Below are 115343 nucleotides of genomic sequence, written 5' to 3'. Positions count from 1 at the left end.
AGTTTCAGGATGCCGATATGGTAGAGGTCAAAAAGAGATATGTTCAGGTGCTTTTGAATTACCTTGATGAGGAAATTGCTGAAAAGGCGTTGCAGGTGGTGGACCAGCTGGAGGTTTTCTTTAAGCAGAGCCTGGTAGAGCCCATTCAGGTAAGAATTTTTTATTCAAATCTGATCAGCAGCATCTTAGAATATTACAACAGCTATTTTGCCGAGGGAGATCCGAAGGACTATTCAGATTATTATAATTCAGCCATGAGCGTAGTCAGGCTGAAGGATATGACGGCTCTTATCAAGGAATTTATGGTGAATATTGCAAAGCATATTGAGCAATACAGAATCAATAACTCCAACAGGATAATTCATAGGGCAATTGACTATATAGACAAGCACTATGCCCAGGAGGTATCTTTGCAGTCCCTGGCCCTGCACTTAAATCTTTCCAAGCATTATGTATGTTACCTGTTTAAAAAGGAAACGGGTGACAATATTTCTCACTATATTAACAAGGTAAGAATTGAGAAAGCCAAGCACCTTATTTTAGAGTCAAATTACAAGATAAAAGAGATTTATGACAGGCTTGGTTTTTCCGATCAGCAGTATTTTTGCAAGATATTTAAAAAAATCACCGGTATGACAGTTGTACAGTACAGGGACAGTATTCTTAAGAAGCAAAAGATCGGCTGAAGGGCATATTAGAACGTAAATTTAGTTAAACAGAAAATGCGACCGCGAATATTCACGGTCGCATTTTCTGTTTATATTCCGAATTGGTAGCTATATCAACCGCGATATTAATTTTGTACAAAGAAATAATAACATCCTCCCCAAAAATTTTTGCTTGCTGCAAAACAAAATCCTTCCTGAATAAAGTAAGCAATTTCTTGCACAATGTAATAAATCCACTCCATTATAATCCGCTCCAAAATATTTTATTATAATCATGTACTTGTTCTTAAGGACGAAATGAATAAACAATAGATATTGATAAAGGAGATTGATGACTGTGAAGAATGCCCCAAAGCTGGAATTGAGAGGCGTTGAGAAATCATTTCCTGGAGTTAAGGCCCTGAGTAATGTGAATTTTTCTGTTAAAAAGGGTACGGTTCATGTCCTTTGCGGAGAAAATGGCGCGGGTAAATCCACATTAATGAAAATCATCAATGGCATCCATCAGCCGGATGCCGGCCACATTCTGATCGACGGAGAGGAAGTGAAAATCCATAATCCCATCGAGGCAAGGAAATGCGGCATATCGATGATATTTCAGGAACTGAACTATATCCCGGAAATTACCATCGAGCAGAATATGTTCCTCGGCAGTGAGCCGCTGACCAGACTGGGCTCTGTTGATTGGAGAGAAATCCGCAGGCGTACGCTTGAGCTGATGAAGAGTGAAAGCCTGCAATACTCACCTGACACCAGACTCAAGGATTTGACAGTGTCGGATATTCAAATGCTTGAGATTCTCAAGGCCATTTCTTATGATTCGGATATCATTATCATGGATGAACCAACCTCAGCAATTACCAACAGGGAGGTTGAGGTTCTGTTTAAAAAGATTGGCGAGCTAAAATCAAAAGGCGTCAGCATAATTTATATATCCCATAAGATGGAAGAGATTTTCAGGATTGCCGACGACATAACAGTAATGAGGGACGGAAGTGTTGTGGATACCCTACCGGCGGATGAGCTTGATATAGATACCGTTATTTCTATGATGGTAGGGCGTAAAATAACCAATGTATATCCAAAGGAAAAACTGGAAATAGGAAATCATGTGCTTGAGGTCCAGGACCTGACTTGTGGAAATACCTTCAGAAATGTCAGCTTCAATCTTCGTGCCGGTGAAATCATAGGCTTTGCAGGGCTGATGGGCGCCGGCCGGACAGAGGTGGCGCGTGCCATATTCGGACTTGACCCTTATACATCCGGAAAAATAAAGATAAAAGGCAAAGAAGTAAAGGTAAGGGCGGTAAATGACAGCATTAAAAATGGCCTTGTAATGCTGTCGGAGGATAGAAAGAGGTATGGAATTGTCCCCATCAGAAGCATCAGGGAGAATGTATCACTTCCAAATCTTAAGCAATTTATAAAAAAGGGGCGGCTGCATACAAAGAAGGAAAAAAACATTGTTAAAAGCATATGTGAAAGAATGCGTGTAAAAGCCCCTACGCTTGATACTACGGTGGACGCCCTCAGCGGGGGCAATCAGCAGAAGGTTGTGCTTGCAAAATGGATGCTCCGCGACCCCGACATTTTAATACTGGACGAGCCTACTCGCGGGATTGATGTGGGTGCAAAATATGAAATTTATAAGCTGATGACAGAGCTGGCCCATGAAAAAAAGGCAGTTATTATGATTTCGTCTGAGCTTCCAGAGCTTCTGGGAATGTGCGACAGGATTTATGTAATGTCCAAAGGTGCTATAACAGGTGAGATAAAGAGAGAATGCTTTTCCCAGGAGCTTGTTATGAAATATGCTACTGGAACTTTAACATCAAACGAGGTGAAATAGAATGGAAATACGTAATAATGTGTGGAGTACCTTAAAAAAGAGATACAGCATATACATGATCCTTATGGCGTTGTTTATTATCTGCTCACTGGCAAATCCCAACTTTCTTTCAATAGGCAACATGACAAACATTTCAAGGCAGCTGGCTGTGACAACTATTCTTGCATTCGGTGAAACTATCCTTATCATATGCGGAATGCTTGACCTGTCGGCGGGATCTGTGCTGGCGCTTTCAGGTGTATTTGCGGTGTTTACCTATAAGGCAACCGGGTCTTTGTTAACCGCTGTTATAGTTGGTATTTTGACGGGAGTAATATGCAACTTGATTAATGCACTTATGATCAGTACCTTTAAGGCACCGCCGTTCATAGCTACTCTGGCAATGATGACAGTAGCCCGCGGTATCGCGCTTCTATTCACAAAAGGTCAGAATATTCTGGGACTGGGGGATTTTGTAGTGCTGGGGCAGGGATCGGTCGGACCGATACCCATTCCGATTATTTTCCTCGTAGTAATAGCAGCTCTTACATGGTACGTCCTAAGGCACACCAGATTCGGGCGGTCTATATACGCTGTGGGAGGCAACGAGGAAGCATCGGTTGCATCCGGTATAAATGTCCGTAAGGTCAAATATACGGCATTTATCATAAATGGTATTTTTGTAGGGCTTGCAGGCGTTCTGTTCATGTCGCGTGTAAATGCGGGCCTTCCAAATGGAGCCGTTGGTTATGAATTTACCGCTCTTACTGCAGCCATTATAGGTGGTACAAGCTTTTCAGGCGGTATAGGTACAGCCGGAGGCACGCTTGCCGGCGCATTCATTGTCGGCTTCCTTGATAATATTATGAACCTGACAAATGTAGATTCGTACATCCAGCAAATTATTCGCGGAGCAATTATCGCACTTGCCGTAATCTACGATATCCGTTCAAAGACACGCAGAACAAAAAGCCTGGTTGCCAGGGCAGATGGAAACGATTCAGGCAAAAAAGAAGAGGCAGTGAAAGCCCGGGCATAACGGGAAACAATCGAATTAAACAGCATGGCTGTTTAAAATAATAAAAAAAGGAAGGATTTCAAAATGAAAAGATCATTTTTAGCTGTAATTTCAATGTTAATGGTACTGCTTTTACTGGCAGGGTGTGGTGCCGGCAAGACAAACGACTCTGCATCTTCAACAAATACAACTACAGCGGACAGCTCCGGGAGCCAGAAAACATTCAGGGTTGCTTACATTGCCCGCGCGCAGTCGGATTCGTTTGCCGCATGGCTTGCAAACGCGGTAAAAGAGGAAGCAAAGAAATATCCCAACATTAAGCTTGATGTTTTCGATGGACAGGCTAATGATGATACTGAAAATTCCTTAATCGAAAACGCAATTACCAGCAAATATAATCTTGTAATTGTACAGCCGAATAACGGTGAAGCACAAAGGCCATATGTGGAGAAGGTTGTAAAGGCCGGCATTTTTGCGATAACAACAAATGCGCGTATTTCGGGTATTGAAGGAGCCTCTTCGGTAGATGCCAATCCTTATGAGCAGGCGGCTGTAAATGCGCGTGCGGCACTCACTCAAATTCCCGAGAATGCAAAGGTAGTTGTTCTGGACGGACCTTCGGGTAACTTCCACGCGGATGAAAGGCGTAAAAGCTGGAAGGCAGAATTCTTTGATAAGCGTCCTGATGTAAAAATTGTTGGAGAACAAATCGCAAACTGGAACAAGGACGAAGGTATGAAGTACATGGAAGACTGGGTACAGGCAAATGACAAAATAGATGCTATTATTTCAATGAATGACAACATGGCTGCAGGAGCTCTTGAGGTTGTAAAGGATAATCCGAAGTACAAGGATATACTTGCATATGGTGTTGATGGAACCGCTGAGGCTATGATGCTTATAAAAGATGGGAAAATGACGTCAACCTGCCTGCAAAACGCTTATGAGCTTGCGGAGAGGCTGCTGGATACAAGCAATAAGCTTTTGACAGGAGAATCAAAGCAAATAGACACTGATATAGGCAACCCGCTGGTTAACAAGGAGAATATCGAGCAATATATTGACGTACTCAAAAAGGCCGGGGCAATTAAGTAAGACATTTTTTAAAATCATAAAAAGAGAATAGCTTTTACAATGGAGTAACAGGATGTGTGAAATGAGGGGTATTGAATGCAAAACAGAGCGGTATATATGACAGGGCTTAACAAAATGGAAATAAGAGAAATTGAATTTCCTGCCCCCAAGGAAAAGGAAGTAATTGTAAAGGTCGAGTATGTGGGAATCTGCGGTTCCGATGTACATTACCTTGAGCATGGAAGAATAGGCGATTTTGTGGTAAACGGGGATTTTATCCTCGGACACGAATGCGCGGGAACAGTGGTTGAAATCGGGGCAGGTGTGAAGAGGCTGAAGGTTGGAGACAGGGTTGCGTTAGAGCCGGGATGTACATGCGGACAGTGTGAATTCTGCAAGAGCGGCAGGTACAATCTTTGCCCGGATGTGGAGTTTCTGGCCACACCGCCTTATCATGGCTGTTTGATGAATTATATAGCATTTCCGGAAAATATGGCATTTAAGCTTCCGCACAATGTCTCCTCAAAAGAGGGCGCATTGGTGGAGCCGCTTGCAGTTGGCTTACATGCCGCCTCTCAGGGAGGAGTCAGGCTGGGAGATAAGGTTGTCATACTTGGAGCGGGATGCATAGGGCTGGTAACATTATTGGCCTGCAAGGCATTCGGTGCCACTGAGGTCATAGTCGTAGACGTTATTGAGAAAAGATTGGAATGTGCAAAGAGGCTTGGCGCCTCCTGTGTTATTAACGCAAAAAATGAGAATACACTTGATAAAATAGCAGAGCTGACGGCTGGAAAAGGCGTTGACAAGGTTATAGAAACTGCGGGAAGTGAGTTCACAATAAAGCAAACGCCATATCTGGTTAAGAGGGGCGGTACCATTGTGCTTGTTGGTCTTGCGCCGAAGGATATAATCGAGTTTGACTTTATGCAGATTATGACTAAGGAGGCTGAGATAAAATCCGTTTTCCGCTACCGCAACCTTTACCCTGCCGCAATCGGGGCTATTGCAGACGGTAAAATCGATGTCAAGGGTATTGTCACCCATGAATTTGCTTTTGAGGACACAAAAAAGGCTTTTGATTTCGTAATTGAGAATAAAAACGATGTAGTGAAGGCGGTAATTAAAATATAAAAAAATCGGGGACATCAGACTGTGCTTTGAAGAACGCAAAAAAACGCTTGATATGGCTTGCTTTATCCATTTCAAGCGTTTTTTTCCCTATAAAGAAAAATAAAGAAGAGCTATACACAGCAGTGTATCCCTAAATCGTCCCTATGACACAGCGGACTTATTCTGCCTTTATTTTTAATACTACTTTTTTATAACTTGTCTCTGTTTTGATATGTGTGCAAGGCTTGTGCGCATCCTGTGGAAATACAAGGTAGAACATACCCTCTTTTATTGGGATCTGCACACCGCTTCCTTCAAAAAATACAATGTCTTTCTCCGGATCATACGGTATCTCCGTCTGAAGGTTAGAGACATTTTCCCACTCCATGACTTCTTCTCCAGAAACCACATACTGTACATCTATGTGCTTCTTATGGGCTTCCAGTTTCACTTCTTGTGCTGATCGGGTGGTTCCCGTCTGCACCATGGCAAGCATATCTCCTTTTACGTAACGGCCTGCGGGTTTATCTTGAACCTCCTTAATAAAGGAAAATGCTTCTTTTAAAAGCTTCAGGTTATTTTCATATAATTGATGATTCTTAAAATAATCTATGATCATGGCTCCATCCTTAGGCTGCTTTTTTTTTGAATACTTTCTTAAATAACGGACTATACAGGGGTGACAATAAAGAAAGTACCGAAATTATAATGAAAATACTGCAGATTGGTCTTGTAAAGAAAATAGAAAAGCTTCCCTTGCTCATAATCAATGCTCCGCTGAAGTTCTGTTCCGCTGTCCCTCCTAAAATGATTCCCAAAATAATTGCCGACATAGAAAACTGGGTTTTGTTCATGAAGTATCCCAGGAATCCAAAAAACACCATTACGTATACATCTGTCATGGAATGATTGTATGAATAGGTTCCAACAAAGGTCATAACAAATATAATTGGGATTAAAATTTCTTTTGGCACATTAATTACTTTGGAGAATACTCTTATCAAGGAAAAGCCAAATGCCCCCATAGCAATATTCGCCAGTAACAAGCCTATAAAAATGGTATAGACCTGAATCGGCTGATTCGCAAACAGCAATGGCCCCGGTGCAATTCCCTGCACCATCAGCGCTCCGAGTAATATTGCTGTTGCACCGTCTCCAGGAATTCCTAAAGTCAGCATGGGAATCATAGCCCCTCCGGAAACAGAATTGTTTCCCGCTTCACACGCCACAATACCCTTGGGTTCTCCATTCCCAAAATTTTCTTTATCCTTAGACCATTTTTTTGCCTGATCATAACAGATAAAAGATGAGATATCTCCCCCGGTTCCCGGAATACATCCAATAAATGTACCAATAGCGGAAGAACGCAGCATGGTAATAAATACCCTTTTGATATCACTAAAGGCCGGCAGTACTTTTTTTATCTTTATGCTCTTTTTCTCAAAGGTTTCATTGTAAGAGCCTTCTACCGAAGCCAGTACCTGCGAGAAGGCAAACAGTCCAATCAAAATCGGAATAAAGGATATACCTCCCAACAGATAAGTAGACCCAAAGTCAAAACGCATTTTACCGGTCATACCGTCAACTCCAATAGTAGAGATAAAAAGGCCCAGAGCACCGCCCATCAATCCCTTCAAAATAGAGCCGGATGAAACACTGGTAATAATGCTTATGCCAAAAAGCGCCAATGCAAAATACTCCGCTTTAGAAAAAGTCAGTGCAACCTTCGCAAGCTGTGGTGCAAGAATCATAAGGCAAATTGCGCTAAATACACCGCCAAAGGTACTCGCCATGGTAGAAAGACCCAATGCACGTCCCGGCTGTCCCATTTTGTTTGCCATTGGATATCCATCCAGGGTAGTAGCAGCCGATGCCGGTGTTCCCGGAGTCTTTAAAAGAATCGCGGAAATACTTCCGCCATAAATCGCTCCACAGTATACCCCGATCAGCATAATAATTCCGGCTACCCCGTCAAAAGCAAATGTCAATGGGTATAAGAGTGCAATTCCCATATTCACCGATAAGCCCGGCATTGCTCCAATTAAAATACCAGCCCCGGTACCTACCAAAAGCAACAAAACTGTTGTTGGAGAAATAGCACTGCTAAAAGCTTCCAGAATATTACTGAACATATGCCTATCCTCCTTTTACATCCAAATCGGCTGCGGTAATTTAGTCCCCAGGATTAATCCAAAGATAAGAAAGATGCCAAGAACCGTTCCTATTGTCACAACCGTTATTTTCTTCTTATTCCGCTCTCCTAAAACCAGCATAATGACAGGAATAAGTATTGCTACGGATAAATAAAGTCCCAGAACCCGAAGCACTATACAATAAATCGCAAAGATTCCCATCATTACGTATACCCTCATATTTGCCGGAAGTGCAAGAGTCACTTCCATTCCTTCATACTTTTTCTTATTCAATAATGTCATGCTTAATAAAATAACTGATGCAGCCAGCAAAATGCATCCCATGATTGCCGGCCACGTTCCTGCTTCAATTCCGCCCTTTTGCTTCATACCAATGCCTAGTCCCGAAGAAGCATACACAATGGCTGCCCCAACAACTGCCGCAATGATTGAAATAACAAAATTGCATTTTTTCATATTTGTCATAGCTACCACCCCATTCAAAAGCTATGACATATGATTGTTTCCAATCATATGTCATACCCATTCTTGCTTAATTTCTGCCCTTATTGGCCAAAGTCATAGGTTTCAAATACTTCTTTATACATATCGTAATCATCCTTCATGATCTTATATGCGTCATCACCGATATAGGCAACCGGATCGATACCCTGTGATTTAAAGTATTGTTTACATTCATCTGATTCCAAAGCTGCTTTTGCTGCATCACGGAGCATCTTCAGTTTTTCTGCTTCCACTCCTTTTGGCGCTACCAAAGCTGCCCATGCACGAACCACTAAATCATGTCCCTGTTCTTTAAAAGTAGGTACGTTCGGAAGCAGGCTGGTACGTTCTGCTGCCATAACTCCAAGACACTTTATGCTTCCTGCTTCAATCTGAGTCATAAAACTGGAAGGATCCGCAAAGGTAGCATCAATATGTCCACCCGTTAATGCTGCCGCAATATCAGCTGTTCCGTTGGGGTATGGAACATGTGTTACAGATATTCCGTATTCTTTTTCAGCCAGATAGGTAGCAATATCCCAAATAGCTCCGCTGCCCGAATTTCCCACCTGCACAGTTCCCGGACTTTTCTTGCAATATGCTACAAATTCATCAATAGAATTATATGGCGCGTTTGCCTGTACAATTAATGCTGCCGGTGCTGCAATCGGCATGGCAATCGCATCGTATTTTTCAAAAGTCAAATCTGTTTTTCCCTGGAAGCAGAACATATCCAACTCTACAGTAACTGCACCTAATGTATAGCCATCCGGCTTAGCTCCAGCTGTAGCTATCATGCCGGTAATGCCTCCCCCATCGGAGTTATTGGTTACGTTGAACTTTGCGCCCTCCAGATTTTTTTCCATATATGTGAGCAACCCGCGTGTGGAAGTGTCTGTTCCACCTCCTGCCCCCTTTGGAACAATTACTTCAATATTATTCGCAGGATATTTTCCGCCTTTTCCTGCCGCACATCCTGTTACCATAGTTGCTACCATTGCAATACATAAAACAATCAACATTAATTTCCTATACATAAAATCCCTCCTGATACTTATAAATATTCTTTTTCCAACTTTTCAGTAATCCGTTTTAATACCGCCATTTCTTTCCGGAACGTTTCTGTCAGCAGCGTGTGGCTCTTTGTTCTGCACACCGTTTGCATTTTAAGACCTTCCTGCTGCAAATAGTACTTTGCATTTACCGGGTAACACTGGTATTCAATTAACGCACTTAATATTAGCATATCCGATAATCCCGATAAATCCTCTTTTGTATAATCTGATGTTAATTTATGGTATAATCTGCACTGCATATTTGCCATAACACCACTATAGCCCGCTGATCCTAATTGTAAGGACTCTAACAAAGTAGCTGTATTTGCATTGTACAGCTTCAGATTAGTTCCTTCACAAGCCGCCAGTTTATCCGAAATATTTTTAATATCACAGCTGGTATCCTTTAAAAAGTAAAAGCGGCCGGTATCCGCGCACCATTTGGTTGCTTTTTTGCTGAGAATCCGTTTGTAAGGATACGGGCACTCATAAAATCCCAGCTTCAGTTCCGGCGGAAGCTGCTGCAGCACTTTTTCCAGATTTGCGATCCATACATCTTCGCTTTCTTCCTGTTTAGCAAGCCGGTTGGTAATCAGAATGACTGCATCCGCTCCTGTTTCTGCAATCCTTGTCAATTCATGCACTTGCCCTTCCAGTGTGTCTGATATATGGCCTGAAACAATAACCGGAACCCTTCCGGCAGCTTTCTCTTTTACAAATTCCGCAACGGCAATACGTTCTTCTAAATCAAGAAAAAACATCTCACTTGACTGGCATACGGCAAACAAGCCGGAAACTCCATTTGCAATATACCATTCTATGAGCCCTTCAAGCGCAGGATAATCCACTTTGCTGTCCGTTGTAAAAGGTGTGAGCATTACCGGCCAAACACCACCCGGAAAGTCATTGTTCATCATTATTACACCTCCTTTCGATAAAAATTCCAATAAGCAATCGATTGCCGATCATAGGTATACGTAACATGTACCTGATCGCCTGTCGATATAATGGATGGGTAAGAATATTCACCGGCCTGATCTTCCAAAACAGCTTCCTGCTGCCATGTGTATCCATTGTCTTCCGATGTCAATAATACAATTGGAGTTCTTGGGCCCCAGTTTTTCGGTACCGGATTCATACACAGGATTAAAAGACCATCCTCACACTTTACCACATCAATCCCACTATTATTATTGGGAAGCTGTGTGGCGTATGCCTTGCTCCATGTGCAGCCAAAGTCCGATGAATCCGAACGGTATATAAAGCCTTCCGTACTTCGGAGAAGCATATGCACATGTCCCTCCTCCGATTCCCAAAGGGTGGGTTGAATAACACCTCTTCCGTAAAAAGATTGTGCCGATACCTCGATATCACTATTCTCAGCTGTATTTTCCCCATGATATTCCACATCAATAGTAATAGCATTGCTAAGAGTCCACGTTTTTCCACCATCAACAGAGCGGTCTGCATATGCAGTCCAGATACCTGTTTCTATAGAATTTCCTGCCAGCATACTTCCATCGGAAAGTGTAACCACTTTACAACGAACCGGGCCTCTTCCTCCACGGTCTCCCGGTACTAATTCCTCTGATTCTGAAAATGTATTTCCAAAATCATGGGATACCTTTACTTTAGTATGCCATTCACTGATTTTTCTGCTTATTTTATAAAACAAAAGTACATCCCCGTTGTCCTTCTGGTAAAGCACGGGATTCCAATGCGGCTCTTCCAGATCATAAGCTATCTTTACAGGCTTGCTCCACCTTGCTTTTTCCAGACGGGAGCCCCAGATCGCAATATCATCGCTTCCCTCTTTCTCACCCGCAAACCATGCGGCAATTAGGCTCCCATTCTTCAGGCTGCATATGTTGGAAGCATGGCATATATGAAATTCCATGGAGCCTGCTGGAAAAACCAGCTTCTTTTTTCCTTCGGATAGGTACTTACCCACTTATTCATCCTCATCTTTCTAAATTCTTTCCACGATCATTGCTATATTCGTCTTCAGCAATTCATATAGTTCCTCTATTCTTTCATTTGTAAACCTTAGGGAAGGACCACTGATACTGATTGCTGCGCATACCGCTCCCGATTTGTCAAAAACAGGAACTGCAATGCATTTAATTCCAAATTCATGTTCCATACAATCAATGGCATATCCACTTTTTCTGATACGCGCTAATTCTCTTTTTAATTCTTCCGAATCCGTTATTGTGTTTTCCGTAAATGCCGGCAAGGGCCGGTTACAATATTCTTCTATCTTTTCTTCAGGCAGATAGGCAAGCATTGCCTTCCCTATCCCGGTACAATACATTTTTGCCCTTTCTCCTAACAGGGAGCGCATCAGATTCATTTCGCCTGCCGGGTATAATGCTTCCAGATAAACCACCTCGTCTTCATGAGGTATTCCCAAATATATCCTTTCCCTTGTCTGATTTGCCATCTCCTGCATATACGGCAGCGCCACTTTTGTGATACAAAAGCTGTCCCCCAAAGCCCTGCTTAAGGTAAAAATTCCTAATCCCAATTTATATTTCCCTGTCTCATTGTCTCTTTCCAGATATCCCATAGCTTCATAAGTGGATAGAATATTGTAAACATTGCTCTTATATAATCCCGTCATGTTACTGATTTGTGTCACGCCAAGCTTGGGCTTTTGGGTAAAGCAGTTCAGAACATCAACTGCTTTTTTTAAGCTGGTAACCTTGATTTCTTTTTTCATATACTTTTTGTTTTCTATATTATAGAACGACGTTCTCCTTTTTTAGATAAGTCTAGTATAATAGAATTTTCCCTATCATGCTTTCAAAATCATTCTCAGTACGATTTTATACTTTTTCTTGATTTTAGTTAAAAAGTATGGAATAATACGAATAGGTTTAAGAAATGGCAGATATGAATAGGAGATAAATTATGTACGAGCTTTTTGACCAGTTTTCCTGGACCAAGCAAAATAAAACTATAACAAGGGACAGGCATCAGGTTCCGGCACTAGGCAATTTTACTTATTGGAGCTATACGGTTTCTCCTGCGCCTTGTCCCATGCATTACCACTCTAATATTCTGGAAATCCATTGCATGATCAAAGGAAAACGGTATTCCCAGATTGAAAAAGAAGGTGTTATTAACAATTATATTTATACAGGCAATGAAGCTTTTCTGACTTTTCCTTTTGAAATACACGGAAATGGAAACCAGCCGCAATCTCCCTGTGAGTTTTATGCGTTTCAGATTATGACGCATAATCCGGATGAAATGCTTGGATTGAATAAAAAATACAGCAATACACTGTGCCGCGAATTATTGACGCTGAAACACCGCCATTTACGGTTAGGGCACAGTCATCTGCAATATCTCAGAACTGCTTTTACCTTCTTTTCCGATATGACAGCTTCCTCCATTCAGGTAGGCATACAGTTTTTGACCTGTTTTTTATTCAGTCTTCAGTATCTGACTCCCATCATGGACTCCCAGATAAAAGCAATTAATGAAGGGATTCATCAGTCAATCACCTATTTGAATCAGAATATCAGAGAGCCGCTTAGCCTTCGCGATTTAGCAGACGCATCCGGGTATTCCCTCTCCCGGTTTAAAGTAAAATTTAAGGATGAAGTAGGGATTACTCCAGCAGAATATATTACTCTTCAAAAGCTGGAATACGCAAAAAAGGAATTAACCCAAACCAATATAAGTATTACGGATCTGGCGTATTCATTGGGCTTTTCCTCCAGTAATTACTTCAGCTCCGTATTTAAGAAAATGATGGATTATACACCAAAGGATTATCGAAATCATTTTAGTTCCCTTGCTTCTAAAAATAAAAAATCATTCTGAATGTGTTGTATGCATCAATTATTAAAAAATCGGGGACATTTCTCTGTCCCCCATGTAAGGACGCTAAGCTAACTGTCTTTTAGCAAGGTCGGCAAAAATCCCTTTGTTCAACATAAGCTCTTGGTAAGTCCCGCTCTCCACAATCCTTCCCTGATCCATAACAATAATCTTATTGCAGTTAATAATTGTACTCAGACGATGCGCAATAACCACCCTGGTAGCCTGAATGTGATCAAGGCTTTTACTGACAATGGCTTGGGTGCGATTGTCTAAAGCACTGGTAGCTTCATCGAAAAAAATAATTTTGGGTTTATTGATTATTGCGCGGGCTATCATTATACGTTGCTTTTGCCCTCCTGAGATTGTACCGGCACCCTCACTGATGAAGGTATGCATACCCATAGGCATTTCCTTTATGTCCTCCTCAATTCCAACCATTCTGGCCGCTTCCCATGCATCATTTATAGTGAGGGCCGGATTAGCCCCCACTATATTGTCGAATATGCTTCCGGACATGAGCTGCCCATTTTGCAGTACAACACCTAACTGCTTGCGTACAGCACGGATATCTATTTTAGACAGGTCTTGCCCATTGTAATAGATTACCCCTGTCTCCGGCTTTTCAAAACCCAATAAAATCCTGAATAATGTTGATTTGCCACAGCCAGAGGTGCCTACCAACGCCACATAATCACCCTCATCAATTTGAAAGGAGATATCCTTCAATACAAAGGGTCCATCTTCCGTATAGCGAAAAGATATATGGCTGACTTCAATAGAACCCGTAAGTGGCTTGGGGTTTATTTTGGCATTATCATATTCCGGCAAGGTTTCCAATATGGGCTTTGCTCTTTGATATAATGGAATAACTATATTTGCATTGACTAATGATTCCGATAAGGATACCATGGAAAACATAAAAGCAGTAAAAGCTGAATTAAAAGCAATAAATTGTCCGGGTGACAAAGAAGCATTGGATGAAGTCAAAGTATAATAAATAATCATGCTTGACAGGATAGGCAGAAAGGCATTGAAAACTATAAGCCAATTGCGCAGGGTTTTGCTTTTAAAGCTTAACTTCCGTTGTTCTCCAAACACTTTTGCCCATTGGTGAAAGGCTCTGTTTTCTGCTCCGGCTATACGGAATTTAGTTATTCCGCCAATCAGCTGAAGCAAAATACCTGATATGTTATTTGATACATCCAATACCTTACGCTCAAAGAATACCTGCCGATAACCTAATAAAACCATGACAGCCATGGCCAGTGCCACCAGTATTGCAGCTATTCCGGCCAGCTTGGAATCATAGTAAAAAAGCAAAGCAAATGTAAAAACAGAAAAAATGCATGATAAAATAGTATTTAAAGTAACGCCCGACAGAACCATACGTATATGACTTATACCCATAGCCCTCATAGCCAATTCTCCTGCAGAAAATTGTTTAAAAAAAGGCACAGGCAGGCTTATTAAGCGATCCCAAACAGAAGCCTGAATAGAGCCGTCCATTTTACCTTCCATGCGCAATGTGGCAAGAGAACGTACAAATTGAAAGATCATCATTGCCATAACACTTGCTCCCAGAAAAAAAGCAATTTGCAACAACTGATTACTTTCACCTTCAGGGATGGTTCTGCTAAAAATTATCCCCGTTGCCAGAGGAATTGCTGTTCCTAATATGCCTCCTAAGATACCCATAAGCATTATCACTATTAAATCCCGTTTCCAGAAGCTTTGGTAGCCAAAATATGCAAGATCCCGAAGCGTAATTTTCTTTTGTTCAAAGGTGCGGTAAAAAATGAAGCCAAAATTTTTGATTTCTGTGGCAGTATCCTCATCCACCACCTTTTTTATTCCTAAAGCAACGTCATGCAATATATATCTGGAAGGCGATGCCGGTATTAAAGCAATCGGTCTGCCGTCCTTTTTCATGTAACCCAAAATTGGGCCGCTGTCTTGTTTATACCATTCTCCGTTTAAAGCTACTTCTCTTGTTCTGATGTGGGAGGCTCTGGCAATATCCTCTAATTGTGTTCCACTTTGACTCTCGGTACTGCTTTTAGGAAGTGGGACAATCTTAATATTAATGCTTTGGCCAACCAAACGGCAAGCATCCAGCAAACTATCTCCACTTTCTTCCTCCAAAACTATTGTTTTCTCTTTTGTGTTAATTGATGCGAGTTTAGAGACAGAGTTGTCTATTAGCCGTCTGTCACATCTTTCCTTCTTCTGCAAACGGATTTTTTCCATTTGCTTTTGTTTTTCCCAAATGTCTGAGGCCAGCTCAAGAACCAGTCTATGATATTTCTCCCTGACTAAAGGGTTATTTAAATATTCATACCCTTTAGATATCACTTCTTCGGTAGAAGCACTTTCCTCCAGTGATAAATCTTCTCTTTTACCTACTTTAGCCAAGACCTTTAGCCATTGCTCCACCATTTTTACAACCTGTTCAGATTTATCTTCCTCTGACAGCTTTATAAGCCGGCTTACCTCGAGACGTATCAAGCTGCAGCCGGCAGGCCCGGAGGCCAGAAAACCTTTTTTATCGGGGAAGCCTTCAGAAGCAATGCCAAAAAGCAGCTCTCCTTCGTTAGCTTCAAATAAGAAATTTTTTGCTCCTGCTGTGTTATCCTTTGTCAGCGCCGTTAGAAAAATTGAAATTCTCCCTTGTTCAACTATCCATACATATCCGGGATCATCCAGAAGCTTAGGCTTGCTGCCATCAATAGCAAAACGGATACCTTCTTTGTTAAAAATTTTTATAACACTCATAAAATATTCACCCACTCTGTTTGAAATCAACCGTTTTTAATTAGCTTAGCGTAAATTCCATCAACATCCTTCAATTGCTGATGGGTTCCTCTTTCCACAATCTTTCCCCTTTCCATTACGATAATTTCATCGCAATCCCGGATGGTACTTAGGCGATGAGCTACAATGATACAGGTACAGCCTCGGCGGCGAATATTTTCATCCACAATTTTTTCTGTTAAAGGGTCTAAGGCACTGGTGGCTTCATCCATGATGATAATTGTCGGGTTTTGAACCAAAGCCCTTGCTATCTCCAGCCTTTGCCTTTGGCCTCCGCTAAAGTTTTTGCCGCCCTCCTCCACCGGATGGTCATACCCTCCCGGCCGAGCAGTAAAATCATTATGAACACATGCCTCTTTGGCGGCCTGAATCATCTCACATTCGGAGACAGTCTCATCCCACAAAGTAATGTTGTCTCGCACCGTCCCCTGAAATATACTTATTTCCTGATTTACCATGGCTAAGGAATTATTTATAACAGCTCTGGGAAACGCTGATCGTGGTTGGCCGTCAAATAGTATCTCCCCCGACCATGGCGGGTAAATTCCAGCTACTATTTTAGCTACTGTTGATTTTCCGCTGCCGGAGCCCCCAACGAGAGCCACCCTGCGGCCCGGCCTGAGTGCCAGACTAAAATCTTCAATCAATGGAGGCTCCAAGGGGCTGTATCCAAAGCTTATATTCTTAAGCTCCACAAAGCCCTCAAGCTTTTGCCCGAGATTGGGAGCTATATTCTCCCGTTCCCCGTCAGGTTGTGAATCAATAGGATATTTTAATACATCATCCAATCGATTCATCTCTCCCTCCACTTCCTGAAGCTCGGCTCCCAGACCTACCATTTCTGTTACCGGATCCATAAAGCTAGTCATTAGGCTTTGAAATGCAACCAGCATACCAATTGTCATTTGTCCATGCAAAATTAAAAAGCCGCCCAGAGTAAGAATAATTGTGTTATTTATTCCGGTTAAGAAAGTCGGAAATACTGTTAAAAATTGAGAAGAAACCCCTATTTCCTGTTCAGAGTTTAACGCCTTTGCCTGATAGCCCGACCATTTGGCAAAGAAATCAGATTCTGAACCTGTGGCTTTTAAAGTCTCTATAATTTGCAGGCCTGCCATTCCTGCACCGACCAGCTTGCCTTGATCTTGTAACAGCCTTCGATTCTGGTCAATTCTTTTGGCAGAAACCATTCTTAAATATAAAACATTGATGAGTGCAATAGCCAGCCCTACAACGGCTAAAATCACGTTATATTGTAACATTAATACAAAATAGAAAACAATCATCACTAAATTCAAGGCGGTTGTAGCCAGCTGGCCTGACAACAGCTTTGCTACCTTGTCATTGCTCTGCATCCTAGAAGCTATATCCCCGGCAAAGCGCTGCGAAAAAAACTCCGCCGGCAACCTTAAAATATGCCATAAAAACTGGCTTGATGTAGCAATGGCAATTTTAGTTTCTAATCTTAAAAGGTAAAATTGCTTCAGCCAGGTTAAAATCCCCCTCAAGACTGCCGTCAAGCCCATACCAAACAGAAGGGGAATGACCCAGGAATCTTTCCCTCCAAGCAGTATATCATCCACAAAAATTCTGGAAAACACCGGAACAACCAGTCCCGGAATTACTAAGGCCAGCCCTACAAGAATGATATATATTAAAGCAGTTTCGGAGCCCTTAATACGGTTTTTTAATGCTGAAATAAGGCTGGGTTTTTTTCTGTCCTTTTGAAATTGCGGTGTAGGATAAAAAGATAAGGTTATTCCTGTAAAGGATTGACTGAATTCCTTTTCTGTTACAATGCGTCTGCCCGAAGCCGGATCGTTTAAAAATACCTTCCCATTACCGAAGCCCTCCAGCACTAAAAAGTGGCAAAAATTCCAATGAATAACCAATGGCATTGGCATTTCTTTTAAATTCTCCAGTTCCTTACGGTAGCCCTTAGCCTCTAAGTCATATTTTCTAGCTGCTTTCAGTATATTACTTGCTTTACTGCCATCCCGTGATACTCCACAAGCTATCCTTAGTTCCTCAAGCGGTATAAATTTACCAAAGAACGCTAAGATCATTGCCAAAGATGCTGCCCCGCACTCAACGCCTTCCATCTGAAGGACAGTTGGAACTCTGGTTCTTCTGTTCTTTTTCACCTTATTACCTCCCCCGCCTTTAATGAACTACACTTTTAAAAAATGGTATGACCTTGCCTATCGGCTTTTCTCTATTGATAATTACGGCACTTTGAATAAGAGTACTGCTGGGAATGGGCATTGGAGAGCCCTTAGGAGTTGACCATTTATAACCGCTTTCAGTGCTGCTGTCAGGAATCAAATCAATCTGAACCATTAGAGCGGCACCTTGTCCCGCCAACAGGGAAACCAGATTTTCATTGTTCAGAGTTTTCATCATACTTTGATTTGTAGCTGGATATTCAGAGACGAACATAACTCTTCCTAACATAAAGCCATGCTCTTCCTTATTTACAATTACAGGCGATATATGAGCTTCCATCCCGGGCTGAATTCTTTTCCCTTGTTCAGCAGAAACATAAATCACAGCTTCTAGCTTGACCGTTCCGCCATATTGCTCAAGTGCAAGAAGGGGCTCCCCTTGTTGAATAATACTTCCTTTATTAATATTCAATTCTAAAATACGTCCATCAATTGGAGATACGATTTGAGACTTATAATCTAATTCTCCACGAAGTTCAAGCACGTGAGTTTCTATTGATTTATATTTAGACGAATCATCTTCTCCATTATTTTCCATTTCTTGGAGGGTATTTCTCAGACTATTTATCTCCTCGATAAGTTGAGGTACTTCAATCCTTGCAATGACATCCCCCTTTTTAACCATCTCTCCAAGCTTAAACCTGATATCAACCACCTGCCCGGAGGTATTATGCCGTATAGAAAATACGCCTCCATTGTTAAGCAGAATACCATGACCCTCTATTTGGGTAGCAATACTGCCTGAAAATCCCCATGTAATGGCACTCAGCAGAATACATCCAATTGCTATCAGAGCAAGCCAAGCTCTTGGGGAGGTCACTTTTATTAGTTCATCCAGTTGCTCAGGAGATGAAAATTTCTCCAAAGATTTTTCACGAAATAAATTTTGACTCATATTTATAACCTCCATTTTGCAAAAGTAAAATAATAAAGCTACTTTTCCAGATATTTAAACTTTCCCGCTTGCAGCTTTTTAAGCGCTACCAGATCACCTGTCTCATCTCCATTGGCATTAAATTCATGCGTTCCGGTTGCGCCTGCCCATTTTCCCAATTCCATCAGTCCTTTGGCGACTGTTGAACGGTTATTTAAGTCAGAGCTTTCTATGGCAGCAGACAGCATTTTTACCGAGTCATAGCCTAGTGCGGCATAAGTACTGGGCATTTGTTTGTATTCTTTTGAAAAATCAGAAACAAATTTCTTGACTTCAGGCCGATCCATATAAGGATTAAATACTGAACCGACAATTGTACCCTCTGCTGCCTTACCCCCTATTTTAGAGAGTGAAGGAGAGTCCAGCGCATTACCGGCAATAAAAGGTACATTAATACCCGCCTGTCCGGCGTCAAAAATAAACTGTCCTCCTTCATGCAAAGTGTCAGCTATAAAAATCCCATCAAATCCATAGGCTTGCCATTTGGCATGTAAGCGTCTTAAATTATCTAAGCCGGTATAGTAATTAAAGCGATCAACAATGGTTATTTCCTGAGCTCTGGCATGGTCTTCAAAGGAATTTGCCAATCCGGTGCCGTAGGAATTTTCAGAATAATAAATAACCATCCGCCGGAAGCCTTGTTTGGCAGCATAAATTGCCAGTTGTCTTGCTATTTCATCATCTGAAGGAATACTGCGAAAAATATGCGGATAGCCATTTTGGGTGAGCTCCGGTGCCGTTGAAGCGGGAGACAGCATGACCAGCCCCGCATTATTATAAGTAGCAGAGGCAGGAATAGATATGAAAGAATTATCATGGCCAATAACCGCTTGAATTTTTTTATTGTCAGCAAAAGATTGCGCTATAGACATACCCCTTTCAAGCTCGGAGTTATCATCTGCTTTAAGGAGTTTAAGCTCTCTGCCTTTAATTCCTCCGCTTAAATTAATCTCCTTGGCAGCAAGATCAATCCCTTCATTAAATAAGTTGTTATTTGCAGCAAACGGCCATACTACTCCTATGACTATATCCTCTGGCTTTTCAGCTTGAGTGCAGCCCGTACACAAAAGTAAAACCATAATACTAAAAATACTGATTTGCCGGATTTTTTTAAACATAGCCCCACTACCTTTTCTTTTATGAATTAATAATATGCTTTTTAATTATAGATTTATATTTAGTACGACTAACATAAAAAAGTATTACATTTTTCTGTAATAACCTTTCCTCTTCAACGTATTATATAGGACGCGATAAAGATTTTACAAACATAGAGGATATAATTGCTTACAGAAATTTTTAATAGCAACGAAAAGATGAATTTGGGGGAAATGTCTCTAGGGCGCGAGCATAAATTCACTTTTCTTAGATGTATTCCTTACGGGTCAAAAAAATTTCTTCCATCAAGTTATATCCTCCATGTGAAATCTTTATCGCTACATATGTAGATATATATCTAAAGAAGAGAGGAGTATCATATGGATAAAAATAATGTTATGCCATTTCACCTGTTTACCCACCACGGCATCCCTTATGTTATTAATATTGAAAATATGCAGGCAAGCTCAGTTGATGAAATATCCCGCCAGGTACTTGAAAATATTCAAGCTGCACCGGAAGCTTTATTAACATCTGGTACAGAAGAAGTTCTAAAAAAGCTTGGACTAATTTCCTCAGTTGATTACAAGCTTAAAAAAGCAGAAAAAAAAGAGTGCTTTCCCATTACCGATATGACACTTCTTTTAACACAATCCTGTAATCTTAAGTGTGTTTACTGCTATGGAGATAGCGGCAAATACGGAACCGGCGGCAATATGGAAGAAAAAACGGCATATCGTGCTGTGGACTGGTTAATAGAACAATCGGAGAGAATGAAAAATATATACATAGAATTTTTAGGTGGGGAGCCTTTTTTAATTTTTCCTTTAATGAAAGCAGTTGCGGAATATGCAAAAAAAAGAGCTCTGGAGGCTGAGAAGAAAGTAAGCTTCCGTTGTACCACCAATGCAACCCTTCTGGAGGAGGAACAAATCGCTTTTATAAAAGAACACAATATATCAGTGACAATCAGTTTTGACGGCCCTAAGGAGGTACAGGATGCACAACGGCCTTTTGCAAACGGCAAAGGATCATATGATTACACATTGCCTAAAATAAAAAAAGTTCTGGAAGCTTTGCCAATGACTCCCGCTCATGCCGTAATCGTCGGCAATACCGACCCTAAGCAGATAAAAGACACACTTCAGGAAATCGGGTTCAAAAAGCTATCAATTGTGCCTGCTTCTAATTCCCTGTTAACCGTCGAAGCGGGAAGAATAAAAGCAGCGACAGACAATGAGAATCTTATCCATGAGCTGGAACAAGAAGCGGAGGATTGGATCACTCTTATCCAAAGCAGAGATAGTGAGGCATTAATGAATCTGAAGGCCACAAGTGGATTATATGGTGCGTTAATATCGTTGCTCAACAACATTAAAAGGCGTTACGCCTGCGGTGCCGGCAGGGGCCTTGTCAGCGTCTGTGTTTCTGGGGATGTCTATTTGTGTCACCGTTTCGTAGGAATAGACGAGTATAAATTGGGAAATATCTTTGGTAAACAACTAAACCGTGAAAAATATCTGAGCAGTCCTGCGACAAGCAATGAGATATGTTCAGCCTGCTTTGCTAGATATTACTGCGCCGGCGGGTGCAAGCATGATAATGTTGGTTGGAGCGGATCTGTATCCGTGCCCTCTAAGGGTATGTGCCGCATGAGATGCCGTGAGCTTGAACTGGCGGCAAGTATTATTGTCAGATTAAAACGTGATGACATAGATTTCCTTCTTGAACGACAGATCTTTACTCCCAAGCCGTGTCTTTTTGATTTTTAGTAGCGTGCAATTCAAAAGCAGCACCTATGAAAGCATTAAATCCAGCCGTTATTTTAAACGGCTGGATTTAATGTTTGTCATCAAAACACGATAATTTTTGTGGGCTTACCAATTGTGCTGCGCTCAATAATTATGTAAAATAATTATCCGATAACTCCGCACTTATTACCGGCTCCAGCAACGGCATCCAGATCGTCCTCGCTTAACTCTCCTTGGACTTCCTTAAGCTCCGCGTCGGTAAAATCAAAACCTGCTTCCTTAACAAACGCCATGCGATCCTTTGCATCACCGAATGCTTTTACCTTTTCTGCAAACTCGACATCAGTCTTGATTCTTTCGATAAATAACTTTGCTGATTTCGCACTCATTTTATCACCTCCTACTCTATTTCTTATTTTAAGAAACCTTATTTGCAAATTACATGGATTAATACGCTTTTGTCTTTAATGTATTACACCTATGAAAAAAAATTTTTAAAATAATAGGACGCGATAAAGATTTTACATGGAGGATATAACTTGATAAAAGAAATTTTTTTGACCCGTAAGGAATACATCTAAGAAAAGCGCCTGATGACATACCCGTGAGACATTTCCCCGCAAGGCGTCTTTTCGTTGCTATTAAAAATTTCTGTAAGCAATTATATCCTCCATGTTTGTAAAATCTTTATCGCTACATATATAAAATCTAATCCCTTAGCCTATATTGATAAACATTCTGTGTTTTCATGCTTTCTGAAAGTGAGCCTATGAAGCTCTGTACCAGCCTCTGCATTTTTTCATTCTTACCCAATATGACAGCAGCTACTTTATTGTAAGCGCCACCTCCTAAAAACCTTTCCATAAAAGCGGCAAACGGAAGGAGAAAAGCACCGTTTCCCTGATGTCTCAAGGCTATAGATATCTGCTGAAACACCAGTGTTTTGTCATCTGCCGTTGTAACAGTTACAAACGCTGCAAGCTCATCGTCTTTCTGAGTAATAAAGCTATAGTCAGGTACAAGACGGTCGTTTTTATCGGAAATATAGGTAAATGGGTCAAGATTTGAAACAAATTGACTGCCTATAGAATTCTTTAGTTTTTCAAAGGTTTCTAAAGAGGCTTCACTAAATGTAAATGTCTTATACCCACGTCGCATCAAAGTGTCACAAATGCGTTTCCCTTTTTCCTTCATAAATGCAGCCCATGTTCTGCGGCACTTCTCATCATTTGCATAGCGGATTATATTTGCCGTATTTATTATTTCAAAACCTGTTTTCATAAAAATATGGTCAATGACATCACCATATTTATTTTGTAGTATTACACATGCCTCAACCTCTGCTGTTCTTCTGTTTTCAATAAAAGCTAAGGCATCCCTTATAAGCTGCGTTGCTATCCCTTTTCCCCGAAACGCTTCCTCTACAAAGACATAAGTCAATTTTGGCTTGGGTACAATTTCTATGACAACAATTCCCACAGTCCTTTCCTCAATATGTGCTTCTAAGATAATGCCGTCCCTTTCAATACACTGACGGACAAAGTAAGTGCCAAGTGGAGGAAGAGACAACATTGAATCAAGTAAATAATCATATGAGGACATTTGCTTAATATAGGCACTCATGTGATATTTCACGCTCCTTCTAAAGCTCGGTTTTTTTATTTCCAGGCAGCATGATACCATTTATTATGTCCTTTTGCTCTTTTTCCTTACCCGCAAACCCGGCCGCTACATGTTCCAATGCTTCTTCGTCCAGTTCATCCTCACTTTCCAAAAGCATTTCTAAGCTTGATTTATCCTTTTCATACATTTCAGTAAGAATCCGCTTCATCAGTTTTTCCCTTATTTTAATGTCTGAACTAAAATCAGCAGCCAGCATAGTCCTTGCAAGTGAAAGAATCTCTTTAGTCTCTATATCTTCGACGGGTTCAACGTCTTTTTTCCCTGCTATAATGCGTTCAAGATGTGCCAGATAGATATCTGCCTTTGTCTTTTTAACCATAAATACTGAATCCCTGCCTTTCTAAGATTACGCGCAACCGTCTCATAGACCGAAAGAGAATAACACCAATATTGCTTTCACTAATACCAATAAGTTTGGCAATATCTCTGTTTGAGATGCCGCTCCAGAACTTCAAAGCGATAATATCACGTTCACGTTTATTTAACGAAGCTAAAGCCTTTCGCAGGTGTTGTTGAGTTTCATTGAGGGCAGCTATATCAGCAGGGTTAGGCTCAGCGTCAATAAGCTCCGATGATGTCTCAATGGAAGCAAACCGAGTTCGCATTCTGGCTTGGCTGCGATAATAATCTGTTATGGTATTGCGCGCAATGCTAAAAAGCCAAGCAGAAAATATTGATTTTTCAGGAGCATAGCTTTTTAATCTGGAAAACAGCTTTTCAAATATCTGACTGGTTAAATCATTAGCAGTATGATAATCATCTATTCGATAATGCACATAGTTATAGACCCTGGGATAGTAATCATTATAGAGCTTAGCAAAAGAACTTCCATCATTAATTGCTCTGGCTATCAATGATGTTTCCTCTGCTTGAGTCTGCATAAACATTAATGTTCTTACCTCCTGAAAATTTCAGCTTTCTCTAAACCTTTAACAAAGCACATATAATGTACGGAAATTAGATTTTCTTCGTCATCGAATACGAAATATTGACATTATTTGACCAACATCCTTATTATATTTTCACTTCACATTTTTTCACAATGTCCTTAGGAACAGTGCCAAAAACAAAAAAAGTACAGCCTCCACCAAGAGAGACTGTACTTTTAGTCAGTTAAATTTCTATGTATTTATTTTCTTATCCTCTACAAGCCCTATTCTGGCTGCATAGGCAATCACTTGATTCCTGTTCTCAAGATGCAATAGTTCGAGAATTCTCCCCATATGGTATTTTACAGTTCGTTCTGTAATTCTAAGGGCTTCTCCTGCCTCCTTATAGGTTATTCCTTTCGCTACCATTTCCAGAACCTCCAATTGTCGTTCTGTAAGGCTTTTTTTCTCTGCATTCTCCGATTCATGCTGTGAGAATCTATCATAATTTGCACTATTGCGTCTGAACTCTCTCAATATCTTAGCAGCAATACCCGGTGAAAGTGGAACCTCATCATTTTCAAGGTCAGACAACATACCTACCAAATTCTTTGCATCTGTGTTTTTTAACAAATATCCTGAAGCTCCATACTTAACCGCTTCAAAAAGATCCTCATCCTCCTCAGATGCGGTCAGCATTACAATCCTAATATCGGGCATTTCTGCTTTGATCAGCCTAAGTGCATCTAACCCGCCACATTGGGGCATCATGATATCCATTAAAATAATATCAGGCTTTAATATCCGAGCTTTCACAAGTGCCTCTCTTCCATCCTTTGCCGTACCTTTAACGATAATTCCGTGAGTTTCAAGAAGGTATTTAAGACCTTCCATAAATAACGGATGGTCATCTACCAGCATCACGTTCATTTGCATTTTTCTTTCCCTCCTCAATCGGTACACACAATGAAATCCGGCTTCCCTTTCCCTCAACTGTCCTTATATTAATTTGTCCGCCTATTTCTGATGCACGCTCCCGCATAATGTCTAATCCAAATTTGCTTTTAACAGCATTATGATTCTGCCGGATATCAAATCCTTTTCCATCATCTTCAACAGCAGCACATAGCTGGTTTTGCGAAAGCGAACAGGATATTCTCACATTTTCAGCTTCTGCATGTTTTCTCACATTGTTCAGAGCTTCTTTTATAATATTCAACATATTTATTCTTATGTTTGGTTTGAGTGCTTCACCTGTGAAGCCATCAGGCATTTCCAGTTTTACATTTATGCCTGTCTGTTCTTTAAAATTTAATATATGCTTTTCCAATGCAGTAATAAAATCTTTTTCCATATACGCCAAGCTCCTTACATTTCGGATGTATTCCCTTATTTCGGCATGGGTAACTTGGGTAACCTCTATAAGTTTATCAAGCTTAAACGATACAGCTTCTATACCTGCATTTATAAGCTCCTGCCTTATGCCCTGGGCCTGAAGGTTTATAAAGCCCAGCACCTGGCCTATATTATCATGCATATCTCTGGCTATACGTTCTCTCTCTTCAATAACAGCAAGCTTCCACTGCTGTTTTGAGTATTCCTGCTGTTTCAGCTTTTTATCGGTAATATCGTAGATCATTACAAGCCTGCCTATCAATGAACCCTTTCTGTCAGAAACAGGAGAAATCTGTACGTCATAAACCCTTGAAAATTTCTGGTTATTTATAGAAAGCTCAGTTTGTGATATGCTTCTATCAATACAGGCCTTTGCAAGTTCAGGTATTCCGCAACAGACTTCTTCTACTCTTCTTGCTGAAATCTGTGAAGAGGATAATGCTACAATTTTTTCAAAGGCTGGATTGGAATCCAGCACCCTATCCTGCAAATCGAGCACCAAAACACCTGCTCCTATAGTCTCAAATATAGTGGTACGTGCTAATGGCACCAAATCGAACATTTTGTAACGAAATATGCTTTGGAACAAAATTAATCCCGCAGGGCCAAAAAACATCGGTGTAATATCGAATCTTTTAACTGGTGTTAAACCTGAGATATACAATATGTTTGGAATTACTATCAAGCTTACTCCGATTAGCAGTGAAATTACCTGCTTTCGGTAAACCGATTTTCTAAAAAATACTGCTTTTATAAGAAGTACGACTGCAAATATATTTAAAAAATGTGAATACGCCGCATGGATGAAAAATATTGGACCATATTTTTTAGCAATGACGGGAAAGGCTCCGCTGAAATCCATATGCATATCATACCTTATCAAGCCATGGAGACTATCAGTCCATACAAGAAGTATATTAATGGTTGGAATTACTGCAAAAAAAAGAATTTTTTTACTTTGAATCCATCTGTCATATCCGGTGAATTGCATACACAACGCAAGTAGAATTACTGGAGAGTAACAGTATGCGAAATACTGCATGTTTGCCCAAAAAAGCTTAGTGAAAAAATCAGCGGCTGATAATTCGAGGGCATTACCTCCCGACCAGATTGTTACAACAAACATGCTAATTATAAAGCTTGCAGCACCTTTTGAATTCCGCCGTCTGAGCAGTGCAAAAATCCCAAGGGAAAGTGATGCAAGTGCTGAGGCTAAAAGAGGCCATATGTATGGAACATACTGATATTGCATATCCCCGCTCATCTCCTAAAGTCTTTTTGTAGCTTTTTGTCTAATCTTGTATTAATAAACCTATAATATCACAAAATTATTATTTTTAAAATTAAAAAATCGGGGACATTTCTCAATATTTTTGAGGAATGTCCCCGGCTGGGGGATGACTTTTATGGTATCCATTACAAGTTATCTGCTGATATAGTCTTTTAAAAAGCTCTCAAAGGCTTCATTCACTTCATGCCTTGAAATAAAACCGATATTGGGGTAATATATCGATTCATAATATAAACCCTTCTGATTATATATACGAATGGTTACCTGATTGTTTAACGCATCACCCGCCGACCCTGTCATTCCTGAAAAGCCTGAACTGACGGAGGTTGAACCCTCTTCTCCTTTCACCGGGATGTTATCCGAACCCGAATTCGAGGCTGGTGTGTCAGGTAAATCCTCTGCTTTATAAATTGCCGCACTGTTTTCCTCATCTTTAGGTGCATCGGAGGCTGCTGCGCTTATCTCCCCCTCGGGCAAGTCGGTTAACGGCAGTATGCCTGCGTAATCGGGTGGTATTTCATCCTGCTTTGGAGCCTGGTACTGCTCTCCGTGATAGGAGCTTTTATAATTTAACAACCTGTCAAAATACTTTTTGCTTGAATTTTCGATAACCGAATAGTATCCATAAAATTCGTCTATCTTTCCGCTGTCAGTTATTTCACTGATGATATCGACCCTGTCCTCCATTTTTGCCTTGTCACTGTATCCGATAAACTGAATTTTTGCAATGTCTTCGGAGCTGTATATTCCATATAGCTTCAGATATTCGCCAGTATCTTCGTCCTGATTGTTCAGATAGCTGTCAAAAGCATAAAATTTGAACAGGATGAACCGATTTTCCTTTTTTACGGCAACAACAGCTTTTCCTCCCGCAGGAAGGTAATCAAAAACATCCAGACCTATCAGTGTTTTATCCACACTTGTTGAAATCGTTGCAATCCTGTCTCCAATATCTGATTCATCAATTTTTCCCGGTAACCCAAATTCCAATTGTAACGCTTCGGATAGAATGATGTAATGCTTGTTTCCGATTTGAAACTGGTCTTTCATCTCCAGGATCATACCGGGCTCCCTTAAGGAAAGATCCGATTCGGTGAATCGGCCATCTCTTGCGGGACTTTCCGCACCGTTATTGAAAACCAAATGATAGAGGAGCGAGCCTCCGGCTACAACAAGCACCATTGTTAAAACCAGCACTGCTTTGTTTATTTTCATGAATTTCGTCCATCTTACCTCTCTGCTTTTTTCAGAGTGATTTAATATCTGATTTAGCATTCTTTGCACTGTATGATCATTTGGCTCTATATTGTCAAATGACTTTTTTATGTCTTCTTTTTTCACGTTAAATCACCCTCCATTTCCATTTTTAATAGCTTCCTGCCGATATGCATATGACTTCTGATGGTTGATTCCTTTTTACCCAGAAGCTTTGCAATTTCCACAGTTGAATACCCTTCATAATAATACAAATACACCACTGTCTTATATTTGGAGGGAAGCTCCATCACCTTTTTAAATGTATCATCAACATCAAATGCCTGATCTACCGCCGTTTCCTCCACATCCCTCATGCTTACCGTCTTTCTCCACCAGCTTTTGAAATAATCCTTGCATAAATTGGTGGCGGTTCGGATCAGCCATGCTTTTTCATGTTCCTTGCTTTGAAAACATGTTTTGTCTCCCATGAGACGGATAAAGGTATTTTGAACCATATCCTCGGTATCATGCCCGTTTTTCATAAACATCGCACAAACACGATAAACAGTTTTTACATGACGATGATAAATCTGTGATAATTCTTCATCCGTACGCAATAAAGAACTCTGCACGTTGGTATCCCTCCCTTCACCTATAATACGATTGAGATATTGAAAACGTTGAAATTTTTCGCGGGACATTCTCAACAAATTAAAGATGCATTCTAAAAATCTTATTTAAAAGCTCTTTAAAATGCATCGTAGCTATTCCTTTCTGTTTTATAATTCCCCAAATGAAAACAAAAACAGCAGGGCAGGAGAATGAAATTTTCGTTTCGCCGCTGGATGTTACAGAAATCTTAGCCGTCTTCGCTTCGTTTTTCAAAAATAAACCATTTATTGTTGATGTAAACTTCTATCTGACCATCCGTTACGAATTGATATCCATAGCCTGTGCCAAAATTGGACTGATCATTCTTTGTTGGAATTTGAGTGCCCTCGACTGTCGAAGTAATTTCCCCATCCATCACACCACAGCGAGCTGTAATAGTACTTTCTTTGCCTGTATCACAATACAGTTGTCCTCCTGCCATGACCATAGGTATCTTATCATAGGCTGCTTCCTCTCTGGCTACCAGCTTAATTTCATAAGCACTGTTGATTTGTGCAGGATAACTTTCCGCAATACCTCCATGATAACCAATTTCGACAGTATCTCCAGCTTGTGCTTCGGAAAGGTAATTCAAGGATTTCTCTTCGCCTATATCACCTGTGCTAACCTTAATTCGGTCTGCTGATTTTCTTTCTAATGTACCCTCTAATGGCTCTACTAAGAGGTAAGTGTCTGAAACCTCCAAAACAGTTGCTTCAAAATATGTCTTGGTTGCAGTAACCTCGTTAGTTTTTTCTCCTTTGTTTTCACACCCTGTCAGTACAAATATACACACCAATAAAAGGGACAATGCAATGTATCTGTTCATGAGAATCCCTCCTGCAATTTTGCTGTATATAATAAGACGAGTTTAACCTGATAAAGGTTTCTCTCTATCCCAAATACATTGAAAAATCCTCTTAAAAAAGTAGGACCGTCCCCATTTTTTCTTATTTATTCCATACCATGAGATATTCTGCTTCTCCTGTATTTTCATCAATTTGTTCCTGCTTAATTACAAATTGTTGTCGCTTATAAAAATTGACCGCCTTTACATTCTTTTTATAAACCGTTAAGCTAAGTTCGGAATAAAGATCCTTTATTTTTTTAAGTAATTGTTTACCAATACCTTTTGATTGCATCTCATTTGATACGAATATTCCGGCTATATACCCATTATCTGTTCCTACAAAAGCTTTGATTTCATTATCCAGCTCATAAACATATATTTCTGCATTTGGAAGCATACCTTTGACTATATCAAAATTACCCTCCCAGTAGTCTTTGGATATAAAATTATGAGCCTGCACATTAGTAGTAAGCCATAATTTCATAATTTCCTCTAAATCTTTATCTTCAAATTTTCTAACCATATCAACCTCGTTATTATATAGGACCGTCCCCATTTTTTAGTAGTATTTAATGACAACTTCAGATTCATTTTCATTAAAATAAACGCAGTCTCCTTCTACATAATGCCAGATTGACTTCAAAACTCTTGGCTGTCTGATTCCGTTGTTGTTCATATAATCGCTGTAAATAGCCGACCATTCAGCTTCCCGAACAGAACCGCTCATATCAATAGATGTTCTGTCTGATGTTTGAAAGGATATTGCCTCGCCATTTTCATTAAAGGTAAAAACCCCACTTGCAGAAATGCCATAATAAGAAATAGTCGCTTTTGCATGGGTGTCGTCAATACCTTCCCATGATATATAATTCTGCAAGGCAACGTTGGGGACGATGAAGCATTCGGCAAGAATAGTGATCAGCGATGATTTGTTCATGCTCTCGCCTTGCTGATTAAATAGAGGGATAACTTTACCCAATGTTCCTTTCATGCTTCCAAATCCGTTTCCGTATGAATCAAGTCCTTCAAAGGGAATACAATATAAAGAAGACCTAATGTATGCAAAGCGCTCTGGTTTTTCCACAAAATTATACTGCGTATAGTCAATCTTTATTGTTTGTTTCTCGGACAATATGAAATCCACATTGCGAAAGGCAGCCTTCATATATGACATTTTTGGTGTTCCAAGATAACCGCAGGATCGAAAAAAACGTTGAACCGGCGCAGGCAATCCTACCAAATCTGCCTCTGCAAAAACATCAGTTTGCTTTTGTGTATTTGCGATTCTATTGTCGACGCTTTCACGAAAGTCAGACATGGTTTTTGAACCGGGATACTGAAACAAGATAAAAATACCTGCCACAAACACCATTATAACTATTAATATCCACATAACCCTGTTACTCCTTTTCTTCATCATGCTTCAACCTCGCAATACTGATTATATTTTTTTCGAGCTTTGATATTCCGTGAATCAATTCTTGAATTTCTGACGGCTCAAATCCTTCAAACAATTGCTCCAGAAATTTCAGCTCTCTCTTTTCTCGCTGCTTCAAATAATCTAAGCATTTTTCTGTTATTTTGACTTTTTGGACTCGTGCATCATTTGAATCATTTCCCATTTTTACAAATCCCAGCTTTTCAAGTATTAACAGCATCTTTTTCACATTCTGCCTCGAGTTTCCGATAATTCCCGCCACTTCACTGATGGTAGGATGTTCATTCCGGCTGTTGTGAATGCCGGCCAGTAAAAGCCATTGCTTTACTGTCAGGTTACTGTCTAATCTGTCGCCTATGATTTGCAGCTTGTTGGACAGTGTGAAAATAGAACCAAATATAAATGCCTTTGCGTTTTCCATACGCTTACCTCCTGAACAACAAATAGGTAACCAGTTACACACATATATTATGTAACTGGTTACCTATTGTCAATAGTTTTTAAAAATAATTTTAGATGCAATACAAAAATTTGGGGACATTCTCCGGAATTTATCTCTTAGCTCTTACAGGAATCCACATCTCGGAATAATAGTTGTCATCCTGTATTCCGCCGGGATATTTGCTTGCGTCTTCATACATCTCAATGCAGTAGCCGGCAGCAATTTCATATTCCTTGCAGGCCGGAAGCCATTCGCTAAAAATTTTGTTGTTTACATCCTGCAAGGCTTTCGGCATGGCTCCTTTGCAGGGGAACACCGCCCAAGTGTGTGACGGTATCACCTTTGTGATAAAGCCGTCAGGAATATCCACCGCAGGATTGTAATTGTCGGCAATAAGATATTCAAACACATCTCCTGCCATGCTTTCGTCATAGTTGATCCCGTACATGCCGCAGATATACTTGCCGTTGTCCGCAGCATAGTGTTCCTTCCAGAACTTCGGAATTTCCGCTTTTGCATTGTCGTACGTAAACATTCTCGAAGCACCAATTACTGTAAAGCTGTCTTTTTGCATGATTTTGTAATCCATAAGATAACCACCCTCCAATGAAATTTTGATTTTCAACGGTGCAAAGGATTTCAGTGTTACACAGTCCTTTCGTACCATGGCAGGTGTTATTCCATGAAAACGGGTGAAAGCCTTAGTAAAGCTGTCTGGCGAATCGTAACTGTACTTTAATGCAATGTCAATCACCTTGGCATCCGTAGAAACAAGCTCACTGCCGGCTAGAGCGAGTCTGCGCTTGCGAATGTATTCCGTGACGGTAAAGCCGCAAAGTAAGCTGAAGCCTTTCTGGAAATAAAAGGGCGAAATATTGACCTGCCTTGCGATACTGTCAATGGATATTTCTTGGGTGATATGGTCTTCGATGTATCCGATTGCCCGACTGATTGACTCCATCCATTCCATTGTTATAACCTCCTGTTGTGAGAATAGTATATCAAACTGTAAAGAACAGCTCCCGATATTGCGTGTCATCTTTTGTCCGATTGTTGAGGAAGTCTGGGGTTACGGTGATGTGAAGAATTACGTCAGTTCTTTTTCCTTAATTCAGAATAATTTTTTCCGGTATTTTTTTTAAAGCATTTGCTGAAATAATTGGGATCGGGTATTCCCACCTCTTCTGCCGCCTCGCACATCAGCTTTCCCTTCCTTGCCAGTTGTACGGCCTTTTCCATCCTGCATTCCGTTAAATAGTTAACAAAGCTTTTGCCGGTCTCATTTTTAAAGGCCCTGCTCAAATAGCTTGCATTAAATCCAAATTTTAAAGCGACCTTTGTTAGGTTCAAATTGGAATCGGAATAATTATAATGCAAATAGTCCTTTATTTTATCAATGCTCGACAGTCCCGATACCGGAATTTCCTCGTCACATTCTTGCCTCTCCTCTGCGTCCAGCTGTTCTTTGATCTTTTGTAAAACTTTTTTTATTTCTTTTCGGACAATGGGCTTGAGCAAATATTCACAAATACCGATGCCTATACACTGCCTTGCATATTCAAATTCGTTAAAAGCTGTCAGTACAATGATCTTAAGCTGTGGATATCTTTTAATTGCCAGCTTTGAAAATTCGATTCCGTCCATGAAAGGCATACGGATATCTACAAAAACAATGTCGGGGTTAAGCTCTTCAATGGTATTAATTGCCTCAATTCCGCTTGACGCTTCTCCTACCACCTTCATACCAAGCTCTTCCCAATCTATTGTAATTCTCAGCAGGCTGCGGATTGCTTTCTCATCATCAATAATCATTACCCTGTACATCCTTTTTCTCTCCCCTTGCAAAAGGAATCTTAATATCCACTTCGGTGTATTCCTTCTCTATACTCCGTATTTCGTAAACATCCTCACAGTTGTAATAATATCTGATCCGTTCGATAGTCCCCTTAAAGCCAAAGCTTTTGTTATTATCGGAAGTCATAATATCTTCAATTTGTTTTTTGCTCATTCCCACTCCGTTATCATAAACAACAATATGTATTATATCATCTTTTAAATAAACAGAAATTTTTATTATTCCCTTTTCTCCTTTAAGCCTGACACCGTGGTATAAGCTGTTCTCCACCAGAGGCTGCAATATCAGTTTTGGGATTTTAACCTCCAATAAATCCTCCTGCACCTCGTAGGCGTCTTCAAAAACATCTTCATATCTTAACTTTTGCAGCTTTAAATAATCCTTGACGATTTCAATTTCCTTTTCTATGGAAATCTCTCTGTCCCCCCTGCTTAAAAATTTTCTGTAAAAATCTCCCAGTGTCTCCAGGGCATCATAAACGTTTTCGGCGGAATTCTCCAGCGCCAGGTAGCCAATGGTATCGAGGGTATTATATAAGAAGTGGGGCTTGATTTGTTCCTGTAAAACCTCCAGCTCCGCCTTCTGAATTGATTTTTCCTTGTCGATTAATTCATTGATCAAATGATTGATTTCCAAGAGCATATCATTGTAGCTATCCTTTAAGTGCCCTATTTCATCATCCGGCAGCGACAGGCTCACTCTCTTGAACATCCCCGATTTGACGGAGCCCATGGATTGTACCAGCCTTTGTATCGGCGTTGTAATATAGACGGATATAAACGCGCTTATCAGAACCAGCGCAAAACCCGTAATAACTAAAATGAAAATGAGCATCCACGCCGTTTCTTTTGATATGATTTGTTCATACCCTATCCTCTCATAGCCGGCTATAACCATGGATATGTCGGGTATGTGATAATATGACAATATCTCTTCGCTGAAAAGATTTTTTATTACCTTCTGGTCGAAGGGACTGTCGGATACATTCATATTTTTCAATTTATCCGGCACTTCCCCTTGGGACAATATATTATTGTTTATGTCATAATAACAAAATTTTCGTTCTGTCTTATCGGCATCTTTATAGGTCCCCTCCAGTATGCTGACAGGAATGTTAATCACCAGCATTCCCAAAGTCTCCTGAGTGTTTAAATCGTTGATCTGCCTGATAAAAGAGAGAATAGGCTCACCCGGCTCCATAGAAAAAGGCCCTCTTTTCATGGTAAATGCCCCTCCGCCATTCAGCCGGATGACATACCCTCCCGCTTTCTCATAAATCTCCTTCCTCCATTCCGGGCCGTCCATAATCTCCTTGTCCACCAAGGTTATACCCCTGCCGGTATGGACATAGGTGCCGTCGGACTTAAATACAAAGATTGAATATATGTTGTCATAAGCGCTCATAATATCAAAAATTGCCGTTACGGTGTTTTGCGAATATCTAAGCCCTAAGCTGCTGCTGCTCTTCAGATAATGGGTTACTTCATTGTTAGCCATGATAAGCTTGCTCATATCGCTGATGTTGTCCAGCTCCGCGGTAAGATTGCTGCCTATTGCCATCAGAGAATTTCGGTTATTTTTCAAAGCATAATCCGTCATATAGCCACTAAATAGAAAGCAATACATTACTAAATAAAACACCAAATAGATTGAAAGAATGAATAAAAACAGGTATCTGATTTTTTGTTTCAGTTTAAGTGAGGAAAACCACTGTTTGAAGCTCAAGCTAATTTTGGGCACCATAAAATTCCTCATCCTTCTTACTGCCATCAATAATATTGATGCTATCAATAATAATTATAGCAGATTTTGAATCCCGTTTCTTCATAAATATTTATGCCGCCCCAGCTTATATTCTCCCTATCCCTTGATAGCTCCGCGTATTAAGCTTTCCTGTATTTTTCCGCTCATAAAGCAATAAAGTATGAGAACGGGAAATGTGGCAAGGACCAAGGCGGCTCCTATTGGGCCCCAGTCTGTGGTATAAGAGCCCGACAAGGTTTGTATGCCCACCGGCAGCGTGCGGTGCGCCGAATCGCTTATGAAAATGACTGCAAACATCAGCTCATTCCACGCGTTTAAAAAGGTAAAGATTACAATGGTGGAAAGCGCGGGACGCATCAGAGGCAGAACAATCCTCCCAAAAATTCCGTAAACGCTGCATCCGTCGATACAGGCCGCTTCCTCCAGCTCCTTTGGCAGTCCTTCAATAAAGCTGTTGCCAATCAGTATTGCCATGGAAAGGGCAAAAGCCGTATAGGGTACGATCAGTGCCTGATATGAATTTGTCATCTTGAGATTTGTTAAGACGATAAATACCGGCAATATAGCCGCATGAACGGGAATGGTGAGCCCCAGCATAATTAAATTATTCGCCGCCTTCCGGCCCCTCCACACCATTCTCGTCAAGCCATAGGTAGCCATTATTCCGATAATAGCCGTAAGAATAACAGTGCAACCGGTTACGATAAAGCTGTTTAAAAAGTATTTAGCCATATTTCCCACCGTCATCGCGGCTTCATAATTGGACCATAGCCACTCCCTCGGAATACCTATAATATTATCTCCGAATATTTCGGAATTGCTCTTTAAGGAAAAGGTCAGCATCCAGTATAACGGGAAAATCTGAACCGCCGCCCAAATACATAGAAAGCCAAATATAATTTTATCGCCAAGCGTTTCTCTTCCCATTGTCAATCCACCTCCGTTTTAAAGATCTTTTTAATCAATATTGCAAAAAAGAAGCATATGAAAATTATAAAGATTGCAATGGAGCTTCCAAAGCCATACCTGTTTCTCAAAAAGATCATGGAGACCATCAAGGTGCTCGGCACCTCACTGGCATGGGCGGGTCCTCCTTTTGTCAAGACATAAATCAAATCAAACGCTTTTAAAGAACCTGTTACCGCAAAGATAACACATACTCTGATTACAGGCTTTAATAAAGGAATTGTAATGTATCTTGTAATTTGCAATTCCGTCGCGCCGTCAATATATGATGCTTCTTTCATTTCAACCGGAATGGATTTGACACCCGCGTACATAAGAAGCATATGATAGCCTATGTACTGCCACAGCATGGGGATGAATACAGCCATCAGTGCCGTGTTTTGATCCCCCAGCCAGACACGGGTAAGGCTTTCAAGCCCCAAAAACCTTAACGCACTGTTTATGATACCGTAATCCGGATTGTATATTTTCATCCATAATTGACCAATGACGACCGTTGACATCAATACCGGGAAAAAGAATACTGCCACAAAAAATTTCTCGCCCCTTATTTTTCTTGACAATATCAGAGCCAACGCCAGTGCTATAGGCAATTGTATAAATACCGACATCGCCGTAAAAAGCATCACATTCCCTATTGTCCTTGGAAAACCTGCCGATTTGCTTGTAAAAAGCTCAATATAATTGCCAAGTCCTATAAAATCCACATCTGTAAACCCATTCCATTTTAACAGGCTGTAATAGCCCGACATAACAATCGGAATTATGATGATTGTTGTAAACAATAACGCAGCAGGAAACATAAACAGGAATATTGCTGTTTTGTTTTTCATAACCTTGTCCATAATCTTTTCCCCCTGTAGACTCCATATAACGTCAAAACCTTCCTTGAGAAATACATAAGAGCATATAGCTCACAGGAAGGTTTTGACACAACTATTTTTCCCTCATATAATTATTTTTTTATTTCCCCAATTGATCCGCCATGTGCTTGGCAAATTCCTCCGGAGTTACATTGCCTGTATACAATTCTTGAAGCAAGGCAAGGTATTCTCCCGCATCCTCAGCCGCCATCAGAGTATCAAACCATAATGTGAAGGAGGTCGCACCCTTTGCATATTCTGCGGACTTCTTTGTCAGAGGATTTACCGCGCTGTCGTCATAGTCTACTTTCCATGCCGCAATCCCTGCGCCGTCTAAGTATGCATATTTTGAAATGCTTCTGGTTAATTCAAAAGCGGCGTTCCCCGCAACGTCAGGATTCTTTGTGGATGCGGCCACCATAAGCGTATCGGACGCGCCGCCCATGAAGTCGGTGATTTTGGCATTATTACTGTTGATGACGGGAATGGGAGCCACATCGAAATCTTCAGGAGTTTCAGTATCTGTTTGGATAGAGCCCGCCATCCATGTGCCTGTAATGTACATGGGCACTGTTCCGTTATAGAACTGAGCGCTGGCTTCGTCGTTGGTCAAGCCTGTAGCTCCTTTGAGATACGCCCCCATGCTTTCCAGTTCCTTAATTTTCTTGGCCGATTCTATGAAATCAGGATCATTATAGCTTCCGCCCTGTTTTGTAAGAACGCTCTTTACCTTTTCAGGTCCTGCGGACTTCAATGTCAGAGCGTCATGAGACATAGCCAGTACCCAAGTGTCTTTTACGCTGATGCCAAACGGCTGTATTTTATTACTGATAAATGTCTGGCATACATTGGTCAATTCGTCAAACGTGACAGGAACCTTCAGGTTGTATTTATCAAACATTTTTTTGTTATAGAACATTACCGACACGGGGGTTGAATACACCGAGCCGTATATTTTTCCGTTGTATGTAGCATTTCCTAATGCTGCAGTCGATAGCTGAGCTTTAAATTCGTCGGTATAATACTTATCAATTGCAAGTACCTTTCCCGAGTCAACAAAGGCTTGTGAAAAACCGCCTCCCCACGTAAAGAAAATATCCGGGAGCTCATTTGCCGAAACCGCCGATTTGATTTTAGTCTTATAAGATTCGTTTTCAAAGGTTTCATGCTTAATTTTTATGCCCTCATGAGCCGCCTCGAAATCTGCTATTGCTTTAGTGTAAGCCGGGTGAAACGCATCACTTTCCGTCGCAATACTCCACAGTACCAATGTAGTGCCTTTTGAAGAATCCCCGCCGCACGCCGCCAGAGAAAATGCTACAGCTAATACCGTCAGAACCGCTAAAGCTCTCTTTACTGCACTTTTCATAAACTTCCCCCTTTTATTTTGTGTTTTGTGTAAGTCGAAAGCCTCACCACCGATGACACTTTAGTTTACAATTTTATTATAAAAATTTTGCAGGTATTGTGGAATGTATTTTTTTTACCTGTATCTGTAATTTCTTTACCTAGGCCTGCAATTTCTTTATTCATAGCTTGTGCGAGTATAAAATCTATAGTGATACCACAAAGCAGGACAGACAAAGCAGCAAAAATAAAGGTCAGGAAAAGAGATAAGCCAATTGAAAGCATATATGCTTTCAATTGGCTGTATTTCTATTTGTCACAATATGGTTGGCTTAATGGCATTAGCATCTGCGTCCTTTTTTAGTATGAGGCATTGCTAAGCTTTATTCAATATATGCTTTTTTGACTGCTTATTTTGCGAAACAGGAATGACACAGCGGTATATTTGTGTTTCCACATCAACGTCGCGAATACACACCCGCACCGAAAATGTCCTGTGCAGATTTTTTTCGGTAATTACATCTGCACAGCTTCCATACTCACAGCTTCCATCGCGGTTTAAAAGCAGTGCTTCATCGGCAATTTGCAGCGCATGGTCAGGATAATGGGTATTAATGACTACAGAAATGCCGCGCTGGCATGAAAGCTCCTTAATGCAGCTCAGAACCGTCATCTGGTTATTGAAGTCCAGATTGGATTCCGGCTCATCCAGCACAAGCATGGATGGCTCGGCAGTCAGCGCACGGGCAATTAAAACCATCTGAAGCTCTCCGCCGCTCATCTCATTGCATTTCTTGTCCCTTAGGTGAACAATTCCCACCGCTTCCATGCATGACAGCGCCAGCTCGTGCTCCCTTGCTCCCGGCTGCTCAAACATCTTTAAATGAGCAGAGCGTCCGAGCGTTACCATCTCTTTGGCTGTATATGAAAATACCGAATTCTTGGCCTGAGGAACATATGCAATTTTTTGCCACAGCTCCCGTCCGGGGATGTGGTGCAGCGGTATTCCGTCCACAAGGCTTTCGCCTCTGTCCCACTTTAGCAGACCCATCATGCAGCGCAGAAGAGTAGTTTTTCCCACGCCGTTCGCTCCAAGAATACTGAGTATCCTGCCGCTGCCGACACAAAGAGAAATATCCTGAAGCACCTGCTGCTCGGTGCGCGGGTAGTGAAAATAGCCGTTTTTAACTTCAAATATCATAGTCTGGCACCACCTGTCTTTCTGAGTAAAGCGATAAAAAAAGGAGCCCCTATTACCGCCGTAAGAATGGATATTGGAATTTCCGCCGCCGTAGCGCTGCGCGCCGCCGTGTCCATCATCACCATAAACATAGCGCCTAAGCTGATGCTGACAGGTATGACATCTTTATTATTGCTACCATACAGCATCCTTGAAATATGAGGCACTAAAAGGCCTACCCAGCCTACCTGCCCGCACATTGAAACACAGGAGGCCGTAACAAAAGTGGCGGCAAGCATTATAAGTATACGGACCAGCTTTACGTTTATACCCAGCGATTTTGCCTCATCGCTGCTAAGTGCCATAATGTTCAGCCGCCATCTTAAGAAAAATATTATAAGCGTCCCTGACAAGATAAACGGTATACCCAGCATAAGCCTTGAATAGCTTATACCTGTCATACTGCCCATAAGCCAATAGGTAATGCCGGGCAGCACATCCTGAGGATCGGCAACATATTTTACCAGAGACACCAGTGCCTGAAACAGAGAGGACACCACCATTCCGCTCAGCACAAGCATAACTATATTTGTTTTATCCCTTTGCTGGCTGATAAAGTGGGTCAGCATAATGGCACACAGACCAAAAGCCAGCGCGGATATCTGGACTACCAGCAGATTTGCCGAAAAGAGCAGCGCCAGAGCCGCCCCAAACGATGCCCCGCTTGCAACACCCAGGGTATCGGGTGTTGCAAGTGGGTTTGTGAACAGCCCCTGAAACGCCGCACCCGAAACTGAAAGCCCTGCGCCGATAAACATGGCAAGAAGGATGCGCGGAAGCCGTACACTGAAGATAACCGAAACCTGCGTGGAATCCATATCGTTTAAGTTTCCTATAACTGGTGAGAGCAGTACCTGGACGGTATCGGCAATGCCGATGTGATACCGTCCGATGCCTATGCATACAACCGCCGCTACAAGAGGCAGCAGCAGCAGGCCAATTTTAGAGTATACGCCAAATGTTATTTTACTCATTTTTTCAGTCCTGAAGCCTCGCTGCTGGGGTGGAATATCTGCTCCACTTGCTCATCGCTTAAATCGTAGCTATAAAATTTCTTATAATATTCTCTTATCTCCTTGTCCATATCAAGATCTTTGAACAGCTCCGGCTGGTTTTTAGTGGCAAGCCACTTAATGGAAAGAGGCGTGTCGGATGCCGGTGGAAACCATCTGTACATGCCGAGAGGAAATTTATAAACCTTTTTATCCTGAACCGCTTTTACTCTGCTCCAGTCAAAGCCATTAATAGAATTCTCATAGAGATCCTCCGGCTGATAAGGAGTAAAATTTGTAATAAAGATTATTTCGGGATCCCATTGGTAAATCTGCTCCATATTGATTTCCGCCATGCCCTTAAGATCCTTTGCCACATTTTCCGCACCGGTGGTATCGAGCCAGTATTGACCGAAAAAGTTGCTTCCGGAGGTCTTGATTGAGCCGTTATCATATCGGAAAAGGATCAGTGCCCTTGGCCTTTTCAATGAATCCCCCGCCTTCTCAATGGTCTTTGTAATTTCATCCTTTACCTCATAGCCGTAGCTGGCAATTTGCTTTGCCGTCTCCTGCTGCCCAAAAATCTCGCCCATGAGCGAAACCCAATTGTCAAAGGTTTTTACGGTGTCAAATTTGAATTTGCTGGTGCTGAACGCAACGGCCGGTATTCCTGCCTTGGAAAGCACCTCATAGTCAGCTGTGTTGTCGGCGGAATAAAGCACAACGTCGGGCTTAAGCTTCATAAGTTCCTCAATATTCAAGCTTCCGTCCTTTATAAAATCCGTGCTCACGTTTAAAACCTCAGGATAGATTTTAGGCAGAATGGAGTTCTTTGCCGCCGCCATAGACGATGGGTCCATTCCCACCAGCTTGTCAGAAGCCCCCTCAAACAAGCAGAATACCGAAGGCAACGGCATGATGGAGGATATTACAACGCGGTTGATGTCGGCGGGAATAACCACAGTATTCCCCGCGTGATCGACCACTGTGCGCTCTGCCGCTTTCTGTGCGGAGGCGCCGCCATCCTGCGAATTAGCCTCCTGACTTCCAGAAGCCTGCGGGGCGGAAGATTGGGCCGGGCCTGAGGCACAGCCTGTAAGAGCAGTAAGCAGAATTACGACGCTCACCGCCAGAGTAATAATTTTTTTGTTAAGCTTTATCATTTTCAACCCTCTTTCTTTATATAAATTAGGATGCAAACTATCTAAAAAGAATGTAAAATAATTTCTGGAGGATATTATTTTACATCCTCCGTTATCCGATATGCAAAAGCCTAAATTATATAGTTTGATTTAAATTAATTTTCCCAAGCTGTCCGCCCTTTCCGCTTTAGTGAAATGCGGATAATATGAGTTCAGCCCTTCTCCTATGCAGTTCTCCTGCTTTTGATTGCTCATTTTACTGGAAACGCAGTATATCGGGTAATCCAGAAAATCCAGCTCGGTATCAGGCCTTATCAGAGCGCGGAACATCGGATCTCCTATAACAGCTGTGTATTTGCCGCTGTTTATTGCCTCACTGATTTTATACTCGCTGTCCAGATCAAGCATGTCTTCCCCAAAAAGGCCCGGCACAGCACCGAAGATGCAGCCACAGTCGGAGGCAACTCCAAATTCACTTTGCAGTCCCATCTGCCATGCTTTGCATAAAACCCCGTCGCCCAGAATAAGAATTTCGGCATTGCCCGGGCAATTGCCGGGGTATTGCGTGGCCTGCTCCTCTATACAGCTAAAAATACTTTTTACCCAATCAGCCTGAGCCTTCTTCCCTATCGGAGCCCCCACCAAGTATGGAATTCCGAACTTTTTCTCAAGGTACCTGGCGGGCTGTATTCCTGCCTGTGAAACCACTAAATTCAGCGACGCCTGTGCAGCGTTCTGGATAGCCTGCATGGTAAGTCCCTCACAAAAGCTGGCTACCAGCTCTAAATCATTTTGCAGCAACACGTTCTTTAAAGAAGAAATTGTTTCACTGCCAAAAAGCAAGGGCGTTACCCCAAGCAGGTTTACTCCGCTCAGCTTCTTCTCGTCTGTCTTGAGGGTAAACCTCTCCAACAGAGCAATGCAGGCTTCGGCAATACCATCAGGAAAGTAGCCTGTCCCCGTCGTATCAAACCCTATGCAGGGAATTTTTGTGCGCAGCTCAATATCCGCTGCAATACCCCTTAAATCAGCTCCGATCACCATAGGAACGGGGCTTCCTATAATAGCAATAAAGTCGGGCTTGAGGCTCTCCGCAGCCTGTAATACCTTCTGTATCAATTTTTCGTCGTCTCCCAGCACCGCATCAATTTCCCTGAGTCCCGAGCAAAAAACCGCCGAACGCGATCCATACCAGCGCGGTTCGTCATAACCGGTGTAGTTTCCTGTACAGCCCGAAGCATCATGAATGACAGCGATACAGTTCAAATCAAAAATAGCCGAGCATACACCCGAATAATCCGGAGAAAAGGGAGGAAGCTTTACACATAGCTTATTCAATCTTTTTACACCACCATTCCATAATCCTCAATTAAAGCACACAGGTCCGCCGCGGTATCCATAGCGGCTTCCATCATGTGCATCAGTTCTTTTACACCGTAATAGCCAAACATTCCTTCATCAGCAACAGCATTGACTATATGCCGCGAGCCGGAGATATACGCTGCGTTAAAGCCAATTGCAAGGCTCTTTTCAAAGCGCCTGTCAAAATTCACGGTATCATAGTGCTGGGGCTGAATCACCTCGGTATCGGGCATATTTGCCCTGACCCATTCAAAAGCCTCACGGTCGGCGGGAATAACCTCCTGCACGAAAACACGCCTGACACAAAAGCCATATTTATTCAGTGCTTTAGCCAATCCAAACGGGCAGATCACCGCCGAGTCGTCAATAAATATTGGGAAATCCCCAATTCTTTTTAACGCGCTCTCTATAGCCGCCTGTGCTCCAGCTATATCTGAGGAAAAATCATAAGCCGCACACACCCTGGAATTGATAAATTCATGAATACTGAGGTATTGTCCGGCAATAACCTCCAAGTCATAGCTCACAGGTAAAAATATGTACGGAATACCGCAGCGCTCCTGCATATCCCGTGCCGCACGCACTCCTGAGGGCATCAGCACAATATTCCCCGAGCTGCGCGCCATATCCTGCCACTCATCAAAGCCCGAATACTCGCTGATATGCCTTAGTACCTGTCCTCCCTCCAGCTTGAGCATTTTATGCAGCTCGCACCCGTCAGCCACCGCCACCAGATTCCCTATGGTGTTTATGCCATTGTCCTGCCTCGGCTGTTTTGCAAGAAGGCTGTAGATCCTTTTTTGAATGCCCACCTGCGGCGGCTCGTCAGATCCCATAGTAATAGGATTCATATGTGCCAGCCTAAACTGTATGTCGGGGTTTCGCCTGCCCAATTCCTGCTCCACCGCATCACAATCCGTACCTATCAGGTCATCAAGGCAGCTTACAAAAACAAAAAGCACTCTCGGTCTTTTATCCAGCTGCCCCAGCAATTCATCCACACCTTCAAGAATCAAATCGTCGTAGCCGCTGATGATATCGCTCTGGTCTATATAGAAATACGAAATACGGTCTTTCAAACCATGCTTAATAGCGCCCAATGCACCGTGCCGCCCACATGCAAAGGGACATACAAAAAGCTGGTAGCTTTCAGGTGCAAGCATACCTACGCGTACAACACCCCACCCTCCATGCGCCGGAGTAACATACTGAAGGGAGGAGGAAAAAATTCCGCAATCACACATGACAGCACACCCCCATCACTCTGTCGGCAAGCTCATCATATTCCCTTGCCATACTGCATTCCGGAAATGCCTCAATTACCGTTTTGCCTTCGTTCTCGGCGCTCTGGACATAGTGGCTGCGGGGAAGCACCTTTACAATATCTGTATTCATCTCCCGAGCTGCCCTTTGCACCAACTCCAGTTCATTGTCAATATTTCTGGAATTCAAAATAATTCCCGAAAATCTGGCATACCCGCGGTTTCCAAAGTTTTGGATTGCATGAGAGATATTGGCCGCAGCATAAAGCGACATCATTTCACCTGAGGTAACAATGAAGACATAGTCTGCATAGCCCCCGCGGATTGGCATGGCAAAGCCCCCACACACAACATCCCCCAAAACATCATAGAATACAATATCCGGCTTAAACACTTCGTATGCATTTAATTGCTCCAGCTTATTAAAGGCGGTGATAATTCCGCGCCCTGCACAGCCGATGCCGGGAGTGGGCCCGCCCGATTCAACGCATACGGTGCTTGCAAAGCCTCTGAACGCGATATCCTCAAGCTTAAGCCTATCCCCCTTTTCCTTAATCTGATCAAGTACAGTGGGAATTCTGTGGCCGTCCATCAAATTTTTAGTAGAGTCGGCCTTTGGATCACACCCAATCTGCATTACATTATAGCCCTTTGCAGCCAAAGATGCGGAAAGATTTGCGGTAGTAGTGGATTTTCCGATGCCACCCTTACCATAAATTGCAACTTTTATCAAATGATTCACTTCCAGTCATTAAAATTTTATATAGATAACAAACAGTAAAACTAAACACTTCTTCTGCATTTGGTGAAATCATCACTGGTACAACGCCTTTGCCAGCCCGCCCTTGTCCTTGATTCTTATGCGGGAGCCGTTAACGGCTATAAGCCCTTCCCTCTGGAAATATGAAAACTCGCGGAACAGAGCAGAACGGCTAATGCCAAGTATTTTTGAAAACTGCTCCTTTGAGCATGGCAGCTTTACCACCTCACCTGATTTTTCACAAGAAAAGAGATAGTGTATCAGCTTGCAGCGGCAAGACTGCATACTTAAAATTTCAATTCTCCTCATTAAGGCTTGTATTTTTTCACTGCACATAACTCCATAGCGCTCCAAGAGAACGGGCGATTGGTACAGCATATTCAAAAATGCTTCTCTGGGCAGGTACACCACCGCCGTATCCTTACTGCATTTTAAGAAAGCTTCAATTTGATTGGGCAAAAAAATGCTGCAAATCCCAAACACAGTACCCGGCTTAATAATATTAATATTTATTTCACTGCCGTCGCAGGCAATGCTATACACATTCACGCAGCCTGATGCAACCACCCCTATGCATTGACGGCTGTTTATAATTCTTGCAACCTGCTGGCCATTTTTATACCGCCTGTAAAACATGTTGCGCGGCTCTATATCGGGCAAGTCTTTAAACAAATCCGTTTGCATAAGAATTTTTTTCATCTCTTCAAACTGCATCATCTGCCACCTCTCACCAGTTAGCATAGTCTAACTTATTGTTTATGGTAACATAACCACCTTAAAAAATCAATTATTTTATTTTTCATATCCGTCTCATTTGGTACTCTAAAAGGACAATATATTGTGCTAATACGCGGGGCATTTCCTGCATTTTAAATTACACTCTCATCGTACAATAAATTATTATTGACAATATTGTGTGTCACACAGTATAATAATATTAATAATAACGAGGTGATATAATGCCTGAAAACGATCAAGTCCAAAACCTTATTACAGAGCTCCGCCGCGGCAGCTTAACCCTGGCGGTTTTGGGCTGCTTAAAGCAGCCGCATTACGGCTATGCATTGCTTCAGACAATACAGCAGAAGCAAATAGACATTGAGGCAAACACACTATATCCTCTTTTACGCCGGCTTGAAAATCAGGGGTTGCTCGCCAGCGAATGGGACACCAGTGAGAGTAGGCCGAGAAAGTACTATACCCTAAGTGAAAAAGGAAGTATGGTATATAATGAATTATTGGCAGAATGGGAAAAAATGCAAAAAAGCATAGAAGCCATTTGCGGAAAGGATGAACACAATGGATAATTTAATTGAACGGTATATTTATGATGTGATACGTCGCCTTCCTGAGAAAGACCGGGATGAAGTCAGCAAGGAGCTGAAATCCAACATTTATGACATGCTGCCGGATAGTGCCGGAGAAAATGAGATAAGATCCGTTTTGTATGAATTAGGTTCACCCGCCTTATTAGCGGAGAAATACCGTCAAAAACCACGATACCTTATATCTCCGTCAATTTATGACGACTATGTGCGTGCGCTGAAATGGATCCTTCCCATGGTGGGTGGAATAGCTCTGGTTATAGGCATGATTTTGGGGATTATTGATGTCATTCAATATTACTCCCGTGATTTGTCTTATTTCTCTTATATGATAAGCAAAGTCCTTTCCAAAGGTATTTCTCTAGGGTTATCCGCTATTTTTCAAGCCCTTTTCTGGACGACAGCAGGTTTTGTTATTGCCGAGCGAACCAGCGTCAAAGCCGGGAAAAACAGAGAGCGGGAATGGAAAATAGAGGACTTGCCGGAAATGCCCCATATCAATAAAAACAGAATCCCTTTATCCGACAGCATTACTGAGCTGGCAGTTACAGTTGTGTTTTCTGCCGCAGCTATTTTGCTGTGCCTTGGGATATTTCCTGTTGCCTTTATGATTCAAAGCGGCGATATTCAGGTTCAAAGCCTTTTCAGCCCGGAATTCCTTGCAGGCTGCATTCCCGCAATTGTCATAATGGCTATATTTGGTATATTAGAATGTATTGCCAAAATTAAGCATAGGCAGTGGGCTCCTCTTGTTTGCGGTGCAGTAATAGTAAGCAATATAGTAAGCATGGTTATTTTGGTGTATTTAATAAACAGGCCAGATTTGTTCAGCACAGAGTTTGCGGCCTTTGTACGAGGTTTTGAGTGGGGTAGCTTTGACTTACTGCGTTTTGTAGGGACGGGAGAAATAAATCCGGTAATTGTTTTTATTTCTCTGATTATTGTAGTGTGCTCACTGACAGAATGCATTAAGGCGATTTACAAAACGTTTAGGGGAGAGGAACGCCACGGGGGACGTTCCCTACGATGATCGCTCGTACGGAACGCCCCCTGTGGCGTTCCGCTCCCTCTAATTTGCAAACAAATCCCGTGCTTTAAAAAATCTTACCGAAAGCTTCATCGAAACAAAATATATAAGCATACTTGCACAAAAAAGCAGTAAAAGCAATAAAGGGGCTGAGAGCTGAGACAGCCGGTTTACGGCATCAGTCACCGCCAAGGGTAGCTTCCCTGTTTCATAAATATTGCCTATCAATACCCCAAAGGCAGACACCGCTCCGAAAAAAGCAATCATAACAAACCTGTTTATTCCCGCCGCCTTTATATAGCCAAGCTTAAACGCCAATGGGAGGTATATTGATATCATTATCATAAATACCGAGGACATCAGAATTACAAAAATACCTCCGTTCAGGCTTGCTCCTCCACCTGCCGGTATCTCTCCCATAGCCACCATTCCATAAATAAAGAAAATGGCTGTTACTATAGCGGTCATAATAAATACACTTATATATCTTGCATATACTATCTGCTCTTTTCTGACAGGCAGGCAGACAAGAGTCCTTAAGGTATTATTTTTTTCATCGGCATACAGCGCTCCGTTAAGGAATCCGTAAATCACAGGAAACATTGCCATTCCAAGCGCAAACTCCTTCATTCCTAGAATCCAGAAAAGTACTGCCAGAATAACAGAGCTCGCAAGGTATCTTTTTAAAATATTCCTTTGTACGGCAAAATCCTTTAAAACCAACTTAAGCACCATATTCACCCTCCTTCACCAGTCTAACCAGCAGCTCATCAAGGTTTACTTTTTCAGTCTTAAACTTCCCCTTGGGATTTATCCTCCTAAATTGCTCGGAAAAATGCTCAACCTTATCGGTGATACCGCTAAAGCCCAGCTCACCCTTTTTAATTCCTATGAGGCCCTTGCATACCTCCTCACTGTATAATCCGTTCTCAGCCTTAATGACCTTCCAGTTATTCAGTATATCATCCTTTTGTTCGCTTAGTATTATTTTCCCCTTGTTTATAATAGTTACATAATCCGCTATCTTCTCTATATCCGAGGTTATATGAGATGAAAATAAAATAGAGCAGTCGCCGTTTTGCAGCATATCTGACAGTATTTCAAGCAACTCGCTCCTTGCAACCGGATCAAGCCCCGATGTGGGCTCATCCAGTATCAGCAACTGTGGCCTGTGCGCAAAGGCAAGGGCAAGAGACAGCTTTGTTTTCATTCCCTTTGACAGCTCTCTTATTTTTTTCTTTCTGTCTATGTTAAAATCACAGAGCAGCTTATCAAAATAAGCCTTATCCCAGTTTGAATAAAAGCCTCCTATAAATCCGCCCGTCCACTCTGCAGTCATTTCCTCGTAAAAATACTGCTCCTCGCTCACATACCCTATATGCTGCTTTACTTCAACAGAATTCCTTTTGCTGTCTAAGCCCGCAACCTGAATGTTTCCGCTTTCATAGGGTATGAGATCGATTATGCACTTTATAGTGGTGCTTTTTCCCGCTCCATTCTGACCTACAAATCCCATTATATAGCCCTTGGGTATGCCAAAGGAGATCTTCTCCAAGGAAAATTTACTATATTTTTTACAAAGTCCTTCAACCTTTAAAAGCATATCTTCCACAAGTAACACCCTCTCATAAAAAGCTCTTATAATTTTTCATTTAAAATGATTCCGAAATTCCTTATGATCTCTTCATCCTCCATGCCCATAGCCCTGCACCCGTCAATACCGGCGCGAAAGCTTTCCTCTATGTCCTTAAGCTTAATTTCTCTTACAAATTCCGCACCCGCCTCTGCCACACAAGAGCCTTTTCCCGGCCTTGTGACAATATAGCCTCCGGCCTCCATGTCCTCATAGGCCTTCTTTACGGTGATTACGCTTATCTCAAGCTCCCTTGCAAGGGCTCTTATGGAGGGCAGAGAATATCCCGGAGGAAGCTTGCCGTTCATAATCTGTTCAACTACCTGCTTCTTTATCTGCTGATACAGCGGAGCCGGATCGCTGTTTGACAAAGCAATAAACAATATATCACCTCATAATCTGAATAAAACAACTGTGCACAATGTTATATATACAGAATACCACTGTATATATACAGTGTCAATCCTCATTTCATTGTTCATATAAAATTCATAGAATTTTCATACTCTCAACACCCAATCCACATACTAAAAGTGTAGAATGGTTTCATTAAATAAAGAAAGGAGGTGTATATAGTGAAAATAAAAACGCTGGTTGTTTTAACGGCAATTGTCGCCGCTGTTGTAATACCCTTTTCTGCTTTTGCAGCCGCTTCCGATTCATCCTCCGGCAAAAAAGAGAGGGCTGCTGCCGTAGAGCTTACAGAGCAGCAAAAATCGGACATGGAGGAATTTTCCGCTAAGCTGGCCAGCCTGCGGAAGGAGTACATAGCAAAGATGGTTTCCAACGGTTCAATGACTCAGGAGCAGGCAGATAAGGCAATCGAAAAAATTGATAAAATGCTTGAATCCGGTAAATGCTTCATGCCTCCGGGAATTATGGGAATGGGAGGAAAAGGATTTGGCAGGGTAGCAAATCGCGGCGATGCCAGTTTTCTGAGTGGAATTAATCTTTCCGCGCTCACCGATGAACAAAAATCCGCAGTAACCAAGGCTTCTGAAAAAATAGCCTCTCTTCAAAAGGAGTTTATTGACAAGATGATTTCTCAAGGCTTGATAACTGAGGAGCAGGGCAGCACCGTTCTTAAAAGAGCAGAAGCTGCATCCCAAGACACTGATTCCTCCGATAAAAAGGGCTTTGGAATAAGGGGTCCCGGCGGGCTTAACCTTTCAGGAATAGAACACATTGATGCCTCAAAGCTTACCGATGCCCAGAAGGAGCTGCTGACATCCTTTTATACAAGGCTGTCCGATATTCAAAAGGAATTGGTAAACACTATGGTTTCCAACGGTGCAATAACTGCTGAACAGGGAAAGACCTGCATCCAAAATATTGACGAGAGGCTTAAGTCTATAGAAGAAAACGGCTTCAAAGCCTTGAAGGATATAAGGAAACCCCATATTGAAGGCCGCAGGAATAACGCACCCGGCAAGCCAAATGCCGGCAACAGTGCCAATTAAGGCTTACAATAATGTCCGATATAAAAAGGAGGTGGAAAATTCCCCTCCTTTTTATATCGTCTATATCCTAATTCATATGGCTATGCGTTTAATCCCCTATTATTTTTACCAGCACACGCTTGCTTCTCTTGCCGTCAAATTCCCCGTAAAACACCTGCTCCCACGGCCCGAAATCAAGCCGCCCTGCGGTAATGGCCACAACCACTTCGCGCCCCATTATAGTGCGCTTTATATGGGCGTCGGCGTTATCCTCAAACCCGTTATGGTAATACTGATCATAAGGCTTTTCAGGGGCAACCTTCTCTAAGAATATCTCAAAATCCTTATGAAGCCCGCTTTCATCATCATTTATAAACACGCTGGAGGTAATGTGCATTGCGTTGCATAAAAGCAGTCCTTCCTTAATTCCACTCTCATTGATGCACCTCTCAAGCTCAGGCGTTATGTTTATAAACTCTCTTCTTTTTCTTGTTTCAAACCATAATTCTTTTCTATAGCTTTTCATTTTTATATCACCTGCAATATTTTCATATTGTGCCCTATTTAATATTGTTTTTTATTTCACTTTCAGCAATCCACGCATTCATCATTTCATCAATATACTGCTGCTTTTTTGTCATGTCGAGCTGCATCCTTATTGATTCCTTTACGTCCTCATAAGCAACTACCTTCTCCGGCACCCTTTCCTCAAGCCTTATTATATGGTATCCATAATGTGTCTCTACAAGCCCGCTCATCTCTCCAACTTTAAGAGCAAAGGCGGCATCCTCAAACTCTTTAATCATTTCTCCTCTGCCGAAAGGATACCCGTCGGGGTAGCTTGCCAGCCCGGGGTCTTGGGAATTCTCCTTCATAAGCTCGTCAAAGTCTCCCCCGCTGTTTATTTTTTTAAGTATATCCTCGGCTTTTGCCTTCGCCAGCGCCTTCTTTTCTGCGTCGAAAGGATTTCTCTGTTCGTCAAGCGTTGATATCAAAATATGCTTTGCCCTTAACGTTTCAGGCTGTGTATAGTTTATTGTATTCTTATCGTAGTAAGCCTTTATTTCGTCCTCCGCAGACTGCACCGAGGCAGAAAGCTCAGCGGAAACCTTATTCGCTATGTAGCTATATTTTGTCTGCAGCACCACCTGATGAAAATATAAGCCCTCTTCCGCAAGTGCTTCACGTAAATTGTCTATCCCCTGATAATTTCTTACAACAGGGTCTATCTCCTCCGAGTTTATTTTTCGCAAGTCCTCTTCCCCGACAGCTATTTCATTTTCCTTTGCCTTTTGCTCCCAAAGCCTCAAGCTGACCAGATAGTCAAACACTTCCTGCTTGAGCTGCGCCTTATACTCCTCTGTTATCTCACCCTGACTGCCTCCAGCCTGCCGCAATATACCGTTATAATAATAGTCAAACTGGCTTTTGGAGATTTTCTCACCGTTTACAGACCCTATTATGTCTGTTTTGGGGTTCAGCAATATATTGCCGTCGGCTTTAGGCTCCACACTCCAGTCAAATATCTCAGCAAAATACCTTACGGGAACATATATAACACCATTATAGGTTATTGATCTCATATACTGATCCAGCCCGTCAGCCCTTATCTTATAGCTGTCAATGCCTGCGTCTATGACAGCCCCCATCCTTGGCGAAGGCCTTCCGGCAGAGGGAATCGCTGATTTTCCTGTGTCAGCTGTACTGATATTAATAATTACGCCAGCCTTGTCAATTTCAAAGCTGCTGTTAAAATACGCCGATATGTCCTTTAAAGGAACATAAACCCTTTGCTTATACGTAATTGTAGCTAGATTGGAAACGGTATTGTTAATCACTATGGACGCTGTATTGATATTGCATTTAATGCTGCTTTGCCCTTGCTGCGCCGGTTCGGCGTATGTTTGCCCCACCAGTGCAAGCAGCATGATGAAGCTGATGATTGTACACAATACTTTTTTCATTTAACACACTCCAGACATAAAATTAGTTATAAGCACATGGTACATGCTTATAACTAATTATACCAGAATATACTACAAAAGAATACGCGCTTTTGTAATAAAAAAGCTTATTTAAAATTTCTTCTTAAGTTCCCTTAAATGGCTTCTGAACTTGCTCAGCATTAACAGAAGAATGCCGGACAACATTAATACCAGACTTACAATTCTGAGTGCCTTAAAGTCTCCATTTTCCATACCATTCCATATAACATAGCTCCAATAGCCTAAAAACGCAAGTACCACCGTATTCAAGAAACGTTTGTTCACGTATTTCGCCCCCTCAGGTACAAAAGCCGGAGTTTATCTGTCGCTGCCGGTACTATAAATCCTCGGGAATTATATCATTCCTTATGATATCCTCAAAATCCTCTCTTTTTACAATCAGTCTGTATCTGCCATCCTTTACCAGCACAACGGGAGGCCTCGGTATTCTGTTGTAATTGCTGGACATGGAATAATTATATGCCCCTGTGGCGAGCACCGCAAGGAGGTCGCCCTCCTTTATCTCCGGCATATGGATGTCCTTTATCAGTATATCCCCCGACTCACAGCATTTTCCCGCAACTGTCAGCTTCTGAGCTTTGGGAGCATCAGCCCTGTTGGCCAGCACACTGTCATACTCCGACTGGTACAGAGCGTATCTGGGGTTGTCACACATACCCCCGTCTACAGAAACATATTTTCTTACATCCTTTATGTCCTTTACGGCACCTACGGTATAAAGGGTTATGCCTGCCGGTCCTACGATAGACCTCCCCGGTTCCATTACCATAAACGGCTGCTTTATTTTCATATCCTCACAAAGATCTCTTACTGTTTTTGAAACAGACTCTATATAGCTTTCATATTCAATTGGGTCATGCTGCGGAATATATTTTATTCCAAAGCCTCCGCCAAGGTTCAGCTCTTCTATCTCAAGCCCCAGCCTTTCCTTGACCAGAGCTATAAATTGCAGCATCACTTGGGCCGCAAGCTCGAACGGCTTAAGGTCAAATATCTGGGAGCCTATATGGCAATGCACGCCTGCAACCCTTATATTGCTTAGTCCACATGCCATGCTCACTATCTCAAGAGCCTCGCCGTTTTCCAGTGCAACCCCAAATTTGGAATCAATTTGCCCTGTCCTTACAAAATCATGAGTATGAGCATCTATTCCGGGCTTTATCCGAAAGGATACATCCGCCGTTTTTCCCTTTTGGGCAGCAACGGCATTAATCTTAAGAAGCTCCTCCTTATTGTCTACTACTATTCTCTTTATATCGCTGTCAATGGCAAGCTCTATTTCCTCTATAGTCTTATTGTTTCCATGAAAGTAAACCCTGTCCATAGGAAAGCCTGCCTTTAAAGCGGTGTACAGCTCTCCCCCCGAAACAACATCAAGCCCTAGGCCCTCCTGCTGTGCTATTCTGCACATTGCCATGGTACAGAAGGCCTTGCTTGCAAAAAGCACCATTCCGTTTCCGCCGTAGTATTTATCCATAGCTCCCTTATATGCCCTGCAATTGCCGCGTATTAAGCCTTCGTCCATGACATATAACGGGGTTCCGTATTCCCTTGCAAGCTCGGTGCAGTCACATCCCCCTATTTCAAGATGCCCCAGCTCATTAGTTTTCAAACAATCCGATACAAACATCTTTTCACCACCCAATTACGTTACTAATCAATTTACGTAATTATGGTAACATTATTTTTTGCAAGCGTCAAGAACAATTCCTGCAAAACAACATGCTTCAAAAAGGGCGGCCCATGCTACCTTCTTCCAAGGCTGAACCACGACACCATCATCATGGAAAACAGCTTTGCAAAGGATGCCCTCTCGACATCATTTTCAGCCGCTATCTCAGCCTTTCCTATTTCCTTTCCCGACATGAAATATATTATTTCTCCTATTTTTTGCCCTGCCTTAACAGGGGCCTCCACATTGGGATCAACTTCTGTCTTCTTCTCAAGCTCACCCTTTTCTCCCTTCTTAATAAGCAGCTTTACATCCTCCTTCAGCACGCCCCGGACATTTGACTCTATCCCTTTTTTAACATCAACCGTCGCTATTTCCTCACCCTTTTGGCTTACCTGCATTATCTCATAGTTTGAAAAGCCATAGTCAAGCAGCTTCTTTGATTCTGCGAAGCGTGTGTTTGAGTCTCTCTCTCCAAGCACAACCGATATAAGCGTCAAATCGTTTCTTACCGCCGCAGCACACAGGCAATGCCCGGCCTTTGAGGTAAAGCCCGTTTTAAGTCCTATGGTGCCGTTATAATGTCTTATAAGCTTATTGGTGTTATCCAGAGAAACCTTATGCTCAGCATCCTTCTCTCTGAACATTGCATGCCATGTCTTTGTAAAATCTATTATGGACGGGTGCTTTGACAAAAGCTCACGGGACATTACAGCGATATCCCGCGCACTGCTGTAGTGCCCTTCGTCCGTTAGTCCTGTGCAGTCAAGGAATTTTGTATCCCTCATTCCAAGGTCAGCCGCTTTCTTATTCATCTCCGCCACAAAAACCTCCTCGCTCCCCGAAATGAACTCGGCAAGAGCTACAGCGGCATCATTGGCAGAGTGAATTGCAACGGCGTTCATCATTTCCTTAACTGTAAACTCCTCTCCCGGCTTAAGCCATACCTGAGAACCGCCCATATTATAAGAGTGATCGGAAACGCGTACATTGTTGTCAAACTGTATCTTGTCCCCGTCAATTGCCTCCATTATAAGAAGCATAGTCATTATTTTTGTTACGCTTGCTATGGGCAGCTTTTCATTACTGTTTTTTTCAAACAGCGTATTGCCGGACATTCCGTCAATAAGCACAGCGGCCTTGGCGTCAAGCTGCGGTACAGCCGCCGCGTTTGCCGCGCCTGCACTGCTTGCCTCCACATCGGCATCCGCAAGGGCAGGCGTAAGAGGCGGGACAAAAATTAAAGAAGTTATTATCATAAAACATAATGCCGGCTTTTTTAACCTGAAATTCATCATGAGAGATCCCTCCGGTATTTTACACTAATTAATGTTATGCACCGGGTATTCTCGGTATGCCGCCCATGATAAAATTTGCCTCCTGTTCACTGTATAACCTCATGTATATGCTTAATGGGCGCAGGGGCAGAGCTGCTTAAGCAGAAGGAATTTCTTGCCTTCTCCTCCGCCTGTTTGGTGTCCTCCATATTGGTATGCAATATGCACAGCCTTTCTCCCTTATCCACCTTATCTCCTATTTTCTTCAGCATCGTTATCCCCGCGGAATAGTCTATGCCGTCCTCCTTGCTCCTCCTGCCCGCTCCTAAAAGCATAGACGAAACCCCTATGCTCTCAGCGTCAATTGAGCTTACATAGCCCTGCCGCACAGATTCGATTGCGATGTGAAATTCGGCCTGGGAAAGCATACCGGGGTTGTCTATAGTCTCGGCCCTGCCGCCCTGTATTGTGACAAATTCCTTCAGCTTGTCAACAGCCCTGCCGGACTTTAAGATATCGGCAGCAGCCCGGTAGGCAGTGTCAAAGTCCGTAAAGGCACCCCCCAGTACCGCCATGTACGAAGCTATGGTCAGAGTGGTTACAGTAAGGTCCTCCGCACCCTCTCCCTTTAAAAGGCTTATTACCTCCCTGACCTCGTTTGCGTTTCCCACCTCATAGCCCAGTGGCTGGCTCATATCTGTAATGATTGCAACGGTTTTCCGCCCTAGTGACTTTCCTATATCAACCATTGTGGACGCCAGCTCGCGGGCGTGTGGAAGGGATTTCATAAACGCTCCCGAGCCCACCTTTACATCCAGTACTATTGCATCGGCTCCCGCAGCAATTTTTTTGCTCATTATCGAGCTTGCTATTAGGGGAATGCTGTCTACTGTGGCTGTAACATCTCTCAATGCATAAATCTTTTTATCGGCCGGGGTAAGGCTTGGAGATTGCCCCACAATGGCCATTTTATACCTGTTAACATTGCTTATAAATTCATCCCGGCTTAGCGAGGTTTTAAAGCCCGGTATGGCCTCAAGCTTGTCAATAGTACCTCCCGTATGCCCTAGGCCCCTTCCGGACATTTTTGCCACCGGAATCCCTATGCAGGCACATATGGGTATTAACGCTATTGAAACCTTATCTCCCACTCCCCCTGACGAATGCTTATCCACCTTCACTCCTTCTATTTGGGACAAATCCACCCTCTCTCCCGAATCGACAAACGCAGACGTGAGGCTTGAAATCTCTTCCCTGTTCATGCCCTTAAGGCATACCGCCATTAGAAAGGCCGACATCTGATAATCGGGGATTTGACCTTCGGTATACCCCCGGACAATATAATTTATCTCTTCCCCGCTTAAAAATTCCCCGTTCTTTTTCTTGTTAATAAGATCAACCATTCTCATATTGACACATCCTTATAAAAGCTCTTCCCCGGCAAGGGCGCGTTAATTTTGAAATACTCCGACACAGTTGCGGCTATATCGGAGAAGGAGTCCCTTGTACCTAGGTTTATGCCCCGTTTCAGCTTTTTGCCGTACACGATAAGGGGCACATACTCCCTTGAGTGATCAGTGCTGGGAGTGGTGGGATCGCAGCCGTGATCAGCGGTTATAAAAAGAATATCCTCGTCGCCGAGGCCCTCCAGTATTTGGGGAATTCTGCCGTCAAAACGCATTAAAGCATCGGCATAGCCTCGCACATCATTTCTGTGCCCGAACAGCATATCAAAATCCACAAGGTTGGTAAAAATGATCCCCTCAAACATATCCCTCATATAGTCAAGCGTCTTGTCAACCCCATCCATGTTGTCGCTTATATGTACGGAATGAGTAATTCCCTGCTTGCTGAATATATCCTCTATTTTTCCTACCGCCTTTACCTTGAGGCCATTTTCACATGCATAATCCAGTATGGTTTTGCCTGACGGCTTAAGTGAGAAATCATGCCTGCCCCCGGTTCTTGCATAGTTTCCAGGCACACCTGCAAACGGCCTTGCGATGACCCTTCCTACGGCATATTGGCCCTTTAGCATTGTTCTTGCCGCCCTGCACATATCATAAAGCTTTTCACGGGGTATTACATCCTCATGGGCGGCTATCTGAAACACACTGTCGGCAGAGGTATATACTATAGGATATCCCGTGGACACATGGCGATCTCCAAGCATTTTTATTATCTCGGTGCCCGATGCGACAACATTTCCCAATATTGGGGTTCCTATTGCCTTTTCAAATTCTCTTATCAGTTCCTCTGGAAACCCTTGAGGAAATACAGGAAAAGGTCTGTCCAGTATTATTCCCGATATTTCCCAGTGCCCCGTAGTGGTGTCCTTTCCCGCCGACATTTCCGCCATTCTTCCATAGCAGCCCAACGGATCGGCATAATCCCCAAAGCCCTCTATTCCATCAATTGATCCAAGACCCATTTTTTCAAGATTGGGCAGCCGGAGCCCTCCTACCTGTCGGGAAATATTTCCCAAAGTATTGCTTCCCTGGTCCCCATATTTTACAGCATCAGGTAATTCGCCCATTCCCACACTGTCCATAACAATAATAATTGCTCTCTTCACATTGCCACTCCCTTCAGATGCGCTTTAACGCAAGCCTGTTATTCTATAATTCCCATTATACCATAAAAGGGCATATCCCTATAAGGAATGCCCTTTTATGCCGCTGCCTTGCGGCTGCACAGCTCTGCCTCTTCCGTAAATTAAGCTGTGATATTATGCTCTCGGATGAGTCTTCTTATATATTTCCTTTATTTTGTTCTTAGCCATTTGTGCATAAATTTGTGTAGAGGATATGTCGGAATGCCCGAGCATTTCCTGGATGGATCTCAAATCTGCTCCATTTTCCAGCAAATGTGCCGCAAACGAATGCCTTAGTGTGTGAGGAGTTATGTCCTTGCTTATCTTAGCCTGATTCTTGTACTGCTTTATTATTTTCCAGAAGCCCTGTCTCGTAAGCCTCTTACCGTTTATGTTTACAAAAAGAGCCCTTTCGTCATTCCTCTGAATAAGCAGTCCCCTCGACTTGTTAAGATACTCATGTATGGCGCTTATTGCTATGGAGCCTATCGGTATCATTCTTTCTCTTGAGCCCTTATTGCACTTAATAAAGCCCACATCCAGATTCATGTCGCTCATATTCAGAGAAATGAGCTCCGACACCCTTATTCCCGTTGCATAAAGCAGTTCCAGCATGGCCTTGTCCCTGTAGCCTTTCAGGTCGGTACATTTTGGCTGATCCAGAAGCAGCTCTACCTCCTGAGTGGAAAGTATCTGAGGAAGTTTCTTTTCCACCTTTGGCGATTCCAGCTCAGCGGTAGGATCCTGATCCAAAACCTTGTTCTTGGAGAGGTATTGGTAAAAGGACCTTATAGACGCGAGATTTCTGGATATTGTAGATGTCGCACGCCCTTTCTTTTGAAGGTGTAATAAATAAGTTATAACCGTGGTTTTATTTGTGCTAGTAATATTGTGAAGGTTAATTCCATACAAATAGGTTATGTACTGCTCTATGTCCCTTTTGTACGATTGCAGCGTGTTTAACGACAGTCTCTTATCCCTTTCCAAGAAATTGATAAATTTCTCAACTAAAGCTTCCATTAAATAATTACCCCTTTTTTACTTTATATATTAAGACATTATTTACCTGAAAATCTTTTGTATAAGCTTACAAGCATACCAGTATTATGTATTAAAGCCTTTTGTAAACTGCTTTCAATATATTCTAATACATTCTTTGTATTATTTAAAGAAAAATTTTCTAATATATAATAAATTCTTCAATTTCTTGCAATATCCTGCTTTTAATTTTACAATTTATTATAATATTTGTAAACTTATATTGAATAAATCAGTCCATAAATTAGACTTAATATGATTATTGACCCGATTTACCATACTTATACATATTGTCCTTATATAATTATGGGGGTAAACATCCTTATGAAAACCGGTGTTACATAAGCCTCTATTATAACCCCAACTAATATAAAGCAGGTGTAAAACAATGTTACGGCACAGTAGCTTAAAAATCTCGATCTTAAAGTCTCTTTGGTTTTATTTTTTATGGATTTGTTTTTGATAATGTTTAGAGAGAAATTTATTCCGTTGACTCCAAGAGCAATAATGCATGGAATAATAACAAATTCCTTGGGTATCATGGCAAACAGAGTAAAAATTGCCCCCTTAAATCCCATTGCCTCTATAACAAAGCCTGAACTGAAGCCTGTTATAAAGCCTCTTATACCCACAAGCATAAAAATTAAGGGTATTCCTATTATAGTTACACCAAGAACCCATATAACGGCAATTATTCTTATGTTTTCATATAGCGCTATTTTAAGGAGCTCATTGCTGTCTATCTTTTGATTGCTCAAAAGCTGCATGAACCCCTGAAAGTAATTTAAAAGCTCATCCCTCTGTACAGCACTTAATCCGTTTACTGTAAAGGCTCCTGTGGATACCCCTATGACAAACGCCATAACCAAAAACATATATGAATTAACATTGTTCTTGATATGACCGACAAGCATATTGCGTACTTTTAAAAGCAAATTCCACTCCCCCATTGTGACAAAACGGACACACCTTTTTTTATGGACAGCCTTTAAAATATTTTCAAAGCTGAAATATTTTCAAAGTTCCCTCTGGCCCGTATCATCAGCACTTTTCATCTATTATGATTTTATGCAGTCATAATGGGGAAAATTACTATAAATAATTATGTATTGTAAACTCTTCACATCTCCCCTTTTAATATTTTATCTGCCATGAGAATTCCTATTATAGTTTTTGAATCGGTTATCTCACCGGCCAGAACCATTTCTACAAGCTTTTTTACAGGAATCTTCTCGCATGACAGGAATTCATCCTCATCGGTACATGCCTCACCCTCTGTAAGCTGTGTTGCGGCATACATATGCAGCAGCTCGTTGCAAAAGCCCGGAGTGCTGTAAATGCCGGCCATATACCTGATGCTTCCCGCCTCAAGTCCCGTTTCCTCTTTAAGCTCTCTTATCGCACAAACCTTAGGGTCCTCCCCATAATCCAGCTTTCCTGCCGGAAGCTCCAGCAGCTCCATATCCACAGCCTTTCTGTACTGTCTTACCATGTATAGGCATCCGTCACTGCTTATGGGTATGACAACCGCACCGCCGGGGTGTGATATGATGTCCCTTTTTGCTTCCTTGCCGTTTGGCAGCATTACTGTAAGCGAATCCACCTTTATTATGCTTCCGTCATATATATGCTCTTTGGAAACCGTCTTTTCCTCATAGTTCATAAAAAATCCTCCCGATGTCATATTTTTTATTGTTTTTGAATACTCTATACCTATAAAATTTTTATGGACAGGTGATGACAATGAAGCAACTGGTATATCCTGACAAGCTGTTTATTGCAGGAAAGGCATGGGAAGTAAAGCGGCAGCTTAACCATCTGTCGGCCAGCTTCCGCACTATAAAAGAGGTTCTCGACTTCTATACCCGCACTCCGGGCAGCTAGTCACTGCCTGCTTTTCTTTATTTCTCCCGTTGCCAGCGCATCACACCTGTTATTATATTCGTTGTCGCTGTGGCCCTTAACCTTGATCCATTTTATTGTGTGAATGCCATTGAGCCGGTCAAGCTCCTTCCACAGATCTATATTTTTAACCTCCTCCTTGCCGGAATTTTTCCAGCCGTTCCTTTTCCAGCCGCTTATCCAATTGCATACAAATCCGTTTACAAGGTATGCGCTGTCGCTGTACAGCTCAACCTCACAGGGTCCTTTAAGGCAGCACAGTGCCTGTATTGCGGCTATGAGCTCCATTCTGTTGTTTGTAGTCATTTCCTCAAACCCTGAAATTTCCTTTTCATGCTCCCCGTACATAAGAATTGCCCCCCAGCCTCCCTTTCCGGGATTCCCCGAGCACGCCCCGTCGGTATAAATAATCACTTTTTTCATTCGCTCTCCAGTTAATTTTAAGAAATTTACCCGTATATTTTACCTATTTCCCTTGCCCTTTTCGTGCATTCTCCCATAGCGTCCATGACCGCATGCCTAAAACCATTCTTCTCCAACGCGCTTACGGCCTCAATTGTTGTACCTGCAGGCGAGCAAACCTGATCCTTAAGCTCCCCGGGGTGCCGTCCCGTCTCCAGCACCATTTTTGCTGATCCCAGCACCGCCTGAGCGGCAAGCCTGTAGGCAAGAGCCCTTGGTATTCCCGATTGAACGGCGGCATCCGCCATAGCTTCAATAAACATATAAACATAAGCGGGGCTGCTGCCGGTAAGTGCAGTCACCTCACTCATCAGCTTCTCATCCAATACTTCAACCCTTCCGGTGCATTCAAAAAGCTTTTTTATGATCTCTATTTCACTCTCTTGTGTGCTGCCGTCATAAGATATAAGCGTCATGCCTTCATTGACCTGCATGGGTGTGTTAGGCATTGTGCGCACAACCTTTTTATCCTTCCCCACTATATTCTTATAAAAGCTTATGGGAATTCCAACAGCAAAGGACACAATGATTTTTTTATCGTCCACAACGTCTTTAATCGAATTCAAAACACCCTCAAGAATGTTGGGCTTGACGGCAAGCACTATTATGTCCGATTCCCGGACCAGCTCTACCGCGCTGCCGCAAATGCCCACCCCTGTCTCCTTGCTTATGGCGCTAGTTTTACTGCTGTCGGTATCATATATTTTAATGCTATCGGCAGCCATAATTTCCGAACACGAAACGCTTTTAATCATTGCGGAGCCCATTGCTCCCGTACCTATAAATCCCAATGTTATATCCATGCTGCTTCTCCTTTTGCAATTTGTCTGAATTTCAAGTATAATATTAATAGTATCATAACAAGTAAATTTTTTCTATAATGCATAAATTTTATTTGAAAACTGCATATTAAACCATTGACATATAAGTGTCTCTTATTGTATACTATTAACGTTCGTAGGGGAGTAGCGCAATTGGTAGAGTAGCGGTCTCCAAAACCGTCGGCTGCAGGTTCGAGTCCTGTCTCCCCTGCCAAATTTGTAGGTTAGAAATGCTAAAAACCTACACTTCCAAAAAAGCCTAGCTTTGCTGGGCTTTTTTGGTGTCTGCCTTAAAAACGGACAAACTGCGGAGTTCGTGCTTTTCAAGATGAATGGGTGAACTCTTACCGTCCGTGCAGGCGGTTATCGCAGCTATTTTATCGCCTCGACTGCAACATAGAATTTGCTAAGTTCAAAAATATGCGCGAGGGAATGAGCAAGTCGCTCCTTTATTTCCTTAAAATTTTCTCCATCGCCTTGCCCTTAGCCAGCTCGTCCACCAGCTTATCCAGCCAGCGGACTTTTTGATAGATCGGGTCGGTGATTTCTTCCACGCGGCAGCCACAGATAACGCCGGTGATTTTTCTTGCATTTGTGTTTATCTGCGGGGCTTCGGTGTAGAAGGTTTGCGTATCCACCCGCATTTCAAGCTGTGCATGGAGTCCGGCAGCGTCGTAGCCGGTGAGCCAGTAGATGAGGGTATCCACCTCATCTTTGGTTCGCCCTTTGCGCTCCGCTTTTGCCACAAGCAGGGGATAGACATCGGCGAAGATCATTTTGTAAACGCGTTCGAGAGTCATACAGTTTCCTCCAGTTTCTCGCTGATCAAATTCAGCGCGATTTTTAAAGCGGCGATTCGCCGTTTAAGTAGTGTCTGCTGTGCTTGAGGCAATTTATCAACATCTATCTTTTCACACTTCTTTAGGGTGGAGAGCAAGGCACGGTGGGCTTCGGTGAGTTCTTCGGGGGTGTATTTCATCTCACTCATTTACTAACCTCCCGAAACGCGCAACTCGTAATATGGTCATTAACCACGCCTATGGCTTGCAGATAGGAATATATAATGGTACTGCCCACAAAGGAAAAACCCTGCTTTTTCATATCCTTGCTTATTCTGTCGGACAGTTCCGTTTTAGCGGGCATTTCGCTTTGCTCTTTCCATGCGTTTACAATAGGTTTGCCGTCCACATAGCTCCAGATGAAGTCGGACAGCGAACCGAGCTTTAGCACCGCCTGTGCGTTCCCAATGGTCGAGCGGATTTTCAGCTTGTTGCGGATAATGCCGGGGTTTTGGAGCAGTTCTGCTACTTTATCCTCGCTATAGGCGGCGATTTTGGCAATGTCCCAATCGTCGAAGGCGGCACGGTAGTTTTCCCGCTTATGTAGCACACAAGACCAGGAAAGCCCCGCCTGTGCGCCTTCCAGCGTCAACATTTCAAACAGGGTTCGCTCGTCAAAGCACGGCTTGCCCCACTGGATGTCGTGGTATTCCCGCATGAGTTCGTCGTCTGAGTCAGCCCACGGGCAGCGGTATTTCAATACGCAGGTGTACTTCGCACCCCACTCCGGGTCTGGGAAAGCCATTGTTTCAAAGCCACTCTTGCGATAAAAGCCGACCGCTTCGCCGACTGTATCAGCTTCAAGCGGCAGATGATAGGTATTCTGCAATGCCGTGACCATAGCAGAACCAATGCCCTGATGATGGCGTTCCTCTGCTACCGCGATAAGATGAATCTCCACTTTATCCACATGAATTTCAAACCCGCAAATGCCGAGAATTTTATTGTCGTCAAGCCAGCCGTAAAAATGCAGATTGTTCGATGAGAGATACTTTTCTGCTTCTTTTGCCACACCCTCCGGTGTACCATCAATGGCTGCAAGGGCGACAATTTTGCCTACCTCGGTTTCGGTTATTCTTGACTTAATATCTTCAAACACTTTTTAGCCTCCTCACTTTTGGCTTTGTTAGGTCAAAGCTGTTCACAATCTGCCGTTTGATTTCTTCTTCAAGAACGTCACCGCAATTTCATCGAAGGGTTAGTCCTCATACGCGCCTGAGAAGGTCAGGCAGTATTCGATTAACTCTTGACGGTTCATAGGCTTCACTCCACAAAACTCAGTTTATCCATATCAAGCTCATGAGGCTTGCCGCCGGGAGTTGCCCCATAACCGAGCAGCACGGCAATGCCGATTTCATAACCCTCCGGGAATCTGAGCCGTTCTTTGAAGTATGCGCCCTTGTCACCGGCAAAGCTGAACGCCGCAAATCCACAAATAAGGCTGTTTTCTCATGAATTATCTTCACTATTTTACCCTCATCATAATATCGAATTCAGAAATATATTTCATTAAAACCATACCATAATTTAGAGTATCTTTAAACCTTTTATATAAAAAAGGTTTATTATATTTGCGGCCAAAAACTGTTTGAAATAAGAATTTCATTAGGCAGGAAGTTTGGAGCGGTCTCCAAAACCGTCGGCTGCAGGTTCGAGTCCTGTCTCCCCTGCCATAATCGAAGAAGCCTTATTTCAAGGGTTATAGCTTGGAATGAGGCTTTTCTGTTTTTCTTGAAAAACGCTTTTTTAGAAGAAGACTTGACGAACCATCACCATAGTGATACATTGCATGATATAGATAGAAGGATTTTCTTAACAATGCAATCAACCTGCGGGAGCTTCGGGGCTGGTCTCAATGGCAGCTTGCCGAGGAATCCGGCGTGGCGCTGTGAGCACCGCCGAATATTCTGACGAGTGTATTTCACATTTTGTCAGGACAATAACAGATTAGTAAAAGCACTTACAGAAATGGAGATACAGCATATGAAAAAAAGCAGGGTTTTAAATTTGCATGTCATTACCGGACTGATCGCTGTTTTAAGTATTATCACAACTTTATTCGGTCTATTTTACAAAACAGACGGAAATCCTTATACCGTCACAAACCAATATGGCGACACAGTGAGAATGTGCGGGATCGGACTATACGCGCATGATTCATATTTTATGGCACCCATATTCAGAGGAACCGACCTGACTATTCTTTGTGTTGCGGTTCCGCTTTTGCTTCTGTCACTCGTGTTGGATATAAAAAAACGGACACTGAAAAGCAGGCTGCTTCTGACCTCCGTTATCTCAATATTTACGTATTACTCTGCCAGCATTGCGTTTGGTGTTGCTTATAATTTTCTTCATTTGGTTTATATCGCGCTGTTTTCCCTAAGCTTTTTTGGCTTGATTTTAGCTATTACGACAATTGATTCCTCTCTGCTTGTTGAAAGCGCAGCAAGTGCATCACCTAAAAAGGGAATTTACATTTTTCTTACATTAACCGGTGTCGCTTTAATCGTGGCATGGCTTCCGGACATCATTTCCTCTCTTATCCGTCAGCTCCCTTTACAGCTTATTGAAGTTTATACAACGCAAATTACCAATGTGCTTGATATTGGTATAATAGGTCCAACCGCACTCATATGCCTGTTTATGTTAAAAAAGCGAAACGGCATTGGTTATATTTTACTTGCAATGCTGTTAACCCTTTGTGCTCTAATTGGCATCATGCTCCCCATTCAGACAGCGTTTCAGGTTTCTGCCGGTATTGGGCTTTCAATCGGCGTAATCGTGACAAAGGTCGGCAGCTTTGTTGCCCTTTCTTTGTTTGCGCTTTACTTTGATATAAGGTTTTTCAAAAGCATCGGGAAATCGGGGGGGAAATTGAATGGATAAAGTCATTATCATACATAAGTCGAATACAGGGTTTACAGAGAAATACGCAAATTGGATTGCCGAAGATCTAAATTGCCGTGCTGTTTCGGTAGAAAAAATCAGCCTCTCCGAAGTAGCACAATACGAGACTGTTGTATTCGGTGGCGGTATACATGCAGGCGCAATAAATGGGATAAGATTTATTAAGAACAATTTATCTTTGCTTCATAATAAAAAAATCATCGTTTTTGCTACCGGAGCAACCGCCCCTATTCCAGAAGAGATTGAAAGATTCCGGACGGCCAATATACCCACCAACGCTAATATAGAATTTTTCTATTTTCAAAGCGGCTTAAATTATGAAAATATGCGCGGCATGGATAAAATGCTAATGGGCCTTCTGAAAACCTTTCTTAAGCTAAAAAAGAACAAATCCGATGTGGAGCAAGGAACGCAAAATGCTATTCAAAGCTCTTATGATTGCTCGAATCGCATTCAAATAGAGCCATTGATTAATTTTGTAAGACAATCAAATGCATGAGCAAACCGTGCGACAAATCAAACGCACTATTTCACTGCGAAGAATGTTCACAGTGTGGGGAAACTTATTATCCGGATTTTTTTCCGAGATTCTTTTTGTTTGAATACAGATTGCACAATCCTATTAAAGCACCTAAAGGTTAGGCTTACGCAGGAGGAATTTTATGCAGATAAACCGACTGTTTGAAATCATCTATATACTTTTGGAAAAACAAACTGTGACGGCGGCAAAGCTCGCGGAGCGCTTTGAGGTTTCGGTGAGGACCATCTACCGGGATGTGGAGGCCCTCTCGCAGGCCGGCATTCCCATATACATGAGCCGGGGCAAGGGAGGAGGAATATGTCTTTTGCCGGAATTTGTCCTCGACAGGGCCGTCCTCACAGAAAAGGAGAAAACTGATATCCTATCCTCCTTAAAAGCGTTCAGTTCGGTAAATCTGGAAAAAAGCGAAACTGCCTTGGGTAAGCTCAGCAGTATGCTCGGAGGAAAAGATACCGACTGGATTGAGGTGGACTTCTCTTCCTGGGGGTATTTTGAAAATGACGCAAAATATTTTTCCATGCTCAAATCCGCTATTCTTGAAAAATATTCCGTAGCCTTTCTGTATGCAAGCGGGAAGGCCGAAAAGCTTCTCCGCAATGTATATCCTCTAAAGCTGGTATTCAAGGGCGCGGCGTGGTATCTTTACGGCTATTGCACGTTGAGGGAGGATTGCCGCTTTTTCAAGCTGAGAAGAATTACCGAATTATCGGTAACCGGCACTCGCTTTGAGATGAAAGCCCCCAACAACGTTATATCCGAACAGAATCTTGACACAGGCTCTTTTATTAAAACAAGGCTGCTGATTTCGGGAAGAATGGCCTTTCGGATTTATGATGAAATAAGTAGCTATAAGCTTAACGAAAATGGTGATTTTATTTGCGAGCTCTACCTCCCCGATATAGACACAATCTGTAACTATGCCTCTTCCTTCGGAGAATGCTGCACCATTCTTGCCCCCAAAAAAGCAGCCGGTGAAATGAAGCTAAGGCTTGAAAGCTCACTGAAAAATTATTTATAATATGACATGCCATTGTCATATTCGATGAATTATACTGTGAATACTATAATATAAAGAAAGAGGTAATCACAATGAATTATGAAATCGTATCACTTGAGCAAAAGCTTGTTGTGGGAATAACGGCAAGAACAGCAAACACCGATCCCGACTGCAGCAAAATCATCGGAGGTCTATGGGGAAAATTCATGGGAGAAGGAGTTTGGGAAGCCATTCGGAACAAGGCAAATGCCTATTGCATCGGTCTGTATTCCGGCTATGACGACACCTCCTATGATGTCACCGTAGGCGCAGAAGTAACTGCAAACGGCAATCCCGAGTTGACTGAAAAAATCATCATAGCCGGAAAATATGCTGTTTTCAATGTAAAGGGCGACGTTGTTAAGGACGTGGCGGAGGCTTGGGATAAAATCTGGGCGATGCCTCTTGACAGAAGCTTTACCGGCGATTTTGAGGAATACTTGAGTAACGAAAACGGCGTTGCGGAAATTAATATCTATGTTGCATTAAAAAATTAAACGGCATTTATTAAAAGGTGTTTTCATTTTTTGAAAACACCTTTTTTCATTTTCTGCTTCTCTTTAGATTATATTAACAATTATTTAATGGAAATATAACACAATCATAAATAAAGGCATATAAACTTATACTGTCTCTTAAAGGAAATTTTTTACCATCGTTGTTCTAATCGTTGTTTTATAGGCATTTATTAAAAATTGAATGTGAGGAATTTCATATGGATGCAATAGCCCAGTACAATAATAAATACTACAGCAGCGGCAACATGGGTTTCAGAAGCTTTGACACTCTTGAAAAAGAATCAAATCTTGGAGATGAATTTATGGATATTTTAAAGACGGGAAACATAACAACTGTGTTTCAGCCTATTATCTCACTCAAGGATGCCGGCGTTCTGGGCTATGAAGCATTAAGCAGAGGTCCCTCCTCCTCCTCATTGGAAAGCCCTTCCCACCTGTTTGACCTTGCAAGGATATATGGAAAGCTATGGGAGCTGGAATTTTTGTGCAGAATAAAGGCTTTAGAGAATTTATGCAGCTTCAGCCACCACTTTAATATCTTTTTAAACGTAGACCCCGAAATAATAAATGACGAAAAGTTCAAAAAAGGCTTTACAAAAGAATTTTTAAAGCAGTTTGACATCAACCCCGAGAACATAGTTTTTGAAATAACCGAAAGAAACTGTGTTTCAGATCTCAAGGTATTCAAAAAAGTAATAGACAACTATAAGGATCAGGGATATAAGATAGCCATTGATGATGCCGGTTCAGGATATTCCGGCTTAAAGCTTATTACAGACATACATCCGCAGTATATAAAGCTCGATATGAACCTTATAAGGGATATTGACAAGGACGGCTTAAAGCATGCTCTTATAAAGACCTTTTATGAATTTTGCCTTGTTACCGATATAAAGCTTATAGCGGAAGGCATTGAAACAGAGGATGAGCTTAATGCACTTATAGATATAGGAATCAATTACGGTCAGGGATATCTTATACAAAGGCCGCAAAAGCAGGTTTCGGATATCGACCCTTATGTGACGGAGCTTATAAAATCACGCAATAATAAAAAAAGCCTATTTTATTTCAACAGGCCCTCAACTGTATGTATAGGAGATATATGCAGATCCTGCATGTATGTGACAACAGACCAGACAGGCTCAAGCGTTTTGGATATATACAATAACTGCCCTTCTGTTCTGGGGCTTCCCGTGGTAGACAGCAGCAAGGTTCAGGGGCTTATCATGAGGGATAAGTTTTATGCCAAGCTGGCAACACAGTATGGCTTTGCACTGTTTCTCAACAGGCCTGTCACTCTTGTAATGGATAAGCGTCCCCTTTCAGTGGATTATGAGACTACAATAGATATTGTTTCCAAGCTTTCCATGACAAGAAGCGAGGAAAATCTATATGACTATGTCATAGTCACCAAGGATTCCGGCTACTATGGAATAGTCACCGTCAAAGATCTCCTTGAAAAGACAACAGAGCTTGAGGTAAACTATGCAAAGCACCTAAACCCGCTCTCAGGTCTTCCCGGCAATATCCTTATTGAGCAAAGGCTTGAGGAGTATATAAAAAAGACCGCGCCCTATACAGTGCTGTACATAGATATAGACAATTTCAAGGTATACAACGATGTTTACGGATTTGAAAACGGAGACAGGATGCTTCAGTTTGTCGGAAGGATGATTTCAAGCACAGTCTCTCACAACTGCTCGTGTACCCATTTCGTGGGGCATATAGGAGGGGATGATTTTATAATAATACTGGACACCTTTGACGTAGAGGATACATGTCGTTTAATTATGGATAACTTCAGCAAGGGAATTCCTAACTTTTATACAAGCGAGGATCTGGAAAGGAAATATACCATAGCCAAAAACCGGCACGGCATAGAAGAGCAGTTCGGCCTCTCCACAATCTCCATTGCGGGAGTAAGCAACCGCCATAATTGCTTCAAGGATATATACGAGCTGTCGGAATGTGCCGTAAGGGTTAAGAAAAAATGCAAGGAGGTATGGGAAAACTGCTTTCACATACTGTAACGCCCGTTCAAGTGCCGCCCCTCGGCCGTAATTACTCCAGCAGCCCCTCACGGCATTTCATAAGGTAGTTCATGCAGAAGCTGTCCCTGCCCAGCAAGGCCTCTCCGGCGTAGACCAGCGACATAAGCTTTTTATCAAGCGGGTCCATTATTGCCCCGTCCATTCCGGCAGTCATAGCCGCTATAAGAAACGCGTGATTCATTACCTTTCTCTGTGGAATTCCAAAGGATATGTTGCTTAAGCCACATGCAATATGTACTTCGGGAAACTCTTCTTTTACCCTGTATATCGTTTCAATGGAGTCCATTCCATAACGGGAATGGGATGCAACCGGCCTTACCATGGGGTCTATATAAATATCCCCGAGAGCAACCCCCTCACGGGTAAGCCTGTCTATAAGCCTTCCGGCTATCAACACCCTGTCCTCTACCGTTTCAGGCATTCCTGAATCATCCATGCAAAGGGCTATTACTCCTGTATTGTACTGCAATATTAATGGCATAACGGCTTGAAACCTTCTCTCCTCCCCCGTTATCGAATTAATAACAGGCTTTGGGTTGCGATTGGCCTTAAGACCGGCTTTTAGTGTACTTACATTGGGAGAATCTATCGAAAAGGGGGTATCTGCAACCTCCTGCACGGTGTTTACCAGCCACTCCATCCTCTCAGCTTCATCCTTGCAGGATATGCCCGCATTTAGATCTATGTACGTTGCTCCCGCCTCGCACTGTTTTTTTGCCAAATCCTGTATTGCAGCAGTATCCCTCAGTTCTACGGCATTTCTTACCGTCTTAAAGCTTATATTGATTTTTTCCCCTATTACTATCATGAATCATCCCTCCGGCACACATAATATTTTAATTTTCTAAGCAGTACCATTTAACAGGTATATAATGATTGAAACGGTAATGGGGCTCAGCACGGTGGAAACAAATACGTTCTGCGAGGCATAGTCGGGCTCATTGTCAAACTCCCGCGCAATTATCGCCGTATTTACCGCCGTAGGGGTGGCTACCCCCAGTATGAGAGATTGAGCAAGCACTCCCTGTATACCAAGCATACTCACAATAGCGTATCCAATCAACGGCGACACCACTAGCCTTAAAACACTTGCCACAGACATATCCCTCAGGTTAAAGCCCACTCTTATTTCTGCAAGCTGCACCCCCAGCGTTATAAGTGCAAAGGCTATAAAGGCATCCGATATATAACCAAGCGGCACCATCACAGGCTGTGGAAGCTGTATATTTAAAGCTCTTACCAGTACCACCGCCGCTATTACATAGAGAAACGGCATTTTAATTACATCCCTTAAAGCCTTCTTATACCCCGAGCTTCCCGAGCTGGCCTGAAACACTCCAAAGCTGCTGGTCATAACATTCTGAACCAGTATAATAAATATTTGCCCCATATAGGCCAGCGGATCACCCTTATATACCAGCTCGGTAAGGGGCAGCCCATAATTTCCGCTGTTAAAAAATATAAGAGAATTTATAAAGCACTTTTTCTTGCTTCTTGGGTATTTTAAAAGCCGTGCGGCTCCCTCCCCTATAATAAGCAAAACCGCCTGCACCGCCATAATATATATAAAAACCGTGGCCAGCAGACCTATAGTTATCTCGGCCTCATATACCTTTGTAAAAATAAGCACCGGAACAAAAACATATATGCTGAGCTTGGAAAATGTCCTTGTGTCCAGCCGGAACTTCCTTTGTACTATAAATCCCACTCCTGCCAGCAAAAAAATAGGCAGCATAATGTTTATGATTATGTAAAAAAATACGTTCATTGCCCCGCTCCGTATCTGTAAACTGTGAAGTAAATTGTTCATTCAATAAAGCTTATTATATCCTCATAACCAAATTAAATCAATAAACAAAAAGCAGGGGCAAAAGTAGCTGTAGTAATTAAAACTGCTTGAGAAATTCGTCCGGCATAATCGCTTTGACGCCAGACTTTTCAAAGTCTTTTACATTACGCGTGATGATGAATTTTGACTTCGTTTTCGCAGCGCAAACTGATAAAAGCGCATCCTCATAGTCATCCACAGGAGAATTCAACGCCTTCACGCAATCGTTTTTATCGACAGCCGTAAAGTCCATCAGCTTGGCAAGGCCGGCGACAGCTTCTCTAGCTTTACTTTTGTCCCCTACATATCTGTTGACAATATAATAAATATCGGTCACTGTGTTGGCTGTGATAGAAGCGGATATTTTTTTATCGGCGGCAAGCAGAATTATTTTTTCCGCAGCCTCACTCCAGGGTTCGCGTTTCAATAAAGCATCAAGGATGATGTTAGTATCAATCGTTAAATTCAACGCCATATCTATCTTTTATCCTTTCCTCTTTGATTTTGTCATCCGTGAAATTTACATTTGCGGCAATACCGAACAACGATTGCGCAACAGAAACTAAATCTTCCTCATCGGCAACCAGCTTCGCTATGCGGTGGCCGTTTTTTGTAATGATAATTTCCTCTTTTGAAGCCAGCTCCAAATAGCGGCCGAGATTCAGTTTGAATTCAGTTGATGTAACCATCATAAAGAACCCCTCCCTCAAATTAAGTTATTCGCTCAAATATATTATATATCAAACGAACATTACTATCAATATAAATCGAACGAAAAATATAAAACTCATCAAATGCATCAAAGCAGGCCATAACAGAACTGCGTAATAATTTTCCTGAGATTGCGCGGTTGCCAGAACAATACGAGACGGCCCTCCTGGCATATAATAACCCGGCCGTAAACAAGGGGCTGTCGCACTAAGTAATTAGTGCGCAGCCCCTTGTTTATATAATCCTTAAGAGAAATTTCTATTCCTTATGCCCCGCATTTGCAAACATTTTATATACCTCCAGCCTTTCCTTGGCATTCTTCTCGGCAGCTTCAAACAGCTTTTCGGCTCTGTCGGGGAAGGCCTTCAAAAGAGAAGAGTACCTTACCTCTCCCATAAGGAAGTCCTTGTAGGAGGCACTTGGCTCTCTGGAATCCAATACAAAAGGATTTTTGCCCTGCTCGCGAAGAGCCGGGTTATACCTGTACAAGTGCCAATAGCCCGCTTCAACAGCCTTTTTCTCCTCAAGCTGCGAGCAGCCCATGCCCGCCTTAAGCCCGTGGCTTATACACGGCGCATACGCTATAATAAGCGAAGGCCCTGGATAGCTTTCGGCCTCCACAACCGCCTTTATAAGCTGGTTCTGGTTGGCCCCCATTGCAACCTGCGCAACATATACATAGCCATAGGACATTGCAATCATTCCGAGATCCTTTTTCTTAGTAGGCTTTCCCGACGCGGCAAACTGTGCGACGGCGCCCGCAGGAGTAGCTTTTGAGGACTGTCCCCCTGTGTTTGAATAAATCTCGGTGTCAAACACAAGCACATTGACATCCTCGCCCGATGCCAGCACATGGTCAAGACCGCCAAAGCCTATGTCATAGGCCCATCCGTCCCCTCCCATTATCCACTGTGATTTTTTTACGAGGAACTCCTTTTTATCAATAATTTCATTGAATATTTCCTTTACTCTTGCGTCATCTCCATCATACGCTTCCAAAGCAGAGATGAGCTCTATTGAGGCCTTTTTTGAGGCCTTTGCATTTTCCATGCTTTCCGTCCATGCCCTAAGGGCGTCCGCAGCCCCGGCGGGGATGTCTCTGCCGATGGCTTCGTTGCAAAGGTCAGCAAGCTTGTTTCTTATCTGCTTTACTCCAAGGAACATTCCGTATCCAAACTCTGCGTTGTCCTCAAACAGAGAATTGGCCCATGCGGGTCCGTAGCCCTTCCCGTTCATGGTATAAGGCATTGCCGGTGCGCTTCCTCCCCATATGGACGAGCACCCCGTTGCATTGGCAATCATCATTCTGTCTCCGAAAAGCTGAGTCACAAGCTTTGCATAGGGCGTTTCCCCGCAGCCTGCGCAGGCCCCCGAAAATTCCAAAAGCGGCTGCTCAAACTGGCTTCCCTTTAACGTCTCCGCATTTAAAGGGTTCTCCTTGGCGGAAAGAGTCATTGCATACTCCCACTTGTCAATCTCGGCACTCTGGGTTTCAATGGGCTTCATTATAAGAGCCTTCTCCTTTGCGGGACACACCTGCGCGCAATTCCCACAGCCCGCGCAATCGAGCACCGAAACCTGAATCTTGAAATTCAGTGCTTCCATACCCTTTCCCATAGCCTTTGAGGACACAAAATCCTGCGGGGAATTTTGAACCTCTTCCTCATTTAAAAGGAAAGGACGTATTGCTGCGTGGGGACATACATAGGAGCACTGATTGCACTGTATGCACTTCTCCCTCTGCCATTCCGGCACCTCCACAGCTATGCCCCTCTTTTCAAACTTTGAGGTACCCTGCGGAAACGTGCCGTCCTCTATTCCGTTAAAAGCACTGACGGGCAGCCGGTCTCCCTCCTGCCTGTTGACAGGCTCAAGTATGTTTTTTATAAAGTCGGGGACATTCCTGTCGGAGGGTGCCGAATCCTCAGCCTGCGACCACTCTGCGGGGACGTTTACCCTTACAACTTCTTCTATCCCCCTGTCCACCGCAAGGCAGTTCATGCTTACAATCTTATCTCCCTTTTTGCCATAGGTATCGTTAATGGCAGCTTTCATATAATTTACTGCGTCTTCTATTGGAATAATGCCTGCCAGCTTAAAAAACGCCGCCTGCATTACCATGTTAATCCTGTTGCCAAGGCCTATTTCTGCCGCAATGCTGATTCCGTCTATGGTGTACAGGTTTATGCGGTGTGCCGCTATGAACCTCTTCATTGACGCGGGAAGCTTCTCCTCCAGCTCCTCCAAAGTCCACCCGCAGTTGAGAAGGAATATTCCTCCATCCTTCAGGTCTGAAACCATGTCATATTTATCAACATATGAAGGGTTGTGGCAAGCTATAAAATCCGCTCTTTTAACAAGGTATGTCGACCTTATAGGCTTTTTTCCGAATCTCAAATGAGATACCGTTATGCCCCCGGACTTTTTGGAATCGTATGAAAAATACCCCTGAGCATACATATCGGTATGATCGCCTATAATTTTTATAGAGTTCTTATTGGCACCCACCGTTCCATCGGAGCCAAGCCCCCAAAACTTGCAGCTCACCGTATTGGGGTGTGAAACATCAATTTCCTTTTCCTCAGGCAGCGAAAGGAATGTGACATCATCAACAATACCTATTGTGAAATGGTTTTTGGGCTCGGGCAAATTCATGTTGTTGAATACCGCCGCTATCTGTGCCGGAGTGGTATCCTTAGAGCCCAGTCCATAGCGTCCCGCGGTTATTGCCGGCCTTTGCTCACTGTCAAAATATGCTGTGCAGACATCTTGATACAACGGCTCTCCCAGTGACCCCGGCTCCTTAGTCCTGTCAAGCACCGTTATCTTTTTTACTGTGGAAGGAATTGCCGCAAGAAGGTGCTTTGCCGAAAACGGCCTGTAAAGACGAACCTTTACCAGCCCCACCTTTTCTCCCTTATTTGTCAGGTAGTCTATAGTCTCCTCTATTGCGTCGCACACCGATCCCATTGCAATTATAACCCGGTCGGCATCGGGAGCGCCGTAATAATTGAACAGCCCGTACTGTCTGCCGGTGATTTTGTTTATCTCCGCCATATAGGACTCCACAATTTCGGGAAGCGCATCATAAAACTTATTTGAGGCCTCACGAGCCTGGAAGAATATATCGGGATTTTGAGCGGTACCTCTTAAAACGGGGTGCTCGGGGTTAAGAGCATTTTTTCTGAACGCCCGCACCGCTTCCATGTCGATCAGTCTTTCAAAATCCTTGTAATCAATCACCTCTATTTTTTGCACCTCGTGCGATGTCCTGAAGCCGTCAAAAAAATGCAGGAAGGGCACCCTCCCCTTTATGGCACTTAAATGCGCAACACCGCCTAAGTCCATTACCTCTTGTACGTTTCCCGAGGCCAAAAGCGCGAAGCCTGTCTGACGACATGCCATTACATCAGAGTGATCTCCGAAAATAGACAGCGCATGGGCCGCCACGGCACGGGCGCTTACATGAAACACCCCCGGAAGAAGCTCTCCTGAAATTTTATACATGTTGGGTATCATAAGCAGCAGTCCCTGAGATGCCGTAAATGTAGTTGTAAGCGCTCCCGCCGCCAGCGAGCCGTGAACCGTCCCTGCCGCTCCCGCCTCAGACTGAAGCTCGGCAACCCTTACCTCCTGCCCGAAAATATTCTTTTTGCCGTGTGCCGACCACTCATCGACATGCTCCGCCATCGGTGAGGACGGGGTAATGGGATATATCCCCGCCACCTCTGTAAACGCATAGGCGACATGTGCCGCAGCGGTATTCCCGTCCATAGTTTTCATTACCTTACTCATAAAATCATATGCCCCCTTATTCTTACTGCCATATTGTACTTTACAATTCTACACTCTATACAGGTTCAACATAACGGTATATTATTACCACCATTTATCCTCTTTAAAAATTTTTATTTATATTTTTCTCTTTTATTATGAATAAGCTTTGCCAATTCCACAATGGGAATTATGGCCACAGCAGCTGCCGCTACAATAGCCCACTGTTGAAGATTTAAATGTGTAACCTTAAATATTGCATTAAGAGGGGTAATTATTATTACCATTATCTGCATCAGTCCCGATAATATAATAGCGCCTATTAAGTATCTGTTTGTAAACAGCCCCAGCTTTAAAAGCGATTTTGTGTTGGAGCGCACATTTAACGAATGAGTAAGCTGTATCAGTCCCAGTGTGGCAAAGGACATAGTCATGGCGGCCTCATGCGAGTAAAGCTCTGAGCCTATGTAGTATGCCAGAAGCGTTATAGCACCCTTTGCAATGCCCTGGTATATCACGCTTACTCCCAGTCCGTCGGAAAAAAAGCTGCTGTTTGCCTTTCTCGGTTTTTGTGTCATAACATCACTTTCGGCCTTTTCAACGCCTAATGCCAGAGCGGGAAGAGTGTCTGTAACCAGATTGACCCATAGTATATGAATAGGCATAAGTATAGTCCAATTGAGCATTGTAGCCACAAAAAGAGTGAAGACCTCTCCGAGGTTTGACGAAAGCAGGAATTGTATTGCCTTCCTTATGTTGCTGTATATCTTTCTTCCCTCTTCAACCGCAAAAACTATAGTTGCAAAATTATCATCGGCAAGCACCATATTGGAAACACCCTTTGACACATCAGTGCCGGTTATCCCCATACCCACGCCGATATCAGCAGCTTTGAGGGCAGGGGCATCATTGACTCCGTCACCGGTCATGGCAACAATTTTGCCCTTCTTTTTCCATGTGTTTACTATCCTTACCTTGTGCTCCGGCGACACCCTTGCATAAACAGAATATCTTTCTACAGCCGTCTCAAAGTCTTCGTCGCTTATTTTGCCCAGCTCGCTGCCTGTTATTACCTCACTCTCATCCTTTATAATGTCAAGCTCCCTTGCAATTGCGGCTGCGGTATCCCTGTGATCCCCCGTAATCATAACGGGCCTTATGCCTGCTGTTTTGCATACCTTAACAGCCTCCCGCGCCTCAGGCCTCGGAGGATCTATCATGCCCACAAGTCCGGCAAATACAAGCTCCCTCTCTACATTTTCAGAGTCCATATCCTGCGGTATGCCGTCAACGTCCTTAAATGCAACGGCAAGCACCCTGAGAGCCTTTTTTGCCATATCATGGTTGGCTTGTTTTATAGACTGCGATATCTCCTCTGTGATAGGCTCTATACTTCCGTTCAGCAAAATTTTACCGCATCTGCCAAGCAGAATATCAGGCGCTCCCTTTGTCATTACCCTTAAGCCTTCTCCCGTCTGGTTAACGGTAGTCATTAGCTTTCTGTCCGAATCAAAGGGAATTTCAGCGCTTCTGGGCAAATCCCTCTCCAGCCGTTCCTTGTCAAAGCCCTTTTCAGAGGAGAAATAAACAAGTGCCGTTTCGGTGGGGTCCCCTATAAAGCTTCTCGTTTCGCTCTCTGCCCCTGTTGCTCTGGAATCATTGCACAATGTGAGGATTTGCATGAAAGCCGACAGCTTGTGATCCCCTTCCTCGACATCGCTTGCATCAATGTTCCGCCCGTCTGCGTATATTTCCTTAACAGTCATCTTATTCTGAGTGAGAGTGCCTGTTTTATCAGAGCATATTATCTCGGTGCAGCCAAGCGTTTCAACCGCCGACAGCTTCCTTATTATTGCGTTTCTCTTTGACATTTTCTGTACGCCGATAGCAAGCACTATTGTAATTACAGCCGGCAGGCCCTCTGGAATTGCGGCAACGGCAAGACTTACGGCGGTCAGAAACATTTCAAAATAGTCTCTCCCCTGAAGAACCCCCGCCGCAAATACTATTACTGAAACTATTATTATAGCCAGAGTAAGGAATTTGCTCATTTCAGAAAGCTTTCTTTGCAAAGGCGTCTCTTGCGGGTCTCCTTTCAAATGCCGGGCTATCTTGCCTACCTCGGTAGACATTGCGGTGGCCGTTACAACACCCGTCCCTCTTCCATATGTCACACTGCTGCCGGAGTATGCCATATTTCTCCTGTCACCTATTACTATGTCTTCTCCCTCTATTGCCTCCACGATTTTTTCCACAGGCACCGATTCTCCGGTAAGCGCCGACTCCTCAATTTTAAGGCTGGCACAGTCAAGCAGCCTCATGTCGGCGGGCACATAGTCGCCTGCTTCAAGAAGCACTATATCTCCCGGTACAAGCTCCTCAGTATTTAAGCGCTTTACCTTCCCGCCTCTCTTAACCTTCGCATAAGGCGCGGACATGCTTTTCAAAGCCAGCAGTGCTTTTTCCGCCTTGCTCTCCTGTATAACGCCAAGGAATGCGTTAATTATTACAACGACAAGAATAATTACCGTATCGGTAAGCTCTCCCATTATGCCGGATATTAATGCCGCCACTATAAGAACAATTACCATTATGTTTTTGAACTGCTCGATAAACATCTGGAACACATTTTTATGCTCGCCCTCCTCAAGACGGTTTTTACCGTAAATATCCCCTCTTTTTTTCGCCTCCTTCTCATCTATTCCATCCATGCCTGCATTAAGGTATTCAAGCGTCTGATTTCCGCTCGCCGTGTGAAAGCCTATTTCATCCTTTGTATTATAGACCTTGGGCATTTATAACTCCTCCAATCATATTTATTTAACCGGGAGTGAAAACAAAATAACGAGACCTTTAATACACCTCATACTTGCAAGATTGTATTAAAGGTCTCGCTTTCCGTTTAAGGAGTATAAAGCCAGGCAATTCTTTTTGCCGATTGTTGACTTTATAGCTTCCAAGCTACTCCCCTTTACTCATTAGTAAGAATATCACATTTCCCGTATCATGTCAATGCATTTTTAAGCTCTACACTCTATGTCTTTTAAAACTGCATTTTTTTGCATTTTTATCCTTAAGCTTTAATTGTAACTTTAAAGACCCGTTTAACATAACATATTTATTAGAATTGAATTTTATATTTGGAATATGGTGGACAGGTATGAACAGATACAATTTATGGGACAATATTGCAAACGGCTTTAACGCGGCAAATAAAGTAAGGGATGTGTATAATTCAAGCTTAAGGGAGGATCAGAATTTATCTGTAAGGGCGAGCAATATCACACTGTTTCTTCAAATGCTCAGTGCTATAAGCGAATATTCCCCCGAGCCTCACAGGGAGGTTATTTCCAGAGCAGTTGACAGGTGCAGCCTTTATAACTGTACATACAAGGATTTAAAGAGGCATTTTGGCTCAATGAGAGGACATAGCCCCAGCCTTCGGAGCTTCACCCAAACCTTAGGGATAATAAGGCCGATATTGGACAATGGCAATAAATCGGTTATAGATAAAATACTAAAAATTTATGAGATACTTAGTACATAAAGCATTTTTTATATATTTTTACTGAAGTTGAATAGGACTCTTAATGTGAAAACAAAACGGAAACGTCGTCCCCCGGGCGGAACGCCACAGGGGGACGGAACGCCACAGGGGGCGTTCCCTACAAATCGTTTTCATGTCGTAAATACAACAAAAATTAGTAAAAGTATCATCACTGCATTTACTTCATATATCTCTTCAGTTCATCATAAAAGGTCTCTCGCGTCCCGGCAAGAATCACAACTACCATCTGCCCATTTTCTTCATAAATTCTATACGCAAGCTCATAATTGGTTTTGCTGTAGTAGATGTCATAGCAATAAACCCTCGCCAGATCACCTGTTTTCAACTCACCAATGTACGGGTCGCTACTTATTTTTTGAAGGGCCTCTTGAAATGCTTTCTTGAGACCCTTTTCCTTGACCTTCTTCAAATATTTTTCTGCTGCCCCTGTGAAACGAATTTCGTACATCTACTTTTCCTCCGCTCCGAAGATATCCGCCATGGTTGCACCCTTTTTTTCTCCTTTTGCAAGACTGTCTGCATCATCGATCAGTTTATTCATGGCAGGAGCGACTTTCTTGCTCATTTCCTTGAATTTTACAAGAAGCTCTTGTCCCGAAAACCCCTGAGCAATCAAATCAGTAAGAATTTGTTCAGAAAACTCGTTTCCTGTGTTTTCCCTGATAGGGCGGATGACAATTGCATTGTTTTGTAGAATGCACTCGGCTTCATTGCTAAAGCCCAATGCTTCGAAATATTTCTGAGGTATGGTTATCTGTCTTTTACCAGAAACACTAATAATTTTACGCTCCATAGAACTGCTCCCAACTGTACTTTTCAACATTTTCTTTCCTCCTCCCAGTATATGCTTAAAATATGGCTTTATACATGTTTCTTTGATTTTATTGTAACCAAGAAAATGAGAAAAGTCAAATTGCAAAATCGGGGACATTTCTCAAAAAAACAAGTAATACCGCCCTACCCTAAATCACGGGCAAAAAGGCCGGACAAGCCCGCTTGCTATGTGATATCACCGCTTAAGTCTTTAGTAAGCTAATTACTGTTCCCATTTCCAAACATTTTTTCGTCTTTATTGCTTAGATATAAGTATGGTGCTATAATTATCATTAATATAAGCATTCATATTTACTTCTAACATGCGCAAGGAATAAAAAGGCCTTGCGCTTTTATTATGCTTTGAGTATAATTTATGCGATACAGCAAGACACTGATAAGGATTCATAAATCCGTTACCATGGAATTATGATGAGCAGTACCGACATACTTACTTTTATAAAAATATAATACTCTTGGAGGTTTAATTAATGAGAAAGACAAAGATAATTTGTACCCTGGGCCCGGCGGTTGATAATGAGGATACCTTGCAAAAGCTTATGCTTAAAGGAATGAATATAGCCCGTATTAATTTTTCGCATGGAACTCACGAACAGCATAAAAAAAGAGTGGATATGTTCAAAAAGATAAGGGAGCACCTTAAGCTTCCCATTCCCCTTCTTCTCGATACAAAAGGCCCCGAGATAAGGACGGGGAGATTTGAAAAGGGAGAGGTACTCTTAAATGAGGGAGACAGCTTCGTTCTGATTAATGATGATATAGTAGGTGATGAGTCAAAAGTATCCGTTACATACAAGGAATTATACGGAGATGTAAGGTCCGGCAGCAGGATCCTTATAAATGACGGCTTGGTTGAGCTTGAGGTAACGGATATAAAAAACAAGGATATACATTGCAAGGTGCTGAACGGCGGCATAATAGGCAACAATAAGGGAATAAATGTTCCCGGAGCTGAAATTCACCTGCCCTCAATTACAGATCAGGATGTAAAGGATATTGAATTCGGTATAGAAAATGATTTTGATTTTATCGCCGCTTCCTTCGTAAGGAAAGCATCCGACGTAATAGAAATAAGGAAGGTGCTTGAAAAAAACAATGGCCAGAGCATTAAGGTAATTGCAAAAATCGAGAACCGCGAGGGCATTGAAAATTTTGACGACATAATAAAGGTATCGGACGGAATTATGGTTGCCAGAGGCGATCTGGGTGTGGAGATACCTGTGGAGGATGTTCCTGTTGTACAAAAAAGACTTATAGAAAAGTGCTATAAAAACGGAAAGCCGGTAATAACCGCCACTCAAATGCTGGATTCAATGATAAGGAATCCCAGACCCACAAGGGCGGAGGCAAGCGATATAGCCAACGCAATATATGACGGCACAAGCGTTATAATGCTGTCGGGAGAAACAGCCTCCGGAAAGTACCCCGTGGAGAGCCTTGAGACAATGGTAAGGATAGCTGAAAAAGCCGAAAATTCCATAGATTACTGGAAGCAGTTCACAAATATGCAGCCTAATATGAATGCAAGCATAACAAACGCCATAAGCCATGCAACCTGTACCACCGCCCTTGACCTTAAGGCATCCGCAATAATTACCGTAACGCAAACAGGCCACACCGCAAGGATGATTTCCAGATTCAGACCGGCCTGTCCCATTATAGCAACTACGGTGTGTCCAAGAGTGCAGCGGCAGCTTTCCCTTTCATGGGGAGTAATACCCTATCTTGTAAAGCATGTAACCACCACGGATGAAATGTTTGATACCGGGGTTGAAAAGGCTCTTGAGTCGGGGCTGGTTAAAAACGGTGATTTGGCTATAATTACTGCCGGCGCACCGATAGGCATAAGCGGAACCACCAATATACTGAAGGTCCACCTTATTGGGAAGGTGCTGGTACAGGGCACGGGCTTAGGCAGCGGAGGAGTTACGGGAGAGCTTTGCGTTGCACGGACTGCCGAGGAGGCTGAGGCCACCTTTGTTGACGGCAACATACTTGTTGTTCCCTCTACAAACAACAGTATGATGAATATTATGAGACGTGCCTCGGCCATTATCACCGAGGAAGGCGGCATAGGCTCACACGCCGCCATAGCAGGTCTGGCACTTGAAATCCCCGTCATCATAGCGGCGGAAAATGCAGGCCAGATACTTAAAAGCGGTTCGGTGGTTACAATAGATGCAGGGAGAGGAATAGTATACTACGGAGCAACAATGATTTAAGGAGTAGAAATATTGTCCGCTTAAGTGTAGAATATATATGACCGGCTTGCAGTGGCCGAACATTTTCTTTTTTAAGGAGAAGCTTTTATGATAAGTCCATTTGAAGTAATGGAAACCATTAAAATGATTCAGGAGGAAAATCTCGATATCAGAACAATTACAATGGGGATTTCTCTGCTGGATTGTTGCGACCCCAATGGGGAAGCGTCAAGGACTAAAATATATGATAAGATAACCCGGCTTGCCTCAAACCTGATAAAAACGGGTGAGGATATTGAGAGGGAATATGGAATACCAATCATAAATAAAAGAATATCGGTTACACCAATATCCCTTGTAGCCGCAAGCAGCGATGAGGAGGATTATGTCAAATTCGCCGAAACACTGGACAAGGCTGCCGAAACAACGGGAGTAAACTTCATAGGGGGTTTTTCAGCGCTGGTACACAAGGGTTATACCGTTGGGGACAGAAAGCTTATAAGCTCCATACCCGAGGCATTAAGTCTCACCAAAAGGGTTTGCTCCTCCGTCAATGTGGCAACGACAAAATCAGGCATCAATATGGATGCCGTAGCACATATGGGAGATATTATTAAAAAGACGGCATTGCTTACCGCCTCCGATGGAGGCATGGGGTGCGCCAAGCTGGTGGTATTTTCCAACGTACCCGAGGACAACCCTTTTATGGCGGGTGCATTTCACGGCATAGGAGAGCCGGAATGTGTAATAAATGTAGGCGTCAGCGGTCCGGGAGCGGTTAAATGTGCTTTGGAGAAGGTCAGGGGCGCCGATTTTGGAACAGTTGCCGAGACAATAAAAAAGACAGCCTTTAAGATTACAAGGGTGGGCCAGTTGGTTGCTATGGAGGCCTCTAAGAGACTTAATGTGCCCTTTGGAATAGTAGATTTGTCTCTGGCTCCGACACCGGCAATAGGCGACAGCGTCGCCCATATACTGGAGGAAATGGGGCTTGAGAAATGCGGAGCCCACGGTACCACAGCCGCACTTGCTCTTTTGAATGACGCAGTGAAAAAGGGCGGCACTATGGCCTCCTCCTATGTTGGAGGCTTAAGCGGAGCCTTTATACCCGTCAGCGAGGATGCCGGGATGATCGACGCTGTGACAGCCGGAGCGCTCACTATTGAAAAGCTTGAGGCCATGACATGTGTTTGCTCCGTAGGGCTCGACATGATAGTGGTTCCCGGCAGTACAAGCGCCGATACCATATCGGCAATTATAGCGGACGAGGTGGCTATAGGTGTTGTAAATAATAAGACTACGGCGGTAAGAATAATTCCCGCTCCCGGAAAGGTAGTGGGAGATGTTGTGGAATTTGGAGGGCTGCTGGGTTCAGGCCCCGTTATGAAGGTTAACGAATTTGGCAGCGGAGAATTTGTTAAGAGGGGTGGGCGGGTTCCCGCTCCAATACACAGTCTCAGAAACTGACGCCCAATTTCAATTGTTCCTTGTATTTAAGGGCGGCACAGCTAAAAGCTCTTATAAGCAAAAACAAATTACATGGATAAGGAGGCCGTTTAGATATGGTAAAAGCGGTAATAACCGTCATAGGCGAGGATAAGGTGGGTATAATTGCGGGCATAAGCAATATTTTAGCAAAATGCAATGTAAATATACTGGACATCTCCCAAACTATTATGCATAATGTGTTTACAATGGTAATGATGGTTGATATATCGGAAATGTGCACCGACTTTGCAAGCCTGTCCCATGAGCTTGAGACAAAGGGCGGGGAGCTTCAAATGACAATCAGGGTGCAGCATGTAGACATATTTAAATCCATGCACAGGATATAGAATTTTAAAAAAACGCTGCCGCAAAGAGCAATACGAAGGTACTGCTCCTTGCAGACAGCGTTTTTTTTATCTCTCTTTAAGAGGAATATATTTCTTGCCCTTCACTATGCTCTTATACGCCGGTCTTATAATTCTTTGCACACCCGCAAGCTCCTCCATCCTGTGCGCACACCACCCCACTATTCTTGAGACGGCAAAAAGAGGAGTATACAATTCAGGAGGTATACCCAGCATACTATATACAAAGCCTGAGTAAAAATCCACATTGGCGGATATGTCCTTGCCTGTGCCCTTCTCCTGCACAAATACTCTTGGAGAGAGCCTTTCAATTAACTCATACAGGTTAAATTCATCCAGCCTGCCGGTATCCCGGGCCAGACCCTGAGCCTTTTCCTTCAGCAGTATGCATCTGGGATCGGATAAGGTGTATACAGCATGGCCCATGCCATATATAAGCCCAGACTTATCAAAAGCCTCCTTGCGCAATATCGAGGCAAGGTACGCCGACAGCTCCTCTTCATCACTCCAGTTTGAAACAGCGGCCTTTATATTCTCAATCATACTCATAACCTTTAAATTAGCTCCTCCGTGCTTTGGGCCTTTTAAGGAGCCGACGGCGGCAGCTATTGCAGAATATGTATCTGTACCCGAGGAAGACACTACCCTGGTTGCAAATGCAGAATTGTTCCCCCCGCCGTGCTCGGCATGAAGCACAAGCACAAGATCCAGCAGCTCAGCCTCGGCTCTGGTGTATTTATTATCCGCTCTTATCAGGTGCAGTATGTTTTCAGCCATACTAAGGTCAGGCCTCGGATTATGAATGTAAAGGCTTTTATTACCATAATAATGGGATTTGGCCTGATATCCGTATGCCATCATAACAGGAAACCTCGCTATAAGCTCAAGGCTTTGCCTCAGCATATTTCCCACACTTGTGTCGTCAGGATTGCTGTCATAGGAGTATGACGCCAGCACACTCCTGGCAAGCTTGTTCATTATGTCCATGCTTGGAGCCTTGAGTATCATATCCTCCGTAAAGCCCTCGGGAAGAACCCTGTACTGTCCCATCACGCTGTTGAACGTACTGAGGCTCTTCTCATTGGGAAGCTCCCCGAACAAAAGAAGGTAGCACACCTCCTCAAAGCCGGAGCGTCCCTCCTTTTGAAAGCCGCTTACTATATCCTCTACGTCAATGCCTCTGTAGCCCAGCCTTCCGTAATCGGGCTTTTTTTCGCCCTCGTCGATGATATACCCATGTACCTCCCCTATTTCGGTTAAGCCTACCAAAACCCCTGTTCCGTCACTATTTCTGAGCCCTCTTTTAACATTGTATTTGGAGTAAAAATCCGGGTCTATTTTGCAGTTTCCATCAACCATAGAAGCCCATTCTCCAATTATTTTTGAAATGTCCTCTTTATTCATAAAACACCCCTCACATACTCTCATGAAAATATTGACTATTTTATCACAAACTTAACTAACTTGCAAGATTGTACTTATAATATATCATAATATCAATTTCACATATATTCCTGTCCGTCATATTTCTTATTTTTTCGGCAATTTCACTGTGGATGCAGGCATAAATTTTGAATTATAAGTATGCCAATCCTTCAATTTGTGCATGGAATAAAATTGAAGGGGGAAAATCAAAAGGCTCTGACATTTCAGAACCTTTTACATAATAGCTTTTTTTACGGAGGCTGCGGCCTTAGCAAGCATTTCGTTTACCCGCCCCTTGTTGTTGCGTATATTGGAGCAAGACAGGCACAAGCTGTCGGTAACCCAGTCGTCTATTAAAAGCTCGCTGTGGTGACATATACGGCATACCCTTAAACTCTCCCTGTGCCGGAATATATCCCTTGCCGCCTCAAGAATTTCCATCTGTTTTTCTTCCCTTATACCTTCAAGAGAGCTGAAGCTTAACGAGTGCCCGTAAACCAAGCCGTCAATTGCGTTTAATATATCATCGTTATAATTTTGCTTTACATTGTCAATCAGCATTTTATCAAATCACCTCTTTTTAAGCTGCTCTTATATATCTATCAATAAAGATTTTACATGGAGGATATAATTTGATGAAAGAAATTTTTTTGACCCGTAAGGAATACATCTAAGAAAAGCGCCTGATGACATACCCGTGAGACATTTCCCCGCAAGGCGTCCTTTCGTTGGTATTAAAAATTTCTGTAAGCAATTATATCCTCTATGTTTGTAAAATCTTTATTGCATCCTATATAGTATTTCCTTCCGCGGCACATAAAAATACAGGTAATTTTGTGAATGGGTCAAAATTCCGCCATTCCCGCAGTCCTCGGAAATGGTATAACATCCCTTATATTCTGCATTCCCGTCATATACATAATAGCTCTTTCAAAACCAAGTCCAAACCCTGAATGCTTTGTTCCGCCATATTTTCTCAAATCAAGATACCACCAATAGTCGTCCTTACAAATACCCATATCCTCCATTCTTTTTTCCAGAAAATCAGCCCTTTCCTCTCTCTGGCTCCCTCCGATTATTTCTCCAACCCCCGGCACAAGAAGATCCATGGCTGCAACAGTCCTGTTATCATCGTTCATCCGCATGTAAAAAGCCTTTATATCCTTGGGGTATCCCGTAACAAATACAGGCTTCCCAAAAACCTTCTCGGTAAGATACCTTTCATGCTCAGTCTGAAGATCCTTCCCCCACTCTACCGGGTACTGGAATATATTCTTTTCCTTTTCAAGCAGCTCTACCGCTTCGGTATACGATACATGCGCGAAATCCGATTTAACTATGCCGTTTAGCCTATCCAGCAGCCCCTTGTCTATAAAGCTGTTGAAAAACTCCATTTCCTCCGCAGCATTATCCAGAATATATTTAATAATAAACTTGAGCATTTCTTCCGCCAGCTCCATATCGTCATTGAGATCGGAAAACGCCATTTCGGGCTCTATCATCCAGAACTCGGCGGCATGTCTTGCGGTATTGGAATTTTCCGCCCTGAAGGTGGGGCCAAAGGTGTACACCCTTCCGAAGGCCATGCAATAAGCTTCTGCGGCCAATTGGCCACTCACCGTGAGATTTGACTGCTTTCCGAAAAAATCCTTTGAAAAGTCTACCTCTCGCTGCTCATCCCTTGGAGGCTTATCCATATCAAGTGTTGTAACCCTAAACATTTCTCCCGCCCCTTCGCAGTCGCTTCCCGTTATAATAGGCGTATGCACATAAACAAAGCCCTTCTCCTGAAAAAATTTATGTATGGCATACGCCATCATGGATCTGACTCTGAACACTGCCGAAAAGGTGTTTGTTCTCGGCCTTAAGTGTGAAATTGTTCTTAGAAATTCAAAGGAGTGCCTTTTTTTCTGAAGCGGGTACTGTACGGGACATTCCCCTTCCACCTCCACCTTAGAGGCATGAATCTCAAAGGGCTGCTTTGCACCGGGCGTTTCAACCAGCGTACCCTCTGCAATAATTGAGGCTCCCACGGTAAGCCTTGTTATCTCCTTAAAGTTTGAAATTTTTCCTTCCTCAAACACAATCTGAAGGCTTTTAAAGAACGAGCCGTCATTCAACTCGATAAATCCAAAGGTTTTCAAATCCCTGACGGTTCTGACCCACCCCGCAAGCCTTATTGAATTGGCCGCCGCATCTTTGGGATTTTTATATATCTCTTTTATAGTCATTTTCAAAGTCTGTTCCTCCCTTATTGTTAATTGCGCAACACATCAAATCATCCCATTTCAAGATTTTCAAAAATGCTTTTCCCAATAAGCATTATAAGAAATGAGGCAATTACATTATATGCAATCAATATGGCATATGTAAAATATTGCACAAAAGCAACATCTCTTAATATAAAGCCCGCCACAAAATAAATAATAAGACCCGGCGCAATTACAAACAGCGATATAATTGATTTGACAAGAAGAGAAAGATTTTTACTGTGCATAGAGCCAAGGAGCTTTTGAAACAGCACATCTCCGTATGTATATACGGCTCCGTACGTAGTATATGCAATTGCACTTAAAACTATAGTGGCAGCATCAGACTTGAATATCAGCCCCGCAGCAATAAACAGTACAAAGCCATCCACCATATATTTTATAATATCCGCCAAGGTGGCATAAAGCACCTTAGTGGCAGACCCTGCAGGAATGAGATAAATATACGGCTTCCCCAGCTCCTGAGTCCATTTTCCCTGAAGCGCAAAGAAAAAAAGCATATATATTGAAAAATATAAAACCGTTCTTATTGATGCCTGTGGGAAGAAATATTTTGAAGCAATACCTACGGCTCCTATTATAAGAGTGTTGCGGTCTATAAAGAAAAAACCCGTTTTTTTATATTCCAGCAAATGCCTGTGAAAAATTGCGGACGGCCCGTTGCCCCAGTAGGTATGGCCTACCCTTTTAACTCTGACATTTGAAAGCGCCGGCTTAATTTTGCCCTCTCTTTTCTGCTTTACCAATTCCTCCAACCGCTCGGTGGCCTCAAGCACATCCTCATAGTAATCCGTTTTAAGCCTGTATATTACAAATACCATCGCCGCTATCGACACGATTATCAATGCGGCATTAATAAAAAACGCCGCGTCGAAGCCTCTGACCGTTGAATCCAGTACTACCTTAAACCACCCTATAAAAGGTATATATGAAATATAGGTGTTATTCAAAAAAACAACCCCTGCGTGGACAAGGTCCTTTACTCTCATCAAAGTGAGCAAAAAGCCTCCAAGCACCATAAAAACCATGACGTTTAAGGCTCTCTCCATCCACGTTCTGGCTTTGGCGCTTTTTGAGGCTATTGAGTATATAAGAATTCCAATAAGCTGCATGGAGAAAAAAAGTGTAAAAACGCTCAGGTATATAACCAGTATGCCGTAATTAACCATTGGAAAATTCATTCTCAAATTCGGTATTTGGAATATAAGCACAAAAATAATAATAAAAGAGGTGAAAAATTGCTTTATAAAGCCATACACAAGAACCTTTTTAGGCGATATGGGCGCGGTAAATACCATATTGACATCCGCAAGCCTGAAAAAGCTGTTTCCCCTGCTTATTCCCTGCTTTATTCCAAAGTATGAAAACACAAAAAGAGCAGTAGTCACTATCGCTCCATATACCTCCCTCGACCCTCTCGCCTCCGACAGGCTGGGGGCGGCAATGCTCAAAATTATCATCCCTATAAGGGCCACAGCCGCAAATATGTACAGGATAAGTATAAGAGGCTTTTTTTTCAGTTCCTTAACAGTGTTTTTAATATACATAAGCAGCAAATAGTTCAAAGGTCTCATGGCTATCCCTCCGTTACTCTGAAAAATATCTCTTCTAGGGTCTCACCGCTCTGTTCAAGCTCTTTTCTTGTCTTTGAAACAACTATATTGCCGCCCTTCATTATAAGAGATTTATCCCATAATTCGTCCACGCTGTCTATAATATGCGTGCTTATAAGAATACTGCACCTTAAGTCCCTCAACTCTCCAAACACCGCCTTGAGCTCCTTTATGGCCTTAGGATCAAGTCCAATCATAGGTTCGTCAAAAAAAACAACCCTAGGCCCGGTTAAAAGGGCGCAGCATATGCTTACCTTCTGCTGCATACCCTTAGACAGCTCCTTTCCGAGCTTGTCCTTTTTATCAAGCAGCTCAAACCTCTCAAGGAGTCTTTCCGCTTTTTCCTTATACCCGTCAAGCCTGTAAGCCTTCGCTATAAACTCCATGTGCTCGTAGACGGTAAGCATATCATAAACTGCAGGAGCTTCGGGCACATACCCAAAAAGACTTTTAGCCTTCACGCTTTTATTATACTCCCCGCACACCTCAACGCTTCCGTAATAATTTAAAAGCCCTGCAATGCACTTTATGGTTGTGCTTTTCCCCGCTCCGTTAGGCCCTAAAAGCACGGCTATCTCCCCGTCGCCCACCTCAAAGCTCACATTGTTTACCGCCGTGAACTTGTCATATGTTTTAGTCAATCCGTTTACCTTTAACATAGAAACCTCTTCCTTACAATTAAAATTTATTTTATCCTAAATATTTGATAAATACTCATATATAATATCACTAAATTGACAAGGCTTAAAGCGTTAAAACAAAAAACCACCCGTAATCAAGAGAACACGTTCATAGGGATATGATGTGAACCCCTATGGAAAAATTGTTTCATCAGTGAATATATTGTCAAACTTGTATCTCTCAATGATAAATGTCTCCGGCATGAGAAGTATCTCATGAAATTATTCGGGTGTGTCCTCCGGTTTCCCGTTCTAATATCTCCATAATGCGAGAATGCTTTACAATATTCATCTTTCTTCCTCCCCATCCAACGCTTTCTTACGTTCGATAATCTCACGCTCACGTTTCAATTCATGCGTCAGCTCTTCCTCTGTAGGAAGATAGAGCATATATTTTGAGGCAAACAGATTTTCATTATCTGACAACACCGAGTATTTTGCCATCGTATCGTTTTTATCGGTGCAGAGAACAATTCCAATGGTGGGATTGTCCCCTTGCAGTTTCACCTTGTCTTCAAAATACCGCACATAGAAATCAATTTGTCCGACATCTTGATAAGTCAGTTTCCCAGCTTTGAGGTCTATCACCACAAAGCATTTTAGAATATAATTATAAAAAACAAGGTCAACATAATAATGGTCGCCTTCAATAGTTATCCGTTTTTGACGGGCTACAAAAGAAAAGCCTTTTCCAAGTTCAAGCAGAAATCCTTGCAGTTTGTCGATTAAAGCCTGCTCCAAATCACTTTCGTGATAGTCGCGGTTTTCTTTCAAATCCAAAAACTCCAAGATATAGGGGTCTTTAAGTATATAATCGGGTGAGCTTTTTGGCTCAAGCGAGTGGATTTCATTTTTTACACTTTTGATCCCGCTCTTTTGTGTGGCAAGCAGACGTTCATAAAAGAATGAGTTAATCTGCCTCTCCAACTGGCGAACGCTCCAAGCTGATTCAACACACTCACGCCCATAAAATTCACGCCGAGAATCGTCCTCAAGCTTCATAAGCAGTCGATAGTGCGACCAGCTCAATTCGTGCCACAGCGTGGCACGATTCGGAAACGTTTTGAAAAATTGACGCATTCGGCGCAAACTGCTTTCATCAAAGCCTTTACCAAACTCTGTGGTCAACTGCCCAGCCAAATATTTCAGTAAACCTTTCCCATATTCAGAACGCTCACCGACCGCTTCATCAATCTGTTGGCCGATCTCCCAATAGGCTTCGACCATAGCAGAGTTGACGGCAGAATATGCTTTTGATCGTGCATCCGCAAGGGTATTGCGGATTCCTTGATAAAGATTGATATCCAGTTCACCCCTTATCAGGTGTTGCATGGCATTATCGTGCTCATTCACTATGGTTGCCTCCTATTCTTCGGATTTATTTTCGCTTCTGTCAACTTCCATTATGTCGGCAAAATCGCAGTCAAGCGCATTACAAATTTTTAACAAGAGATCAGTTGTGACATTCTGCCCTTTAGTCAGCTTCGCTACTGCTGTGGTGCTGATATTTGCGGAAAGTCGCAAATCCTTTTTGTTCATTTTCTTGTCAATAAGCAATTTCCACAGTCTATTATAATTCACAATCATCCCGGCACCTCCGCTCAAACTTACTAAATAATGCATTATTATACCAAGTTTCAAACCTATCGTCAAACAAAATTTGCTTATTGCGCACTTTTTATCTGCATTTCTATGTTAAATTTAAGCAAGTTGGGAGTGTGATGTTTTTATATTTATTTTTAGTGAAAACCATCGCTTCCAACAAGATATCAAACAGGAAGATATAGCGTGAAACAGCACAAGGCGGACAGCCTACGCTATCCGCCTTGTGTACATAACAACCCTGATCCACAATTTGTCCCTTTGGACGAGAACAGAATTGTACGTATGGTTTTTGCTTTTTGGCTGCTACAGCTTTGAAAGCCTGTACAGAGTTACTGCTGATGCTGCTCTTGTAACTTTTCCCGTAGGGTTTAAATTATTTCCATTTCCCTGTATAATTTTATTTTTCACAAGCAGAGCCACACTGTCTTTTGCATATGAAGCTATCTTGTCCTTATCGGAGAATTTCTCAAGATCGCTGTCAGTGCCGGTGCCTCCATTTTTGCCTGCGAGCTTCATAGCCTTTGATATAAACACCATCATGTCCTGCCTTGAAATGACGGTATCGGTTCCAAACCTGTTATTTCCGGGGCCTTCAGTTATTTTGAGCTGCTTTGCAATACCTATTTCATTGTAAAACTTATTATCCGGCTTTACATCATCAAAGTTGGCGTCAAATTTAGCCGACAGTCCGAGAGTCTTAATCAGTCCCGCCAAAAATTCAGCTCTTGTAATGTCTCCGTCAGGATCAAATGTGTCCTCCGAAATTCCGTCAGTAATACCTCTGGAAGCAACCACCTCAATCGCCGTTTTTGCCCATGAATACTTTGCGGCATCATCAAAGGTCTTGTACACATATGCAACGGCATACTTGCTGAAATGAGTGGTTGAGAAATCCACCGTACCTGCTCCGGCATTAAAGCGTGCGTTTGGAACAGCAAAAGCCTTTCCGCTTCCGTCTATGTAAAGAACAGTTAAAAAGTCGGTTTTGCCAAGCTCTTTGTCGGAAGGAGCGTATTTTACCGAGAAGGTAACGGGCACATCGGGATTGCTCCATGCTCTTGCCTTTCCGTCAGCCATAACTCCCAGCTCTATAACGGGACGGGTTCCTATAGCTTCGGCAGCGGCCTCATCGTTTATACCCGACGCACCTGAAATGCCTATGGAAATCTGGATGTTGGATACTCCCGCAGCATCCTCCTTATTAAACATGTTTCCCGGTACGCTCAACGTCCCTAAGGGTGTTTCAATTTTTATTTTTACATCCTGTTTGTCCGATGCAAGCACACTGGCCGGAAGCTGAGGCACATACTGCTTTGCGCCCTTTACGGCGTCTATCTTTATTTCCACTGTTTTAACACCGTCATTCCCCACTTCCGCTGTTCCCAGAGCCTTGTCAAAAAGCTTTTGAGTTACAGTGGCTTTTGCGGCACCCTTACTGTCAAGTACCGCCTTAAACTCTATAAGTCCCTGCTTTACGGTTGAAGACTCGGAAGGCGGCGGAGTTTCTGAAGAACTGCCACCGCCGATGATGACACCGCTGTCTCCTCCGCCTGTCGGAGGTGCCGCGTACAGTCCGTATATGTTTAATGCGTGTATAACATCGTTTTTGTCAACCTTGTACTGGGCCACATAATCATTCAGCTTATCGGCAAGGGTTTTAAACTGCCGGTTCAGTTCCTCTATTTCATCCTGATCAAAAAGCTCTCCGGCCAAGCTTCCAAGAGCATTTTGCACAACATTCCCTTTGGATATAAATTTGCCATTTGAATCGGAGGTCAGCACAGGACCTGAAAGGTCAATAAGCTTTAAAAATACCTCCCCATGGGTATTCAAACCAAATAATGTCTTCAGCACCTGCATATCAATATTGTCCTCAAAGCTTCGGTATATATCGCTAATTATAGCTTTGTTGTCAATCAGTTCCTGCACTATGACGTCAAGAGACGCCTTGGAAATTTTTCCGTCGTTGCCGGACGTATCGCTTATAATTTTGTCCCACAAACCTACCTTTCTTAACTCCCTCTCAATTTCATCCAGAATATCCTGCTTATTCACCTGTTGGGAATTATTCAGTTCCTTAAAGGTAAAATCCCAGACGTTGCTGAGAAGGGCTGCCTTTTGCTGTTTGGTAAGGTTGTTGAGCTCATCAATCGCCCTTTTGACATCTGAATCAGCCGCAAAGGCCATTCCCGGTATTTGCATTAAAAGCATTGCAAATGCCACAATTAATGCTAAAAGTTTTTTCATTGTACTACCTCCTGTTTTAATTTAATAAATGCTATATATACAATTATTCTTTTTATTAAAGAATACAATTGCTCTTAATAACCGGCCATGCTAATATGCGTTCTGGTTAACAAATCCTTTAAACACCGTCATAAGTAATATTTTTATATCCATCCACAGGCTCCAGTTGTATATGTAATAGTTGTCGCATTTTATCCTGTCGCTGATCGAGGTGTCCCCCCTCAGTCCGTTCACCTGCGCCCAGCCGGTAATACCGCTTTTTATGTAATGCCGGAGCATGTAGTCGGGTATCTCCTGCTTAAATTTATTGACCCAGTACGGTCTTTCAGGCCTTGGGCCCACAATGCTCATATCTCCCATAAGAACATTAAAAAATTGAGGTATTTCATCCAGACTTGTTTTTCTTATAAAAGCTCCGAAGCTTGTCACACGGCTGTCATTTTTCGTAGTCCAGCATTTCCTTTCCTTTTCTTCCCTTTGCAGCCTCATAGACCTGAATTTAAGCATCATAAACGTCCTGTTTTCCGCTCCCACCCGCTCCTGCCTGAAAAACACAGGCCCGGAGGACGAAAGCTTCACCCCTATTGCTATAAGAATATACAGAGGGGAAAAGAACACTATTGCCGCCAGAGAAAAAACTATGTCAAAGGCTCTTTTAACTATGCGGTTTCCGATAGAATCAAGAGGTATCTCGCGTATATGCAGCACAGGAAGCCCGTCTAAGTCCTCTACCCTTGTGCTTACCGGAAGATATTCGAAATATCCCGGCAAAATCTTTACCCTTATACCTTCTCTGTCACATATATCTATTATCCCCTTTAAAACATCGTAATCTTCGGAAGGAACCGCAACAACAACCTCACTCACATTATGCTCCTGCAGAATAAACTCCAGCCTGTCGATATTCCCGAGAATATTTATGCTGTCCGCCCACTCTGGCCTATCCTTTTCCATTTTTAGAAATCCTGCCACACGGCAACCCGAATACTTATATCTGGTAATTCTTTTAAAATAGGCCATACCCAGATTTCCGCAGCCCACTATAAGGATGTTTTTTGTGCTGCTGTTTCTTTTTATATAAAGTAAAAGAGCCGCCTTGAGTGCAAGCCTGTCCATGCACACCAAAACAAAGCTCGCCACCGCAAAAATACCAAAAAAGAGCCTGCTGAAATTTCTTTCCGCCATAAAATAAAAAACCGCTCCCATAAATACCGTTCCCACAAATATTGAAAATGCTGTCTTGAAAAGCACCATGAGCATCCGATCCTCAATCAGGGTATCATAGGATTTGAAAAGAGTCATAAATAAAGGCAGCACGATAACAGCGGCCGTCAGAACCCACGAATAGTTGTCAAAGTTACGCATATACCCAAATTCGGCTCCAAAATACATATTCCTTGCAAAGTATGCGATAAAGTACGCATTGACTATAAGCAGCGCATCTATCATCACAACGGATCTTTTAAGGAATTTTTTCTTTTCTCCTGACATTTCTCCTCCAATTACTGTATATTTATTTGTAAACATAATAACTCGTCAAAAAGTTGGATTATTTATACAACATTATACTACCAATTGGGGAGATTTTCAAACTTTAAGTCGAAAAATGGAGAAAAATAACGCATGTTTTATAAACTGCAATCTCTTTCTTACTGTAAAACAGTCATATATCATCTGTAATTTATAAATTTTAGATGATATTCAATGCATTTATCTGATTTATAGGATACATTCATTCCAATTATTCTTCAGTATACCAGTTTGATAAAGATATTATGTTTTATGTTTATGAATACCGAATTAATTACTTCAGAAATATCATTTTTATATCCTTTTGATAGTAGAAAATATTGCAGCCGGCTATTAGTACAAACAAACCGCCTGAAACAGCCTGTGCAAAAGGTAAATTAAAAGTCATAACTATTGCCTGCAATAGTAATAAGACAAAGCTGAGAATATTAATAAATGCTTTGATATCTATCCGCACATACTTTCTTGTATCAATAATTCTGATTATTACAATAGCCAGATAACTTACTATGCTTGCAAGCAAAGCTCCGTATACGCCTATTAAGGGAGTAGCCGCAAGGCATATAATCAGGCTTATTGCCGCACCTGTCATGGTGGAAATCATTATCATCCTGTTCTTTTTTACCGCAATATAGAATGTCCCAAAATAAACAGAATACCCGTTCAGCACCGCCGACACCATCAAAAGAGGGACATATACCCATGCCTCGTAAAAATCACCCTTCAGGATAACTCTTGATATTAAAGGTATGAAAAATATAATACCCGAGCAGGATACAATAATAAACACCGAATACGCCTTAAAAACATCTGAAAAAAAGCTTCCGCTGTCCTTGCTCCCTATTTCCTTGGATGAGGAAAACTGCCATGCCTGCTGAAAAATACCCGTCAATACGTTCATAACCGACGGAAGCTTGCTGGCGGCAGTAAAAAGCCCCGCCATTCCCGCCCCAAGGAATCCGACAATAATATACCTGCTGGATAAATTTATTACCCACCATGACAAAAGATTCGGTATTTGCGGCAAGCTGAAGAGCAGCATCTTCTTAAGCAATTCGTTGTCCTCCGCTCTTAAGGAAATGTATTTGTATATTCCTGATGAAAATATTATAAAAACAACCGAAACAATATTGGCCAGAATTATTGAAATCAGATACCCCTCAATACCCCGGTTAAGAACGGCAAGGAATATAACATTGAATATGCACAGCGATAAGGCATTTAACACTCCGCCCGCTGTAAATCTCTTAGTATGTCCTATTCCTCTTATAAATTGTGCCGACAGTCGGCGAAGGCCTTCTGTAAAAACCATTAAAGCAAAATACCAGATGTATTCATATTTAATAAAGAAGTTGGCAACAGCTAGTCCTGTAAATATTATAATATAGCTTGCAAATAAAATTTTTATTCCATTTGTAAACAGCAATCTATGGTCTGAATCCCTGTCAATTGCAAATCTGAAAACAGCATCATAAATACATAATGAAACAACAGGCAAGGCAAGGTCAACAGAGTTGCTAAGCAATTCGGCGACTCCGAACTGCTCTGTAGTCATCGCGCTGGTATACAAAGGCATTAAAAAGAATAATATTAGCTTTGTTAAAACATTTCCTATCGCAAATATCGTTGTGTCAGATAAAAGCTGTTTAAATTTGTTATTCACTTTTGCTCCTTTTTATAAAATTTTTGTTTCAGCCTATCTTTTATATTCTCATATTTTTTGCGTATATCTACTGGCATCAGATAACTGTGATCATCAATAAACCTGCTCACCATTCGCCTTAAGGAGCTCTTTCTCTTATAAAAATACTTCTGGCTAGCCAGCCCAAAGTCCCTGCAATCCAGATATTCCTTCCAGAACAAATCCGATAAGGGGTTTTTGCCATACGGAGCCTGCAGGCACCTGTTTCCGTTCAAGGCCTCCCGCATATCCTTTTTTTGAACAACATAATCGCCCTTCACCGCCTCCAAAATATCACGTCCCGTTTTGGAATTAATTATAACAAGGGAAATTCCTTTTTCATCATTTCTGAATTTTCTTCTATTCGATACATAGCCCCAGAAATCGGCTATGGTTATATCTCCCTGACGGTCAAGAACTGCATATTTACATTCATGGCAGCAATCCCTTAAGAAATAATTCTGCAGGAATCCAACCAAGTATGGGTCGGTAAGAACGTCTGCCATGTAGGAACTGTTATTTGAAAAATCAATTTTCATACTATGTACAGTCCAGCCCGGCTGCTTGTGCCTGAAGCTTATACTGCTTATATCGCTGTTAGCTTTCTTTTTCATATATTCAACATAGTCATTGAATACTAATGGAGAAGGCACGCCATGGCATATTATATCTACCGCTATAAGGTTATTATACGGCTTGCCCAGAAAGCATTTCAGCCCTGCATTCTGACAGGGCGTTCCTGTAAAAAGAACCAAAATACCGCGATCCAATCTTTTCTTAATATCCCTGTACGTATCCCCCATGTAGCTCTGCACGTACTTAGAGCCTCTGAAGCACGCTAATTGCCGCTCGTCCTCTGCACTGCCATGAACAACCCGGAAGCGGCTGTCAAACTTAGCTCCGAACACCGTGCCGCCTTTTGAAAGCACATATTTTGACAAGCCTGTAAAGATACCTCCCGAGGTACTGCCCAGCCTTAACTCAGGATCATTTGACCAGCATGCAAAAACCTCCTGTTTAAAGTGTGATTTTTCCACGTTGCGATTTGCGGGACAGACCTTTTTACAATTGCCGCAGTTTATACATATATCGTTGTCAATTACGGGCATATAGAACCCCCTCGAGTCCGCCCCTGCAGCTATAGCCCCGTGATTGCATACAGAATAGCACGCCATGCATCCTGTACACTCCTTTTCCCCGCAAATATTCAATTTAAAGCTCCCCCTCCTCAATAAGCCCGTAAAGCTTCTGATAATAATTCCTGTCAAAGTAATCCTGCAGGCAATATTCATATTCCCTTTTCATAACAACACATGCCAGATCATACGCTTCTTCCAGCGATTTTGCAAAGCATACGTATTCATCATAGATCCCTTTAAACCAGTCCACTCCTGAAGAAAGCTTGTGATCTGTCGAGTCTATAACTATCACAGGGGTGTTTGCAATTAATGCAAATATCGTGCCATGATATCTGTCGGTAATAACCAATTTGTATCTGGAAAATTTATCGAGAATGCTGTCAAGAATACCTTCAATATTAGCACGCAAATCCCTGTAGCTTGTTTTTATGGTTGTATCTGTAATATCGCTCGGCCCAACAAAGGATAGACGCTTTCTTAAGCCTTCAATCTGCGTTTTTTCATAGAGTTGTTCACTATCATTCCTCATACAGAAAAGTATACCTTCTCTGCTATTGTTAAACCTGTACTTTCCGATTAAAGATGTTACTATATCGGGGTATGCCAGCACACGCGCGTTTTTAAACGCATTTGCAGCGGTTTCAAAGGAAACCCTGTCCCTTGCCATAAACATAAGGTGCGCATGTCCGTTATAAATACCCGCCGTAATCTGCTTTTGAAGCTCGCAGGTATATCTGACTGTCTGGGGGAAAAATATTATTTTGTTATCCTTGAATTTTCCGGCAATTATCCTGTGAGTAATTTCATCGCGGTGAGTATCTATAGAAGTATATCCGCTTTGAAAAAATATCAAATCCGCAGGCTTTATTTTTTTCTTCATTTCCCCAAGCAGGTTAAAGCTATTTGAATTTACAGCATCCGACAATAGTTCTACTACTTCGGCCTCAGGGTAATATGCCATAAACCATTTCCTAATGCAGTAGGCCTGAGCCTGATCTCCGATATTAGGATGCAGGGGCACACAAAGATACCATATTCTCCTATTATGGCTGTCCTCCAGCAAAGAAACCTTTTCATATGCCGCTCTGGATTCGGCTCTTTGCTTTGGATAATTTACAGCCTTATAAAAAAAAACATATATCTTTTTTACAATGCTAAATATTTTTTTGTGCTTTCTTAACCTTCTTTTAATTTGCGAAATCATTTTTACCTCCAGTTTTGCTGTATGCTTGCTTTAAGAATATTCTTATGGCCAGACAAAAGTTTTATATGGAACTACGCCGTACCACTCCTGCCTGAATGTATTAATTATTACAAAATATAGTATCGTAAATACTATAACTAAAATTTTCGCCAGACACCTGATGCTCTTGTCCTCTATTCCATATATGGCCTTAGGCAGCCATAAAAGGCAGAAATAATCGAAATAAGGGACTGCTCTTTGCATAATTATCATTTTTATGGCGACTATTTGGGAAAACAGGCATACACTCATTGCAAAGGCCAGAAAGCCATAAGAAAGCCTGCCTGTCAAAAAGCCCTTTGTACTAATAGAGTAAAGATTATAGCCCTCCTTATTTCTTATACATAATAGCCCAAAAATAAATACGGCAAGAAACACGGCGGCTTTGCAAACAGCGGCAAAATAATTGGGCACCACAAACTCAGAATCTGAATAATTCCCGTATCCTATGATATTAGTCACAATCACAAAAAGCTTTTCAACAAACATAAATCCTGCTACCGTTAAAACAGTTGTTAACCCCAGCATTCCTTTTGTATACCTTAATCTTGTGAATAATATGAACATGCAGCAAATAATGGCGGATCTATGGAATAATGCCGCAATAATCACAGCTATGACAAATTGGATATCCTTCTTTTTTTTAAGCCTTTCAAGTCCCAGCATAATAATGCAAATTGCTAACGCCTGCCTCATCAAGCTTAAATATTGAGCATAAATATTTAATGATAAAAACAAAAAGGCACTAAAAGAAACATCCTCTGAATTCTTATATATAAAACGTCCTACGGAAAACGAAATAAATACACTTGTGCCTATCAGGAGTATTTGAGGATCGTCACTCACATAGCCCAGCAATTTGCAAAGGGCAAAAAAGCCATATTCATAGCGCAAGCTATCCAAATCATGCCATTCTAAAGACAATATGGTTTTAAATGCATTATAAAACTGCTCGGTATCCGTTCCAACCTCATAGGAACGAAAGGCTGCCACAATGCAAAGCACGCCAAAAACTACAATCAAATAGTTTCGTCTTGTTTTACTGCTCCTGTTTGCATTGATTACAAATCTTCCAGCTAATATAAATAACATTATTAAAACATAAACAGTCATCCTATACCCTGCCCATTTTGCATTTAAGATAAATATTCTCCGGCTAAGCCATACAACCGCTTCCAGTTTAAATCAGTATCTCCCATATCAAATTTATTTTTTTTAATGGCACTGTTAATATCCTGATGCGGCGGCTTGATTATTTTTTTCGACCCCAGTATTTTATCTATCCACAGATTCATATCATTTAAAGAAGCATAGTCAAGCAGCCCTACCCCCAGATCTGCTTCTTTAGTTACATTATCGGAGCTTATGCAATAGCATCCCGATATCTGGGCTTCTACCAACGTGATAGGCAGGCCCTCTCCGGGAAAAGATGGAAGCAGCAAAACATCAAACAAGCTCATAAATACCTCTACGTCATTTCTCTTCCCGGCAAATAAAATATTCGCGCTCATACCTTTTGCCATTTCTCTGACTTCATTATAATTTTCTCCGTCTCCAACAAAAACTAAAAAAGCATTAGCGTTGTGAATGCTTAATTTACTGAACAAAGAAAGGCTGTACTTCTGGTTTTTCATATCGGAAAACCTTCCGACATGTCCTATAATTAAGCAATCCTCCGGAAGATTCAGTTTCTTTCTCAGCGCATTCAGCCTCTCCTGCTGGACATTCGTAAATTTATCCTTATCCACACCGTTTTTAATTACAGTATAGTTGGTATTCCGTCCATACAAGAAATCACCTGCCTCAACACCGCAGGCAACCTTATGGGTTGAATATTTGTTTATGAGATACTTAAAGAACGGCATAATGAGCTTTTTCTTAATGCCGCTTGCGGGGCGCTGTATGCTGTTGGTGTGAGCATGACATATTCTTTTTTTTATTCTGCCTTTTTTTGCGGCATATAAAGCTACTCCCGACTGCATTGACGTGTGGATGTGAAGAGCGTCGTACGTCGTGGACATATCTTTAAGCAAATTCCTGAAGGCTCTATAATATCCCAATATGCCCAGACCTCTGACATCCCCCTTTAATATATATATACCCGATCCCTCAGCTTTTAGCTTCTCGACAAATGCAGGGTCATATCCCTCATGAGTAACATAGTCAAAATAACAGCCATGCCCCTTTAAATACCGGCCTGCGGAATACACCGCCGCAGTATCGCCCCCCCGGCCCAAGCGTCCGATAACATGTAAAACCCTCATTTAAACGACCCCTCAGATTCTCTTCTATTCCCAAAATATCTTCTGGCCTCATTGCAGCATTCTATGGGTGAGGTAAAGAAAGTTATCAAAGCGTATTCAAGCGATTTAAGATACATTTTACTTCTTAAGCACGCGAAACACAAAACGGCAAAATGCCTGAATTTCACATATACTCTTTCTTCGCCCTCCAGCAGCTTAAAATACTTGCGCTTTAAAGCATACAGCTCATTCTCGCCTTCAATCTTGTTTAAGCCCAGAGATATTCGCTCCTTGCCATGAAGATACTGAAGGACATAAGCTCCCGGCATATACTCAATCTTTACTCCGGCCTCAATGCAACGCAGCATTAATATAAAATCCTGTCCAACCTTAACCTCTCCAAAGCCCTCCGTTTTAAAGAACGCATCCCTTGTCAGCATATAAACGGCAGTAGGAGCAATAGAGTGAAGAATATGCTGCTTCAGCAGCTCATTCTTCCCGGACTTTTTAACATAGTCCATCTTTCTATACTCGACAAGCCTGTCTTCCTCATCTATCCACTTTACATCCTGATATGACATCTCTATCTTTCTGTTTATCATAAATTTCAGTTGCTCTTCAATTTTATTATTTAAATAGCGATCATCGTCATCGAGAAACGCCAAATAATCACCCGTTGAATTTTTAACACCAAAATTTCTCGCAGCCCCGCCTCCGATGCAGCCCCTCGTATTTAAATACTTTATTACAGGGCCAAAAGCCTGCTCATTTGAAATATAAGGCTTAATGCTCTCAAAGCTTCTCTTCTGAAAATCGGAGCCCGGTATATTATCGTCAACAATTACAATTTCAATTTTTTTGTATGTCTGATTTAATACAGATTTTACGGCACGAATTAAAAATTCGTCTCTTTTGTAAGTAGGTATTATAACACTTACTAAAGGGTTTTCCACTGTTTTATTCTCCCTTTCGGCTCCCCGGCATAATATTCAAGCGCCGCCGGTCGTTTTAGCTGCACTTCTTGCCCAGTACTCTCTTAAAAAAGCAATCAGCAGCCCCAATATAAGCCCCACTCCCAAAGCTGCCGCCACAGGAAGGCTCATTTTGTTAACTATTCCTTTATACTCGGCAGGAGATATGCTACTCATGGCCGTACTGTAAAGCTGCATCTCATAATACTCTGAAACAGTATCGTTGGTAAGCTTAATCCAACTTTCAACCTTATCCTTCAAACCCGGCAATAATGAAACAATATACTTTTCTCCCGCCTGCTTGAGCTCAGGCGATACATTACCATTAACAAGTCTGTCGATCCTTTGCTTATAATACTCGGCACTATGAAAGGAGTTTCTGGCATTCACACCCGCATCTGCGGCCTTGCCTGCCAATTCGCTGTAGTACTTATCGGAGGAGCCTATCTCTATGCCACCCGCCGTCTGAGCTTGCTCTCCAGCCATATTAGGCATCATTATAATATTTTTTTGTCTCTCGTATTTATTGAGCGCATCATTCAATACTCTGGATTCGTCTTCCTTCTTAACATTTTCCAGCTCCGCCATCCTTACCTTGTACTGATACAGTCCTATAAGCCTATCCCTGTTCTTTGTGAGATTATACTCATTTATCACCGACTCTACCTTGCTCAAATCAACCCTCTTTATCACATCAATAGACTTAACAATATCACTGAACGCAAGTCCCGTCTGTTTTGATCTGAAATCTCCCGCTTCGCTCTCCCTCTGCTTAGCGCTTACATAGCTTGTTATTATGTCAAGCTGTCCGTGTATAATATCGGTAATCTCCGGATAGTCGTATTCGTCATAATCAATGCTTACCAATGCATTTGACAGTACATTTCTATCCGAGTAATTTAAGTAAAAATACTCCCTGTACTGCTTTATAATCTCATTCATTATTTCAATCGCCCCAAGCTTATCCACTCCGGAGTCTTTTGGAATATCAAGGCTTATGAGGTATACGCTAGGGTAATATGTAAAATTCTGAAGCCCCTCTATGTTCTGTTTCTTTGCCTCCTCAAGCTGCTTTATTTTCTCGGTAATACCTCCCGGTATTACCGGCTCTATTCTGATATTTGTCCTTATTAAGTCGGCAGATATTCCGCGTTTGTCAAGCTCAAGGCTCTTCACCACCATGTCAATTACCACAGGAGCTTTTATCTTACTTACATCAAAGCTCTTGCCATAAGGATCAAGTCCTTTTTCGATCCCATCAAAATTGAATTCAATCATGGCCGTTACCTGACCTGTATGAGGTGAGAAAAGCGTTCCCACTATTGCTACAGTCAGGACACACATTACAGTGACCGCGAAAATAATCCACCTATGCTTGATTATTGCCTCAAGAATATCCCTCAGTGATACATCTGTCCGGGATACCGTTGCGGCATCTGTTTTCAATATTACCTCAAGCTTGTCCTTTAGATCCGAATTCTCCAACTTCCATCCCCCTCACAATTGCACCTTTAGGTTTGAGCCGCCCTAGCGACACCCTTCTAATCCATATACTTATGGTAAATCTCCTTGACCCTCTTTATTTCTTCTTCATCAAATCTGCTATAGGCAATTTTCTTAGCCTCCCTCTTCTCATCATCGCTAAGCCCGCTCCCCAGCATATCTTTGAGAAGATTAATATCGTCGGCAGTAAGCTTTTTCATAACCAGAGAGGCCGCAGTCATTTTGTCCGAAAACGTTATCTTATCCTTTATTTCATTAATCTCTTCCACAGTAATCTTTACCTCTTTTTTAGAGCTTCCGCTGTGAGAAGGCTTATTGCCGTCCGTTTCCGCCGCCGGTTTACTCTGCCCGTCCCTTCCCTCCTGCCAGAGGCCTTCGGTCATCTCCCGGCCGTGATTTTTTTCGCCACCTCTCTCATTTGCATTACCCGAATCATCTGAAGAAGTGCCTTTTTTTATTTCTTCGGAATTACCTGGCAAACTATTCGTGTCAAATGAAGACAATTCACTCTCTATCATCTGGGCGATAATTCTATCTCCCATCATGTTCATAACATACACCGACAGAGCGGTAATAATCATCAACACGACAATTACAATACTCAGAATCTTTTTCATTCACACACCACCAAAACATTTTAGCCTCAAATATTATATTACACGCACAAAAGTTATGTAACATAATTATATTACATAACTTTTGTGCAATAGTCAATTAAACAAGTGTAAAAAAAGCTTCTAATTGCCGCATTGCATCGCATACGCATAACTTTTTATGTAAATCGCTCTGCATTCAAAAAACGAGGACGCTCCTTAAAATTTAACAAACAGCATCAGCATCTCCTGCTAAAAATGTAATTTTTTTGACATTTTGCAGGATATTCGTATATATTGGCGAATTATTATTTTAAGTAAGTTTGCGGTGTAAATCAGAGATAAAATATCATATTAACAGGAGGAAAAATGAATACTTCAAAGCGGTTTGACGTCCATTGTCATCTGTTCAATCTTGACTATGTGTTTCAAGAAGCACAGCCTATGGCAATATACTACCTTTTTACATCTGTATTCGGTGAAGCAAATAGCAAAACATCCCAAGGCCGGATAGAGGATATTTGGCATTACCTAAAAAAGGTATTTGATGCTCTAGTTGTTTTAAAGGGTGATCCAGCTACTCAGTACTATCACATACAGCAAAGCTTCAAAGAGGTGTTTTCCAAAGATGAGACAATCTGTGTCGCTCCCTTAATGATGGACATATTTTACATGTTTGATGGGATTCTCAACAGCAGACACTGCGCAGAAGAGAGTCCAGATTGCCTCAATATTTCAAAAGAAGAAGCCGCAGATATAATATTGGGTAAGGTAAAGGCTTACATATCAGGCATGAGCGGCAAATTGCCCGAAGCACAAATCAACAGCTATATTAATTCGCTTGAAAATGCCGATAATCTTAATTCTGAAGCTGAAAAGTATGATTTTGGACTTGCTTTCATGTCACCGGGATATCTTGCACAGTTTCTGGCACTGAATGCCATGAAGCTTTTATACCCCAAAACATTGTTCCCCTTTCTTGCCTTCGATCCCAGAAGGCCAGGAATAATGAGTCTTGTGAATAATTACACAGGTAAAGGCAAGCCCTTTTCCGGTATAAAGCTATACACCAGACTGGGCTATCATCCCGATAATAAGGATATGAAGCCGTTATATGACTACTGCCAGAAAAACGGTGTACCTATTATAGTACATACAAGCAACGGAGGCTTTCCCCCTTGGGATGACTGGAAATATGGGGATTACGTCAATCCGGCGCAATGGAAAAATGTTCTTAAAGATTATCCCGATCTTATAATTGATTTCGCACATTTTGGGGTTGGCGGAGAGGGCTGGCAGGATACCATTATATCCCTTATGAAAACATATAAAAATGTATATGCAGATATATCCTGCTATACTGATACCAAGTCATTGCTTGAGGCCAAAAGCTATTGGGATAATGAAGAAATAGTGAAAGAAAGGCTTATGTTCGGTACGGACTATGTTATGACGGAATTAAATGTGGAGCTGAATAAATACTTCCAAAATTTCTTAAATATATTTGGAAATAAAGATATGGATACTCTTATGCTCACAAACCCCAATAAATTTCTGAAAAACGGGGACTAAAAAAAACAGACCAAGAGAAAAAGAAATCGCAGGGGCAGATACTAGGGCAGACACATAGGTCTGCCCCTACTCCTGTTTTTGCCTCAGTTTTTCGGCAGTCCGCTTCATGCATAGCAGAAAGAGAAGTCGGCCTCCGGCTTGCCTTATGCCTATCCCATTTGGGTTAATGCATTAAAGCTGCTTAAATAAACAGGAGTGTCCCCAACTATACCTTGATCATATCAACTCTAACTTTATGCCCAATGCTTCATATTTCAATTGTTCTTCTTCAGAATAATAAAAATCCATATCATTTGGACTGGCTTTTGATAATTCATGGGGTTTGTAGCCACACTTGTCCAAAGGTAATTGTGAATACAATTCTTCAAATGTGGAGAATTTGTAAATATCAGTAACCCGTACGTATAATTTTGAAACCGAATCAGTTATATTGGTAAATTCAATTTCATCGCCGATATTAATAAGCTGCCTCTTTTCATCATTAAGTCTCAATTCTATCGTCTTCTCTCCATTTGCAATCTTCTCGAATGGAGATGGATACAAATCCATGTAATGTTTCATTATCTTCTACCCACTTCCTGTTGTATAGCTGTGACCAATGTTCCATCCTTCATCCTGATCATTTTCTCTCCAACCTCGCTACGACCTCAACGTGGCCTGAGAGGACAGTATTGATTTCATGGTAATCGTCCGTTCAAGGGAACATATTCACTGGTTTTTGGGTCTTTTGGAAATAGCAGTAACAATAATTACTTTTCATTTTTTGAGTATTCTCTTTAAGTAGTCAGCATTCAACAAATTCACCGTCTCAAAATTTCCTTTATAAAACACGCCCCAGTTATTGAAAACACAAGGCAATTCCTTTGCTTTTTGCAGCGTATCCACTTGAATTAAAGATACAGCAACGTCATTCATTTCACAATACTGTTTTATCATCTCAATATTTTGATAGACATAGGGGCATTGCATATCATAATAAATTGTTAGCTCCTTGCTTTCAATTTTTTGGTTTTTAGCATTTTGCGCAAACCTTGGTGTTGTTCCGTCAAAAGAAAGTGCAAGCAATTCATATCCATTATCGGTAGTATCCACAACCTCAAAGCCAAACTTCTTCGCAAATGCTTGGTCAGAAAGCCAAGATTTTTGTTTTTTTGCTCCAAGCATACAAATGCCGGATTTACCCCTTTCTTTGGCATCGGCCAAGCAATACTCCATCAGCAATTTCCCATAACCATCTCCTTTGTGACTGCCAGAAACCCATAAGCAATACAGATAATAATAGTTGTCACCGATTACGGGAACCCAAGCTGTTTCAAGAGGGGCATATTCAATAAAAACCGTAGCCCTTGCATTTAGCTTTCTAAAGACATGGCCTTCCTTCAGCCGGTCTGAAAGCCATTGCCGCTTTGCGTCAATACCCTGATGGGGCTTTCTGCTGCGGATAATACAGCATAAATGCTCACCTGCAAGGTTTTCTGCTGTTAAGTTTACAAAATCAGTATTCATGTATACCCTCGCTTCATATTAATATAAAGTTTATAACAAACTAAATACTCCCTGCTTCAATAACATCCCCATCTACTGATCATTATACCTTGTCCTCCCACAATTGAACAGTATAGTCTTTTTTATTTTCCTGGGGACGCTCCTGTTTTTTTGGTTATATACCTTAGAGTAAAACCTTCATTACATATGCATATATTTGTATAAAGTAAACATTACCGCTATAAGCATTGAAAAAGCAGGAGCATCCTCTACCCTTTTTTATTATTTGAAGGAATGTCACTAAAATTGGAATAAACCCCCTTCCTTTTTTGTGCATTTTTGTTGAATACAAGCATTTATGTGATATAATTATTTATATAAGTGCACTTATGTAAAAAATAAATTATAAGGAGCTAAAAGTATGAAAAAGACGAAAGGGCTTAAAAGGTGTGCCTCTTTATTGCTATGCGTTTCCATGATCCTATGCTTCGTGATGTCGTCGGGGATTGCGGTGCAGGCAGATACCCTGATGTATGGAGACGTAAACGGTGACGGAAAGGTAAATTCCACCGACAATGCATTAATGAAGCAATACGTACTCGGACTCATTGACGACTTCCCTTATTCTCAGGGAAAAGCCGCGGCTGACTTGAATGTGGACGGAAGCGTAAATACCACCGACTGCTCCATCATGGTACAATACCTTCTCGAAAAAATAACCACACTCCCCTACGGTCAGACCGGGAAAAGTGCCTTTTCACGGATTGAGGCCGAGGCGTATGACAGTATTCAATCTACTACTATAAAGACTATTGATACGGTAAATGGCGGAAAAGGCCTGGGCTACATAGAAAACGGCAACTATGCCGTCTATCAGAACGTAGACTTCGGGAACGGCGCAAACACTTTTTCTGCAAGTGTGGCAAGCTCAAGCGGTTCTTCTGTGGAGATACGTCTGGACAGTCCCACAGGCACTCTTGCAGGCACGTTGTCATCTGTGAATACCGGAAGCTATGACCAGTATCAGGAGAAGGTCTGCACTCTGACCAAAATTACCGGCAAGCACAGCCTGTACCTGAAATTCACCGGTGCTATCAATATCGATTGGTTCGTATTTTCTCTGGAGGATACTCCTACAGTGCAATCGCTGCGCGCGCTGGCTGCAAAAAAAGGAATGCTTATAGGGACTGCTGTGGGAAGCAATTTTTATTCCAATCCCGACGCAAAATTTAAGGACACTTTGCAAAGAGAATTCAGTATGCTTGTATGCGAAAATGAAATGAAATTTGACGCTCTTGAACCTCAGCAGAACAGCTTCAATTTTTCAAGGCCCGACCAACTGCTCAGCTATGCTCAGTCAAACGGTATGGCAATGCGCGGCCACACCTTAGTATGGCATGCACAGAATCCCTCCTGGATTACTAACGGCAACTGGACAAGGGATACACTCCTTGCAGCCATGAAAAACCACATTTCCAAAGTAATGGCACACTATAAAGGGAAAATTAAGGAATGGGATGTTGCCAACGAGTGTATTGCCGACAACGGCAGCGGGCTGAGAGGAGAGTCAATCTGGAGAAGGGTAATAGGCGACGATTATCTGGACTATGCATTTAAGTATGCCAGAGAGGCCGATCCTGACGCACTCCTTTTCTACAATGATTACAATATTGAGGATATGGGCAGCGCAAAAGCAGACAAGGCCTATGCGATCTTGAGCGATATGAAATCCAGAGGTATTCCTATTGACGGAGTAGGCTTCCAGAGTCACTTCATTAACGGAATGTCCTCCTCCTACCTGTCCAATATAGATAAGAACATAAAACGCTATGCCGCAATAGGGCTTAAGGTTTCACTTACAGAGGTGGATATCCGCATAAAGCTGCCGGCAGACAGCAGCGCTTACCAGACCCAGGCAAACAATTACGGCGATTTGATGAAAATATGCCTGTCAAACCCCAATTGCACCACTTTTGTACTCTGGGGCTTTACCGACAAACACTCATGGATTCCCGGAACCTTCTCAGGATACGGCGATGCCTTAATATTTGACAGCAATTACAATCCCAAGCCGGCATATAATTCACTGATAAACGCTTTAAAATAAAACACGCGAATTTTCTTTCAAAGAAAATAGCAGAGCAATATGAGAAAGGACAGAATGACTTGAAGCTCTAATATTTTTCGGCCAATGCAGCTTGTCAGGATAAAGACCAGACAGCCGCATTGGCCGAAAATTTATGAAAGGGAGCAGTAAAAAGCTGATCCGTACCGGCGGAAAAATCAGCTCCCGGTTTGCAGCAGGTTTTTCTTAAGCATTGCATAATCAGTGGAATTTATCGACCCGTTTTTATCCACATCCGCCATGCTGCTCGGAACGCTGAACTCCGTAATGAGGCCCAGAAGATATCTCTTAAGCAGGGAAAGGTCTGTAGAATCTATCTTTTTGTCGCCGTTCAAATCCCCATACAAAGTTTCAGGCTCAGACATGGACTTTAAAACCGAGATTGTACTGTCATACCATATTTTTGCTATTTTGCTGTAGCCTGTAGTATTCAAGTGCAGGTTGTCCGATGAAAGATCAGAACTTTTTATAAAATCCACACTGCTCAGCTTAACGAAATAAACGCTCTTGCCGGCATCGGCCTTCTGCTTCACTATTCCTGGAATAAGCTCATTGTATGGCTTGACTATATCAGGCCACGGATAATAATCGGATACAAATAATTTTATGTTGGGCTTGAGGTTTGTGATCTGGTCTATCAGGTTGCTAAGCCCGGTAGCATTTACGCCTCCTCCAATAAGGATATCGTTTCCGCCGATCCATAACAGTACTACATCCGGATTATAAGTATTAAGCCAGTTGTTGATATTACTTGCTACCTGTGGAATGGTCCATCCGGAATGGCCTTCATTATCCCTGTCGGGTAAGGTACTCGGTCCCCTTTGATTTGAACCGACAAAATCAATACTGAGACCTGCATTTTTATAATGGCTGTACAGGTCGGTACGGTATGAGCCCATATTTGGATCTCCCATACCCTCGGTGCAGGAATCGCCAACCGGCATTATTTTTATCGGACTTGCCGCCGCTGCACTCGGCACTGAAAATGAAAAAATCCCTGTAACAACACTGAGCACCAAGGCTGAAATCAGCATTTTCTGAAGCTTTGCTCTTAATTTGTACACTTAACATTACCTCCTTAAATATTTTAGCAGCATACCTCAATGTACGCGTCTTAATAGTACTTTGTTAGATTGGCAGTGGAAAGAAATTATTCCGGAAGACATTTCTTTCCTAAATGCCATAGTACTATTAAGTTAATAAAAATGTAATCAGTATGTCACCCTCTAATATTTATTATACAACAGTCATAACAATAGTGCAATAATTGGGCCATTTGTAAATTAGTAGTGCCTATTGGGGACGCTCCTGTTTTATTAAAGATGCTTAAAAAAACAGTAGCGTCCCCTTTTTTATGTAATTGGAGAATCATTCAGGATATGCTTCCATCAGCTTCCTTATTGAACGTTCTTTTTTCTCGTCCGGCTTGCAATCCTTTAAAAACGCCTCATAGGGCCTTACTTTCCACCGTTTTGCATCCTCGGGCCCCGATAAAATCGCTGTAATATCGTTCTCCAGCTGAACATGGTATTTATCAAATATTTTGCCGCATTGATTCGTGATCTCGGGGGAATCGGATATAAAATCCCATATACCCCGGTCGTCAAACCTGTATTTTGAAGCAAAGCACTCCCGGGTGTCGTCCCAGACAAATTCCACCTGCTTGTCCGCTGCTTTTACGGTCACATACCCGTATTCATCGGCAATCGGCAGCTTTAGATCATAATATTTTGATAAATTATAGCTTGCCGTAAGGCTTAGCCCCCGAGCGCTTTTTATTTTAAGATCCTTTAGCTCCAGATTGAACCCGTAAGCTTCACCTTGTTCATATATGCTTGGTATACTGAGTACGGCCTTCACAGTATCATTTTCAATCAGGTACCAGTCCTGGAACCATGCCAGAAAGCCCGTGCCATGCCCCATCAGATTCTTTTCCGCCACAACAAAGGTTTTATTCCCCAGCTTTTTTATTTTATACCCTATATTATCTCCCCAGCCTTTTATATCTACATTTCCAATGTAGTCTGCCTGCTTGCCGGGAATGTTCCTGAATATCAGAAGTCTGGTAGTATAGCTGTCCGTGAAGTCCAGTAGCTTATAAAGCTGGCCGCTGCCGGACTCTACCGATTCTATTTTAAAACTGTAATCAGGCCGCAATTCAATGCCGTCAAGCCCTAGATTTTTGCTTACATATTCCATAAAATTCGGGTTCCTGCTGTCGGATAGAGCCTTTATTTCATCGGGCGTCACACGGTGCACAGTAGAAGCATTTAACTCAAAAAGCTGATTAAATTGCCTGTCCAGCTCCTTATCTACCCTTACCGTAAAAATCATCTGATCCGTCAGAATGCTGTAAATATACGGCTCATCCTTCAAACAAGCTATTATCATACCCGCAGCCTTTGCATAGCTTTTAAAGTCATCACTTGAATCAATTTCCAGAAAATTTTCACTTGTGTCAAAATTAATAGAAATGCACCTGTTCCGGCTTTTCATCAATTCTGCCTCCGACTCCATCTCAGTCGGATCATATACTGTTTTATATGCTGTAATTTCGTAGTCCCTGCCTGCAATACTATTATTGACAATATCATTTAATCTGGGAACCACATCGTAAAGGTTGATTTTTGTACTCCCTTTATCAGCCAGTTCCCATCCCGCAATATCCCCATTAATTTTCAGTACGGCTGGAAGCTTAATGTTTGAGGGGTTTAGCACCTGCCCGTCATAGTAGCTTTTAAGATATGCAGTAATCCATCCTGGAACCTCATATGTACCCTTCTCAAGCATGGTATCTCCAAAACCGATATTACTGTCCAGAGTCACCGTTCTTGGGCTGAAGAAGATTTCCAGCACCTGCTTGTCGTCCTTCCCCATCAGCTTTACGGAATACTCGTCGCTCCATTTGTCCCGGGACTTTGAATATTTTTGTTCTCCTAAAAACTGCAAAAACTCGTTTACGATACCGGGGTTTTTTTGCTCAATCTCCTGCTGATGCTGAATGTCTCTAATAATAATATACTTTACATGCAAGGAAGAAAAATCGGAAGCATTTTGGGCCGCACTTCGAGCTGCCAATATTGGATTGCTTGAAGGCGTTGCTAATTCCCTTGAATTCGAGCAGGCCGACAACAATATAACACATGCCAGAGCGAAAATTAAAGCTTTATAGAGCCGGTTTGACTGATACATAATATTTCCCCCTCATTTCACCTTAAAGCATCCTAATATTATAAGACGGGGTATTGCAGATTTATGGATGTCTTCTCTTTTCTTTGTATTCTAGCATTTGGAAGGAGCTAAATGTTTAAAACAAGGTTAATAATCATAGTCACAGGAACGCTCCCTTTCACTTTCCTATTTTACAGACCCTACCTAAGAGAATTGACAAAAATGTTAAGACTTCTTGACATTTCTATAAGCAGATGCTATATTGAATATATAAAGAACATTTAACATTCAGGAGGCTCATCATGAAAAGTTTTTTTAGCAAGTTAGGATTTACAAAGGCTGATGAAATGGAAAAAAGCATACAGTTAAAATCAATACGTTTGGCATGGATGTACACATTGTTATTCTTAATTGCTTGGTCATTATATGAAAGTTACAAAGTGTATCGTTTCAATGAACCATTAAATTTAACACCCTCTTTTCTATTAATGTCTCAGAACTTAGTATTAATTTTTTCGCAATTGTTTTTCCGGCAACGAATGATTGATGTAGAAGAAGCAGAAGAAGAAAACAAAAGCTCTTTTGGGAAAGTAGTGATGGTCACAATAATAGTTGCTGCTATTATCGTAGCCTTGGGAAGTTTCATTCTTCTTTTCAATAGATAGGATTAACGATGAAGAATATTATCAAACAATTACGAAAAGAACGTGGTTTGAGGCAAGAGGACATGGCTAAAGAGCTAGGCGTTTCTCGCCAAACCATTATTGCTATTGAAAATAATAAATATAATCCAACACTTGAATTGGCGATGAAACTGGGGAGATTACTAAACACTCCCATTGAAGACATATTTGAATTGGAGGATTAAAAATTTGGGGACGTCAGACTGTGCTAAAATAGCAAAAAATGTTAATTGTATTTATATTAAATTTAGCAGTAGATTACCATACTATTTGACAATTATTTACAGTATGTAC

109 protein-coding genes, 1 tRNA gene and 1 pseudogene (1 of these 111 running past the window's edge) are annotated in these 115343 nt (G+C 42.1%); 25 read left to right on the top strand and 86 right to left on the bottom strand.

The annotated features are described in order from the left end of the window. The 5 genes from DFR58_RS03545 to DFR58_RS03525 form a co-directional block, all read left to right on the top strand. Positions 1–686: the final stretch of a response regulator transcription factor gene (locus tag DFR58_RS03545; protein WP_114296430.1), read on the top strand. Its footprint begins 931 nt before the window's first position; only the last 686 of its 1617 coding nucleotides appear in the window; its start codon lies beyond the left edge, outside the window; the stop codon is at positions 684–686. A 313-nt stretch (positions 687–999) separates the two neighbouring features. Continuing rightward, positions 1000–2517, top strand: a complete 1518-nt coding sequence (locus DFR58_RS03540) for a sugar ABC transporter ATP-binding protein (RefSeq protein ID WP_114296429.1) — start codon at positions 1000–1002, stop codon at positions 2515–2517. Between the two features lies 1 nt (position 2518). Next, a complete protein-coding gene (locus DFR58_RS03535) occupies positions 2519–3535 on the top strand; it encodes an ABC transporter permease (protein WP_114296428.1) in 1017 nt (338 codons plus the stop codon). Between the two features lie 63 nt (positions 3536–3598). Then, the gene (locus DFR58_RS03530; protein WP_114296427.1) at positions 3599–4609 is read left to right on the top strand and encodes a sugar ABC transporter substrate-binding protein; all 1011 of its coding nucleotides are present in this window, start codon (positions 3599–3601) and stop codon (positions 4607–4609) included. 75 nt (positions 4610–4684) lie between these two features. Next, positions 4685–5722: an NAD(P)-dependent alcohol dehydrogenase gene (locus tag DFR58_RS03525; protein ID WP_114296426.1), complete on the top strand. Its 1038-nt coding sequence runs from the start codon at positions 4685–4687 to the stop codon at positions 5720–5722. A gap of 157 nt (positions 5723–5879) precedes the next feature. Here DFR58_RS03525 and DFR58_RS03520 read toward each other — a convergent pair whose 3' ends face one another. The 7 genes from DFR58_RS03520 to DFR58_RS03490 form a co-directional block, all read right to left on the bottom strand. Next, complete coding sequence (locus DFR58_RS03520) at positions 5880–6320, bottom strand: NanQ anomerase/TabA/YiaL family protein (protein ID WP_114296425.1); 441 nt, start codon at positions 6318–6320, stop codon at positions 5880–5882. A 10-nt stretch (positions 6321–6330) separates the two neighbouring features. Then, entirely contained in the window at positions 6331–7833 is a 1503-nt protein-coding gene (locus tag DFR58_RS03515; protein WP_114296424.1) for a tripartite tricarboxylate transporter permease, read from the bottom strand. Between the two features lie 15 nt (positions 7834–7848). Then, positions 7849–8319 (bottom strand): tripartite tricarboxylate transporter TctB family protein, encoded by a 471-nt coding sequence (locus tag DFR58_RS03510; RefSeq protein ID WP_114296423.1) that lies wholly within the window; start codon positions 8317–8319, stop codon positions 7849–7851. Positions 8320–8399: 80 nt separating this feature from the next. Next, the gene (locus tag DFR58_RS03505) at positions 8400–9374 is read right to left on the bottom strand and encodes a tripartite tricarboxylate transporter substrate binding protein (RefSeq protein WP_207659111.1); all 975 of its coding nucleotides are present in this window, start codon (positions 9372–9374) and stop codon (positions 8400–8402) included. A gap of 17 nt (positions 9375–9391) precedes the next feature. Then, positions 9392–10309, bottom strand: a complete 918-nt coding sequence (locus DFR58_RS03500) for a dihydrodipicolinate synthase family protein (RefSeq protein ID WP_341457378.1) — start codon at positions 10307–10309, stop codon at positions 9392–9394. Positions 10310–10311: 2 nt separating this feature from the next. Continuing rightward, positions 10312–11343 (bottom strand): sialidase family protein, encoded by a 1032-nt coding sequence (locus DFR58_RS03495; protein WP_242987377.1) that lies wholly within the window; start codon positions 11341–11343, stop codon positions 10312–10314. Positions 11344–11361: 18 nt separating this feature from the next. Beyond that, entirely contained in the window at positions 11362–12114 is a 753-nt protein-coding gene (locus DFR58_RS03490) for an IclR family transcriptional regulator (RefSeq protein ID WP_114296422.1), read from the bottom strand. A 191-nt stretch (positions 12115–12305) separates the two neighbouring features. Between DFR58_RS03490 and DFR58_RS03485 the strand changes: the two genes are divergently transcribed. Next, entirely contained in the window at positions 12306–13226 is a 921-nt protein-coding gene (locus DFR58_RS03485) for a helix-turn-helix transcriptional regulator (protein ID WP_114296421.1), read from the top strand. A gap of 63 nt (positions 13227–13289) precedes the next feature. On the opposite strand, the gene DFR58_RS03480 is transcribed toward DFR58_RS03485, so the two are convergent. The 4 genes from DFR58_RS03480 to DFR58_RS03465 all read right to left on the bottom strand — a co-directional run bounded on the left by DFR58_RS03480 (position 13290) and on the right by DFR58_RS03465 (position 20275). Further along, a complete protein-coding gene (locus DFR58_RS03480) occupies positions 13290–15998 on the bottom strand; it encodes an NHLP bacteriocin export ABC transporter permease/ATPase subunit (RefSeq protein WP_114296576.1) in 2709 nt (902 codons plus the stop codon). A gap of 26 nt (positions 15999–16024) precedes the next feature. Continuing rightward, positions 16025–18139 (bottom strand): NHLP family bacteriocin export ABC transporter peptidase/permease/ATPase subunit, encoded by a 2115-nt coding sequence (locus DFR58_RS03475; protein WP_114296575.1) that lies wholly within the window; start codon positions 18137–18139, stop codon positions 16025–16027. Between the two features lie 61 nt (positions 18140–18200). Then, positions 18201–19157 carry an NHLP bacteriocin system secretion protein gene (locus DFR58_RS03470; RefSeq protein ID WP_114296420.1) on the bottom strand — a complete coding sequence of 319 codons (957 nt, stop codon included), beginning with the start codon at positions 19155–19157 and terminating at the stop codon, positions 18201–18203. A 38-nt stretch (positions 19158–19195) separates the two neighbouring features. Continuing rightward, positions 19196–20275 (bottom strand): ABC transporter substrate-binding protein, encoded by a 1080-nt coding sequence (locus DFR58_RS03465; RefSeq protein ID WP_242987376.1) that lies wholly within the window; start codon positions 20273–20275, stop codon positions 19196–19198. Positions 20276–20674: 399 nt separating this feature from the next. Between DFR58_RS03465 and nlpM the strand changes: the two genes are divergently transcribed. Then, positions 20675–22066: a nif11-like peptide radical SAM maturase gene (gene nlpM / locus DFR58_RS03460; protein ID WP_114296418.1), complete on the top strand. Its 1392-nt coding sequence runs from the start codon at positions 20675–20677 to the stop codon at positions 22064–22066. 143 nt (positions 22067–22209) lie between these two features. Here the strand turns inward: nlpM and DFR58_RS03455 are convergent, their stop codons facing one another. From DFR58_RS03455 to DFR58_RS03330, 27 genes and pseudogenes are all read right to left on the bottom strand, one after another. Next, positions 22210–22434 carry a Nif11-like leader peptide family natural product precursor gene (locus DFR58_RS03455; protein ID WP_114296417.1) on the bottom strand — a complete coding sequence of 75 codons (225 nt, stop codon included), beginning with the start codon at positions 22432–22434 and terminating at the stop codon, positions 22210–22212. Positions 22435–22753: 319 nt separating this feature from the next. Beyond that, positions 22754–23680, bottom strand: a complete 927-nt coding sequence (locus DFR58_RS03450; protein ID WP_207659110.1) for a GNAT family N-acetyltransferase — start codon at positions 23678–23680, stop codon at positions 22754–22756. 7 nt (positions 23681–23687) lie between these two features. Then, positions 23688–24047 (bottom strand): hypothetical protein, encoded by a 360-nt coding sequence (locus DFR58_RS03445; protein WP_114296415.1) that lies wholly within the window; start codon positions 24045–24047, stop codon positions 23688–23690. Continuing rightward, positions 24040–24615: an RNA polymerase sigma factor gene (locus DFR58_RS03440; RefSeq protein ID WP_114296414.1), complete on the bottom strand. Its 576-nt coding sequence runs from the start codon at positions 24613–24615 to the stop codon at positions 24040–24042. The genes DFR58_RS03445 and DFR58_RS03440 overlap by 8 nt, the downstream gene beginning before the upstream one ends. A gap of 234 nt (positions 24616–24849) precedes the next feature. Then, positions 24850–25533 (bottom strand): response regulator transcription factor, encoded by a 684-nt coding sequence (locus DFR58_RS03435; RefSeq protein WP_207659109.1) that lies wholly within the window; start codon positions 25531–25533, stop codon positions 24850–24852. After that, positions 25505–26554, bottom strand: coding sequence for a sensor histidine kinase (locus DFR58_RS22330; RefSeq protein WP_242987375.1), 1050 nt, complete (start codon positions 26552–26554; stop codon positions 25505–25507). Before DFR58_RS22330 ends, DFR58_RS03435 begins: the two co-directional genes overlap by 29 nt. A gap of 42 nt (positions 26555–26596) precedes the next feature. Continuing rightward, a pseudogene (locus DFR58_RS22585) lies at positions 26597–27244 on the bottom strand (histidine kinase N-terminal 7TM domain-containing protein); the annotation flags it as partial. 171 nt (positions 27245–27415) lie between these two features. Then, positions 27416–28624, bottom strand: a complete 1209-nt coding sequence (locus tag DFR58_RS03425) for a hypothetical protein (protein ID WP_114296412.1) — start codon at positions 28622–28624, stop codon at positions 27416–27418. Continuing rightward, positions 28621–29112: an RNA polymerase sigma factor gene (locus DFR58_RS03420; protein ID WP_242987372.1), complete on the bottom strand. Its 492-nt coding sequence runs from the start codon at positions 29110–29112 to the stop codon at positions 28621–28623. The genes DFR58_RS03425 and DFR58_RS03420 overlap by 4 nt, the downstream gene beginning before the upstream one ends. A 227-nt stretch (positions 29113–29339) precedes the next feature. Then, on the bottom strand, positions 29340–29960 hold the full coding sequence (locus DFR58_RS22105; protein ID WP_207659108.1) for a hypothetical protein: 621 nt from the start codon (positions 29958–29960) through the stop codon (positions 29340–29342). 121 nt (positions 29961–30081) lie between these two features. Then, the gene (locus DFR58_RS03410) at positions 30082–30504 is read right to left on the bottom strand and encodes an N-acetyltransferase (protein WP_114296411.1); all 423 of its coding nucleotides are present in this window, start codon (positions 30502–30504) and stop codon (positions 30082–30084) included. A gap of 36 nt (positions 30505–30540) precedes the next feature. Continuing rightward, complete coding sequence (locus DFR58_RS03405; protein WP_242987371.1) at positions 30541–31401, bottom strand: DUF6544 family protein; 861 nt, start codon at positions 31399–31401, stop codon at positions 30541–30543. Next, positions 31382–31840 carry a MarR family winged helix-turn-helix transcriptional regulator gene (locus tag DFR58_RS03400; RefSeq protein WP_114296410.1) on the bottom strand — a complete coding sequence of 153 codons (459 nt, stop codon included), beginning with the start codon at positions 31838–31840 and terminating at the stop codon, positions 31382–31384. The genes DFR58_RS03405 and DFR58_RS03400 overlap by 20 nt, the downstream gene beginning before the upstream one ends. 130 nt (positions 31841–31970) lie before the next feature. Continuing rightward, positions 31971–32831: an AraC family transcriptional regulator gene (locus DFR58_RS03395; protein ID WP_114296409.1), complete on the bottom strand. Its 861-nt coding sequence runs from the start codon at positions 32829–32831 to the stop codon at positions 31971–31973. A gap of 122 nt (positions 32832–32953) precedes the next feature. Beyond that, positions 32954–33685 carry a response regulator transcription factor gene (locus tag DFR58_RS03390; RefSeq protein ID WP_114296408.1) on the bottom strand — a complete coding sequence of 244 codons (732 nt, stop codon included), beginning with the start codon at positions 33683–33685 and terminating at the stop codon, positions 32954–32956. After that, positions 33663–35300, bottom strand: a complete 1638-nt coding sequence (locus tag DFR58_RS03385; RefSeq protein ID WP_170138014.1) for a cache domain-containing sensor histidine kinase — start codon at positions 35298–35300, stop codon at positions 33663–33665. Before DFR58_RS03385 ends, DFR58_RS03390 begins: the two co-directional genes overlap by 23 nt. A 276-nt stretch (positions 35301–35576) precedes the next feature. Continuing rightward, positions 35577–36407, bottom strand: coding sequence for a carbohydrate ABC transporter permease (locus DFR58_RS03380; RefSeq protein WP_114296406.1), 831 nt, complete (start codon positions 36405–36407; stop codon positions 35577–35579). 2 nt (positions 36408–36409) lie between these two features. Then, positions 36410–37291: a carbohydrate ABC transporter permease gene (locus tag DFR58_RS03375; RefSeq protein ID WP_114296405.1), complete on the bottom strand. Its 882-nt coding sequence runs from the start codon at positions 37289–37291 to the stop codon at positions 36410–36412. A gap of 118 nt (positions 37292–37409) precedes the next feature. Beyond that, a complete protein-coding gene (locus DFR58_RS03370; RefSeq protein ID WP_114296404.1) occupies positions 37410–38678 on the bottom strand; it encodes an extracellular solute-binding protein in 1269 nt (422 codons plus the stop codon). Between the two features lie 65 nt (positions 38679–38743). Further along, complete coding sequence (locus DFR58_RS22100; RefSeq protein WP_114296403.1) at positions 38744–38941, bottom strand: hypothetical protein; 198 nt, start codon at positions 38939–38941, stop codon at positions 38744–38746. A 91-nt stretch (positions 38942–39032) separates the two neighbouring features. Next, positions 39033–39857 (bottom strand): ABC transporter ATP-binding protein, encoded by an 825-nt coding sequence (locus DFR58_RS03360; protein WP_114296402.1) that lies wholly within the window; start codon positions 39855–39857, stop codon positions 39033–39035. After that, entirely contained in the window at positions 39854–40870 is a 1017-nt protein-coding gene (locus DFR58_RS03355; protein WP_114296401.1) for a FecCD family ABC transporter permease, read from the bottom strand. The genes DFR58_RS03360 and DFR58_RS03355 overlap by 4 nt, the downstream gene beginning before the upstream one ends. Continuing rightward, positions 40867–42051: an ABC transporter substrate-binding protein gene (locus DFR58_RS03350; RefSeq protein ID WP_114296400.1), complete on the bottom strand. Its 1185-nt coding sequence runs from the start codon at positions 42049–42051 to the stop codon at positions 40867–40869. Before DFR58_RS03350 ends, DFR58_RS03355 begins: the two co-directional genes overlap by 4 nt. A gap of 129 nt (positions 42052–42180) precedes the next feature. Further along, positions 42181–43368 (bottom strand): nitrogenase component 1, encoded by a 1188-nt coding sequence (locus DFR58_RS03345; RefSeq protein ID WP_114296399.1) that lies wholly within the window; start codon positions 43366–43368, stop codon positions 42181–42183. 5 nt (positions 43369–43373) lie between these two features. After that, a complete protein-coding gene (locus DFR58_RS03340; RefSeq protein WP_114296398.1) occupies positions 43374–44636 on the bottom strand; it encodes a nitrogenase component 1 in 1263 nt (420 codons plus the stop codon). Beyond that, complete coding sequence (locus DFR58_RS03335; protein WP_114296397.1) at positions 44629–45387, bottom strand: nucleotide-binding protein; 759 nt, start codon at positions 45385–45387, stop codon at positions 44629–44631. The genes DFR58_RS03340 and DFR58_RS03335 overlap by 8 nt, the downstream gene beginning before the upstream one ends. A gap of 81 nt (positions 45388–45468) precedes the next feature. Further along, positions 45469–46131 (bottom strand): Crp/Fnr family transcriptional regulator, encoded by a 663-nt coding sequence (locus tag DFR58_RS03330; RefSeq protein ID WP_170138013.1) that lies wholly within the window; start codon positions 46129–46131, stop codon positions 45469–45471. A gap of 242 nt (positions 46132–46373) precedes the next feature. Here DFR58_RS03330 and DFR58_RS03325 point away from each other — a divergent pair, with 242 nt between their 5' ends. Both DFR58_RS03325 and DFR58_RS03320 read left to right on the top strand, forming a co-directional pair. Further along, positions 46374–46721, top strand: coding sequence for a PadR family transcriptional regulator (locus DFR58_RS03325; RefSeq protein WP_114296395.1), 348 nt, complete (start codon positions 46374–46376; stop codon positions 46719–46721). Continuing rightward, positions 46714–47769, top strand: a complete 1056-nt coding sequence (locus tag DFR58_RS03320) for an HAAS signaling domain-containing protein (protein ID WP_114296394.1) — start codon at positions 46714–46716, stop codon at positions 47767–47769. The genes DFR58_RS03325 and DFR58_RS03320 overlap by 8 nt, the downstream gene beginning before the upstream one ends. Before the next feature lie 39 nt (positions 47770–47808). On the opposite strand, the gene DFR58_RS03315 is transcribed toward DFR58_RS03320, so the two are convergent. The 3 genes from DFR58_RS03315 to DFR58_RS03305 are packed head-to-tail and all read right to left on the bottom strand — an operon-like array spanning position 47809 to position 49782. Next, a complete protein-coding gene (locus DFR58_RS03315) occupies positions 47809–48501 on the bottom strand; it encodes an ABC-2 transporter permease (protein ID WP_114296393.1) in 693 nt (230 codons plus the stop codon). Then, positions 48491–49369, bottom strand: coding sequence for an ABC transporter ATP-binding protein (locus DFR58_RS03310; protein ID WP_242987393.1), 879 nt, complete (start codon positions 49367–49369; stop codon positions 48491–48493). Before DFR58_RS03310 ends, DFR58_RS03315 begins: the two co-directional genes overlap by 11 nt. A gap of 35 nt (positions 49370–49404) precedes the next feature. Further along, a complete protein-coding gene (locus DFR58_RS03305; RefSeq protein ID WP_114296391.1) occupies positions 49405–49782 on the bottom strand; it encodes a GntR family transcriptional regulator in 378 nt (125 codons plus the stop codon). Between the two features lie 192 nt (positions 49783–49974). On the opposite strand from DFR58_RS03305, the gene DFR58_RS03300 reads away from it, so the two are divergent. Then, positions 49975–50859, top strand: coding sequence for a DUF2680 domain-containing protein (locus DFR58_RS03300; RefSeq protein WP_114296390.1), 885 nt, complete (start codon positions 49975–49977; stop codon positions 50857–50859). 88 nt (positions 50860–50947) lie between these two features. On the opposite strand, the gene DFR58_RS03295 is transcribed toward DFR58_RS03300, so the two are convergent. The 10 genes from DFR58_RS03295 to DFR58_RS03250 form a co-directional block, all read right to left on the bottom strand. Then, complete coding sequence (locus DFR58_RS03295) at positions 50948–51364, bottom strand: secondary thiamine-phosphate synthase enzyme YjbQ (RefSeq protein WP_114296389.1); 417 nt, start codon at positions 51362–51364, stop codon at positions 50948–50950. A 34-nt stretch (positions 51365–51398) separates the two neighbouring features. Continuing rightward, positions 51399–52802 carry a peptidyl-prolyl cis-trans isomerase gene (locus tag DFR58_RS03290; RefSeq protein WP_114296388.1) on the bottom strand — a complete coding sequence of 468 codons (1404 nt, stop codon included), beginning with the start codon at positions 52800–52802 and terminating at the stop codon, positions 51399–51401. A 111-nt stretch (positions 52803–52913) separates the two neighbouring features. After that, entirely contained in the window at positions 52914–53108 is a 195-nt protein-coding gene (locus DFR58_RS03285) for a hypothetical protein (protein WP_114296387.1), read from the bottom strand. Positions 53109–53160: 52 nt separating this feature from the next. Then, complete coding sequence (lysA, locus tag DFR58_RS03280; protein ID WP_114296386.1) at positions 53161–54474, bottom strand: diaminopimelate decarboxylase; 1314 nt, start codon at positions 54472–54474, stop codon at positions 53161–53163. A gap of 116 nt (positions 54475–54590) precedes the next feature. Beyond that, positions 54591–55814 (bottom strand): D-alanyl-D-alanine carboxypeptidase family protein, encoded by a 1224-nt coding sequence (locus tag DFR58_RS03275; protein ID WP_114296385.1) that lies wholly within the window; start codon positions 55812–55814, stop codon positions 54591–54593. An 86-nt stretch (positions 55815–55900) separates the two neighbouring features. After that, positions 55901–57202 (bottom strand): pyrimidine-nucleoside phosphorylase, encoded by a 1302-nt coding sequence (locus DFR58_RS03270; RefSeq protein ID WP_114296384.1) that lies wholly within the window; start codon positions 57200–57202, stop codon positions 55901–55903. Further along, the gene (locus DFR58_RS03265; RefSeq protein WP_114296383.1) at positions 57199–58368 is read right to left on the bottom strand and encodes a phosphopentomutase; all 1170 of its coding nucleotides are present in this window, start codon (positions 58366–58368) and stop codon (positions 57199–57201) included. The genes DFR58_RS03270 and DFR58_RS03265 overlap by 4 nt, the downstream gene beginning before the upstream one ends. Positions 58369–58521: 153 nt before the next feature. Continuing rightward, positions 58522–59406, bottom strand: a complete 885-nt coding sequence (gene xerD / locus DFR58_RS03260) for a site-specific tyrosine recombinase XerD (protein ID WP_114296382.1) — start codon at positions 59404–59406, stop codon at positions 58522–58524. 314 nt (positions 59407–59720) lie between these two features. Beyond that, a complete protein-coding gene (gene spoIIM, locus DFR58_RS03255; protein WP_114296381.1) occupies positions 59721–60359 on the bottom strand; it encodes a stage II sporulation protein M in 639 nt (212 codons plus the stop codon). Between the two features lie 185 nt (positions 60360–60544). Beyond that, positions 60545–61087, bottom strand: a complete 543-nt coding sequence (locus DFR58_RS03250; RefSeq protein ID WP_114296380.1) for an NUDIX hydrolase — start codon at positions 61085–61087, stop codon at positions 60545–60547. Positions 61088–61167: 80 nt separating this feature from the next. On the opposite strand from DFR58_RS03250, the gene mciZ reads away from it, so the two are divergent. After that, a complete protein-coding gene (mciZ, locus tag DFR58_RS03245; RefSeq protein ID WP_170138012.1) occupies positions 61168–61308 on the top strand; it encodes a Z-ring formation inhibitor MciZ in 141 nt (46 codons plus the stop codon). Here mciZ and rnhA read toward each other — a convergent pair whose 3' ends face one another. Together rnhA and proC are read right to left on the bottom strand one after the other, a co-directional pair. Beyond that, positions 61309–61749 carry a ribonuclease HI gene (rnhA, locus tag DFR58_RS03240; RefSeq protein ID WP_114296378.1) on the bottom strand — a complete coding sequence of 147 codons (441 nt, stop codon included), beginning with the start codon at positions 61747–61749 and terminating at the stop codon, positions 61309–61311. A gap of 26 nt (positions 61750–61775) precedes the next feature. Next, complete coding sequence (gene proC, locus DFR58_RS03235; protein WP_114296377.1) at positions 61776–62591, bottom strand: pyrroline-5-carboxylate reductase; 816 nt, start codon at positions 62589–62591, stop codon at positions 61776–61778. Positions 62592–62747: 156 nt separating this feature from the next. Between proC and DFR58_RS03230 the strand changes: the two genes are divergently transcribed. After that, positions 62748–62823: transfer RNA gene (locus DFR58_RS03230), tRNA-Trp, on the top strand. 235 nt (positions 62824–63058) lie between these two features. Here DFR58_RS03230 and DFR58_RS03225 read toward each other — a convergent pair. The 4 genes from DFR58_RS03225 to DFR58_RS03210 form a co-directional block, all read right to left on the bottom strand. Continuing rightward, entirely contained in the window at positions 63059–63409 is a 351-nt protein-coding gene (locus DFR58_RS03225; protein ID WP_114296376.1) for a DUF2200 domain-containing protein, read from the bottom strand. Then, entirely contained in the window at positions 63406–63597 is a 192-nt protein-coding gene (locus tag DFR58_RS03220; RefSeq protein ID WP_114296375.1) for a hypothetical protein, read from the bottom strand. The genes DFR58_RS03225 and DFR58_RS03220 overlap by 4 nt, the downstream gene beginning before the upstream one ends. Next, complete coding sequence (locus tag DFR58_RS22555) at positions 63594–64547, bottom strand: GNAT family N-acetyltransferase (protein ID WP_114296374.1); 954 nt, start codon at positions 64545–64547, stop codon at positions 63594–63596. Before DFR58_RS22555 ends, DFR58_RS03220 begins: the two co-directional genes overlap by 4 nt. Positions 64548–64725: 178 nt before the next feature. After that, positions 64726–64914, bottom strand: a complete 189-nt coding sequence (locus DFR58_RS03210; protein WP_114296373.1) for a hypothetical protein — start codon at positions 64912–64914, stop codon at positions 64726–64728. Positions 64915–65431: 517 nt separating this feature from the next. Between DFR58_RS03210 and DFR58_RS03205 the strand changes: the two genes are divergently transcribed. The 5 genes from DFR58_RS03205 (at position 65432) to DFR58_RS03185 (ending at position 70480) form a co-directional block, all read left to right on the top strand. Then, on the top strand, positions 65432–66334 hold the full coding sequence (locus DFR58_RS03205) for a hypothetical protein (protein WP_114296372.1): 903 nt from the start codon (positions 65432–65434) through the stop codon (positions 66332–66334). Next, positions 66327–66854 (top strand): flavodoxin domain-containing protein, encoded by a 528-nt coding sequence (locus tag DFR58_RS03200; protein WP_114296371.1) that lies wholly within the window; start codon positions 66327–66329, stop codon positions 66852–66854. Before DFR58_RS03205 ends, DFR58_RS03200 begins: the two co-directional genes overlap by 8 nt. 163 nt (positions 66855–67017) lie before the next feature. Continuing rightward, a complete protein-coding gene (locus DFR58_RS03195) occupies positions 67018–67914 on the top strand; it encodes a helix-turn-helix transcriptional regulator (RefSeq protein ID WP_114296370.1) in 897 nt (298 codons plus the stop codon). Positions 67915–67985: 71 nt separating this feature from the next. Then, on the top strand, positions 67986–68429 hold the full coding sequence (locus DFR58_RS03190; protein ID WP_114296369.1) for a GyrI-like domain-containing protein: 444 nt from the start codon (positions 67986–67988) through the stop codon (positions 68427–68429). A gap of 218 nt (positions 68430–68647) precedes the next feature. After that, positions 68648–70480 (top strand): GGDEF domain-containing protein, encoded by a 1833-nt coding sequence (locus tag DFR58_RS03185; protein WP_242987370.1) that lies wholly within the window; start codon positions 68648–68650, stop codon positions 70478–70480. A 31-nt stretch (positions 70481–70511) separates the two neighbouring features. Here the strand turns inward: DFR58_RS03185 and DFR58_RS03180 are convergent, their stop codons facing one another. The 6 genes from DFR58_RS03180 to DFR58_RS03155 all read right to left on the bottom strand — a co-directional run bounded on the left by DFR58_RS03180 (position 70512) and on the right by DFR58_RS03155 (position 79609). Further along, positions 70512–71309, bottom strand: a complete 798-nt coding sequence (locus tag DFR58_RS03180; protein WP_114296368.1) for a dihydropteroate synthase — start codon at positions 71307–71309, stop codon at positions 70512–70514. Between the two features lie 36 nt (positions 71310–71345). Continuing rightward, positions 71346–72236: an AEC family transporter gene (locus tag DFR58_RS03175; protein ID WP_207659107.1), complete on the bottom strand. Its 891-nt coding sequence runs from the start codon at positions 72234–72236 to the stop codon at positions 71346–71348. 151 nt (positions 72237–72387) lie between these two features. Then, positions 72388–72804: a PIN domain-containing protein gene (locus DFR58_RS03170; RefSeq protein ID WP_242987369.1), complete on the bottom strand. Its 417-nt coding sequence runs from the start codon at positions 72802–72804 to the stop codon at positions 72388–72390. After that, on the bottom strand, positions 72782–73021 hold the full coding sequence (locus tag DFR58_RS03165; protein ID WP_114296366.1) for a type II toxin-antitoxin system Phd/YefM family antitoxin: 240 nt from the start codon (positions 73019–73021) through the stop codon (positions 72782–72784). The genes DFR58_RS03170 and DFR58_RS03165 overlap by 23 nt, the downstream gene beginning before the upstream one ends. Before the next feature lie 277 nt (positions 73022–73298). Beyond that, positions 73299–76835 (bottom strand): pyruvate:ferredoxin (flavodoxin) oxidoreductase, encoded by a 3537-nt coding sequence (nifJ, locus tag DFR58_RS03160; protein ID WP_114296365.1) that lies wholly within the window; start codon positions 76833–76835, stop codon positions 73299–73301. 113 nt (positions 76836–76948) lie between these two features. Beyond that, positions 76949–79609, bottom strand: coding sequence for a calcium-translocating P-type ATPase, SERCA-type (locus tag DFR58_RS03155; protein ID WP_114296364.1), 2661 nt, complete (start codon positions 79607–79609; stop codon positions 76949–76951). Positions 79610–79974: 365 nt separating this feature from the next. Between DFR58_RS03155 and DFR58_RS03150 the strand changes: the two genes are divergently transcribed. After that, positions 79975–80361, top strand: coding sequence for a hypothetical protein (locus tag DFR58_RS03150; protein WP_114296363.1), 387 nt, complete (start codon positions 79975–79977; stop codon positions 80359–80361). 178 nt (positions 80362–80539) lie between these two features. Here DFR58_RS03150 and DFR58_RS03145 read toward each other — a convergent pair whose 3' ends face one another. Both DFR58_RS03145 and DFR58_RS03140 read right to left on the bottom strand, forming a co-directional pair. After that, complete coding sequence (locus DFR58_RS03145) at positions 80540–80830, bottom strand: type II toxin-antitoxin system RelE/ParE family toxin (RefSeq protein ID WP_114296362.1); 291 nt, start codon at positions 80828–80830, stop codon at positions 80540–80542. Further along, positions 80831–81205, bottom strand: a complete 375-nt coding sequence (locus DFR58_RS03140; protein ID WP_242987368.1) for an AbrB/MazE/SpoVT family DNA-binding domain-containing protein — start codon at positions 81203–81205, stop codon at positions 80831–80833. A gap of 481 nt (positions 81206–81686) precedes the next feature. Between DFR58_RS03140 and pyk the strand changes: the two genes are divergently transcribed. The 3 genes from pyk to DFR58_RS03125 all read left to right on the top strand — a co-directional run bounded on the left by pyk (position 81687) and on the right by DFR58_RS03125 (position 85252). Further along, a complete protein-coding gene (gene pyk / locus DFR58_RS03135) occupies positions 81687–83438 on the top strand; it encodes a pyruvate kinase (protein ID WP_114296361.1) in 1752 nt (583 codons plus the stop codon). A gap of 87 nt (positions 83439–83525) precedes the next feature. Next, complete coding sequence (locus tag DFR58_RS03130) at positions 83526–84884, top strand: PFL family protein (RefSeq protein WP_114296360.1); 1359 nt, start codon at positions 83526–83528, stop codon at positions 84882–84884. A 95-nt stretch (positions 84885–84979) separates the two neighbouring features. After that, the gene (locus tag DFR58_RS03125; protein ID WP_114296359.1) at positions 84980–85252 is read left to right on the top strand and encodes an ACT domain-containing protein; all 273 of its coding nucleotides are present in this window, start codon (positions 84980–84982) and stop codon (positions 85250–85252) included. A 66-nt stretch (positions 85253–85318) separates the two neighbouring features. On the opposite strand, the gene DFR58_RS03120 is transcribed toward DFR58_RS03125, so the two are convergent. The 17 genes from DFR58_RS03120 to DFR58_RS03040 form a co-directional block, all read right to left on the bottom strand. After that, positions 85319–86674, bottom strand: a complete 1356-nt coding sequence (locus DFR58_RS03120) for a citrate/2-methylcitrate synthase (RefSeq protein ID WP_114296358.1) — start codon at positions 86672–86674, stop codon at positions 85319–85321. Positions 86675–86929: 255 nt separating this feature from the next. Further along, positions 86930–87256: a hypothetical protein gene (locus DFR58_RS03115; RefSeq protein ID WP_114296357.1), complete on the bottom strand. Its 327-nt coding sequence runs from the start codon at positions 87254–87256 to the stop codon at positions 86930–86932. 284 nt (positions 87257–87540) lie between these two features. Next, entirely contained in the window at positions 87541–88926 is a 1386-nt protein-coding gene (asnS, locus tag DFR58_RS03110; RefSeq protein ID WP_114296568.1) for an asparagine--tRNA ligase, read from the bottom strand. Positions 88927–88973: 47 nt separating this feature from the next. Beyond that, a complete protein-coding gene (locus DFR58_RS03105) occupies positions 88974–90539 on the bottom strand; it encodes a putative ABC exporter domain-containing protein (protein ID WP_114296356.1) in 1566 nt (521 codons plus the stop codon). A 2-nt stretch (positions 90540–90541) separates the two neighbouring features. Next, a complete protein-coding gene (locus tag DFR58_RS03100; RefSeq protein ID WP_114296355.1) occupies positions 90542–91237 on the bottom strand; it encodes an ABC transporter ATP-binding protein in 696 nt (231 codons plus the stop codon). Between the two features lie 309 nt (positions 91238–91546). Then, positions 91547–92611: a PDDEXK nuclease domain-containing protein gene (locus DFR58_RS03095; RefSeq protein WP_341457376.1), complete on the bottom strand. Its 1065-nt coding sequence runs from the start codon at positions 92609–92611 to the stop codon at positions 91547–91549. 12 nt (positions 92612–92623) lie between these two features. Further along, entirely contained in the window at positions 92624–92845 is a 222-nt protein-coding gene (locus DFR58_RS03090; protein ID WP_114296354.1) for a helix-turn-helix domain-containing protein, read from the bottom strand. Positions 92846–93166: 321 nt separating this feature from the next. Further along, positions 93167–95110, bottom strand: coding sequence for an S-layer homology domain-containing protein (locus tag DFR58_RS03085; protein ID WP_114296353.1), 1944 nt, complete (start codon positions 95108–95110; stop codon positions 93167–93169). Between the two features lie 90 nt (positions 95111–95200). Beyond that, positions 95201–96601: an undecaprenyl-phosphate glucose phosphotransferase gene (locus DFR58_RS03080; protein WP_170138010.1), complete on the bottom strand. Its 1401-nt coding sequence runs from the start codon at positions 96599–96601 to the stop codon at positions 95201–95203. A 313-nt stretch (positions 96602–96914) separates the two neighbouring features. Further along, complete coding sequence (locus tag DFR58_RS03075; RefSeq protein WP_114296351.1) at positions 96915–98303, bottom strand: lipopolysaccharide biosynthesis protein; 1389 nt, start codon at positions 98301–98303, stop codon at positions 96915–96917. After that, a complete protein-coding gene (locus DFR58_RS03070) occupies positions 98300–99532 on the bottom strand; it encodes a Coenzyme F420 hydrogenase/dehydrogenase, beta subunit C-terminal domain (RefSeq protein WP_170138009.1) in 1233 nt (410 codons plus the stop codon). The genes DFR58_RS03075 and DFR58_RS03070 overlap by 4 nt, the downstream gene beginning before the upstream one ends. Position 99533: 1 nt before the next feature. Then, positions 99534–100664, bottom strand: coding sequence for a polysaccharide pyruvyl transferase family protein (locus DFR58_RS03065; RefSeq protein ID WP_114296349.1), 1131 nt, complete (start codon positions 100662–100664; stop codon positions 99534–99536). A 42-nt stretch (positions 100665–100706) separates the two neighbouring features. Beyond that, positions 100707–101795: an EpsG family protein gene (locus DFR58_RS03060; RefSeq protein WP_207659105.1), complete on the bottom strand. Its 1089-nt coding sequence runs from the start codon at positions 101793–101795 to the stop codon at positions 100707–100709. A 44-nt stretch (positions 101796–101839) separates the two neighbouring features. Next, positions 101840–102967: a glycosyltransferase gene (locus DFR58_RS03055; protein WP_114296347.1), complete on the bottom strand. Its 1128-nt coding sequence runs from the start codon at positions 102965–102967 to the stop codon at positions 101840–101842. Beyond that, entirely contained in the window at positions 102964–103899 is a 936-nt protein-coding gene (locus DFR58_RS03050) for a glycosyltransferase family 2 protein (protein WP_170138008.1), read from the bottom strand. The genes DFR58_RS03055 and DFR58_RS03050 overlap by 4 nt, the downstream gene beginning before the upstream one ends. Positions 103900–103935: 36 nt before the next feature. Further along, the gene (locus DFR58_RS03045; RefSeq protein ID WP_114296345.1) at positions 103936–105402 is read right to left on the bottom strand and encodes a hypothetical protein; all 1467 of its coding nucleotides are present in this window, start codon (positions 105400–105402) and stop codon (positions 103936–103938) included. Positions 105403–105458: 56 nt separating this feature from the next. Continuing rightward, positions 105459–106037: a hypothetical protein gene (locus DFR58_RS03040; protein WP_114296344.1), complete on the bottom strand. Its 579-nt coding sequence runs from the start codon at positions 106035–106037 to the stop codon at positions 105459–105461. Between the two features lie 345 nt (positions 106038–106382). Between DFR58_RS03040 and DFR58_RS03035 the strand changes: the two genes are divergently transcribed. Then, positions 106383–107585, top strand: a complete 1203-nt coding sequence (locus DFR58_RS03035; protein WP_114296343.1) for an amidohydrolase family protein — start codon at positions 106383–106385, stop codon at positions 107583–107585. A 216-nt stretch (positions 107586–107801) separates the two neighbouring features. Here the strand turns inward: DFR58_RS03035 and DFR58_RS03030 are convergent, their stop codons facing one another. After that, on the bottom strand, positions 107802–108146 hold the full coding sequence (locus DFR58_RS03030) for an ASCH domain-containing protein (RefSeq protein WP_114296342.1): 345 nt from the start codon (positions 108144–108146) through the stop codon (positions 107802–107804). Between the two features lie 195 nt (positions 108147–108341). Beyond that, entirely contained in the window at positions 108342–109091 is a 750-nt protein-coding gene (locus DFR58_RS03025; RefSeq protein WP_114296341.1) for a GNAT family N-acetyltransferase, read from the bottom strand. A 400-nt stretch (positions 109092–109491) separates the two neighbouring features. Here DFR58_RS03025 and DFR58_RS03020 point away from each other — a divergent pair, with 400 nt between their 5' ends. Next, positions 109492–111177, top strand: a complete 1686-nt coding sequence (locus tag DFR58_RS03020; RefSeq protein WP_170138007.1) for an endo-1,4-beta-xylanase — start codon at positions 109492–109494, stop codon at positions 111175–111177. 176 nt (positions 111178–111353) lie between these two features. Here the strand turns inward: DFR58_RS03020 and DFR58_RS03015 are convergent, their stop codons facing one another. Both DFR58_RS03015 and DFR58_RS03010 read right to left on the bottom strand, forming a co-directional pair. After that, a complete protein-coding gene (locus DFR58_RS03015) occupies positions 111354–112259 on the bottom strand; it encodes a dockerin type I domain-containing protein (protein WP_242987367.1) in 906 nt (301 codons plus the stop codon). 304 nt (positions 112260–112563) lie between these two features. Next, complete coding sequence (locus DFR58_RS03010; protein ID WP_114296340.1) at positions 112564–114387, bottom strand: hypothetical protein; 1824 nt, start codon at positions 114385–114387, stop codon at positions 112564–112566. 281 nt (positions 114388–114668) lie between these two features. On the opposite strand from DFR58_RS03010, the gene DFR58_RS22095 reads away from it, so the two are divergent. Continuing rightward, complete coding sequence (locus DFR58_RS22095) at positions 114669–115031, top strand: hypothetical protein (RefSeq protein ID WP_207659104.1); 363 nt, start codon at positions 114669–114671, stop codon at positions 115029–115031. A gap of 8 nt (positions 115032–115039) precedes the next feature. Further along, complete coding sequence (locus tag DFR58_RS03000) at positions 115040–115234, top strand: helix-turn-helix transcriptional regulator (protein WP_114296339.1); 195 nt, start codon at positions 115040–115042, stop codon at positions 115232–115234. The last annotated feature ends 109 nt before the right edge of the window (positions 115235–115343 follow it).

Origin of the sequence: Anaerobacterium chartisolvens (genome assembly GCF_003337415.1) — a bacterium.
GTDB lineage: Bacteria > Bacillota > Clostridia > Acetivibrionales > DSM-27016 > Anaerobacterium > Anaerobacterium chartisolvens.
The sequence above is the reverse complement of the archived record's forward strand: the minus strand, read 5'-3'. Positions and strand labels throughout refer to the sequence as shown.

Bases quoted from the DNA above. Each gene is read 5' to 3' on its own strand.
- DFR58_RS03540 (WP_114296429.1), top strand. From the start codon at position 1,000: ATGACTGTGAAGAATGCCCCAAAGCTGGAATTGAGAGGCGTTGAGAAA.
- DFR58_RS03535 (WP_114296428.1), top strand. From the start codon at position 2,519: ATGGAAATACGTAATAATGTGTGGAGTACCTTAAAAAAGAGATACAGC.
- DFR58_RS03530 (WP_114296427.1), top strand. From the start codon at position 3,599: ATGAAAAGATCATTTTTAGCTGTAATTTCAATGTTAATGGTACTGCTT.
- DFR58_RS03525 (WP_114296426.1), top strand. From the start codon at position 4,685: ATGCAAAACAGAGCGGTATATATGACAGGGCTTAACAAAATGGAAATA.
- DFR58_RS03520 (WP_114296425.1), bottom strand. From the start codon at position 6,320: ATGATCATAGATTATTTTAAGAATCATCAATTATATGAAAATAACCTG.
- DFR58_RS03515 (WP_114296424.1), bottom strand. From the start codon at position 7,833: ATGTTCAGTAATATTCTGGAAGCTTTTAGCAGTGCTATTTCTCCAACA.
- DFR58_RS03510 (WP_114296423.1), bottom strand. From the start codon at position 8,319: ATGACAAATATGAAAAAATGCAATTTTGTTATTTCAATCATTGCGGCA.
- DFR58_RS03505 (WP_207659111.1), bottom strand. From the start codon at position 9,374: ATGTATAGGAAATTAATGTTGATTGTTTTATGTATTGCAATGGTAGCA.
- DFR58_RS03500 (WP_341457378.1), bottom strand. From the start codon at position 10,309: ATGATGAACAATGACTTTCCGGGTGGTGTTTGGCCGGTAATGCTCACA.
- DFR58_RS03490 (WP_114296422.1), bottom strand. From the start codon at position 12,114: ATGAAAAAAGAAATCAAGGTTACCAGCTTAAAAAAAGCAGTTGATGTT.
- DFR58_RS03485 (WP_114296421.1), top strand. From the start codon at position 12,306: ATGTACGAGCTTTTTGACCAGTTTTCCTGGACCAAGCAAAATAAAACT.
- DFR58_RS03480 (WP_114296576.1), bottom strand. From the start codon at position 15,998: ATGAGTGTTATAAAAATTTTTAACAAAGAAGGTATCCGTTTTGCTATT.
- DFR58_RS03475 (WP_114296575.1), bottom strand. From the start codon at position 18,139: ATGGAAGGCGTTGAGTGCGGGGCAGCATCTTTGGCAATGATCTTAGCG.
- DFR58_RS03470 (WP_114296420.1), bottom strand. From the start codon at position 19,157: ATGAGTCAAAATTTATTTCGTGAAAAATCTTTGGAGAAATTTTCATCT.
- DFR58_RS03465 (WP_242987376.1), bottom strand. From the start codon at position 20,275: ATGGTTTTACTTTTGTGTACGGGCTGCACTCAAGCTGAAAAGCCAGAG.
- nlpM (WP_114296418.1), top strand. From the start codon at position 20,675: ATGGATAAAAATAATGTTATGCCATTTCACCTGTTTACCCACCACGGC.
- DFR58_RS03455 (WP_114296417.1), bottom strand. From the start codon at position 22,434: ATGAGTGCGAAATCAGCAAAGTTATTTATCGAAAGAATCAAGACTGAT.
- DFR58_RS03445 (WP_114296415.1), bottom strand. From the start codon at position 24,047: ATGGTTAAAAAGACAAAGGCAGATATCTATCTGGCACATCTTGAACGC.
- DFR58_RS03440 (WP_114296414.1), bottom strand. From the start codon at position 24,615: ATGTTTATGCAGACTCAAGCAGAGGAAACATCATTGATAGCCAGAGCA.
- DFR58_RS03435 (WP_207659109.1), bottom strand. From the start codon at position 25,533: ATGCAAATGAACGTGATGCTGGTAGATGACCATCCGTTATTTATGGAA.
- DFR58_RS22330 (WP_242987375.1), bottom strand. From the start codon at position 26,554: ATGTTCGATTTGGTGCCATTAGCACGTACCACTATATTTGAGACTATA.
- DFR58_RS22105 (WP_207659108.1), bottom strand. From the start codon at position 29,960: ATGAACAGATACATTGCATTGTCCCTTTTATTGGTGTGTATATTTGTA.
- DFR58_RS03410 (WP_114296411.1), bottom strand. From the start codon at position 30,504: ATGGTTAGAAAATTTGAAGATAAAGATTTAGAGGAAATTATGAAATTA.
- DFR58_RS03405 (WP_242987371.1), bottom strand. From the start codon at position 31,401: ATGATGAAGAAAAGGAGTAACAGGGTTATGTGGATATTAATAGTTATA.
- DFR58_RS03400 (WP_114296410.1), bottom strand. From the start codon at position 31,840: ATGGAAAACGCAAAGGCATTTATATTTGGTTCTATTTTCACACTGTCC.
- DFR58_RS03395 (WP_114296409.1), bottom strand. From the start codon at position 32,831: ATGGAATGGATGGAGTCAATCAGTCGGGCAATCGGATACATCGAAGAC.
- DFR58_RS03390 (WP_114296408.1), bottom strand. From the start codon at position 33,685: ATGTACAGGGTAATGATTATTGATGATGAGAAAGCAATCCGCAGCCTG.
- DFR58_RS03380 (WP_114296406.1), bottom strand. From the start codon at position 36,407: ATGGGAAGAGAAACGCTTGGCGATAAAATTATATTTGGCTTTCTATGT.
- DFR58_RS03375 (WP_114296405.1), bottom strand. From the start codon at position 37,291: ATGGACAAGGTTATGAAAAACAAAACAGCAATATTCCTGTTTATGTTT.
- DFR58_RS03370 (WP_114296404.1), bottom strand. From the start codon at position 38,678: ATGAAAAGTGCAGTAAAGAGAGCTTTAGCGGTTCTGACGGTATTAGCT.
- DFR58_RS22100 (WP_114296403.1), bottom strand. From the start codon at position 38,941: ATGCTTTCAATTGGCTTATCTCTTTTCCTGACCTTTATTTTTGCTGCT.
- DFR58_RS03360 (WP_114296402.1), bottom strand. From the start codon at position 39,857: ATGATATTTGAAGTTAAAAACGGCTATTTTCACTACCCGCGCACCGAG.
- DFR58_RS03355 (WP_114296401.1), bottom strand. From the start codon at position 40,870: ATGAGTAAAATAACATTTGGCGTATACTCTAAAATTGGCCTGCTGCTG.
- DFR58_RS03350 (WP_114296400.1), bottom strand. From the start codon at position 42,051: ATGATAAAGCTTAACAAAAAAATTATTACTCTGGCGGTGAGCGTCGTA.
- DFR58_RS03340 (WP_114296398.1), bottom strand. From the start codon at position 44,636: ATGTGTGATTGCGGAATTTTTTCCTCCTCCCTTCAGTATGTTACTCCG.
- DFR58_RS03330 (WP_170138013.1), bottom strand. From the start codon at position 46,131: ATGATGCAGTTTGAAGAGATGAAAAAAATTCTTATGCAAACGGATTTG.
- DFR58_RS03325 (WP_114296395.1), top strand. From the start codon at position 46,374: ATGCCTGAAAACGATCAAGTCCAAAACCTTATTACAGAGCTCCGCCGC.
- DFR58_RS03320 (WP_114296394.1), top strand. From the start codon at position 46,714: ATGGATAATTTAATTGAACGGTATATTTATGATGTGATACGTCGCCTT.
- DFR58_RS03315 (WP_114296393.1), bottom strand. From the start codon at position 48,501: ATGGTGCTTAAGTTGGTTTTAAAGGATTTTGCCGTACAAAGGAATATT.
- DFR58_RS03310 (WP_242987393.1), bottom strand. From the start codon at position 49,369: ATGCTTTTAAAGGTTGAAGGACTTTGTAAAAAATATAGTAAATTTTCC.
- DFR58_RS03295 (WP_114296389.1), bottom strand. From the start codon at position 51,364: ATGAAAAGCTATAGAAAAGAATTATGGTTTGAAACAAGAAAAAGAAGA.
- DFR58_RS03290 (WP_114296388.1), bottom strand. From the start codon at position 52,802: ATGAAAAAAGTATTGTGTACAATCATCAGCTTCATCATGCTGCTTGCA.
- lysA (WP_114296386.1), bottom strand. From the start codon at position 54,474: ATGTTTGTATCGGATTGTTTGAAAACTAATGAGCTGGGGCATCTTGAA.
- DFR58_RS03275 (WP_114296385.1), bottom strand. From the start codon at position 55,814: ATGATGAATTTCAGGTTAAAAAAGCCGGCATTATGTTTTATGATAATA.
- DFR58_RS03270 (WP_114296384.1), bottom strand. From the start codon at position 57,202: ATGAGAATGGTTGATCTTATTAACAAGAAAAAGAACGGGGAATTTTTA.
- xerD (WP_114296382.1), bottom strand. From the start codon at position 59,406: ATGGAAGCTTTAGTTGAGAAATTTATCAATTTCTTGGAAAGGGATAAG.
- DFR58_RS03250 (WP_114296380.1), bottom strand. From the start codon at position 61,087: ATGAACTATGAGGAAAAGACGGTTTCCAAAGAGCATATATATGACGGA.
- mciZ (WP_170138012.1), top strand. From the start codon at position 61,168: ATGAAGCAACTGGTATATCCTGACAAGCTGTTTATTGCAGGAAAGGCA.
- rnhA (WP_114296378.1), bottom strand. From the start codon at position 61,749: ATGAAAAAAGTGATTATTTATACCGACGGGGCGTGCTCGGGGAATCCC.
- proC (WP_114296377.1), bottom strand. From the start codon at position 62,591: ATGGATATAACATTGGGATTTATAGGTACGGGAGCAATGGGCTCCGCA.
- DFR58_RS03225 (WP_114296376.1), bottom strand. From the start codon at position 63,409: ATGACTCTCGAACGCGTTTACAAAATGATCTTCGCCGATGTCTATCCC.
- DFR58_RS03220 (WP_114296375.1), bottom strand. From the start codon at position 63,597: ATGAGTGAGATGAAATACACCCCCGAAGAACTCACCGAAGCCCACCGT.
- DFR58_RS03205 (WP_114296372.1), top strand. From the start codon at position 65,432: ATGAAAAAAAGCAGGGTTTTAAATTTGCATGTCATTACCGGACTGATC.
- DFR58_RS03200 (WP_114296371.1), top strand. From the start codon at position 66,327: ATGGATAAAGTCATTATCATACATAAGTCGAATACAGGGTTTACAGAG.
- DFR58_RS03195 (WP_114296370.1), top strand. From the start codon at position 67,018: ATGCAGATAAACCGACTGTTTGAAATCATCTATATACTTTTGGAAAAA.
- DFR58_RS03190 (WP_114296369.1), top strand. From the start codon at position 67,986: ATGAATTATGAAATCGTATCACTTGAGCAAAAGCTTGTTGTGGGAATA.
- DFR58_RS03185 (WP_242987370.1), top strand. From the start codon at position 68,648: ATGGATGCAATAGCCCAGTACAATAATAAATACTACAGCAGCGGCAAC.
- DFR58_RS03180 (WP_114296368.1), bottom strand. From the start codon at position 71,309: ATGATAGTAATAGGGGAAAAAATCAATATAAGCTTTAAGACGGTAAGA.
- DFR58_RS03175 (WP_207659107.1), bottom strand. From the start codon at position 72,236: ATGCTGCCTATTTTTTTGCTGGCAGGAGTGGGATTTATAGTACAAAGG.
- DFR58_RS03170 (WP_242987369.1), bottom strand. From the start codon at position 72,804: ATGGCGTTGAATTTAACGATTGATACTAACATCATCCTTGATGCTTTA.
- DFR58_RS03165 (WP_114296366.1), bottom strand. From the start codon at position 73,021: ATGATGGTTACATCAACTGAATTCAAACTGAATCTCGGCCGCTATTTG.
- nifJ (WP_114296365.1), bottom strand. From the start codon at position 76,835: ATGAGTAAGGTAATGAAAACTATGGACGGGAATACCGCTGCGGCACAT.
- DFR58_RS03155 (WP_114296364.1), bottom strand. From the start codon at position 79,609: ATGCCCAAGGTCTATAATACAAAGGATGAAATAGGCTTTCACACGGCG.
- DFR58_RS03150 (WP_114296363.1), top strand. From the start codon at position 79,975: ATGAACAGATACAATTTATGGGACAATATTGCAAACGGCTTTAACGCG.
- DFR58_RS03145 (WP_114296362.1), bottom strand. From the start codon at position 80,830: ATGTACGAAATTCGTTTCACAGGGGCAGCAGAAAAATATTTGAAGAAG.
- DFR58_RS03140 (WP_242987368.1), bottom strand. From the start codon at position 81,205: ATGTTGAAAAGTACAGTTGGGAGCAGTTCTATGGAGCGTAAAATTATT.
- pyk (WP_114296361.1), top strand. From the start codon at position 81,687: ATGAGAAAGACAAAGATAATTTGTACCCTGGGCCCGGCGGTTGATAAT.
- DFR58_RS03130 (WP_114296360.1), top strand. From the start codon at position 83,526: ATGATAAGTCCATTTGAAGTAATGGAAACCATTAAAATGATTCAGGAG.
- DFR58_RS03125 (WP_114296359.1), top strand. From the start codon at position 84,980: ATGGTAAAAGCGGTAATAACCGTCATAGGCGAGGATAAGGTGGGTATA.
- DFR58_RS03120 (WP_114296358.1), bottom strand. From the start codon at position 86,674: ATGAATAAAGAGGACATTTCAAAAATAATTGGAGAATGGGCTTCTATG.
- DFR58_RS03115 (WP_114296357.1), bottom strand. From the start codon at position 87,256: ATGCTGATTGACAATGTAAAGCAAAATTATAACGATGATATATTAAAC.
- asnS (WP_114296568.1), bottom strand. From the start codon at position 88,926: ATGACTATAAAAGAGATATATAAAAATCCCAAAGATGCGGCGGCCAAT.
- DFR58_RS03105 (WP_114296356.1), bottom strand. From the start codon at position 90,539: ATGAGACCTTTGAACTATTTGCTGCTTATGTATATTAAAAACACTGTT.
- DFR58_RS03100 (WP_114296355.1), bottom strand. From the start codon at position 91,237: ATGTTAAAGGTAAACGGATTGACTAAAACATATGACAAGTTCACGGCG.
- DFR58_RS03090 (WP_114296354.1), bottom strand. From the start codon at position 92,845: ATGATTGTGAATTATAATAGACTGTGGAAATTGCTTATTGACAAGAAA.
- DFR58_RS03085 (WP_114296353.1), bottom strand. From the start codon at position 95,110: ATGAAAAAACTTTTAGCATTAATTGTGGCATTTGCAATGCTTTTAATG.
- DFR58_RS03080 (WP_170138010.1), bottom strand. From the start codon at position 96,601: ATGTCAGGAGAAAAGAAAAAATTCCTTAAAAGATCCGTTGTGATGATA.
- DFR58_RS03065 (WP_114296349.1), bottom strand. From the start codon at position 100,664: ATGATTTCGCAAATTAAAAGAAGGTTAAGAAAGCACAAAAAAATATTT.
- DFR58_RS03060 (WP_207659105.1), bottom strand. From the start codon at position 101,795: ATGTTATTTATATTAGCTGGAAGATTTGTAATCAATGCAAACAGGAGC.
- DFR58_RS03055 (WP_114296347.1), bottom strand. From the start codon at position 102,967: ATGAGGGTTTTACATGTTATCGGACGCTTGGGCCGGGGGGGCGATACT.
- DFR58_RS03040 (WP_114296344.1), bottom strand. From the start codon at position 106,037: ATGAAAAAGATTCTGAGTATTGTAATTGTCGTGTTGATGATTATTACC.
- DFR58_RS03035 (WP_114296343.1), top strand. From the start codon at position 106,383: ATGAATACTTCAAAGCGGTTTGACGTCCATTGTCATCTGTTCAATCTT.
- DFR58_RS03030 (WP_114296342.1), bottom strand. From the start codon at position 108,146: ATGAAACATTACATGGATTTGTATCCATCTCCATTCGAGAAGATTGCA.
- DFR58_RS03025 (WP_114296341.1), bottom strand. From the start codon at position 109,091: ATGAATACTGATTTTGTAAACTTAACAGCAGAAAACCTTGCAGGTGAG.
- DFR58_RS03020 (WP_170138007.1), top strand. From the start codon at position 109,492: ATGAAAAAGACGAAAGGGCTTAAAAGGTGTGCCTCTTTATTGCTATGC.
- DFR58_RS03010 (WP_114296340.1), bottom strand. From the start codon at position 114,387: ATGTATCAGTCAAACCGGCTCTATAAAGCTTTAATTTTCGCTCTGGCA.
- DFR58_RS22095 (WP_207659104.1), top strand. From the start codon at position 114,669: ATGAAAAGTTTTTTTAGCAAGTTAGGATTTACAAAGGCTGATGAAATG.
- DFR58_RS03000 (WP_114296339.1), top strand. From the start codon at position 115,040: ATGAAGAATATTATCAAACAATTACGAAAAGAACGTGGTTTGAGGCAA.